The sequence below is a fragment of the Nocardia sp. NPDC050799 genome, from assembly GCF_040654015.1.
Lineage (GTDB): Bacteria > Actinomycetota > Actinomycetes > Mycobacteriales > Mycobacteriaceae > Nocardia.
Map to the genome: position 1 here is coordinate 1 of NZ_JBFAHF010000016.1, position 115,018 is coordinate 115,018.

At 69.5% G+C, this 115,018-nt stretch carries 99 protein-coding genes, 2 pseudogenes and 1 riboswitch; of the genes and pseudogenes, 51 read left to right on the forward strand and 50 right to left on the reverse strand.

Features of this window, described 5'->3' with window-relative positions; genetic code table 11:
* Positions 1–30 precede the first annotated feature (30 nt).
* Positions 31–174, forward strand: coding sequence for a hypothetical protein (locus AB0H42_RS17975; protein ID WP_357057300.1), 144 nt, complete (start codon positions 31–33; stop codon positions 172–174).
* A gap of 239 nt (positions 175–413) precedes the next feature.
* On the opposite strand, the gene AB0H42_RS17980 is transcribed toward AB0H42_RS17975, so the two are convergent.
* Positions 414–881 carry an NUDIX domain-containing protein gene (locus AB0H42_RS17980; RefSeq protein ID WP_357057022.1) on the reverse strand — a complete coding sequence of 156 codons (468 nt, stop codon included), beginning with the start codon at positions 879–881 and terminating at the stop codon, positions 414–416.
* Between the two features lie 105 nt (positions 882–986).
* Entirely contained in the window at positions 987–1,388 is a 402-nt protein-coding gene (locus AB0H42_RS17985) for a metalloregulator ArsR/SmtB family transcription factor (protein ID WP_357057025.1), read from the reverse strand.
* An 84-nt stretch (positions 1,389–1,472) separates the two neighbouring features.
* Here AB0H42_RS17985 and AB0H42_RS17990 point away from each other — a divergent pair, with 84 nt between their 5' ends.
* Positions 1,473–2,354 (forward strand): NAD(P)-binding domain-containing protein, encoded by an 882-nt coding sequence (locus tag AB0H42_RS17990; protein WP_357057028.1) that lies wholly within the window; start codon positions 1,473–1,475, stop codon positions 2,352–2,354.
* Positions 2,355–2,485: 131 nt separating this feature from the next.
* On the opposite strand, the gene AB0H42_RS17995 is transcribed toward AB0H42_RS17990, so the two are convergent.
* The gene (locus AB0H42_RS17995) at positions 2,486–3,862 is read right to left on the reverse strand and encodes a helix-turn-helix domain-containing protein (RefSeq protein ID WP_357057030.1); all 1,377 of its coding nucleotides are present in this window, start codon (positions 3,860–3,862) and stop codon (positions 2,486–2,488) included.
* Between the two features lie 232 nt (positions 3,863–4,094).
* Between AB0H42_RS17995 and AB0H42_RS18000 the strand changes: the two genes are divergently transcribed.
* Complete coding sequence (locus tag AB0H42_RS18000; RefSeq protein WP_357057032.1) at positions 4,095–4,868, forward strand: MerR family transcriptional regulator; 774 nt, start codon at positions 4,095–4,097, stop codon at positions 4,866–4,868.
* The gene (locus AB0H42_RS18005; RefSeq protein WP_357057034.1) at positions 4,865–5,650 is read left to right on the forward strand and encodes an adenylate/guanylate cyclase domain-containing protein; all 786 of its coding nucleotides are present in this window, start codon (positions 4,865–4,867) and stop codon (positions 5,648–5,650) included. Before AB0H42_RS18000 ends, AB0H42_RS18005 begins: the two co-directional genes overlap by 4 nt.
* Positions 5,651–5,684: 34 nt before the next feature.
* On the opposite strand, the gene AB0H42_RS18010 is transcribed toward AB0H42_RS18005, so the two are convergent.
* Together AB0H42_RS18010 and AB0H42_RS18015 are read right to left on the reverse strand one after the other, a co-directional pair.
* Complete coding sequence (locus AB0H42_RS18010; protein ID WP_357057036.1) at positions 5,685–6,137, reverse strand: CBS domain-containing protein; 453 nt, start codon at positions 6,135–6,137, stop codon at positions 5,685–5,687.
* A 68-nt stretch (positions 6,138–6,205) separates the two neighbouring features.
* Complete coding sequence (locus AB0H42_RS18015; protein ID WP_357057038.1) at positions 6,206–6,586, reverse strand: DUF3303 family protein; 381 nt, start codon at positions 6,584–6,586, stop codon at positions 6,206–6,208.
* Positions 6,587–6,984: 398 nt separating this feature from the next.
* On the opposite strand from AB0H42_RS18015, the gene AB0H42_RS18020 reads away from it, so the two are divergent.
* On the forward strand, positions 6,985–7,185 hold the full coding sequence (locus AB0H42_RS18020; RefSeq protein WP_357057039.1) for a hypothetical protein: 201 nt from the start codon (positions 6,985–6,987) through the stop codon (positions 7,183–7,185).
* Complete coding sequence (locus tag AB0H42_RS18025; RefSeq protein WP_357057041.1) at positions 7,182–7,379, forward strand: hypothetical protein; 198 nt, start codon at positions 7,182–7,184, stop codon at positions 7,377–7,379. Before AB0H42_RS18020 ends, AB0H42_RS18025 begins: the two co-directional genes overlap by 4 nt.
* A 13-nt stretch (positions 7,380–7,392) precedes the next feature.
* On the opposite strand, the gene AB0H42_RS18030 is transcribed toward AB0H42_RS18025, so the two are convergent.
* Positions 7,393–7,596 carry a hypothetical protein gene (locus tag AB0H42_RS18030; RefSeq protein ID WP_357057043.1) on the reverse strand — a complete coding sequence of 68 codons (204 nt, stop codon included), beginning with the start codon at positions 7,594–7,596 and terminating at the stop codon, positions 7,393–7,395.
* A gap of 240 nt (positions 7,597–7,836) precedes the next feature.
* Here AB0H42_RS18030 and AB0H42_RS18035 point away from each other — a divergent pair, with 240 nt between their 5' ends.
* On the forward strand, positions 7,837–9,327 hold the full coding sequence (locus AB0H42_RS18035; RefSeq protein WP_357057045.1) for a phosphatase PAP2 family protein: 1,491 nt from the start codon (positions 7,837–7,839) through the stop codon (positions 9,325–9,327).
* Here AB0H42_RS18035 and AB0H42_RS18040 read toward each other — a convergent pair.
* Positions 9,275–9,805 carry an NUDIX hydrolase gene (locus AB0H42_RS18040; RefSeq protein ID WP_357057047.1) on the reverse strand — a complete coding sequence of 177 codons (531 nt, stop codon included), beginning with the start codon at positions 9,803–9,805 and terminating at the stop codon, positions 9,275–9,277. The genes AB0H42_RS18035 and AB0H42_RS18040 overlap by 53 nt on opposite strands.
* A 204-nt stretch (positions 9,806–10,009) precedes the next feature.
* Positions 10,010–10,240, reverse strand: a complete 231-nt coding sequence (locus AB0H42_RS18045) for a hypothetical protein (RefSeq protein WP_357057049.1) — start codon at positions 10,238–10,240, stop codon at positions 10,010–10,012.
* Between the two features lie 431 nt (positions 10,241–10,671).
* On the opposite strand from AB0H42_RS18045, the gene AB0H42_RS18050 reads away from it, so the two are divergent.
* Positions 10,672–11,547: an SAM-dependent methyltransferase gene (locus AB0H42_RS18050; RefSeq protein WP_357057051.1), complete on the forward strand. Its 876-nt coding sequence runs from the start codon at positions 10,672–10,674 to the stop codon at positions 11,545–11,547.
* Positions 11,548–11,566: 19 nt separating this feature from the next.
* Here the strand turns inward: AB0H42_RS18050 and AB0H42_RS18055 are convergent, their stop codons facing one another.
* The 4 genes from AB0H42_RS18055 to AB0H42_RS18070 are packed head-to-tail and all read right to left on the reverse strand — an operon-like array spanning position 11,567 to position 15,708.
* The gene (locus tag AB0H42_RS18055) at positions 11,567–12,463 is read right to left on the reverse strand and encodes a glycosyltransferase (RefSeq protein WP_357057053.1); all 897 of its coding nucleotides are present in this window, start codon (positions 12,461–12,463) and stop codon (positions 11,567–11,569) included.
* A gap of 4 nt (positions 12,464–12,467) precedes the next feature.
* A complete protein-coding gene (locus AB0H42_RS18060) occupies positions 12,468–13,355 on the reverse strand; it encodes a glycosyltransferase family 2 protein (protein ID WP_357057055.1) in 888 nt (295 codons plus the stop codon).
* A complete protein-coding gene (locus AB0H42_RS18065; RefSeq protein WP_357057057.1) occupies positions 13,352–14,311 on the reverse strand; it encodes a polysaccharide pyruvyl transferase family protein in 960 nt (319 codons plus the stop codon). The genes AB0H42_RS18060 and AB0H42_RS18065 overlap by 4 nt, the downstream gene beginning before the upstream one ends.
* A gap of 5 nt (positions 14,312–14,316) precedes the next feature.
* The gene (locus AB0H42_RS18070) at positions 14,317–15,708 is read right to left on the reverse strand and encodes an aldehyde dehydrogenase family protein (RefSeq protein WP_357057059.1); all 1,392 of its coding nucleotides are present in this window, start codon (positions 15,706–15,708) and stop codon (positions 14,317–14,319) included.
* A gap of 124 nt (positions 15,709–15,832) precedes the next feature.
* Between AB0H42_RS18070 and AB0H42_RS18075 the strand changes: the two genes are divergently transcribed.
* From AB0H42_RS18075 to AB0H42_RS18150, 16 genes are all read left to right on the forward strand, one after another.
* The gene (locus tag AB0H42_RS18075) at positions 15,833–16,810 is read left to right on the forward strand and encodes a glycosyltransferase (RefSeq protein ID WP_357057061.1); all 978 of its coding nucleotides are present in this window, start codon (positions 15,833–15,835) and stop codon (positions 16,808–16,810) included.
* A gap of 21 nt (positions 16,811–16,831) precedes the next feature.
* Positions 16,832–18,052: a glycosyltransferase gene (locus AB0H42_RS18080; protein WP_357057063.1), complete on the forward strand. Its 1,221-nt coding sequence runs from the start codon at positions 16,832–16,834 to the stop codon at positions 18,050–18,052.
* A 74-nt stretch (positions 18,053–18,126) separates the two neighbouring features.
* Positions 18,127–19,122 carry a UDP-glucuronic acid decarboxylase family protein gene (locus tag AB0H42_RS18085; RefSeq protein WP_357057302.1) on the forward strand — a complete coding sequence of 332 codons (996 nt, stop codon included), beginning with the start codon at positions 18,127–18,129 and terminating at the stop codon, positions 19,120–19,122.
* A gap of 44 nt (positions 19,123–19,166) precedes the next feature.
* Positions 19,167–20,789, forward strand: a complete 1,623-nt coding sequence (locus AB0H42_RS18090) for a carbamoyltransferase C-terminal domain-containing protein (RefSeq protein WP_357057064.1) — start codon at positions 19,167–19,169, stop codon at positions 20,787–20,789.
* Entirely contained in the window at positions 20,786–22,279 is a 1,494-nt protein-coding gene (locus AB0H42_RS18095) for an HAD-IIIA family hydrolase (protein ID WP_357057065.1), read from the forward strand. The genes AB0H42_RS18090 and AB0H42_RS18095 overlap by 4 nt, the downstream gene beginning before the upstream one ends.
* Positions 22,276–23,319 (forward strand): glycosyltransferase family 9 protein, encoded by a 1,044-nt coding sequence (locus AB0H42_RS18100; protein WP_357057067.1) that lies wholly within the window; start codon positions 22,276–22,278, stop codon positions 23,317–23,319. The genes AB0H42_RS18095 and AB0H42_RS18100 overlap by 4 nt, the downstream gene beginning before the upstream one ends.
* Complete coding sequence (locus tag AB0H42_RS18105) at positions 23,316–23,879, forward strand: SIS domain-containing protein (RefSeq protein ID WP_357057069.1); 564 nt, start codon at positions 23,316–23,318, stop codon at positions 23,877–23,879. The genes AB0H42_RS18100 and AB0H42_RS18105 overlap by 4 nt, the downstream gene beginning before the upstream one ends.
* Complete coding sequence (locus AB0H42_RS18110) at positions 23,876–25,249, forward strand: PfkB family carbohydrate kinase (RefSeq protein ID WP_357057071.1); 1,374 nt, start codon at positions 23,876–23,878, stop codon at positions 25,247–25,249. The genes AB0H42_RS18105 and AB0H42_RS18110 overlap by 4 nt, the downstream gene beginning before the upstream one ends.
* Positions 25,250–25,269: 20 nt before the next feature.
* Complete coding sequence (locus AB0H42_RS18115; RefSeq protein ID WP_357057073.1) at positions 25,270–25,959, forward strand: SDR family oxidoreductase; 690 nt, start codon at positions 25,270–25,272, stop codon at positions 25,957–25,959.
* Positions 25,950–26,900 carry a glycosyltransferase family 9 protein gene (locus tag AB0H42_RS18120; RefSeq protein WP_357057075.1) on the forward strand — a complete coding sequence of 317 codons (951 nt, stop codon included), beginning with the start codon at positions 25,950–25,952 and terminating at the stop codon, positions 26,898–26,900. The genes AB0H42_RS18115 and AB0H42_RS18120 overlap by 10 nt, the downstream gene beginning before the upstream one ends.
* Positions 26,893–28,197 carry a UDP-glucose/GDP-mannose dehydrogenase family protein gene (locus AB0H42_RS18125; RefSeq protein ID WP_357057077.1) on the forward strand — a complete coding sequence of 435 codons (1,305 nt, stop codon included), beginning with the start codon at positions 26,893–26,895 and terminating at the stop codon, positions 28,195–28,197. The genes AB0H42_RS18120 and AB0H42_RS18125 overlap by 8 nt, the downstream gene beginning before the upstream one ends.
* 143 nt (positions 28,198–28,340) lie before the next feature.
* Entirely contained in the window at positions 28,341–28,928 is a 588-nt protein-coding gene (locus AB0H42_RS18130) for an STAS domain-containing protein (protein ID WP_357057079.1), read from the forward strand.
* A gap of 219 nt (positions 28,929–29,147) precedes the next feature.
* On the forward strand, positions 29,148–29,900 hold the full coding sequence (locus tag AB0H42_RS18135; protein ID WP_357057082.1) for a GAF and ANTAR domain-containing protein: 753 nt from the start codon (positions 29,148–29,150) through the stop codon (positions 29,898–29,900).
* Positions 29,901–30,019: 119 nt separating this feature from the next.
* Positions 30,020–30,463, forward strand: coding sequence for a hypothetical protein (locus AB0H42_RS18140; RefSeq protein WP_357057084.1), 444 nt, complete (start codon positions 30,020–30,022; stop codon positions 30,461–30,463).
* A 62-nt stretch (positions 30,464–30,525) separates the two neighbouring features.
* Complete coding sequence (locus tag AB0H42_RS18145; RefSeq protein ID WP_357057086.1) at positions 30,526–30,873, forward strand: rhodanese-like domain-containing protein; 348 nt, start codon at positions 30,526–30,528, stop codon at positions 30,871–30,873.
* Positions 30,874–31,217: 344 nt separating this feature from the next.
* Entirely contained in the window at positions 31,218–32,453 is a 1,236-nt protein-coding gene (locus AB0H42_RS18150; protein ID WP_357057088.1) for a hypothetical protein, read from the forward strand.
* A gap of 46 nt (positions 32,454–32,499) precedes the next feature.
* Here AB0H42_RS18150 and AB0H42_RS18155 read toward each other — a convergent pair whose 3' ends face one another.
* Both AB0H42_RS18155 and AB0H42_RS18160 read right to left on the reverse strand, forming a co-directional pair.
* Positions 32,500–33,291, reverse strand: coding sequence for a hypothetical protein (locus AB0H42_RS18155; RefSeq protein WP_357057090.1), 792 nt, complete (start codon positions 33,289–33,291; stop codon positions 32,500–32,502).
* Positions 33,292–33,426: 135 nt separating this feature from the next.
* Positions 33,427–34,737 carry an MFS transporter gene (locus tag AB0H42_RS18160; protein WP_357057092.1) on the reverse strand — a complete coding sequence of 437 codons (1,311 nt, stop codon included), beginning with the start codon at positions 34,735–34,737 and terminating at the stop codon, positions 33,427–33,429.
* Positions 34,738–34,793: 56 nt separating this feature from the next.
* Here AB0H42_RS18160 and AB0H42_RS18165 point away from each other — a divergent pair, with 56 nt between their 5' ends.
* Complete coding sequence (locus AB0H42_RS18165) at positions 34,794–35,789, forward strand: helix-turn-helix domain-containing protein (protein ID WP_357057094.1); 996 nt, start codon at positions 34,794–34,796, stop codon at positions 35,787–35,789.
* Between the two features lie 99 nt (positions 35,790–35,888).
* A complete protein-coding gene (locus AB0H42_RS18170; RefSeq protein ID WP_357057096.1) occupies positions 35,889–36,743 on the forward strand; it encodes a MaoC/PaaZ C-terminal domain-containing protein in 855 nt (284 codons plus the stop codon).
* Between the two features lie 12 nt (positions 36,744–36,755).
* Here AB0H42_RS18170 and AB0H42_RS18175 read toward each other — a convergent pair whose 3' ends face one another.
* From AB0H42_RS18175 to AB0H42_RS18185, 3 genes are read right to left on the reverse strand one after another with little or no spacing between them, the layout of a single operon-like run.
* Positions 36,756–37,592, reverse strand: a complete 837-nt coding sequence (locus AB0H42_RS18175; RefSeq protein ID WP_357057304.1) for an alpha/beta hydrolase — start codon at positions 37,590–37,592, stop codon at positions 36,756–36,758.
* 5 nt (positions 37,593–37,597) lie between these two features.
* Complete coding sequence (locus AB0H42_RS18180; RefSeq protein WP_357057098.1) at positions 37,598–44,980, reverse strand: SDR family NAD(P)-dependent oxidoreductase; 7,383 nt, start codon at positions 44,978–44,980, stop codon at positions 37,598–37,600.
* Positions 44,977–45,915, reverse strand: coding sequence for a prenyltransferase/squalene oxidase repeat-containing protein (locus AB0H42_RS18185; protein WP_357057100.1), 939 nt, complete (start codon positions 45,913–45,915; stop codon positions 44,977–44,979). The genes AB0H42_RS18180 and AB0H42_RS18185 overlap by 4 nt, the downstream gene beginning before the upstream one ends.
* A 397-nt stretch (positions 45,916–46,312) precedes the next feature.
* On the opposite strand from AB0H42_RS18185, the gene AB0H42_RS18190 reads away from it, so the two are divergent.
* The 3 genes from AB0H42_RS18190 to AB0H42_RS18200 all read left to right on the forward strand — a co-directional run bounded on the left by AB0H42_RS18190 (position 46,313) and on the right by AB0H42_RS18200 (position 50,399).
* Positions 46,313–47,953: an AMP-binding protein gene (locus AB0H42_RS18190; protein ID WP_357057102.1), complete on the forward strand. Its 1,641-nt coding sequence runs from the start codon at positions 46,313–46,315 to the stop codon at positions 47,951–47,953.
* Positions 47,950–49,224: a cytochrome P450 gene (locus tag AB0H42_RS18195; RefSeq protein ID WP_357057104.1), complete on the forward strand. Its 1,275-nt coding sequence runs from the start codon at positions 47,950–47,952 to the stop codon at positions 49,222–49,224. The genes AB0H42_RS18190 and AB0H42_RS18195 overlap by 4 nt, the downstream gene beginning before the upstream one ends.
* An 89-nt stretch (positions 49,225–49,313) precedes the next feature.
* Entirely contained in the window at positions 49,314–50,399 is a 1,086-nt protein-coding gene (locus AB0H42_RS18200; RefSeq protein WP_357057106.1) for an alpha/beta fold hydrolase, read from the forward strand.
* Positions 50,400–50,410: 11 nt separating this feature from the next.
* On the opposite strand, the gene AB0H42_RS18205 is transcribed toward AB0H42_RS18200, so the two are convergent.
* Positions 50,411–50,917: a flavin reductase family protein gene (locus tag AB0H42_RS18205; RefSeq protein WP_357057108.1), complete on the reverse strand. Its 507-nt coding sequence runs from the start codon at positions 50,915–50,917 to the stop codon at positions 50,411–50,413.
* A gap of 12 nt (positions 50,918–50,929) precedes the next feature.
* Positions 50,930–51,118, reverse strand: coding sequence for a hypothetical protein (locus AB0H42_RS18210; protein ID WP_357057110.1), 189 nt, complete (start codon positions 51,116–51,118; stop codon positions 50,930–50,932).
* Positions 51,119–51,244: 126 nt separating this feature from the next.
* On the opposite strand from AB0H42_RS18210, the gene AB0H42_RS18215 reads away from it, so the two are divergent.
* Positions 51,245–52,207: a ferritin-like domain-containing protein gene (locus AB0H42_RS18215; RefSeq protein WP_357057112.1), complete on the forward strand. Its 963-nt coding sequence runs from the start codon at positions 51,245–51,247 to the stop codon at positions 52,205–52,207.
* A 69-nt stretch (positions 52,208–52,276) separates the two neighbouring features.
* Here the strand turns inward: AB0H42_RS18215 and AB0H42_RS18220 are convergent, their stop codons facing one another.
* The gene (locus tag AB0H42_RS18220; RefSeq protein WP_357057114.1) at positions 52,277–52,441 is read right to left on the reverse strand and encodes a DsbA family protein; all 165 of its coding nucleotides are present in this window, start codon (positions 52,439–52,441) and stop codon (positions 52,277–52,279) included.
* Positions 52,442–52,515: 74 nt separating this feature from the next.
* Here AB0H42_RS18220 and AB0H42_RS18225 point away from each other — a divergent pair, with 74 nt between their 5' ends.
* Positions 52,516–52,902, forward strand: coding sequence for a helix-turn-helix domain-containing protein (locus AB0H42_RS18225; protein WP_357057116.1), 387 nt, complete (start codon positions 52,516–52,518; stop codon positions 52,900–52,902).
* Between the two features lie 194 nt (positions 52,903–53,096).
* Here the strand turns inward: AB0H42_RS18225 and AB0H42_RS18230 are convergent.
* From AB0H42_RS18230 to AB0H42_RS18245, 4 genes and pseudogenes are all read right to left on the reverse strand, one after another.
* Positions 53,097–53,213 (reverse strand): annotated as a pseudogene (locus AB0H42_RS18230) (recombinase family protein); the annotation flags it as partial.
* A gap of 25 nt (positions 53,214–53,238) precedes the next feature.
* A complete protein-coding gene (locus tag AB0H42_RS18235; protein ID WP_357057118.1) occupies positions 53,239–54,024 on the reverse strand; it encodes a MerR family transcriptional regulator in 786 nt (261 codons plus the stop codon).
* Between the two features lie 17 nt (positions 54,025–54,041).
* On the reverse strand, positions 54,042–54,836 hold the full coding sequence (locus AB0H42_RS18240; RefSeq protein WP_357057120.1) for a CPBP family intramembrane glutamic endopeptidase: 795 nt from the start codon (positions 54,834–54,836) through the stop codon (positions 54,042–54,044).
* A 135-nt stretch (positions 54,837–54,971) separates the two neighbouring features.
* Complete coding sequence (locus tag AB0H42_RS18245; protein WP_357057122.1) at positions 54,972–56,525, reverse strand: serine hydrolase domain-containing protein; 1,554 nt, start codon at positions 56,523–56,525, stop codon at positions 54,972–54,974.
* A gap of 584 nt (positions 56,526–57,109) precedes the next feature.
* Between AB0H42_RS18245 and AB0H42_RS18250 the strand changes: the two genes are divergently transcribed.
* Complete coding sequence (locus AB0H42_RS18250) at positions 57,110–58,066, forward strand: TetR/AcrR family transcriptional regulator C-terminal domain-containing protein (RefSeq protein WP_357057124.1); 957 nt, start codon at positions 57,110–57,112, stop codon at positions 58,064–58,066.
* Positions 58,067–58,265: 199 nt separating this feature from the next.
* Here AB0H42_RS18250 and AB0H42_RS18255 read toward each other — a convergent pair whose 3' ends face one another.
* Positions 58,266–59,243 (reverse strand): GntR family transcriptional regulator, encoded by a 978-nt coding sequence (locus AB0H42_RS18255; RefSeq protein WP_357057126.1) that lies wholly within the window; start codon positions 59,241–59,243, stop codon positions 58,266–58,268.
* Positions 59,244–59,489: 246 nt separating this feature from the next.
* Between AB0H42_RS18255 and AB0H42_RS18260 the strand changes: the two genes are divergently transcribed.
* Together AB0H42_RS18260 and AB0H42_RS18265 are read left to right on the forward strand one after the other, a co-directional pair.
* Complete coding sequence (locus AB0H42_RS18260) at positions 59,490–60,719, forward strand: FAD-dependent monooxygenase (RefSeq protein WP_357057128.1); 1,230 nt, start codon at positions 59,490–59,492, stop codon at positions 60,717–60,719.
* A gap of 35 nt (positions 60,720–60,754) precedes the next feature.
* A complete protein-coding gene (locus tag AB0H42_RS18265; RefSeq protein WP_357057130.1) occupies positions 60,755–61,204 on the forward strand; it encodes a VOC family protein in 450 nt (149 codons plus the stop codon).
* Positions 61,205–61,893: 689 nt separating this feature from the next.
* Here the strand turns inward: AB0H42_RS18265 and AB0H42_RS18270 are convergent.
* Positions 61,894–63,015, reverse strand: a complete 1,122-nt coding sequence (locus AB0H42_RS18270; RefSeq protein WP_357057132.1) for a hypothetical protein — start codon at positions 63,013–63,015, stop codon at positions 61,894–61,896.
* Positions 63,016–63,396: 381 nt separating this feature from the next.
* Here AB0H42_RS18270 and AB0H42_RS18275 point away from each other — a divergent pair, with 381 nt between their 5' ends.
* Complete coding sequence (locus AB0H42_RS18275) at positions 63,397–63,636, forward strand: hypothetical protein (RefSeq protein ID WP_357057134.1); 240 nt, start codon at positions 63,397–63,399, stop codon at positions 63,634–63,636.
* A 176-nt stretch (positions 63,637–63,812) separates the two neighbouring features.
* Here AB0H42_RS18275 and AB0H42_RS18280 read toward each other — a convergent pair whose 3' ends face one another.
* Together AB0H42_RS18280 and AB0H42_RS18285 are read right to left on the reverse strand one after the other, a co-directional pair.
* Positions 63,813–64,610, reverse strand: a complete 798-nt coding sequence (locus tag AB0H42_RS18280) for an SDR family oxidoreductase (RefSeq protein WP_357057136.1) — start codon at positions 64,608–64,610, stop codon at positions 63,813–63,815.
* Between the two features lie 208 nt (positions 64,611–64,818).
* Positions 64,819–65,628 (reverse strand): RNA polymerase sigma factor SigF, encoded by an 810-nt coding sequence (locus tag AB0H42_RS18285; protein WP_357057305.1) that lies wholly within the window; start codon positions 65,626–65,628, stop codon positions 64,819–64,821.
* Between the two features lie 297 nt (positions 65,629–65,925).
* On the opposite strand from AB0H42_RS18285, the gene AB0H42_RS18290 reads away from it, so the two are divergent.
* Entirely contained in the window at positions 65,926–66,081 is a 156-nt protein-coding gene (locus AB0H42_RS18290; protein ID WP_357057138.1) for a hypothetical protein, read from the forward strand.
* Between the two features lie 50 nt (positions 66,082–66,131).
* On the opposite strand, the gene AB0H42_RS18295 is transcribed toward AB0H42_RS18290, so the two are convergent.
* Complete coding sequence (locus tag AB0H42_RS18295; RefSeq protein ID WP_357057140.1) at positions 66,132–66,479, reverse strand: hypothetical protein; 348 nt, start codon at positions 66,477–66,479, stop codon at positions 66,132–66,134.
* Positions 66,480–66,560: 81 nt separating this feature from the next.
* A complete protein-coding gene (locus AB0H42_RS18300; RefSeq protein WP_030519061.1) occupies positions 66,561–66,896 on the reverse strand; it encodes a hypothetical protein in 336 nt (111 codons plus the stop codon).
* 343 nt (positions 66,897–67,239) lie between these two features.
* Here AB0H42_RS18300 and AB0H42_RS18305 point away from each other — a divergent pair, with 343 nt between their 5' ends.
* Positions 67,240–68,262, forward strand: coding sequence for a sterol desaturase family protein (locus AB0H42_RS18305; protein ID WP_357057142.1), 1,023 nt, complete (start codon positions 67,240–67,242; stop codon positions 68,260–68,262).
* An 84-nt stretch (positions 68,263–68,346) separates the two neighbouring features.
* Here the strand turns inward: AB0H42_RS18305 and AB0H42_RS18310 are convergent, their stop codons facing one another.
* Together AB0H42_RS18310 and AB0H42_RS18315 are read right to left on the reverse strand one after the other, a co-directional pair.
* Positions 68,347–69,195 carry a hypothetical protein gene (locus AB0H42_RS18310; protein ID WP_357057144.1) on the reverse strand — a complete coding sequence of 283 codons (849 nt, stop codon included), beginning with the start codon at positions 69,193–69,195 and terminating at the stop codon, positions 68,347–68,349.
* A 104-nt stretch (positions 69,196–69,299) separates the two neighbouring features.
* Positions 69,300–69,458, reverse strand: a pseudogene (locus tag AB0H42_RS18315) (alpha/beta hydrolase); the annotation flags it as partial.
* Between the two features lie 219 nt (positions 69,459–69,677).
* On the opposite strand from AB0H42_RS18315, the gene AB0H42_RS18320 reads away from it, so the two are divergent.
* Entirely contained in the window at positions 69,678–70,646 is a 969-nt protein-coding gene (locus AB0H42_RS18320) for a phosphatase PAP2 family protein (RefSeq protein WP_357057146.1), read from the forward strand.
* On the opposite strand, the gene AB0H42_RS18325 is transcribed toward AB0H42_RS18320, so the two are convergent.
* Positions 70,643–71,245: a TetR family transcriptional regulator gene (locus AB0H42_RS18325; RefSeq protein WP_357057147.1), complete on the reverse strand. Its 603-nt coding sequence runs from the start codon at positions 71,243–71,245 to the stop codon at positions 70,643–70,645. The two genes, AB0H42_RS18320 and AB0H42_RS18325, sit on opposite strands and share 4 nt — an antisense overlap.
* A gap of 104 nt (positions 71,246–71,349) precedes the next feature.
* Between AB0H42_RS18325 and AB0H42_RS18330 the strand changes: the two genes are divergently transcribed.
* Both AB0H42_RS18330 and AB0H42_RS18335 read left to right on the forward strand, forming a co-directional pair.
* Positions 71,350–72,162, forward strand: coding sequence for an SDR family NAD(P)-dependent oxidoreductase (locus AB0H42_RS18330; RefSeq protein ID WP_357057149.1), 813 nt, complete (start codon positions 71,350–71,352; stop codon positions 72,160–72,162).
* Entirely contained in the window at positions 72,159–72,602 is a 444-nt protein-coding gene (locus AB0H42_RS18335; protein ID WP_357057151.1) for a nuclear transport factor 2 family protein, read from the forward strand. Before AB0H42_RS18330 ends, AB0H42_RS18335 begins: the two co-directional genes overlap by 4 nt.
* Before the next feature lie 42 nt (positions 72,603–72,644).
* On the opposite strand, the gene AB0H42_RS18340 is transcribed toward AB0H42_RS18335, so the two are convergent.
* From AB0H42_RS18340 to AB0H42_RS18365, 6 genes are all read right to left on the reverse strand, one after another.
* Positions 72,645–74,003, reverse strand: a complete 1,359-nt coding sequence (locus tag AB0H42_RS18340) for an LLM class flavin-dependent oxidoreductase (RefSeq protein ID WP_357057154.1) — start codon at positions 74,001–74,003, stop codon at positions 72,645–72,647.
* 118 nt (positions 74,004–74,121) lie between these two features.
* Positions 74,122–75,648, reverse strand: a complete 1,527-nt coding sequence (locus AB0H42_RS18345) for an ATP-binding cassette domain-containing protein (RefSeq protein WP_357057156.1) — start codon at positions 75,646–75,648, stop codon at positions 74,122–74,124.
* Positions 75,641–76,465: an ABC transporter permease subunit gene (locus tag AB0H42_RS18350; protein ID WP_357057158.1), complete on the reverse strand. Its 825-nt coding sequence runs from the start codon at positions 76,463–76,465 to the stop codon at positions 75,641–75,643. The genes AB0H42_RS18345 and AB0H42_RS18350 overlap by 8 nt, the downstream gene beginning before the upstream one ends.
* On the reverse strand, positions 76,462–77,436 hold the full coding sequence (locus AB0H42_RS18355; protein WP_357057160.1) for an ABC transporter permease: 975 nt from the start codon (positions 77,434–77,436) through the stop codon (positions 76,462–76,464). The genes AB0H42_RS18350 and AB0H42_RS18355 overlap by 4 nt, the downstream gene beginning before the upstream one ends.
* Before the next feature lie 7 nt (positions 77,437–77,443).
* Positions 77,444–78,211, reverse strand: a complete 768-nt coding sequence (locus AB0H42_RS18360) for a class I SAM-dependent methyltransferase (protein ID WP_357057162.1) — start codon at positions 78,209–78,211, stop codon at positions 77,444–77,446.
* The gene (locus tag AB0H42_RS18365) at positions 78,208–79,734 is read right to left on the reverse strand and encodes an ABC transporter substrate-binding protein (protein ID WP_357057164.1); all 1,527 of its coding nucleotides are present in this window, start codon (positions 79,732–79,734) and stop codon (positions 78,208–78,210) included. Before AB0H42_RS18365 ends, AB0H42_RS18360 begins: the two co-directional genes overlap by 4 nt.
* Before the next feature lie 103 nt (positions 79,735–79,837).
* A riboswitch (cobalamin riboswitch) is annotated at positions 79,838–79,982 on the reverse strand.
* Between the two features lie 206 nt (positions 79,983–80,188).
* Between AB0H42_RS18365 and AB0H42_RS18370 the strand changes: the two genes are divergently transcribed.
* A complete protein-coding gene (locus AB0H42_RS18370; RefSeq protein ID WP_357057166.1) occupies positions 80,189–81,169 on the forward strand; it encodes a glycosyltransferase family 9 protein in 981 nt (326 codons plus the stop codon).
* 10 nt (positions 81,170–81,179) lie between these two features.
* Here AB0H42_RS18370 and AB0H42_RS18375 read toward each other — a convergent pair whose 3' ends face one another.
* Positions 81,180–81,503: a metalloregulator ArsR/SmtB family transcription factor gene (locus AB0H42_RS18375; RefSeq protein ID WP_357057168.1), complete on the reverse strand. Its 324-nt coding sequence runs from the start codon at positions 81,501–81,503 to the stop codon at positions 81,180–81,182.
* Between the two features lie 183 nt (positions 81,504–81,686).
* On the opposite strand from AB0H42_RS18375, the gene AB0H42_RS18380 reads away from it, so the two are divergent.
* Both AB0H42_RS18380 and AB0H42_RS18385 read left to right on the forward strand, forming a co-directional pair.
* Positions 81,687–82,400, forward strand: coding sequence for a M23 family metallopeptidase (locus AB0H42_RS18380; RefSeq protein ID WP_357057170.1), 714 nt, complete (start codon positions 81,687–81,689; stop codon positions 82,398–82,400).
* Positions 82,401–82,506: 106 nt separating this feature from the next.
* Complete coding sequence (locus tag AB0H42_RS18385) at positions 82,507–83,616, forward strand: hypothetical protein (RefSeq protein WP_357057172.1); 1,110 nt, start codon at positions 82,507–82,509, stop codon at positions 83,614–83,616.
* On the opposite strand, the gene AB0H42_RS18390 is transcribed toward AB0H42_RS18385, so the two are convergent.
* On the reverse strand, positions 83,567–83,890 hold the full coding sequence (locus AB0H42_RS18390) for a hypothetical protein (RefSeq protein ID WP_357057174.1): 324 nt from the start codon (positions 83,888–83,890) through the stop codon (positions 83,567–83,569). The genes AB0H42_RS18385 and AB0H42_RS18390 overlap by 50 nt on opposite strands.
* A gap of 416 nt (positions 83,891–84,306) precedes the next feature.
* Between AB0H42_RS18390 and AB0H42_RS18395 the strand changes: the two genes are divergently transcribed.
* Positions 84,307–84,642 carry an RNA polymerase-binding protein RbpA gene (locus AB0H42_RS18395; protein ID WP_030519040.1) on the forward strand — a complete coding sequence of 112 codons (336 nt, stop codon included), beginning with the start codon at positions 84,307–84,309 and terminating at the stop codon, positions 84,640–84,642.
* Positions 84,643–84,714: 72 nt separating this feature from the next.
* Here the strand turns inward: AB0H42_RS18395 and AB0H42_RS18400 are convergent, their stop codons facing one another.
* From AB0H42_RS18400 to AB0H42_RS18420, 5 genes are all read right to left on the reverse strand, one after another.
* Positions 84,715–85,503, reverse strand: coding sequence for an ABC transporter permease (locus tag AB0H42_RS18400; RefSeq protein ID WP_357057307.1), 789 nt, complete (start codon positions 85,501–85,503; stop codon positions 84,715–84,717).
* A 110-nt stretch (positions 85,504–85,613) separates the two neighbouring features.
* The gene (locus AB0H42_RS18405) at positions 85,614–86,603 is read right to left on the reverse strand and encodes an ATP-binding cassette domain-containing protein (protein ID WP_357057176.1); all 990 of its coding nucleotides are present in this window, start codon (positions 86,601–86,603) and stop codon (positions 85,614–85,616) included.
* Positions 86,600–100,138 carry an amino acid adenylation domain-containing protein gene (locus AB0H42_RS18410; protein ID WP_357057178.1) on the reverse strand — a complete coding sequence of 4,513 codons (13,539 nt, stop codon included), beginning with the start codon at positions 100,136–100,138 and terminating at the stop codon, positions 86,600–86,602. The genes AB0H42_RS18405 and AB0H42_RS18410 overlap by 4 nt, the downstream gene beginning before the upstream one ends.
* Before the next feature lie 377 nt (positions 100,139–100,515).
* The gene (lnt, locus tag AB0H42_RS18415) at positions 100,516–102,246 is read right to left on the reverse strand and encodes an apolipoprotein N-acyltransferase (protein ID WP_357057180.1); all 1,731 of its coding nucleotides are present in this window, start codon (positions 102,244–102,246) and stop codon (positions 100,516–100,518) included.
* Between the two features lie 29 nt (positions 102,247–102,275).
* Complete coding sequence (locus AB0H42_RS18420) at positions 102,276–103,874, reverse strand: amidohydrolase family protein (protein ID WP_357057309.1); 1,599 nt, start codon at positions 103,872–103,874, stop codon at positions 102,276–102,278.
* Positions 103,875–104,182: 308 nt separating this feature from the next.
* On the opposite strand from AB0H42_RS18420, the gene AB0H42_RS18425 reads away from it, so the two are divergent.
* A complete protein-coding gene (locus AB0H42_RS18425) occupies positions 104,183–104,584 on the forward strand; it encodes a PPOX class F420-dependent oxidoreductase (RefSeq protein ID WP_357057182.1) in 402 nt (133 codons plus the stop codon).
* 279 nt (positions 104,585–104,863) lie between these two features.
* Here the strand turns inward: AB0H42_RS18425 and AB0H42_RS18430 are convergent, their stop codons facing one another.
* The gene (locus tag AB0H42_RS18430) at positions 104,864–105,583 is read right to left on the reverse strand and encodes a VOC family protein (protein WP_357057184.1); all 720 of its coding nucleotides are present in this window, start codon (positions 105,581–105,583) and stop codon (positions 104,864–104,866) included.
* A 104-nt stretch (positions 105,584–105,687) separates the two neighbouring features.
* On the opposite strand from AB0H42_RS18430, the gene AB0H42_RS18435 reads away from it, so the two are divergent.
* On the forward strand, positions 105,688–106,242 hold the full coding sequence (locus AB0H42_RS18435; protein ID WP_357057186.1) for a PadR family transcriptional regulator: 555 nt from the start codon (positions 105,688–105,690) through the stop codon (positions 106,240–106,242).
* On the opposite strand, the gene AB0H42_RS18440 is transcribed toward AB0H42_RS18435, so the two are convergent.
* The 3 genes from AB0H42_RS18440 to AB0H42_RS18450 form a co-directional block, all read right to left on the reverse strand.
* Positions 106,239–106,745 carry an FxsA family protein gene (locus AB0H42_RS18440; RefSeq protein WP_357057188.1) on the reverse strand — a complete coding sequence of 169 codons (507 nt, stop codon included), beginning with the start codon at positions 106,743–106,745 and terminating at the stop codon, positions 106,239–106,241. The genes AB0H42_RS18435 and AB0H42_RS18440 overlap by 4 nt on opposite strands.
* A gap of 149 nt (positions 106,746–106,894) precedes the next feature.
* Positions 106,895–107,554, reverse strand: a complete 660-nt coding sequence (locus AB0H42_RS18445) for a response regulator transcription factor (protein ID WP_357057190.1) — start codon at positions 107,552–107,554, stop codon at positions 106,895–106,897.
* Between the two features lie 27 nt (positions 107,555–107,581).
* Positions 107,582–108,751, reverse strand: coding sequence for a histidine kinase (locus tag AB0H42_RS18450; RefSeq protein ID WP_357057192.1), 1,170 nt, complete (start codon positions 108,749–108,751; stop codon positions 107,582–107,584).
* 81 nt (positions 108,752–108,832) lie between these two features.
* Between AB0H42_RS18450 and AB0H42_RS18455 the strand changes: the two genes are divergently transcribed.
* The 5 genes from AB0H42_RS18455 to AB0H42_RS18475 form a co-directional block, all read left to right on the forward strand.
* Positions 108,833–109,600, forward strand: coding sequence for a TSUP family transporter (locus tag AB0H42_RS18455; RefSeq protein WP_357057194.1), 768 nt, complete (start codon positions 108,833–108,835; stop codon positions 109,598–109,600).
* A 94-nt stretch (positions 109,601–109,694) separates the two neighbouring features.
* Complete coding sequence (locus AB0H42_RS18460) at positions 109,695–111,200, forward strand: TldD/PmbA family protein (RefSeq protein ID WP_357057311.1); 1,506 nt, start codon at positions 109,695–109,697, stop codon at positions 111,198–111,200.
* Positions 111,197–112,600: a TldD/PmbA family protein gene (locus tag AB0H42_RS18465; protein ID WP_357057196.1), complete on the forward strand. Its 1,404-nt coding sequence runs from the start codon at positions 111,197–111,199 to the stop codon at positions 112,598–112,600. Before AB0H42_RS18460 ends, AB0H42_RS18465 begins: the two co-directional genes overlap by 4 nt.
* Positions 112,601–113,018: 418 nt before the next feature.
* The gene (locus tag AB0H42_RS18470; RefSeq protein WP_357057198.1) at positions 113,019–113,462 is read left to right on the forward strand and encodes a hypothetical protein; all 444 of its coding nucleotides are present in this window, start codon (positions 113,019–113,021) and stop codon (positions 113,460–113,462) included.
* A gap of 41 nt (positions 113,463–113,503) precedes the next feature.
* Positions 113,504–115,018: tetratricopeptide repeat protein (locus AB0H42_RS18475; RefSeq protein ID WP_357057200.1), on the forward strand; the 1,515-nt coding region annotated here is incomplete at its 3' end.

Here is a 115,018-nt window from a genome sequence, read left to right on the forward strand (position 1 = left end):
ACCATCGCCGAGCACCTGGGCGTGACCCCGGTGGGACTGCCCACGGGAGCGGGGTATTCCGCCGGTAACAGGTTGGTCGACGCCTACCTCGCGGCTACGGGTAAGTCCGCGGCCCAGGCTCTGCACGCCGACAGCGCGGAAGTAATCGCCACCGCGCTCGCGGCGAACCGGTAGGCGCCGTCCCTCCGGCCGTAGTCCGGATCGCGACGAACGGGTTTAGCGTCGAATTCTCACCGCGGATACGACTTCCGCTCCGCGGCCACACCACATTCGTCGCCGCCTGCGCCGTGCGCCATCCACCCCGTACTCGGCTTGAAACAACCGGATCGCGAAGACAGCACCAACAGGGCGTGCCGCCCGGCGGTTGATCGCTTCAGCGGCCGGGCGTCGTTCTCAGCTCTCATGACGACTGTTCAACGAAGTCGGTCGGCAAGTCGGGTCAGCAATGGCCGCTGGCCGGTGCTCAGCTTGTCGTGGGCGGTGGTCAGATCGAACCACTCGACCCGATCGACCTCGGGGAAAGCGCGGTACTCGCCCGACCGCGGCGGCCATTCCATCTCGAATGTCCCCGGCACCATCCGCGCCGGATCGAGCTCGCCCTCGACCGCCCACACCGTGACCTGCTTCTTGCTCCGCCCGCTGCCGTAGCTCACTTCACCCAGCGCGATCCATTCCCCATCGGGCACCGGCACTCCCAACTCCTCGTCGAATTCGCGGGCGGCGGCGACGCCGGCCTCCTCGGTCTCCGGCTCGTACTCGCCCTTGGGGATCGACCACGCCCCCGAATCCTTACGCGCCCACAGCGGCCCGCCCATATGCCCCAGCAGCACTTGTACCTCCGGCTCACGACGAAAAAGCAGAACTCCGGCGCTGTATTTCATGGCGTGCAGTCTGCCGGACGACGCCGCCGCGGTGCGAAGTGCGGCGCGGCGCCCGACCAGGTGTACCAAACCACGGACCTCGGTGGGGGTCTCCCTGTGCCCCGATCAGTGCGCGGCCACGGGCCGTTTCAGCGCCGCGAGCAGTTTCGCGCGGTCCTCGGGCGAGCCGGTCCACTTCTCGTCGTCCTCGACGATATCGGCCAGGGCCCGGAAAACCACGTCGAGCAACCCCGGGAATCGGGCCTGCAGGTCCGCGTAGCGCAGGCGCATCACTCTGGTGCGTCCGGTGACCGTCGTCCGGGTGATGCCTGCTTCGCGGAGGACTCGGTAGTGGTGCGAGAGCGTGGATTTGTGCAATTCGATGTTCTGACTGAGTTCGCCGCAGTTCTCGCCCTCGTCGGCGGCCAGGCAGGCCACCAGTTGGAGCCGGATCGGGTCGGACAGCGCGTGCATGACCGCCGCCAGCTCGAGGTCGGCGGTATCCGGGTGCGACAACTCGGCGGGCACGAACGCGCCTCCCTCCAACTCTTGACAGTTTGAGAATCATACAACAATGATTGTTGGGCAAGTTTCAAACAATTAGGAGGCAGCATGCCCGGAGAAGCACGCACACCCATCGCGGTCCTGGGGCTGGGACTCATGGGTTCGGCGATCGCGAAAACTTTCCTGACCGCGGGGCATCCGACGGTCGTGTGGAATCGCACCGGGGCGAAGGCCGATGCGCTGGTCGAACTCGGTGCCACCCGGGCGTCGTCGGCGGCCGCGGCGGTCGCGGCCGCTCCCCTGGTCGTCGTCTCGCTGCTCGACGACGACGCGGTGGGCGCGGCATTGCGCGACGCGGGTCCGCAGCTGCGCGGGCGGGCGCTGGTGAACCTCACCTCCTCGGCCCCCGAGCAGTCGAGAAGGCGCGCCGCGTGGGCCGGCCGGCACGGGGCCGAGTATGTGGACGGCGCCGTCATGGCGGTGCCGCAGGGCATCGGCACACCGGACGCGCTACTGCTGTACTCGGGTTCCGAAAACGGTTACCGCGCAGCGGAACCGGCCCTGCGCACACTTGCCGAGAAGGGCACCTACCTGGGCGCGGACCACGGGCGCGCCGCCGCGTTCGACGCATCGCTGGTGTCGGTGTTCTGGCTCTCGTTCTTCGGTGTGTCCCTGGGCATCGCCCTCGCCGAGGCCGAAGGGATCAAAGGCAGCGAACTCGTCCCGTTCACACCCGCCGTGGTCTCGCTGCTGCCCGATATGGCTGCGCAAACCGCCGCACAGGTCGAAGCCGGGCACTATCCCGGCGACGACACCTCCATTTCCTCGGCCTACACCGCGTTCACCACACTCCGCGAAGTGATCGCGCGCCACGGCATCGACACCGGCGTGCTCGACGCCACGGGCGAGGTCTTCCGGCGCGCGCTGGCGGCGGGCCACGGGACCGAGGGGCTCGCCCGTCTGGTCCCGGTACTCGCCGGGGATCGCTGAGGGTTCACACCGGTCTCGACGCCGAACGATTCTTGGAAAGCCGGTCGCCGTTCAGCGTCTTCCGGGCAGTTCGATCGCCGCGGGCCCTCGGAGCCACCACCGCCCGCAGGGCCGGGAGCGACCGGACTCCATCACCGGCCCCGGGCGGGAGCGGGGACGCGGGCCCGCGGATGAATATCGAGACTTCGGATCGGCTGCCCGGGCGCGCGGCGGATTTCGGAGTCCTCGCCGGTAGGCTGCGGGCTTTCCCGGTCCGCCGCCGCAACCGGGGTGTCGGCGGAGCCGGTCTCGTAGGCGCCGGCGACCAGTGCGGCCCGCAGATGCCACAGGTCACGGGCGCTGGCGGGGTCCAGACCGGTGTACCGGGCGATACGCCGCAACCGGTAGTCCAGGGTATTGGCGTGAATGCCCAGCACGCGGGCGGTGCGCCGGCGGTTGCGATCGTTGTCCAGATGCGTGGCCAGGGTGTGCAGCAGGTCGGCATGGGGCAGCAGCGGTGCCAGGTCTGCCGCCAGACGCTTGCGCGCGGGCCCGGGCCGGGTGATCTGGTATTCCACGGCCAGATCGGCCAACCGGTACAGACGGGCGGGTCGGCGCAGTCGCTGGGCGAGGTCGAGCAACTCGTGCGCGCGGCGGGTCGCGTCGGGCACCTCGTCGTGCCGCGCGTGGACCACGGTGGCGAGCAACGATCCACGCACCGCGCTCTGCAGCCGGTCGAACAACCGGGTGACGGCGAGATCATCATGCGCCCGATCGGGAAGCAGGACCGTGCCACCGGCTTCACTGAGCCGGGCCAGCGGCATATCGCCGCCGCGGGCGAGTTCGGCGCGCACCCGGCGCAGCCGGCGCTGCGCGTGCGGGGGGGTGTGCCCGTCGTCGCCGGGTTCGCCCGCCGGGACCGTGAGGTCCAGGGCCAGCACCGCGTACACGGCCGCCTCCCGGAAGCCGCTCTCGCGCGCCGTTCCCGCCGTGCTCGTACCCGAGATCAGCGCGGTGGTCAGCGCCTCGGCACCGGCGTAGCGCGCGACGGTATGGGCCCGGAACTCACGTAGGTAGGCCTTGGTGAAGGTGGTGATGACGCGATCGAGTACTTCGCCAAGGCGTTGACCCACGACCACCATCGCCGGACCGTCGGCGGTCCGGGCCCGCCGGGCGAGCAGATCCAGCACGAACCGGAACCCGCGGTGGATCGAATGCTGCACCGCCTCCAGTGCCACGCCCTCCGCGGCCCAATCCTCGATCTTCCGGTGCAGTGGTGCGGGCACCTCCCCCACGCCGCCGTCCTGTAGCGCCGCGGCCACCAGGTCCAGGCATCCGGCTACCACCTCGGCCGCGTCACGCCGCCCCACCCCGCACGGCATCAGCGCCGCCGGCTCGGTCCCGCCCTCGGCCGGGGCCAGATGGTCCAGTAATTGCTGGGACAATCGGTGACCACGGTGCAGATGCCCGACCGCGGGTATCCCGGCGATCTCCAGTTCCCGAGTTGCGTAAGGGCTGCCCGTCAGCACCGACCTCGACCTCCTTTGCCGACGCGTGCCCGGAGCCGACAGCAGCACCCGGGCCCGCATCCATATCAGTAAAAACTGTAACCGACGGTGAGCTGCACCACAACGCGCACCGTGTTCCCCCCGGTGGACAGCGCCGATTTCGAACCAACTGTCGATTTGAATCAGCATCTACTGAGACAGTGTGGTTGAGTTAACCGTGATTCGGCTTGGCGGACCGGTGCGCAGGAGGACGATGACGACGCAGCCCACACAGGAATACCGGGTCGCGGAACTGGCCGAAGCAGCCGGTGTCGCGGTGCGGACGATCCGCTACTACCAGGAGCGGGGCCTGCTCGACGCGCCACGGCGGCAGGGCCGCCACGCCTACTACAACCACACCCACCTCGAGCGGCTGCGACTCGTCGCCGACCTGCTCGCCCGCGGCCACAGCCTCGAAGGCATCGCCGACCTGCTCAGCAGCGCCGAGCGCGGCGGCGGGGTCTCCGAACTGCTGGGGTTCGAATCGGCGGCCTCGGAGGCCTGGGGCGACGGGGAGGTCACCATCGACCTCGAGCAGATGCTGATCCGCTTCGGCGACCAGGCCACCCCGGAAGCCATCTCCGAAGCCGTCGCGCTCGGCTACCTGCGTATAGAGGAGGACCGCTTCGTCTACTCCAGCGGACGGCTGCTCGAGGCCGCCACCGCGTTCGTGGCCACGGGTATCCCGCTGCGCTCGATACTCGCGTTGAGCTGGGAACTGGAGGCGGCGTTCGACCGGATGGCCTTCGCGTTCGTCCGGGAATTCCGGACCCACCTGCTCGGCCGGGTCCTGGAGGACCCCTCCCCGGCACGGGTCGACCAACTCGCCGATGCCCTCGCCCAGCTCCGGCCGCCCGTGCGCCTGGTCGCGGACGAACTGCTGGCACGCGCCATGGACCGCCGTATCCACGCGGACCTACCCGAAGTCTCCCAGCAGCTCAGCGAGGCCGCCGGCGCCGACCTCCCGTCGGACGGACCCCACCCGTGATCACATACATACTCGCCGCGGCCGTCGTCGCGGAGGCCGCCGGCCTGATCGTGCTGTGGCGGTTGCTGGTGCGCAGCCGCCACGAAGTAGCGGAACTCCAGCGCAGGCCGGACACGCGACAGCTGTTGATGAACAGCGGGCGGGAAGCGGTGAAGACCGTCTGGCAGACCGCGAGCCTCGTCCGCGCGAAAGGTCTTCGCGCGGCGGTACTCAGCTCGATCGAAGACCTGGCCGGCTGGGCACAGGTCGAACGCCCCGATCTGGCGCGGCTGACCGCCGAGGGCGATGTCGTGATCGCCTTCTCCGATATCGAGGGATCGACCGCGCTCAACGAGCGGCTGGGTGACCGGGCCTGGGTCGCGCTGCTCGGTCGCCACGATCGGCTGATCCGCAGATCCGTCGCGGCACGCGGCGGTCATATCGTAAAGAGCCAGGGAGACGGCTTCATGATCGCCTTCGGCGACGCCGAACAGGCGGTGCGGTGCGGCCTCGAAGTCCAGGCGGCGATCGGCACCATCGCCGGGCCCACGGGCGGTGTGCGCGTGCGTATCGGTATCCACCTGGGCAGATCGGTGCGGCGCGGCGACGACCTCTTCGGACGGAATGTGGCCATGGCCGCCCGGGTCGCCGGTCAGGCGCACGGCGGCGAGATCCTGGTCAGCGAGGAAGTACGCGACGCCGTGGCCGCTGCCCCGGATATCGCCGTCGCCGCCACCCGCGAAGCCGAACTCAAAGGATTTCGCGGCAGCTACCGCCTGTATGCGGTCGCCCCGGCGGACTGAAACCCGTCCGCGCCCGGCGCGTGGCGGAGCCGGATCAGCTCGCCGGGGGCTGCGCCGGTATCGGCAGCTTCTGCTCGCAGACCTGCTCCACGAATTCGCCCGTCGTCGCCGCGGGCAGATGCCGCGCGATATCGGCCTCGGTGACGATCCCGATCAAGCGGCCCTCCTCGGTCACCGGGAGCCGCCGCAGCTGATACCGCTGCATCATCGACAGTGCGTCGGCCACGTCGATATCGGCGGCCGTCGTATGCAATTCGTCGGCCTGGGCGAATTCTCCGGCGGTGGAGGTCGCCGGGTTGTGGCCGAGAGCCACGCAGTTCACCACGATGTCCCGGTCGGTGACGATCCCGACCGGCCGCCCCTCGCCGTCGCAAATCGGCAGCGCGCCCACATCGCGCTGCCGCATCTGCTGGGCGGCGGTGGCCATGGTGTCCCGCACGCTGATGCTCACCACTGCCGGATGCATGATGTCACGCACTGTGGTCATACTTCCTCCTGGTTTCGAGGTCGTTGCCTGTCGTTCGATCATCACGCTCCGGCGGGGCCGGCTCGGCGCTACCCGATTGACTCCCGGAAGGCCGTGCCCTCCTGGAACGCCTGCGCGACGTCGGCGAATTCAGCGACCGGGTGGACCTGATATTCGGCGATCATGCCGAATTTCTGGGGACCGTCGAGCAAATCCATCGGGTTGTCGGTCTCGATCACCGCGAATCCGCCGGTGCCGTCGAGCCGGCCGACCATCTGGTGATAGGTCACCCCGTCGGCCGGTTTCCAGCTCCCGAACACTTGCAAGGCACGCTGAATACTCGCCTCGTTCTCCGCTGCGGAGCCGTTCCAACGATACGTCCACGAAACCACGTATTTCATCTGTCCTCCCAGAGATGTTCCGAAGATGTTGTTCGCACGCCGGGCAGCCCGCCCGGAAATGCGGACCACCGGCGCGCCGGGCCGGACTCACCTCCTCTCCGCGCTTGTTCCGGTCCTTCTCACACCGTCGCCGCGATACCGCTGTGGACGGCCTGCGCGACGGCCGGATGGGAGGTCTGGTCGAGCCACGCCGTACGGATCGGTCCGCGCAGATTCATGATCCACCCACCTGAGGAGTCGGTCGCCCATCATCCGCTGTCACCGAAGTCTGCCCAGGCGGGCGTCACGCTCACTGTCCGTTCGTGATAGCAGAAAAGAATAACTTGTGTCCGTCACCGGGTTGTCACAGCACTCGTCACCCCGGGTACCGATTCGACCACCATCCTCGAGGACCTCCGCGTACCCACCCAGCCGCCACCGGTCACACCGCAACGCACCGGTGACACCCGGCGCGCGACGCTGTACCGATGAGTTCGCGCCCGCCGCCCCTCGGCCTGTGCCTGGTGCGGCTCGAATCGCAGCCACCGCACATGCTGATCACAGTCGTCACCGACTACTGCGGTCTCCCCGGCCTGGAACAGCGCCGCGATTTCCTCGACGACACAGCCGGGGCCACCGAAGCGGTCCGTGCCTATCTGCTCGCCTTCCTCGCGAAGGCGGACGAATGACTCTCCTGCCGGACCCACGACCGCCGCTGCTGTCACCGAGCCTGTTCGAGCGCACCACGCCGGGCGGTATCTTCCGCAAAGGCGTCCGGGGCGGCACCGACGGCGAACTGTTCCCCCATTTCGACGCCATGACCAGCAAGGTGCGCGCGGCCTCCGACCACACCGCCCGCTATGCCGATATCGGCATCTCCTGAGCGGGCCACCGCGTCATGCGGCCGACAGGGACGCCAGGAAACAGGGCAGGGTCGGCGGATACTGCATGGTGCAGACGAGGCCGGCCGCCACGGCGGGGTTCTCTCGTTCCGTCACGCCGGGCTGCTCGAGCGGTAGGGCCGGAGACGGAGCCGCGGTGGCGAGGGGGGCCGCCAGGAGAAAAGCGGCGAGAATTCCGCCGCGAACAGCATTGCGCACGATGCTTCCTTTCCGAGTGACGTCCCGACCCGCACATGTTCCAGTGTGCCGGAAGACGACCCGCCCGCGCGGCCGACCTGTGCCGGCACCGAACGGATTGCGGCGCCGGGTTCGGGGAACTCCTGGACAACCGACTACATCCGAACGAATGGTTCCCGGTGGTCAGCCGCACGATTACGCGGCGTCACCCGAACAGCAGGAGGTGTTGCGTTGTCTGTGGACCGGCACGACGGAGAGGCCGTGACGGGCATCGAACAGCCCGGCGACCCGGCTCGGCCCCGTGCGGCCGCAGAACGGTTCGCCGTCCGGAGCGTCGCGGCGTTGCTCGCGACGGTGGGCGCCGGTATCGGGTTCGGAGTGCTCACGGCGCTGGTCCGGGTGCGGTGGCAACCGTTGCAGACCGCGGATCAAGCGGTCGCCGACCGGGTGACCGCAGTCGTCGCCGGACACCCGGTCATGCGCGATATCCTCTTCGCTGTCACCGATCTCGGCGCGACGCTCACGTTGGTCGGAGTACTCGCCGTGGGTGTGCTGTGGCTGCTCCTGCGCCGTCTCCCGCGGCTGGCCGTTCTCGTAATGCTCACCGGCGCGGGCGGATTGATCCTCAACCCCGTCGTCAAAGAGCTCGTCGCGCGGCTACGGCCGGTGGTGGAGACTCCGGTCTACCGCACGGACGGGTGGAGCTTCCCCAGCGGGCACGCCATGAGTTCCCTGGTGTGTTACGGCATTCTCCTCCTGGTTTTCGCCCCCGTCCTGGATACGCGGGCCCGGCGCGTGGTCTCCGGGTGCGCGGTCCTGCTGGTGGTGGCTGTCGGGCTCAGCCGGATAGCGCTGGGCGTGCACTACCTCAGCGATGTTCTCGCGGGCTGGCTGCTCGGGTCGCTGTGGCTCGCCGCGATCACTGTCGCGTTCCACAGGTGGCGTGGTGACGCCGGACTCGGCGACGCCGGTCCGCTGCCCGGCGATGTAGGGCCGGACGAGCGAGACGACCTGCGGCCGGTCCCGGAACGGCACGCCCCCACGATGCCCCACCCCTGGCGCGGGTTCGGCGAACTGGCGGTCGCGTGGGTGCTGCTCGTGGGGCTGCTCATCGGGATGGGCAAGCTGGTACGCGTCGCCGGAACCGGCAACCCGGTCGCCCGTTGGGATCACAGTGTCGTGTCCGCACTGGCCGCCCACCGCGGTCCCGCTCGCACCTCCGTGCTCGACGTGTTCGGTGAAATCGGCAACACCGCGGCGGTCGTGACCGTCGCCCTGGTCATCGCCGCACTCGCGGTGGCGGTCCTGCGCAGCCGGCGACCGGTACTGTTCCTCGGCGTCGCACTGCTGGGCGAGGTCACGCTGTTTCTCACCGCCTCCGCGATCGTCGACCGCCCACGCCCGGAGGTCACCCCGCTCGACCCCGCACTGCCGCCGACCTCGAGCTTTCCCTCCGGACACCTCGCCGCTTCCCTGACTCTCTACGCAGGCAGCGCCGCACTGCTGTGGTGTTCCACGCGCCGCCGGCCGTATCGGCTCCTCGCGGTCGCGATGCTCCTGATCCCCGCTCTGGTGGCGGTACAGCGGCTGTATGCCGGTGCGCACCATCCCACCGACCTCCTCGGCTCGGTCCTGCTGGCCTCGATATGGACCACCGTCGCCTGGTGGGTCGTCCGGCCGCTCCCGGCCCGCGCGGCGGCTACCCGCGAAGTTTCAGCAGCAGGTAGGCCGCCATGGACGGACCGTCGGTGAGCGCCCCGGTGCGCAGCATCGCCTCCACCTCCGACTCGGGGAACCACTGCTGGCGCATATCCTGTTCGGTGTGCTCGCGGTTCGGTGCGCCGGGCGTCAGCTCGGTGGCGAGGAATACGTGACAGCCCTCCCCGGTCATCGCGTTCGCGCAGTGCAACCGGCCGAGCCGTTCCAGTCGGCCCGCGGTGAATCCGGTCTCCTCGGCGAGTTCGGCCGCGGCCAGTTCCTCCGGGCTGCCGGTCACGCCCTCGGGAAAGGCCCCGGACGGGAACTCCCACGACCGCGCCCGCACGGGATAGCGGTACTGCTCCACGAGGTGGAAACCGCCGTTCTCCCACGGGATGACGAGCGCGAAATCGGGTTTGTCGATCACCGAGTAGAGCCCGGGCGACCCGTCCGCGTGCTCGATCCGGTCCTCGCGCAGCGACAACCACGGATTCCGGTAGACGACCCTGGACGACAACGTTTTGATGGACACTTCTCCAGTGTCCCGCCTCGTCTGTGCCACCGGCCCGTACCGTGCGATTTCCCGGCGATGATTCATGCCGGACACTCGCGCCACTCGAACAGGGCCGTCGTCCGTCCGGACCGCCGCGTTCCCACTACCTGCACGGAATCGGAAACCTGGTGCGGCACAATTGTTCCGGGGCGGGTCAGGTTCCTGGATTCCCCGGCCGCCCGGTCACCGGCCTCGACGACCTTCGTGATTCCGGCGCGCGGCGGCTCCGCGCCGCCGCAGCTCTGCTCGCTCCAGCCAGGTGTAGACCGCGTCGTACCCGGCGATGCCGAGCGCGATCAACCCGATAAGGCCGGTGATCACCGTGGCCGGGATCAGGCCCAGCGTTCTGCAGAGCACGGCGGCGACCACGAGCCCGATACCGACGATGAGGCTCCACTTCCCGATGCTGCTCATGCCTCCACCGTTTCTCCGGGCGGCGTAGCCACCCGGTCCGAACCGCTCTCCAGAAACTTGTACCGCATCACTCTTCGTTCGTCGAAGCCGTTGAGCACAATTCACAAGTCGGGCCGGAACTAATGTCCCCTTCGCACGAACCTGCACCATGCCGGAACCGGCCGGCTACGGAAGGCTACGGCCGGTGTCGGTCCGGCGGGCATGTGGTCGGAGATCTCCGGAACCGGGGAGGGATTTTCTTCGTTGACATGGTGTCCCGCCAAGCGTGGCCGAGTGCACGGGGCGAAAAGGCCCACGGTATGGGGTGGGCGCGGACGTCGGCCACGGTGTAATCATCGGCCGGTGTTGGCAACACAACCATAAATAGTGTTGCCGTGTTACATTCGAATGGGCCCCTGGAGGGCGACCGTTCGGTATGTGATGGAGGCGCGATGACGATCGATACCGCCCTCTCGCTCGGTGTCCAGCCGGTCGGCGCGGACACCGACCGGCCCAGCATCCCCCGCGCCTATGACTACAGTCTGGGTGGCAAGGACAACTACGAGGTGGACCGTTCGGCCTTCGAGCGAATCCGGCGAATAGCGCCCCGGCAAGGCGATGTTCACGTCACGAACCGGCGCTGGCTGACCCGTGCCGTGCGATCGCTGGCCGAGGGCGCCGGCGTCCGGCAGTTCCTGGATCTCGGCGCCGGACTGCCCACCCGCGATCCCCTCCATGTCGTCGCACAGGAATGCGGGCGCGGCGACGTGGAGTTCGTGTACATCGACAACGACCCGCTCTGTGTCGCCCACGGCCGGGCAATGCTGGAGCGCAACGAGAACACCCATTACCTCCCCGGCGACCTCACCGATCCCGCGGCGACAGTGGACAGGGCCGGCCGCCACCTGGACCTGCGGCAGCCGGTCGCGGTCCTGCTGGGCGCGGTCCTGCACCACGTCGCCGACGGCGACGATCCGGCAGGCATCGTGGCCCGGTATGTCGATCTGCTCCCCGCCGGCTCGTACGTGGCGATCACGCATTACTGCGATCCCGGTCCGGGTCGTCCCGAACTCCACGAACTGGCCCGGGAGCTCGAACGGGCGCATGTGCTGGAGGAATTCGGCTCGGGACGGTACCGGAGCCCGGAGCACATCCGCGCGCTCTTCGGCTCGCTGGACCTGGTGGAGCCGGGACTGACCCCGCTGGACGAATGGTGGCCGCAAGGGCCGCCGGTCCGCGCCGCGGCACCCGAAGAGCACCTCATCCTGGGCGGACTCGGATGCAAGCCGGGACGTTACGTCGAACCCCTTCGGCTCGTCTGCCGATGAGATCCCCGGCGCCCGGGCCTCAGCCCACGTAGCGGCGAGCCGGGGACCGGCGTTGCGACTCCTCCAGCCGGACCAGACCTTCTTCCACACACGGCGGCACGACCTTGCGCTCCCGCAGCACCCAGGGCAATCCGCGCAATGTCTCCAGCACGGCCGCGGCGGTCGCCCGGTCGGCCGGAGCGGACCCGAGCACCACCGCGGTCCGGCGGGCCGCACTACGTACCGGGCGGCGCAACCACAGCGTCCACAGGGTGTTCCGGATCCCGAGGCCGCGGCGACGCGTCGAATCCCTTTTCCCGGACGGGGCGTGGTGGATCACCATGTCCGGGATCCAGCACATCCACCAGCCGTGTGCCGCGAGATCCAGTGCGAGCAGCTCCTCCTCTCCGCCGAACCACAGCCGCGGCGAGAAACCACCGACCTCGGTGAACGCGCTGACGCGGAAGGCGGACAGACCCGCCATGATGCCGAGCAGCGCCGGCCCCGGCAGCCAGTCCGGACCGGCGACCGGGGAATCACGCAACTCCGGGGTGATCGGATCCTCGCGCAGATCGGGCGCGACGAGACAGCGCCCGGTCACCGAGCCCAGCCCCGGGTATGCGTCGAGCAGGTCCGCGGCGCGGGTCAGCGCGCCCGGCTGCCACTGCGTATCGTCGTCGCAGAACGCCACGTAGGGTGTGCGCGCCCGCCGGACCGCGATATTGCGGGCCACCGCGCCGAGATTCTCGGACGCGCGGACGAGTCCGACCGAGGGGAACCGGTCGGCCACGGCGTCCGCGGTGCCGTCGGAGGACGCGTTGTCGACCAGGACGATCGGCGCCGCGTCGGGCAGTGTGGTCATATGCGCCAAGGTTTCCAGCAGTTGGGTACGCCGGTCGCGGGTGATGATGACGACCGTCATCCGATCGGTGGCCATCGGCTCATTTCCTTCCGTCGGCGAGTTCGAGGATCCTGGCCCGGCTCTCCACCTCCGGCGGTAGCCGGCGCCGCTGCGCCAGCGCCCACGGCAGCCGGCGGACCACTCCCGCGACCGCGAGCAGCGCCCCTGGTTCATAGGCGGTCCGGCCGAGCAGCCGGACGGTTTCGGCCGCGCACTGCCGGATCGGACGCCGCATCCAGGTGATCAACGCGTTGTTGCGCTGTTCGGCCCGGCGGCGCCACGCCGGCGGGGGACGGTGCCTGGAGGGGTGGTGGTGTGCCCGCACCGCGGGCACATAGCAGAGATGCCAGCCGTGGGTCGCCAGATCCATTGCCAGCAAACGCTCTTCGGCGCCGAAATGCAGCAGCGAACTGAACCCGGCGGCCTCCCGGTACGCTTCCCGCCGCACGATCGCGGCGCAGGCCAGGAAGCCGAGCACCGAGGGGCCGGGCAGTTCGGCGGTATGCCCCAGCGGGCTGGCCGCCATCCGCTCGTTCACCGGATCGTCGCGGTGGTCGCCACCCACCAGCGTGCGTCCCGCGACGAGACCGAGTCGCGGGCAGCGGTCGAGGACCCGTTCGGCTTCGGTGAGCGCGTCACCGGCCCACCACGAATCGTCGTCGCTGAACGCGATATACGGGGTGCGGGCGACGGCGACGCCGAGGTTGCGCGCCGCCGCGCCGAGATTGCGGTGCAACCGGATGACCTTCACCCCCGGGAAGCTCCGGGCTCGTCCGGTGGTGTCGTCGTCGGAGGCGTTGTCCAGCACCACGATCGGCGGTTGCGGCCGCAGCGCGCACAATTCGGTGAGGGTACGCGCCAGCTCCCCGGCCCGATTGCGGGTCGCGATCACGACCGTGGTCTTCGGGGTGCCGCCGGGCGCGTTCATGCCGGCCCTTCCCCGCGCAGCTCACCGAGCAGCTCGCCGGTCAGCGCATCGGCCGCGGGCAGATTCCGCCGTCGCGCCCGGTCCCGCCCGGACGGCGACAGACACCACGTCCACCAGTGGTCCAGCGTATCCGGATCCGCGACCCGTTCCGCGGCCACGAGCGCGGGCCAGCCCAGCGCCGTCGCCTGGGCCGTGACCTTCCCGCCGCCCGCGACGGGATCCACCGCCAGCACCGGGGTCCCGGCGCGCAGTGCGAACACCAGGCCGTGCAGCCGGGTCGTGACGACGGCGTCGAGGCGGGCGAAGACCGAGGCGAGCTGGTCGGGGGTGGCGCAGTGATGCCAGTCGTCGGTGGCCAGCCGGGTGTCGAGTGGTACCCGGGCGCAGTCGAGGCCGCCCAGCCAGCGCCCGAGCGCCTCATGCACCGGGCGATGCCGGCGCGCGGCACCGTACTCGGTCTGTCCCGGCGCGAGCACCACGCCCGCCACCGCGACACAGGCGGTGGTCGCCGACACGGAGAGATCGGGCCGACTGGTGGTGCGATCATCGCGGGCCAGCACCCGGTGGAAACCGGTGACCGCCGCGTCGGCCGGGTCCACGACAGTGACCCCGACCGCGATACGCCGGCAGTTCGCGTACCGTTCGTGCAACGAGCGGACCTGCTCACCGTGGATGGGCCCGCAGACGAAGACGAGATGCGAGTACCGGCCGGCGTCGGCGTCGTCGAGGTGCAACCCCTCGGCCCGGAACCGCGGACTCCACGCCGTATCGTGCGGTATCCCGGCGGCGGTGAGGCTCTCGCTCACATGGCGCATACTCAGCACATCCCCGGCCGTCGCCTCGCCGTGCACGAAACTGGACCAGCCGGTCACCAGTACCCGCGTGGTCGGCGTCCGCTCCGTCCGGCCGGGCGGAGCGGGCGGCGCTGTGGGTACGCCCCGCGCGGCGGCGACCACCGGATTCACCGGGGCGCGGAGTTCAGGTGCACGACCTTGGTCTGCGTCATCTCGTCCAGCAGTTCGGGTCCGTACCCGTAGCCGGTACCGCTGGTGCCGCGGGGGTGCGCCGCGCCGCCGGGCGCGCCGCCGAATACCGCGTTGATCTTCACCGTGCCGACCGGCAGCTCCCGCCAGGCACGCTGGGCATGTGGCAGCGACGACGTCAGTACCGTCGCGGCCAGCCCGTACTCGTCCCGGGCCGCTTCCGCGAGACCTCGGTCGAACGATTCGACCCGGCACACCGGCGCGACCGGACCGAAGGTCTCCTCGCGCATGATGCGCATATCCGGTGTGCAGCCGGCCAGCACAGTGGCCGGGTAGTGCGCCCCGGCGCCGTCGGGCACGACACCTCCCGTCGCGCATTCGGCTCCGGCGGCCACCGCCTCGTCCACCTGCGCGTGGACCAGGTCGCGATGGCGCCGGTCGACCAGCGGCGCCAGGGTCCGGGATGCGGCCGCCGCCACCAGCGCGGCCAGGAACGGCCGCGCGATCGCCTCGTGGACGAAGATCCGCTCGACCGATACACAGATCTGGCCCGAGTTCGCGAACGCGCCGAGCGCGGCCTGCTCCGCGGCCCAGCCGGGGTCCACCCCGGCGTCGACCACCAGGGCGTCGTTACCGCCGTTCTCCAGCAAGGCTTTCGCGCCGGTCGCGGCCGTACTACGCGCGATCGACCGGCCGGTGGCGGTACTGCCCACATGCGCGACGACATCGACATCGGCCCGGGCGGCCAGCACGGCACCGACGCCGCCGTCACCCTGCACTGTCTGCAGCACGCCCTCGGGTAGCGCACGGGCGAGGAGTTCGCCCAGCAGCGCGCCGGTGTGCGGCGCCCGCTCGCTCGGCTTGTAGACCACCGAATTGCCGGTGACCAGGGCGGCACCGATCAGTCCACACGACACCGCGACCGGATCGTTCCACGGTGTCAGCGCGACGACGACACCGCGCGGCTCCCAGACCATGAAGTCGGTCGCGTCGATATCGCCCTGCAGGCTCTTTCCGCGATGCACCGGGCCCAGCTCGGCGTACTGCTCCAGGGCCGCGGCGCCGGCCGCGATGCCCGCAGCGCCCTCGGCGCGCGGGCGACCGGTTTCGGCCTCAGCGGTCGCGGCGAGTTCGGCGACGTATTCTCGCAGCAGGTCGGCTCCCGCCCGTAATGCCGCGGCACGTTCGGTGACCGGGGTACGCGCCCATCCGGGTTGGGCCCGGCGGGCCGCGGCGACCCGCCGGGCGAGTTCGGCGGCGCCGGTTACGGGCACCGTACCGACAGTGGCGCCGGTGGCGGGATCGCGGATTTCGATCGCCGCGGTCACCGGCGACCGCGTGGGTTCTGTGACGGTGCTCGATCGGCTCATACCGGCGCGTTTTGCCCGGCGCCGGCGGTTCAAACCCGGCTCGGCGAGTCGCCACGCCGAGCCCTGTAGATCCGCTTTACCCGCGCTTGTGTTTGAACCGGCGCGAACAGGTAAGAGCCAGCGCATGGCGGAGACGGCGAACCGGCTCGACATACTGCTCTGGCACGTGCACGGCTCGTGGACCAGCTCGTTCGTCCGGGGAAGACATCGCTATCTGCTGCCGGTGGTGGAGGGCGGCGGGCCGTGGGGCCGGGGCCGTTGCGGGCGCGTGTGGCCGTCCGCCCGGGAGATTCCGGCCGGGGAGCTGCGCAAGACCGAACCCGATGTCGTGGTGCTACAGCGCCCCGAGGAGATCGGTCTGGTCGAACGCCGGCTCGGCCGTCGCCCGGGTATCGATATCCCGGCGGTGTACGTCGAGCACAACACCCCGCGCCCGCATGCGGCCACCACCCGGCATCCGCTGGCCGACCGCGCCGATATCCCGCTGGTGCACGTCACCCATTTCAACGACCTGATGTGGGACAACGGACGCGCACCCACGCGGGTCGTCCCGCACGGCATCGTCGATCCGGGCGCGCGCTACACCGGCGAGATCCCGCACGGTGTGGCCCTGATCAACGAACCGCTCCGGCGTGGGCGGATCACCGGAACCGATCTGCTGCCCGCCTTCGCCAGGGCCGGCCCGGTCGATCTGTACGGTATCGGCGCGGCCGAATTCACCACGGAAAGCCCCACCGCGCACCCCGTGCGAGGTATCGCCGACCTCGACCAGACCACCCTGCATCAGGAGATGGCGCGGCGGCGGGTGTATCTGCACACCGCGCGGTGGACCTCCCTCGGCCTGTCCCTGCTCGAAGCCATGCAGCTGGGGATGCCGGTGGTCGCGTTGGCGACCACCGAGGCAGTCCGCGCGGTCCCGCCGGAGGCGGGAGCGCTGTCCACCGATATCGCGGTACTCACCGGGCGGTTCCACGAGTTCCTCCACGAACCCGATCTGGCGGTGCTCGCCGGGAAATCGGGACGGCAGTACGCACTGGAGCACTACGGTCTCGATACCTTCCTGCGCCGCTGGGACGGTCTGCTCGCCGAGGTCACCGCATAGGGATCGGAAAGGGGCGCCACCTTGAAGATCGCGATGGTATCCGAACACGCCAGCCCGCTGGCCGCGCTCGGCGGCGTCGACGCCGGTGGCCAGAACGTCCATGTCGCCGAACTCGCCGCCGGGATGTCCCGGCGCGGACACGATGTCACCGTCTACACCCGGCGCGAAGACGCCGCCGCACCCACCACCGTCCGGACCGAGCAGGGGTATCGCGTGACCCGGGTGCCGGCCGGCCCGCCGGAGATACTGCCGAAGGACGAATTGCTCCCGTTCATGGACGAATTCGGGGAGTTCCTCCGGCAGGACTGGCAGCGGGAGGCGCCCGATGTGGCCCACGCCCACTTCTGGATGTCCGGTCTCGCGACGCTCGCGGCCGCACCCGCGCTCGGCATTCCGGTGCTCCAGACCTTTCACGCGCTCGGCGTGGTCAAACGCCGATACCAGGGCGCCGCCGACACCAGTCCACCGGCGCGGGTGGGGCTGGAACAGGGCATCGCCGACCGGGCCGACCGCGTCATCGCCACGTGTACCGACGAGGTGTTCGAACTGGTCCGGATGGGACTGCCGCGGACCCGCACCTCGGTGATCCCCTGCGGCGTGGACCTCGATCGGTTCACCCCGGACGGTCCGTGCGCCGCCAGATCGGACCGGTATCGGATCGTCAGCGTGGGCAGACTGGTGCCGCGCAAGGGTTTCGATATCGCGATCACCGCGGTGGCCCGGCTGCGCGATACCGAACTCGTGCTGGTCGGCGGACCCGACGACGGGCGACTCGCCGACGATCCCGAAGCGCAACGGCTCTCGGCCCTGGCCGGCGAACTCGGGGTGGCCGACCGGGTGCATCTGCTGGGTCAGATACCGCGGACGGAGATGGCGCCACTGCTGAGGTCGGCGGATGTGGCCGTGTGCACCCCCTGGTACGAACCTTTCGGCATCACCCCGCTGGAAGCGATGGCCTGCGGGGTACCCGTGGTGGCCGCCGCGGTCGGCGGGCTCACCGATACCGTCGTCGACGGAGTCACCGGCAGGCTGGTGACACCGCGGGAGACCGGCGAACTGGCCGACGCGGTCGGTGGCCTGCTGAACGCGCCGCGGACCAGGGCGAACTTCGGACGCGCCGGGCGCGAACGGGTCCGGGCACGTTACTCGTGGGAGCGGATCACCGCGGAGACCCTGCGGGCGTACCGCCGGGTGGCCGCCGCGGCCGTGCGCACCGAAACCGGCCGGGAGGAGGCGCGGTGAGGACATACGCGCCGGATCCGGTACCCACCCCGGACGGGCGGGCGAGCGGACACCGGGCCGGGCGCCCTCGGCGGGTGCTGGTGACCGGCGGCGCCGGTTTCGTCGGCTCGCACCTGTGCGAACAGCTGCTCGACGCGGGCGCGTCCGTGGTCGCGCTCGACAACTTCGCCACCTCCACCCCGGCCGATATCGCCGGGCTGGTGGACCGGCCCGGCTTCGCGATCATGCCGCACGATGTGACCGAATCGTTCTCCGGCCTCGGCCGGTTCGATGTGGTCTTCCATCTCGCGTCGGCCGCCTCGCCGCCCGACTATCTGCGGCTCCCGATCGAAACGTTACGAGCCGGTTCGCTCGGTACCGCGAACGCCCTCGATCTCGCCGAACGTACCGGCGCCCGGTTCGTCCTCGCGTCCACGAGCGAGGTGTACGGCGATCCCGGGGTCCACCCGCAGCCCGAGGACTACTGGGGCCATGTCAATCCGGTCGGGCCGCGCAGTGTCTACGACGAGGCGAAGCGATATGCCGAGGCATTGACCATGGCGTACCGCCGGGAACGCGGTGTGAACACCGGAATCGCCCGGATCTTCAATACCTACGGCCCCCGGATGCGGGCCGACGACGGCCGGATGGTGCCCACCTTCATCGCCCAGGCGCTGGCCGACGCTCCGCTCACCGTGGCCGGCACCGGTGAGCAGACCCGCTCGCTGTGTTACGTCGGGGATACGGTGCGTGGCCTGCTGGCGCTGGCGCGCACCGATCATCCGGGCCCGGTCAATATCGGTAATCCCGGCGAACTATCGGTACGGTCGCTGGCCGAGGAGATCCGCGCGGCGGCCGGGAGCCACTCCACGCTCGAATACGTCGACGGCGCGATCGACGATCCGCAGCGTCGCTGCCCGGATATCGCCCTGGCCCGGCGCACTCTCGGCTGGCAGCCCACGGTCGACCGGGCCGAAGGGCTCCGCCGGACGATCGACTGGTTCGCCGGGCGGACGGCACCGGCGGACGGGGCGGGTCCGGTAACGAAACGGCAGGCCGGTTTGGCAGTCGATTCGGCGGGTAGCGCGTAGACGATTCACGGTACGAGCCCGTATCCCCAGCGGAAAGGCCGCCCGTGCGCATTCTCGGTGTGAACGCCATATTCCACGATCCCGCTGCCGCCCTCGTCGTGGACGGTGAGATCGTCGCCGCCGCGGAGGAGGAGCGGTTCACCCGCCGCAAGCACGGTAAACGACCGGTTCCGTTCGCGGCCTGGGAGATGCCCGAGCAGGCCGCCGCGTGGTGCCTCGAGCGCGCGGGCCTGCGGCCCGACCAGCTCGATGCGGTGGGCTATTCCTACGATCCCGCGCTCGTGGACCATTCGCTCGGCGGTCTCGACCCCTCCAGCGAGGAACTCCGTACCGACTACGCGCGCCGGGCGCCGGCGTTCCTGCGTACCGCGCTGCCCGGGCTCGACCCTTCGATCGTGCGGTTCGTCCGGCACCATATCGCCCATGCCGCCTCCGCGGCACTCGCGGCGCCGTTCGGTGACGCCGCGGTGCTGGTCGCCGATGGACGCGGGGAGAGCAGTTCGTATCTCGCCGGGGAGTACCGGGACGGAAAATTCGTCGAACTGGCCGCCCAGCGGCTACCGCATTCGCTCGGCCTGATGTACGAGGACCTCACGGAGCATTTGGGTTTCGCCCGCTCGAGCGACGAGTACAAGGTGATGGCACTGGCCTCCTACGGCACGCCGCGCTTCCTCGACGAATTCCGGGAATTCCTGTACACGACCGGCGACGGCGGTTTCCGGACCGAACCGGTGGACTGGGCGCGGTACGCACCGGCGGTGACCGGCGGTGCGCTCGGCCCCGACCACGCCGATCTCACCGCCAGTGCGCAGCGGCGACTCGAGGAGGTACTGCTGGAGCTGACCGGATGGCTGTACCGGCAGACCGGGCAACAGGATCTCACCCTGGCCGGCGGTATCGCTCTCAACTGTGTCGCCAACACCCGGCTGCACGCCGAGGGACCGTTCGAACGGATCTGGGTGCAGCCCGCCTCGGGTGACGCCGGCACCGCGCTGGGCGCCGCACTGCAATTGGCGGCCGAATTCGGGGAGCGGGCCGCACCGATGCACCACGCCGACCTGGGCCGCGAGTGGACCGACGCGGAGCTGGAAGCCGTACTGCGGACGGCCGACCTCCGGTACAGCAGGCCGGTGGATGTGGCGGCCGAGGTCGCGGCGGTGCTCGCCGCCGATCAGGTGGTCGCCTGGTTCCAGGGCCGGGCCGAATACGGTCCGCGCGCCCTCGGGCACCGCTCGCTGCTCGCGCACCCCGGCCGGGCGGCGAACCTGGAACGCCTCAACGATGTGAAGGGCCGGGAACAGTTCCGGCCGGTCGCGCCCATGGTGCGGGCCGACCGGGCGGCCGAGATCTTCGGCCGCGGACCCCTGCCCAGCCCGTACATGCTGTTCGTACACGATGTGGCACCGGACTGGCAGGACCGGATCCCGGCGGTGACCCATGTGGACGGTACGGCGCGGGTGCAGACCGTCGATCCGGCGGACGACCCCCTGACGGCGCGCATGCTCACCGAATTCGACCGCCGCACCGGGGTGCCGGTGGTCGTCAACACCAGCCTGAACACCGCGGGCCGTCCGATGGTGGATTCACCGCGTGACGCGCTCGAATGTTTCGGTTCCGCCCCGATCGATGTACTCGCCATCGGTCCGTTCCTGGTGCGGCGCCGGTGAACCGCCTCGACTACAGCATTGTCGTCCCGACCACGGGCCGCGACAGTCTCCGGCTGCTGCTGGAGGCGCTGGAGGCCGCGACGGGACCCCGTCCCCGGGAGATCATCGTGGTGGACGACCGGCGCGGTGGCGGCGAACTCCCGCTACCCGACGGCAGCGCACCCGTGCACGTGGTCCGCTCGGGTGGCCGCGGACCGGCCGCCGCCCGCAATGCCGGCTGGCGGCACGCCACGGGAGCCTGGATCGCCTTCCTCGACGACGATGTACTCGTCGCCCCCGATTGGCCGGACCGCCTGGCCGCGGACCTGCTCGGTCTCGCCGCGGACACCGCCGCGTGTACCGCGCGCATCGAGGTCCCGCTTCCGGCGCACCGCCGGCCGACCGACGACGAACGCGGCACCGCCGGGCTGGCGACCGCCCGCTGGATCACCGCCGATATGGCCTACCGCCGGTCCGCGCTGCGCGCGGTGGGCGGGTTCGACGAGCGATTCCCCCGGGCCTACCGCGAGGATGCCGACCTGGCACTACGCGTCTGCCTCGCCGGTTACACCATCGCGTCCGGGCAGCGGGTCACCGTCCACCCGGTCCGCGCCTCCGGACCGCTGGCCAGTGTGCGGGCCCAACGCGGCAACGCCGATAACGCGCTGATGCGGCGCAAATACGGCGCACACTGGCGGCGGCGCATCGGCGAACGGCACGGACTGCTCCCCCGGCACGCGCTCACCACGGCGGCGGGCGCGGCGGCCCTGGCGTTCGGGGTGACCGGCCGGTCCCGTGCGGCGCTCGCCTGCGCTGCCGGGTGGGCGGCGCTCACCGGGGAGTTCGCGCTCCGGCGCATCGTGCCCGGCCCCCGCACCCCGCGCGAGATCGGGCGGATGGCGGTCACCAGCGCACTCATCCCCCCGGCCGCGTGCCGGCACCGGATACGCGGCGAACTGCGCCACCGCCGCGCCACCCATCCCGCCCCGCACGCACTGCTGTTCGATCGGGACGACACGCTGATCGTCGATATTCCCTACCTCGCCGACCCCGCCGGAGTGCGGCCGGTGCCGGGGGCCGCCGACGCCCTGCGCCTGGTGCGGGCGGCCGGAATCCAGCTGGGTGTCGTCAGCAATCAGTCCGGTGTCGCGCGCGGACTGATCAGCCCCGGCCAGCTGGCCGCGGTCAACGACCGGGTGGAGGAACTGCTCGGGCCGTTCGGGACCTGGCAGGTCTGTGTACACGGCGAGGACGACGGCTGCGTATGCCGCAAACCCGCACCGGGTATGTTGCGCCGCGCCGCGGCCGAACTCGGTGTCGATATCGACCGCTGCGTACTGATCGGCGATACCGGCGCCGACGTGGCCGCCGCCCTGTCGGCGGGCGCCCGGGCCGTCCTCGTGCCCACGGCGCGGACCCGGCCCGAAGAGATACGCCACGCGCGGGTCGCGGCGAGTGTCGCGCCGGATCTCACCGAAGCGGTCCGGATGGCGATGGCGGGTCCGCTGTGACGGGCCGGGTCCTGGTGGCGCGGATGGACAACGTCGGCGATGTCCTGCTGGCGGGTCCCTGTGTGCGCGCCGTCGCGGCCCACGCCGAATCGGTGACGCTGCTGGCCGGGCCGCGGGGTCGCGCGGGCGCCGAATTGCTCCCCGGAGTGGACCGGGTGCTGACCTGGTGCGCGCCCTGGATCGACCCGGAACCACCGGCGGTGACCGCGCCGGATATCGACGCCTTCGTCGCGGAATTGCGCGGCCTGGAAATGGATCGGGCGCTCATCCTCACCTCGTTCCATCAGTCGCCGCTGCCTCTCGCGCTGGTGCTGCGGATGGCCGGGGTCCGCTGGATCGGCGCGATCTCCGAGGACTACCCGGGCTCGCTGCTGGATCTGCGGCATCGTGTCACCGGCGACCCGCCCGAGGCCGAACGCGCGCTCTCGCTGGCCACCGCGGCCGGGTTCGGGCTACCGCCGGGCGACGACGGCGGATTGGCGGTGCGCGGGCCGCTCCCGGACGTCGCCCACCGCACCGGTAAGCCCGGATATATCGTCGTGCACCCCGCCGCGTCGGTACCGGCCCGCCAGCTGTCCCCGGCGCGGTCGGCGGCCGTGGTCGCCGCGCTCACGAGCGCCGGATACCGGGTGATCGTCACCGGCGCCGCCGCCGACCGGCCGCTCACCGGTCTCGTGGCCGGTGGTCGCGCCGTCGACCTCGGCGGCGCGACCACCCTGCCCGAACTCGCCGCGGTATTGCGGGACGCCAGCGTCGTGGTGGCGCCCAATACCGGGCCGGCGCATCTGGCCGCGGCCGTCGGAACGCCGGTCGTCTCCCTGTTCGCGCCGGTGGTCCCCGCCGCCCGGTGGGCGCCCTACAGGGTGCCGGTGGCGGTATTGGGCGACCAGGACGCATCGTGCCGGGACAGCAGAGCCCGCGAATGCCCGATCGCCGGACATCCGTGCCTCGAGTCGATTTCCCCGGACGACATCGTCCTGGCGGCGAAAGAACTCAGCGCAGGCGGGTGCGCCGGTCTGCAGACAGGAGGTGTGTCGTGATGGAGGAGCATTTCGCGGCGCTGTGCAAGGCACTGCAGCGCACCAGTTCGCACGCGCCGGAGATCCACGGGTGGGGGCGCGAACTGGCCACGGTGTTCCGCAACGGCGGCCGGTTGCTCGCCTGCGGTAACGGTGGCAGCGCGGCCGAGGCCCAGCATCTGACCGGGGAACTGGTCGGCCGTTTCCGCAACGAGCGACGCCCGCTGTCGGCAATCGCGCTGCACGCCGACACCTCCGCGGGGACCGCCATCGTGAATGACTACGGGGGGCACGAACTGTTCGCCCGGCAGGTCCGCGCCCACGGCCGGCCGGGCGATATCCTCGTCCTGCTGTCCACCAGCGGCACCAGTCAGAATGTGGTGGCCGCCGCGAAAGCGGCGCACGATATCGGTGTCACCACCTGGGCCATGACCGGGCCGGCGCCGAATCCGCTGGCGGCCCTGTGCGATCGCGCCGTCGCCGTGGAGGCACCGAGCACCGCCACCGTGCAGGAAGTGCATCTCGCCCTGGTGCACACACTGTGCGCGGCGCTCGACGAGGCACTGGGAATTCCGGCGTGAAACCGCTGATCGTCCTGGGTGACAGCCTGCTCGACGTCGATATCGAAGGCGACGCGACCCGGCTGTGCCCCGAGGCTCCGGTCCCCGTGGTCGATGTCCGGAGCAGGCGGCTGCGCCCGGGCGGGGCCGGGCTGGCCGCCATCCTGGCGGCCCGGTCGGTGGCCGAGGTCGTACTCGTCACCGCGACCGCCGACGACGACGGCGGTCGCAGCCTGCGGCGGCTGCTCGACCCGGAGGTCGAGGTGGTGCCGATGGCGCTGTGCGGCGAAACGGTACGCAAGACCCGGGTCCGCGCGGGCGGCCAGTCGCTGGTCCGGCTGGACACCGGCGACGGCACCGCGGAGGCCGGTCCGCTCGGCCCCACGATCGTGCGAGTCCTGCGCGCGGCCGGGGCGATCCTGGTCGCCGACTACGGACGCGGCGTGGCCGCACACCCCCGGATCCGGCGGCTGCTGACCGAACTCGCCCCGTCGGTGCCCGTGGTGTGGGATCCGCATCCGCGCGGGCCGGCACCGATCCCGGGTGCCGCGCTCGTCTCGCCGAATATGAGCGAGGCGCGGCAGTTCGCGCCCGGGTACGCCGAGCCGGACGAACTCGCGAAGGTACTCCGGGACGAATGGACCGCGGATTCCGTGGCCGTCACCCTCGGCTCTGCCGGGGCCGTCCTGGCCAACGGTAAGCGGCTGGCGACGGTGCCGGTGCCCGGCGAGATCCGGCTCGGCACCGCCGCCCCCGACACCTGCGGTGCGGGCGATCGATTCGCCTCGGCCGCGGCGGCAGCCCTGCTGGACGGATCGACGGTGGCCGAGGCGGTGGGCCTGGCCGTGGCCATCGCGGCCGGGTTCGTCGCCGGTGGAGGCGCGGCCGCGCTGTCACGCGGCGACGCATCCGAACCCGCGAGCACCGCTCGTACCGAGAGCCCTGGATCGGCGTTCGAGGTGGCGGCGGGTGTCCGGGCGCGCGGCGGCCGGCTCGTGGCGACCGGCGGCTGTTTCGATCTGCTGCATCCCGGCCATATCAGCCTGCTGCGCCAGGCCCGCGCCATGGGCGACGCGCTGATCGTCTGCCTCAACTCCGATGACTCGGTACGGCGGTTGAAGGGGCCGAGCCGTCCGATCGTCGCCGAACGCGACCGCGCCCGGCTGCTCGGCGAGCTGGCCTCGGTCGACGCGGTCACGATCTTCGACGAATCCTCCCCGGCCGCCCTGCTGGAGCGACTGCGCCCCGATGTCTGGGTCAAGGGCGGTGACTACGCCGAAGCGGATCTGCCCGAGGCCGGCGTCGTCCGCCGGCACGGCGGTGAGATAGCGCTGATACCCACGGTCCGCGGTTATTCGACAACTCAGCTGGTCACCCGGTCCCGCGGCTGACCCGAGAACGAAGGAGCGCGATGCGAAACCCTGGAAACATCCTGATCACCGGCGGTGCTTCCGGTCTCGGCGCCGCAGTCACCACCGCGGTGCTCGAACACGGGGGCCGCCCCCTCGTGATCGACCGGGACCAGCCCGAGACCACGGTCGATTTCGTCCGGGCCGACCTCGCCGATACCGCCGCCGCCGACAATGCCGTGCGCGAACTCCTCGACACCGCCGACGGCCGGATCGACGGTGTCTTCACCGCCGCCGGAACCGACGCCTGCGGGCCGCTCGACCAGGTGCCCGCCAAGGATTGGGAACGGGTGGTCCAGGTGAACCTGCTGGGCACGGTGGCCGTGGTCCGCGCGGCGCTGCCCGCGCTGCGGCAGCACCGGGGCACGGTGGTCACCTGCGCCTCCACTCTCGGCCTCCGCGCCGCGAGCGATGCGACCGCCTATTGCGCGTCGAAATTCGGGGTCATCGGCTTCACCCGGGCGCTCGCCGCCGAAACCGCGGGGGAGGTCGGGGTGACCCTGCTCGTCCCCGGCGGAATGCGCACGGCGTTCTTCGACGGGCGCGCCGAGAAGTACAAGCCGCCACCGGACGCGAAACTGAACCGGCCGGCGGATGTCGCGAATACGGTGCTGTTCGCGCTGGGCCGGCCGCCCGGATGCGAGGTCCGCGAGCTCGTGGTCTGCGCCTCGGAAGAGGGGTCGTGGCCCTGAGCGGCACGATTCTCGTACTGCGCGCGCTCGGCCTGGGCGATCTGCTGACCGCGGTGCCCGCCCTCCGGGCGCTGCGCGCCGCCCGGCCGGACGACCGCCTGGTGCTGGCCGCCCCGGAACCACTGCGCGGACTGGTCGATCTGATCGAGGCGGTGGACGAGCTGTTGCCGACGCCTGGGCTGGGTGCGCTGCGCCGGCCGCCCGAACCACCACATCTGGCGGTCAATCTGCACGGCCGGGGCCCGGAGAGCATCCGTGACCTGGCGGCGACCGAGCCGGGCGCGCTGCTGACCCATCGACATCCCGATTTGCCGGACCGGCCCGGACCGGCCTGGCGTACCGACCTGCACGAGGTCGACCGCTGGTGCCGGCTGCTGGAGTACACGGGCATCCGAGCCGATCCCACCGCACTCGGGCTGCGCCCGCCGCCGACACCCACGCCGGTACCGGACGCGATCGTGATCCACCCGGGCGCGGCCTACCCCGCCCGGCGCTGGCCACCCGAACGTTTCGCGCGCGTGGCCCGCGAACTCGCCGCCGACGGCCGCCCGGTGGTGGTCACCGGTTCCGCGGAAGAGGTGCCGCTGGCACAGGCGGTCGCCGGCCGGGCCGGGCTCCCGGACTCCGCGGTGTACGCGGGACGCACCGATCCGGCCGGGCTGGCCGCACTGGTCGCCGGCGCGGCACTGGTCGTCTGCGGCGATACCGGCATCGGACATCTCGCGACCGCGTTCGGTACGCCCTCGGTACTGCTGTTCGGTCCTACCTCGCCGGGCGCCTGGGGGCCGCCGCCCACCGCCGAGCGTCATATCGCGTTGTGGGCGGGGCGTCTCGGCGATCCGCACGGCAATCGTCCGGATACCGGGTTGCTCATGGTGCGACCCGAACGCGTGCTGGGCGCCGCGGCCGAGGTCATCGGAAAGGGGGCACATCATGGGTAGCCGTGTCGGTGTGGTCGGTGCCGGATATGTGGGACTCACCAGTGCCGCCTGTCTGGCCCACCTGGGTCACCATGTGATCTGTCTCGACAACGACGAGAACAAGATCGAACACCTGCGTGCGGGCCGGGTGCCGATCGTGGAGCCGGGGCTACCGGAGCTGGTCCGGGCGGGACTCGACGAAGACCGGCTCGTCTTCACCACCGACCCGGAGTCGCTGGCCGAGGCCGAAGTGGTCCTGCTGTGCCTGCCCACCCCCAAAGGTGACGGCGGGGCGGCCGATCTGGGTGTGCTCGACACCGCTCTCGCCGCGCTGTCGACGGTGCTGCGGCCGGATTGCACCCTCGTCACCAAATCCACTGTGCCGGTGGGGACGGCGGCCCGGCTCGCCGCCCGCCCCGGCCGCGCCGGAGCGGCGGTGGTGAGCAATCCCGAATTCCTCCGGGAAGGCCGTGCGGTACAGGATTTCCTGCGGCCCGACCGCGTGGTCATCGGCGCCGCGGAGCAGGACGCGGAATCCGCCGACCGGGTCGAAGAGCTCTACGCCGGAACGGGTGCCGCGGTATTGCGCTGCGATACGGCCGGCGCGGAACTCGCCAAATACGCCAGCAACGCTTTTCTGGCGGTGAAACTGTCGTTCGTGAACACGCTGGCCGAATTGTGTGAACGCGTGGGCGCCGATATCACCGAGGTCACCGGCGCGATGGGGATGGACGACCGGATCGGACCGGATTTCCTCGCGCCCGGACCCGGCTGGGGCGGCTCCTGCCTGCCCAAGGACACCCACGCCCTGCTGCGCGCCGCGGAATCGGCGGGCGTGGACTTCGCCATCCTGCGCGATGCCGTACGCGCCAACGACCGGCAGCACGCCATGGTGTTGCGCAAGGTGCGGCGCGCGGTCACCGGTTCGGTCGACGGTTCGCTGGCCGGGGCCCGCATCGGCGTGCTGGGGCTCGCGTTCAAGGCCGGAACGGGAGATTTACGCGACTCCCCCGCGGTCGCGGTGGCGCGCCAGCTCTGCCGGCACGGCGCCACCGTGACGGCCTACGACCCGTGCGTCCCCGGCAGCACCCCCGGCCTCGGTCCGGTACAGGTGGTGGACGACCCGTACCTGGTCGCGGAGGGCGCCGCCGCGCTCGTGATCCTCACCGAATGGCCCGAATTCCGCGCCCTCGACTGGTCGCGGTTGAAGGCCCGAGCCGACCGGGCGGTCATCGTGGACAGCCGCAACCTGCTGGACCGCGCCGCTCTGCACGGAACCGGTTTCGAGGTGGTGGGTATCGGTACCGGTGACCGGTGACCGGTACCGACGGGCCACCGGTATCCGGCGGGCGGCGGCACCGGGCGGGTAGTGTAGGGGTGACGACGGGTTCACGTTCGCCTTGAGACTCCAGGGTCGGCCCGGCCACGATGCGTAGTGCATCTCGACTGATCCAGGTTCTCATGAAACCAGTCAAATTTTCCGCTGCACCTCCCACGTCCGCTTCACCGCCGCCGTCCAGATCGCCCGGTGACCAGCTGATCTTCCGGACTCTCCGGCGCGGCGAAATCGTCGTTCTCGCCGTCCGCGGCGAAGCGGATGCGTTCACCCTCGCCCTGTGGCGGCGAAAGGTGCGCGAGGCGGTCGATACGGCGACCACCGGGTGCGGCGCGCTGATCGTCGATGCCGCCAGGCTCGGTTTCCTGTCATTGCGCACACTGGAGGCGCTGGCGGTGGACGCGGAGCAATACCGCCGCGACGGCGTGGAAGTATGCCTTGTCACCGGTGACCCCCGTATCGCGCGTTTCGCCGGCACCGACCCCCGCACCGCGAGCCTGCCCATCCGCTCCACCGTCGTCGCGGCGGTGACCGCGCTGCGGCCGCGGTCGGAAACCGCCACCCCGGGACCGGGCCGGTTTCGAGCCCCGCTCATCACCCGGGACGAGCCGGGAATCGACCGGCCCGCCTATTTCGCCGGCGAGATCGTCGCCGGATCCGCGGCCGGTATCCCGGGCGCCGTGATCGGTACAGCCCTGCCACGCCGCCGGTAATTCGCAAGCCGCTCGTCGGCGACCCCGGCCGGAGACCCGATGGTCTCCGGCCGGGGTAACTTTTCGGTCTCCCGCCGGTAGCCCGCCGGCCGGTCGAGCACCGCCGAACCGGTGCCCCGCGACGTAGGGTGGAAGGCGGGCGTGGCCCCGGCGAGAGCATGCGGCGACGCCGCCGGCCGGGGATGCGGCCGGCACCTGCTGCGGAAGGTGCTCCCGACCATGGCGACCAGTGCACAACCCGGCCCCGGCGACGGTGTGGCGGCGGTAACCGCCGAGCAGTCCCGGATCCCGGCGGACCTGGCCGAGCGGTTGGGCGATCTGGCCCGGTACCTGGAGTCCCGGGCGGATGTGGCGGCCACCCTGCAGGGCATCATCGATACCGCCGTGGATACCGTGCCGGGCGCGGCCTACGCGGGAATTTCGGTGATCGCCCGGCGGCGGGTGATGGATACGCCGATCGTCTCGGCAGCCCTCGTCGAAGAGGTCGACCATGCCCAGACCGAGTTCGAGCAAGGCCCCTGCCTGGACGCGCTGTACGAACGGCACATCGTGGCACTGCCCGATACCGCCGGCGAAGTGCGGTGGCCGCGGTTCGCCGCGCGCGCCGCCGAACTCGGTATCGGCAGTATGCTGTCGTTTCAGCTCTACGTGCTCGGCGACGATCTCGGCGCCCTCAATCTGTACGCGCGCGTGCCCCGCGCCTTCGGCGCCGATTCCGAACGCGTGGGACGGCTCTTCGCCGCCCACGCCGGCGTGGCGATGGCCACGGCACAGCAGGTTTCGCAGTTGAAGCACGCCATCGACACCCGCGACCTGATCGGTCAGGCCAAGGGGATCCTCATGGAGCGGTACAAGCTGACCGCAGAACAAGCCTTCGCCCTGCTGGTGCGCGCCAGCCAGCACAGCAATACCAAGCTCACCGAAATCGCTTCCTACCTCTGCCGCAGCGGCGAGCTGCCCACCGGCCGGTAGCCCGGGCCGCGAGGGTGCGGCGTCGTCCGGACCCTACTGTGCACCGGCCCACAATCCTTCAGCCGCACTGAAGGAGGTGCTAGGCTTCAGCTCACCTGAAGGTCGAGAGGGAGCTGTCTATGCACAACCTGCTGCTGTCAATCCATGTCCTGGCAGCGATCGTTTTCATCGGCGGATCGGCCGTGGCCACCAGCCTGTTCCCCCGCTACGCGCCGGTGTCGGGAACCGTCCACGCGACGCCGGAACGTCAGCACGCCGTGGCCGCCGTCCTGCACCGGATCACCGGTACCTACGCCCGGCTCGGCCTGACCGTCCCCGTCGTCGGCATCGTCCTCGCCACGCTCCAGCACCGCATGGGCGAGATCTGGATCACCACGGCGATCGTTCTCACCGCGGCCGCCGCCGCAGTCATCATCACGATGATCCACCCGATGCAGCGCCAGGCCCTCGCCGAGCCCGACGACGGGCGACGACTGCGCACACTCGGCATGCTCACCGGCGGCTACAACGTGCTGTGGCTCATCGTCGTGGTGCTCATGATCGTCCGCCCCGGTGCCGCCTGACCCGGCACGATCGGCGAGAAGGTCACCGTGCCCACCACCCGGCGATATGAGGACGAACTTCCGTGAGCATCCGCCACTACCTGTACCGCGCACCCTCCCTCTCCGCACGAGAGGCGATCGACGCCGTCCGCGACGGAGCATTGATCGTGGATGTGCGCCGGCAGTTCGAATGGAATCGCACCCACATTCCCGGTGCGGTCCACCTACCGCTCGAACAGTTGACGACAGAATGCGAACAATTGCCCGACGATCGGCTTCTGATCACCTTCTGCACCGGCGGTCTGCGGTCCTACGGCGCCGCGAATCTCCTCGTCGAATACGGCTTCGAGGCCAAGAACATGTCGGGCGGCCTGGTCGAATGGCGTGCCGCCGGCGGCGCGCTCGAGGCAGGTGGGCGACCGGGCCGGTGACGGCCGCCGGCGCCGGCCACCGCAGGGTGTGCGGCGTCGAGACCCCGGACACCCAGGCGTGATAACTCCGATTGTCAGCAATCGGACGGCCACTGCTTTCTTACCGCGTACGGGCCGAACCCATTGATATCGGTTCCAGCGCATGTGGATGCGCGCTGCCGATACTTTCGACTTCCATGCGCCGACCTGCCAACGTTCCGCAAATACCGGAACTGCGCATTCTCTGTCAACGGTGGTTAAGTTCTCGTTGATCGTCTCCTCTCACAGCCCGGAAAGTGATCGAATGATCTGTACCGGAGGAGAACAGTAGTATCGTCCGGGCCCGCGCCCAGGAGGTTGTCACCGTGACCGAGACCAGCGGCGCCACGCTGCGTCCGTCCGCACTGGACCGGTTGGTCCAGCTCGACGAAAACGAGGCACTGTCCGCCGAAGACGTGCGGTCCGCGGCGCGCGAGCTAGGCCTGGCCGAGGGGCAACTACACCAGTGGCTGACATTCCACCGAGCGCGGCGGACCCCGCTCGCGCCCCAGAAGGTACCCGAACCCGCCACTCGCATAATGGGTTACCGGGACGCCGAACCCCGGGACCGGGTCGCCGACGTCGTACTGACCACCGGTGACGACGCACTCCCCCGGATACCGGACAGCGATGTCACCACATTCCGCGCCGACGCCCACCGCGAGCTGACCGCGCCGGAATTCGCCCGTCTCGACGCGGTCTACACCGAAGGTATCGACGCGACCTGCCGCTGGCTCGCCGCGCGCACCGGCCGTCCGTGCGTACACCACCCGGGCGGCACCGGCGCGGCGATACCGTTCGGTGAACCCGGGACCGCCGGATACTTCTGGGATCGTTCGCTGTCGACCACCCGCCCCGGGCTGCCCGAAGCGAACCATCCCAGCGACCGGCGCGAAATCCTCGGACTGTACCGTTTTCTCGGCGAGCTCGTCTGCGGCAGCCCGGGCCGTGGGCACACCGTTGCCCGGCTGCGCGGGGCACAGGCGGGCTTCCTGCTGCACGGTATGCGACTGAACCTGCCGCCCGACCTCAACTACTCGGTGGGGCCCGGGTTGACCACCGTGTGCGTCGACGACGGCACCCTCGGCCGGATCCGGGCGCGCACCGCGAGCCCGGTCGACGCGGCGGCCCTCGCCACGGCGTTGTGTACCGGCGCCACCACGGTGGAACTCGGTTCGGTGCCGTGTACGGGACTCACCCGCGACGGACTCGTCTTCACCGGGCCGATCGGTTACGCACAGCCCGCCGACCTGTACGTATGGGTTCTACCGAGGTCGGTGCGGACGCTGTTGCACGAGGCCCGCGACTACCAGGAAGCCCGCCCGGAGCCCGTGTCGAAACTGTTCGCCGGCGGCATCGGCGGTGCCGGTCGCCGCCTGCGCCAGACCGCCGCGCGGTGTGCGGTGACGATGCCGGAGCTCCATCACTGGCATCACAGCTGGATCCGCGGGGCCGGGTTGCTGCGGGGGGCCGAATCGCCGGAGCCCGTGTACAACACCGATCTGTTGTTCGCGCTGCGGCTCTCGCCGAATCCCGCGCCGCCGCGAACTCGCTCGGTCTGATACCACGGCGGGACGCTTCGAGTTCGTCGTCCGGGCGCACGGGGAGTCACCCGGACCACGGGCCTTCCGGCACCGGCAGGGAGCCGGCGGTGTGCGCGGGTACGGAAGGCACGGTGGGCCCTCCGCGCCCGGGAAGGACTGACGACAGCGCCCCGAGCACATCGGCCGTCTGGTCCGCGGGACCACCGCGGGTGTGCGCGGCCACCGTGAAACCCGGGCCGAAAGACGCGGAGGCGACCTCCTGTGGCGGGGCATCCGCCCAGCCCCATTTGGTGCCCTGGACGCCGGGTAGCGTGGCCGTACCCCAGTTCTGTTCGGTGCCGTCGGCGGCGCGGGGTGCGGCGGTGGCCATCCAGGACAGGATCGGGGAGGCCGGATCGGCGCGCAGTTTGGCGTCGAGGAAATCGGCCACGTCGGCGGTACTGGTGGTGGAACTGCCCCAGTTCGCGCCCGGCCGGGTTTCCGCCAGCCCGTACTCCGCGGCGACCATCGCGATGGCCCCGGGGTATTTCGCCGCCACCGCGTCGGCGGCCGCATCGTCGGAATACCGGATCATCCGCTCACCGTGGGCGAGGTCACCGGCCGAACCGTCACCGTGGCGCAGTGCGTAATCGGTGAGGTAGAGCTTGGCCAGCGACAGCGCGCTGCGCACCTGGTGCTCGTCGGCGGTGCCCCAGCTCAGGCCGGTGAGCGATCGGACCGAGATGGCGGTGCGTGGTGCGGGCTCGCCCGCGGCGGTGGGTGGGACCGGGTCGGGTACCGGCGCCGCCTGCGCGACGGGCGGTCCGAGAGCGCAACAGGTGACGAGTGCGGCGAAGGCAAGGGCGCGGTAGTCCATGGCCTCTCCCGGCGTCGGTGCGGGCACGGTCGGCCCGCGTCATCGACCACTTTCCCCAGGGCACGGCGCACAAACTCCGGTCACGACTCAGCGCGGTAACAGTCGGTGAACGGTAGATCCGCCCCGGCGCGGTGGTCAGACCCGGCCGGCCGCCGTCACCGCCGGCATACCGGCCCGCGGGCGCCGTGCGGCACCGCACAGGAGTGCCGCCACCACACACAACCCCGCGGCCACGAAGAAGGCGAGGTCGTAGGAACCATGGGCGTCGCGAAGGTACCCCGCGCCGAACGCGGCCACCGCGGCACCGAGCTGGTGCGCGGCGAAGACCCAGCCGAACACCACCGGAGTCGAGGCACCGAACCAGCTGCGGCAGATCGCGATCGTCGGCGGCACGGTGGCCACCCAGTCGAGACCGTAGAAAACGATGAAAACCCAGGTGCTCGGCTCGGCATTCGGGGAGAGCAGTGCCGGCAGCAGGAGCAGTGACGCCCCTCGGCCGAGGTAGTAGATCACCAGCAGTAGGCGGGGATCCACGCGATCGGTGAGCCAGCCGGAGAACACCGTGCCCGCGACGTCGAAGATCCCGATGGTGGCCAGCAGCGACGCGGCCACGGTGACCGGCATACCGTGATCGTGCGCGGCGGGTATGAAATGCGTGCCGATCAATCCGTTCGTCGTCATCCCGCAGATGGCGAAACTGCCCGCCAGCAACCAGAACGCGGGAATCCGGGCGCCCTGCGCCAGCCCGGCCAGCGCCGCTGTGAAGGTGCCGCCCGGCAGTGGTTCGGCGGCGGGCTCGGATTCGCCGCCGTAGGCGGTGAGGCCCATATCGCCGGGCCGGTCCCGGATGAACAGCACGACCAGCGGGATCACCGCCAGCGCCGCGAGGGTCACGATGATCGAGGCCCAGCGCCACCCGAACGCCTCGGTGACCCCCGCGACCAGGGGCAGGAACACGAGCTGGCCCGTCGCGCTCGCCGCGGTGAGCACCCCGGTGACCAGCCCGCGCCGGGCCACGAACCACCGGGTCGAGACGGTCGCGACGAAACCCATCGAGAGGGACCCGGTACCGAGCCCCACCAGCACACCCCACAGCAGCACCAGCTGCCAGCTCGCGCTCATGACCGTGCCCACACCGGTCCCCGCGGCGATCAGCAGCAGCGCACCGGTGAGGACCGGGCGCACGCCGAACCGGTCCATGAGCGCGGCGGCGAACGGCGCGGTGACGCCGAACAGCACCATGTTCACCGACATCGCGGCGCCGATCGTGGCATGCGACCAGCCGAATTCCTGGTGCAGCGGCGTCATCATCACACTCGGTACCGCCCGGAACCCGGCGGCGCCCAGGATCGCCACGAAACTGACGCCCGCGACGATCCAGGCGAAATGCAGTCGCGGCCGCCGACCGGCGCGCGCGACCGCGGCGCCGGGATCGATCTTCGTCATCACGATGATCAGCTTCCGGTAGCCGCCGCCGCGCCACCAGTGGCAGAATCGACAATATGCGTGAAGATCGTGCCAACGGCGGTGCTCTCCGGCGCCCGCATACCGTGGCCGTGCTGTTGCTCGATCCGGTGGTCGGTTTCGACGCGACCATCCCGTCCCTGGTGTTCGGCGAGGCCACCGACGAGAACGGCAACCCGCTCTACCGGGTCGTGACGTGCTCCCTCGACGCCGGGCCCGTACCGGCCACCGCGGGCTACTCGATGGTCGCCGCGGCCGGGCCGGAAGCGCTCGCCACCGCCGATACGGTGATCCTGCCGGGCACCAGGTACCGCGCCGCCCGCGCCGGCGGCGAACTCGGCCCCGCCCTCGCCGCGGCACTGGCCACGGTGCCCGCCGGGGCCCGGATGGTGTCCATCTGCACGGGCGCTTTCGTCCTCGCCGCCGCGGGGGTCTTCGACGGCCGCCGCGCCACCACCCACTGGCGCTACGCCGACGATTTCCGCCGGCTGTTCCCGGCGGTCGAACTCGACGAAACCGTGCTGTTCGTGGACGAGGGCGCGGTGCTCAGTTCGGCGGGCCTGGCGGCCGGAATCGATCTGTGCCTGCACATCATCCGCCGCGACCACGGCGCCACCGTGGCCAACCGGGCCGCTCGATACTGCGTCGTACCGCCCTGGCGCGAGGGCGGGCAGGCCCAGTTCATCGAACATCATGTGCCCGGACCCGACGACCTCAGCACCGCCGCGACCCGGACGTGGGCGCTGACCCGGCTGGCCGAGCCGCTCGGCGTCGCGACCCTCGCCGCGCACGCGCGGATGAGCCCGCGAACGTTCAGTCGCCGGTTCCGGGCCGAGACCGGACTGTCCCCGGGCGCCTGGCTCCGCGACCGCCGGTTCGACCTGGCACGGGAACTGCTGGAGTCGGCGGATATCCCGGTGGACGAGGTCGCGCAGAGGTCCGGGCTCGGATCACCGGACAACCTGCGCCATCATATGCGGCGCGGTCTGGGAATGTCGCCCTCGGCGTATCGGAGGACGTTCGCCGGACCATGACCGGTGGTATCCCCCGCCGCTGGGAATGCGCCCGGATCCGTGCGGGTAGATTGCCCCCGTGGCCGGGACGCGCAGCACGGAACAGCAGGACCACCATCGATGCCCATAGATGTGCCGACCGCGACCGGGCTGGTGATCCCGGCGCAGGAGTTCCGATGGGACGAGGGCGATGCGCGGCGCTATCGGCACGCTGTCGGCCAGCCGCACCGGCAGACCGGGCTCCTGCCCACCTTCGCCATGACCGCACCCGGCGCCTTCGGTGTCGCCTCCCCGGATTTCTATCACCGGCAGCCACCGGAGATCCGCTTTCCCGGTCTCCGATTGCAGCTGGCCACTCTGCTGCAGCAGGAGCAAGAACTGCGGGTACACGCCCGGATACCGGAGTCCGGAACCGCCTGGTGCCACAGCCGGGTACTCGATATCGAGAATCGCGGTTCCGCCGCGGTTCTGGTGCAGCGCACCGACCTCGTCGGGGCCGACGGGGTGACGCTGGTTTCCGGGATTTCCCGGATCCATGCGCGCGGCGAGGGTACCGCCACCAGGCCTGCCGTCCGTCCGGCGGACCCGCCCGTCCCGGCCCGTCCCGCGGACGTGGAGGTCGTCGTCCGTACCGACGACCAGCAGGCCGTGTGGTACCAGCGCTGCGGGAAGAACAACTCGATGCACGGCAATGTGCACACCGATACGACCTTCGCCCGCGCGGCCGGTCTGGATCGTCCGATCATGCAGGGGGTATGTACCTACGCGATGGTCTGCGCGGCGCTGGTCGACGCCCTCCTCGACGCGGATATCGCCCGCGTGCACACCTACACCGGACGATTCACCGGCATCGTGTTCCCCGGCGAATCACTGTGCACGCGGGTCTGGACCGGCGACGGTGCACACCACTACCGCACCACCGTTCCCGAACGCGGGGACGAGCCCGTACTGACGGGTGTCCTGCGCACCGGATGAGGATCTCGGCCCTCACCCCGAGACCAGGAACGCGGCGATCTCCATCGCTACAGCGTGGGCGTTCTCGATGTGCAGATGGTGTCCGCCGGGAAGCGTGACCTGGCGCAGCTTCGGGACGATGCCGATCCGCGCCGGATAGTAGGGCTCCACCAGCGCGGTGCGCTCGGCCGCCACCAGTAGTGTGGGCGCGGTGATCCCGCCCAGGAAGGCCAAAACCTGCTCCTCGGCGAGAGTCGGCGTGATACCGCGATTGAGCCGCACGTCGTGGCGCCAGGAGAATCCCCCCGCTACTTCGATCAGATCCCGCGCCACCAGCAGTTCCGCCGTGTCGAGGAGAATATCGGCGAGCTGGACCCGGGTTTTCACGGCGTGTATCCGGCTGCGGTACACCGGATGCCGGTCGCCACGGAGATAGGTGTCGAGATACCGGGCGATGCCGGACACCGCCTGGTCCGGGCCCGCGGACAATGGCCCGATGGCGTCGATGAGTATCAGCCGATCGACCTTGTCCGGATGGATTCCGGCGACGAGCGAGGACACCGCGCCGCCGAGCGAATGACCGATCAGCCGGAACCGGTCCCAGCCCTGGGTGTGGGCCAGTTCGAGTACGCAGGCCGCGTAATCGAGGTAGCCACAGGTGACCGATGGCACCGGGTCGGACAGCCCGTGGCCGGGGAGGTCGATCGCGATCAGGTCCACGCCGCCGAGGTGTTCGGCCAGCGGATCGAATCCGGCGCAGTTGTCCAGGATGCCGTGCAGGCACAGCACGGGCAGTCCACTACCGCCCCGCTGGCGCCGGCCGCGCACGGTGATACCGGCCTTCGGTAGCGGGAAGGACACCTCGTCCATCGTGGTCACCGGCGGTCCAGCCGTTCCAGCACCAGGTCCGACAACTGCAGCACACTCGGGCCCTTCATCAATTCCATGATCGTGACCTTGGTCGCCAGCTCCCGTTCCAGCCAGGCGCTGATCTCCACCGCGAGCAGCGAATCCAAATAGTCCATCAGCGGCATGTTCTCGTCCAGCGTGTCGAGCGGGATACCGAGCACGGCGGCCAGGCGAATTTTCAGCGCGCCACTCAGCAGTTCGGCGCGATCATCCGCGCCGCAGCCGTCCAAATGCTGCCGCAGCGAACCACCCACGGTAGCGGCGGCCGTTCCGGTGGCCCGGGCGGCCAGCCGCTCGTAGCGGGGATGGGTCTGCGGGGTGATGCCGTGATGACCGAAGAACTGCGCCCAGTCCATCGGCAGGACTCCGACCTGCGCGGCGGTACCGGACCACAGTGTCGTCAGCGCCCGATAGGCGGCTTCGGCAGTGAACCCGCGCATCCCGGTCGCGGCCACGAAACGGCCGATATCGTCGTGCCTGGCCACGTAGCCGGTATCCGAGATCGCGCCCCAGTTCACCGACAGCGCCACCTGGCCACGCGCCCGTCGCGTATGGGCCAGCTGATCGAGGAAAGCGTTGGCCACCGCGTAGTTGCCCTGTCCCCGGTTACCCACCATCGAGGTCGCCGACGAGAACAGCACGAAGGCTTCCAGGGGCAGACCGGCGGTCAGCTCGTCGAGGTACTGCGCCCCGAAAGCCTTGGCCGCCAGCACTCTGCGTACTCGCTCGGCGTCCAGATCGGCCAGCAGCGCGTCGTCCAGCACCATCGCGCAGTGCAGCACCCCGCGCAGCGGCGGCAGCCGGTCCTCGATCCGGTCCAGGACAGCGGCCAGCTCGGCGCGCGCGGAGACATCCGCGGCCTCGACCGTCACCTGTATGCCGCGGTCGCGCAGGGCCTCGACCCGCGCCGCCTGTTCCTCGCCACCGATCCCGGAACGGCCGAGCAGGACCAGGCTGCGCACCCCGGAGGCCGCCAGCGCCTCCGCCATCGCCAGCCCGAAACCGCCGAGACCGCCGGTGACCAGCCAGGTACCGTCGAACGAGGGCGTCCGAGGCGGCCGGACCACCGCGACATCCCGTTCGCTCATCGCCAGCACCACCTTGCCGACATGACGAGCGGCGGCCAGATGCCGGAACGCCGCCTCGGTCTGCGCGGGATGGAAGACCCGGTACGGCAGCGGCCGCAGCTCGCCGGAGTCGAAACGCCGCATCAGCGCACGGAACACCGTCTTCGTCGCTTCCGGTCGGTCCACCAGTAACTGCCGCAGATCGAAGGCGAAGTAGGTGAGATTGCGCAGGAACGGACGTAAACCCATCCTGCGGTCCTGCAGCAGATCCCGTTTGCCCAGTTCGACGAAGCGCCCATAGGGGGCCAGGCAGGCCAGACTACGCGCGGCCCCTTCCCCGGCCAGGGAGTTCAGCACCACATCGACACCCGCGCCCCCGGTCGCCGCGCGGATCCGGTCGGCGAAATCCAGTGAGCGCGAATCGAACACTTCGCGGACCCCGAGTGTACGCAGCAGGTCGCGTTTGGCGGGACTGCCGGCGGTCGCGAACACCTCGGCGCCGGCCGCGCGGGCGATCTGCACGGCGGCCAGACCGGTGCCGCCGGTGCCGGCGTGGATCAGGACCCGCTCCCCCGCACCGATCCGGGCGAGTTCGTGCAGGGCATACCACGCGGTGAGGAAGACAATGGGGAGCGATCCGGCGGCGTCGAAGCCGAGCGTCTCCGGTTTCGGGACCACATGGTCCGCCGAGACGGTGAGGTGGGTGGCGAGACTGCCCTGTGCCGGGCTGACCGCCACCACCGCCGCACCCACACGCAGATCCCGCACCCCACTGCCGACCCGGGTGATCACCCCGGCGCATTCGGCACCGAAACGCGGCTCGGTGGCCGATTCCAGCGGCGGGATCTGACCGAGTGCGATCATCACGTCCAGGAAGTTCAGCCCGGCCGAGACCACTTCGATCTCGACTTCCCCGGCCGCGGGCGCGATCCGGTCACGCTGGTGGTATCCCAGTGAGTCCAGCGCGCCCGGTGCCGCCGAGGTCAGCAGGAAGCCGTGCTCCCGCGGCACGGCCACGCCGGAAACCGACTCCGGTCGCGGCGACCAGGTTTCGAGTCGGCGGACGAACCGTTCACCACCGCGGACCAGAACTTCGCGTTCGCGCCCGTCGGCGAGTATCTCGGCCCGGACGGCGGCGAGGTCTCCGGATGCCGGTTCGATGTCCAGGTCCAGCGCGGTGAATCGCAACCGCGGCAGTTCCACGGCCACCACCGCCGCCAGGCCCCATACCGCCGCACCGGCGGGGTCGGTGTGCGTACCCCGGAAGGCATGCGCGCCCCTGGTCACTTCGATCACCCGCGGCCATTCCGAATGCTCCTCGCGGCAGACCCGGCGCAGCAGTTCGAGCACGGCGAGGGTCGTCGCGGTGAGCTCCTCCTCGAAGGGACCACCTCGGCCACTGCGCATATCGATGATCGCGGCGGGCGCCACTTCGCCGAGGTCGATATCGTCCGGGCCGCGCACCACGACGGCGCGGCCGCCGTGCTGTTCTACATCGCCGGCCAGCTCTTCGGCCAGCGGATCGCTGTCGGCGAGGACGAGCCAGGTGCCCGGCGGCTCCGCGAGAACCGCGGGGGCCGCCGGCACCAACTGTTCGGCGGCCGTACGGGCCACGATCACCGACTGCGATCCGGCGCCGGAATGCGCCGGATCCCCCAGCACCACCACCTCATCGAAATCCAGCGACCGCAGCAGGTCTTCCCAGCCCGCCGCTGCCAGCAGCGGTGTCTCCGGTCGCACGCGCTGATCCCGGAACGACCACCAGCCCTCGGTGAGACCGAAGGTCAGATCCAGCCAGCGGTTGCCCGGGGTCGCCTCCAGCAGCATGAGCATTCCACCCGGTGCGAGCATGTCCTGCAGGTAGAGCAGCGTTTTCTTGGCATCGGCGGTCGCGTGCACCACATCGGAGGCCACCACCAGATCGAACGCTGCGGGATCGATGCCCTGCGCAGCCGGATCGTGTTCGATATCCAACACCCGGTAGTCCACGAAATCGTGGGCGGCGAAACGTTCCCGGGCCGAGGCGAGGAACGCCGGCGAGATATCGGTGAAGACGTACTCGGAGCGGTCGGCGGGCAGCACGGGCAGCAGGCTCGCGGTGAGCCCGCCGGTGCCGCCACCGACTTCCAATACGCGGATGGTGCGCCGCGGATCGGCGGAGCCGGCCAGCCGGCGCAGCACCTCCCGTCCCAGCACGTTGTAGAACCGGGCGATCGGCGAATTCTGATAGATGGCCTCGAGGTCCACCAGGGACCCGTCGGCGAACAGTAGCTCGATCGGATCGGCGGTGCCGGTCAGCACCTCGTACAAGCACGGCCCGGTCCGGCGCAGCAGCAGTAATTCCCATGCGCAGGAGGGATGTTCGGCGAACAGGGCTGCCCACTGCGCCTCCGCGTCGTCGGCGTCCGTCGCGGTGCGGTGGTACTGCTCGCCGCTCACGCGCAGTGTGCCGTCGTCGACGAGCAGCCGCAGCAAACCGTCGAGGGCGCGGCGATATTTCGGGAGCAGACCGGGAAGCTCCGCCACCGTGAACTCGTCCGCGGGTCCGAACGCGTCCAGGCAGCGGGCCACATAGGTCGCGCACAACCTGGCGATACCGCGCTGGTAGCCGGTGGCGTAGGCGGCGCTGCCGAGCCGCTGCGACAGCAGACCGGCCAGCGGGGCGATCTCGGCGGCGAGTGCCGTGGGATCCGCGGTGAACGCGCTGCGCTCAGGCGGCGTCACCGGACCGGCCGACCGCCATTCGAGCGAGTAGAAGTGCTCATCCAGACCGGCGGCCTCGCTGTCGGTACGCGCACGCACCGCCTTACCGGACAGCGAGGTGTACTCGGCGACCACCGCGCCCGAATCATCGAGCAGGTAGATATCGACGAGCAGGGTGTCGTCGTTCTTGCGCGGCCGGGTGTAGCACCACACCGGCAACTCGACCCGGTCGTACACCCGGACCCGCTCGATACCGGTGGGCAAGTAGCTGATCGGCAGCAGGCGGCCGGGATACCGTGGTACCGGGTGCAGGATCGCGCTCTGGAAGCAGGCGTCGAGCACCGCGGGATGGAACAGATAGCCGTCACCGCGGCGGCGCAGTACCCGCGGGACCTGGATTCGGGCGAGCGCCTCGCCCGGTCCGATATCTATCCGATCGATACCGCAGAAAGCGGGCCCGTAGGCATAGCCGCTCTCGGCGAAACGGCCGTACACATCGATGGCTTTCGCGGTGGCTGTGCACCGTGCGCGGATCGCGGCCAGGTCGAAGAGTTCGGTGCTCGCGGCGCCGGAGTCCAGGACATGGAAGCGCCCGCGCGCATTGCGCAACCAGGTATCCCCGCGCACCGAGCGCTGATGGAATTCGAAGGTCCCGTCCTCCGGGTCGAGTTCGAGCCGGCTGATCTGCGGTTCGTCGGACAGCACGCACGCTCGCTCGAACTCCACGAACTCCAGCGCGCACGACTGTCCCGTCGCCTCGGCCGCCGCGGCCAGGGCTGCCTCGATGTAGGCGGCGCCGGGCACGATCACCGAACCGAATACCTCGTGCTCGCGGACCCAGGACAGCCGGTGGTCGTCCCAACTGATCTCCCAGCTCGGCCGGGCACCGTCCACCGGTTTGAGCATCGGATGGTGCTGCCCACCGGTCCGGTAACGCTGCGAGACCGCACTCTCGTTCCAGAACGACTGTCTGATCCACGGATTCTTGGGCACATCCAGTACCGGAACACCGGCCGGATGGCGCCGCTGCCAGTCCACCGCACCTCCACCGGTGTAGAGCCTGGCGAAAGTATCCAGGAATACCGCCCAGTCGTCCTTCTTCCGCATGAGCGACGGCACGATGGTGGCCTCGGCGGAGATTTCGGTGACCGAATTGGCCAGTACCGGATGCGGGCTCAACTCGACGAAAGTGTCGTAGCCGTCCGCCAGCATCGCGCGGATCGCCGATTCGAACAGCACCGGTTGCCGGAAGTTGCGCCACCAGTACTCGGTGCCGAGTTCCGACCCTTCGATACGGGCGCCGGTGAGCGTCGAGTACAGCGGGATCTCGGTCTCGGAATACGCGATCTCGCCGAGCGCGTCGAGTAGTTCCTCGCGCAGCGGGTCCATATCCCGGCTGTGACAGGCGCAGTTCACCCGCAGCAGCCGCGCGAAGACACCGCGATCGGCCAACTCGGTCGCCAGCGCCTCGAGCACCGGACGCCGCCCGGACAGAGTGCTCGCCTTCGGGCTGTTCAGCGCCGATACCCACACCTCGTCGGGGTGCTGCGCGGCCAGTTCCCCGGCCTGCGCCCCGGGGACCGCGACGAACATCATACCGCCGGTCGGATCTGCGCAGTCCTGGATCCGCGCCCGGTGACAGATCACCTTCAGCGCCTCGGACAGACTCAGGGCCCCCGAGACATGCGCGGCCGCGATCTCACCCATACTATGGCCGACCACCGCGTCCGGCTCGACACCCCAGGAACGCCAGAGCTCGACCAGCGCCACCTGCACGGCGAACATCGTCGGCTGCAGGTAGCGGGTCTCCCCGATACGCGACGAATCCTCGTCGGCGGTGAGCGCTTCGTGGATGGACCAGTCGATGTACCGGCGGGCCGTCCGGTCGCATTCGAGGATCTTGTCCCGGTACACCGGGGAGGTCTCCAGCAGGGTGCGGCCCATCGCGTACCACTGTGGTCCCTGCCCGTTGAAGACGAACGCGACCTTCCCGCCGCCGCGGCGCGCCTGGCCGGTGATCACCTCGCCCGCCCGCAGTTTCGCGGCGGCCTCCACCGTATCGCGGGCGACGACGGCCCCGCGGAATTCGTGATGACCGCGCCGCAGCGCCGTGACGGCACCGTAGGAGACCAGGTCATCGGCCGCGTCGAGAGCCTGCGCGTGCCGCGCACCCAGCTCATCGAGCGCTGCCGCACTGCGTGCGCTGAAAGTGAGCACGGTCGGTACCACGCCGGACTCGGGTCCGGTGGGCGCGGGCACCGATCCGGGGGCCTCGATCGCTTCACCCAGTACGACATTGGCGTTCGTACCGCCGAAGCCGAAGGAGTTGACGCTGGCGTAGGCCACCGGATGTCCCGTGGGCCACTGCTGCCCGGTCGCGGCAACCACGATCGGCAATGTCTCGAAGTCGATATCCGGATTTCCCGCACGGTAGTGCAGGCTGGGCGGCACCCGCCGATACCGCACACACAGGGCGGCCTTGATCAGGCCGGCGATACCCGCGGCGGCCTCGAGGTGACCGATATTCGTCTTGATCGACCCGAGCAGCGCGGCACGGCCCGGCGCGCGTCCGGTACTCAGCACCCGGCCGAGCGCGTTCGCCTCGATCGGGTCGCCCACCGGCGTACCGGTTCCGTGCGCCTCCACGTAGCCGACCTCGGCGGGTGCGACCCCCGCCGCCGCCAGCGCGGCACGGAAGTTGGCCTCCTGCGATTCACCGCTGGGCACCGTGATGCCCTGGGTACGGCCGTCCTGGTTGACCGCGCTGCCGTGGATCAGCGCATAGATCCGGTCACCGGCGGCGCGGGCGGCGCTCAGCGGTTTCAGTAGTACCAGCCCCACTCCCTCACCGCGTACATAGCCGTTGGCCGAGGCGTCGAACGCCCGGGACCGGCCGTCCGGTGAAAGCATGGCGGCTTGGCTGAGCGCGATACCGAACTGCGGTGTCAGCATCAGGTTCACCCCGCCGGCCAGGGCCAGTTCGCTCTCCCCGCGGCGCAGGCTCTCCACCGCCAAGTGCACCGCGACCAGCGACGACGAGCACGCCGTATCGATGGTCATACTGGGCCCGCGCAGGTCGAACGTGTAGGACAGGCGATTGGAGACGATGCTCATGAAGGTGCCGGTGGCCGAATGCGGGCCGAGCCCCTCCACCTCACCGGGTGCGGATTGGAGCGCACCGTAATCCTGGCTGCACGCGCCGACGAACACACCGGTCCGGGTGCCCGCGGCGGCGCCGGGCACCATACCCGCGTCTTCGAAGGTCTCCCAGGCCACCTCCAGCAGCTGCCGCTGCTGCGGGTCCATCTGTTCGGCGATACGTCCCGAGATTCCGAAGAAGGCGGCGTCGAAGGTGTCGACCTCGGCCAGATAGCCGCCCCGCCGCGCACTGATCCGCCCGGGCTGCTGTGGTTTCGGTGAATAGAACCGGTCGACGTCCCAGCGGTCGTCGGGGGTGGGTGTGATCGCATCTACGCCTTGCTCGAGCAGTTCCCACAGGTCCCCGGGTCCGGAGACGCCGCCGGGAAGCCGGCAACCGATGCCGACGATGGCCACGGGCTCGCCGTCGCTGTAGTTCATTGCTGCTCCAGATATTTGAAGGCGGCGAGCACCTGCGCCGTGGTGTAGACGTCCTGGGTCGCGCGAAACGAGCTGTAACTTTCGGTCTCCGGGTACGGGTAGCGGCCACCGAACCAGGAGCCGTCGTCACGGCGCCGGTCCAGCAGCCAGTCCACCGCGCGCCGCACCGGGGGTTCGGCGATCCCCATCCCGGTCTGGGCGAGGGTCATCAATGCGAGCGCGGTTTGCAGCTCGGATACCGACGGCTCCCCGCGGAATCCGGGGACCTCGGAGAACCAGCTGCCGTCCGGTCGCTGGTGTTTCAGCACGAAATCACGTGCTCGAGCCGCGGCGGCGTAGTTGCCGAATTGTACGAGCGCGGCAACCGCGGGGCGCATGAGGTAGTAATACGTGCAGTAGTAGTACCAGTTGATCCCGAAATGACCGTCGTCTGCCTGTTTATCAGCGAGAAAGTCGAGGGCTTCGTCGAGATTGTCCGGATCGACCCCGGCCTCATCGAGCGCGCACAGGGCAAACCCGGTTACCGAGGGCTCCAACTGAAATGCTCTGGGAATATGACTGTGCACTTCTTCCCAGGGCCCGTCCGTCAGCTGCCTGCTCCGCAAGAATTCCGCTTTTTGCCGGGCCCTTTCACCGTGCCCGAGGAGCGCCAGCGACGAAATGTACTCGCTGCTGGTCTCCGTACAGTACTCGGCGGGCCCGATCTCGGTCGCGCCCCAGCTGAGCATCCCGGTCGGCTTCTCACGACCGGCCAGAAAGGCGAGTATCCGATCGGTCACCGTGCGGAAGTCGGCAGATATGTCGCTCCGCCACAACGCGATAGCCTTCAGCGCGTTGACCGAGTCCCACTCCTGGAACACCAGGATCGACGGATCCTCGGCGATCGAGCCGTCCGGCTGCTGGACCGCGCGGAAGTACTCACAGGCCTCGGTCACGACTCGATGGACCGACAGTGAACGTTTCTCGAAATGAACGGAAAGCATGCCGATTAAAGAGGGAGGTTTTTCGGAAAATTGCAGCAGCCAGAAGTATTCTGATCGTTCATTCTCACTCCGCGCACCGCCGGGAACATTCTGACGGCGAACGGTACGCCGACATCGGCGAAGCTAACACAGCGCAACCGCCTGCGCGATTCCCAAAAATGGGAAGCAGCGAACTTGCGCAGACACACGAAATCGAGGAAAAGAGAGGCCCTTTGTCCGGCCCCGGGGCCTCTCGCGCCGGCATCGCGATACTTCTCCTCGGCATTCGAGCTACCGTTTGCGGCGCCGCATTCGGTGCGGTACGTTCCCGCTGCCGGAGGCGCTGATCCGGTGGATTTGGAGTCACGAAATGAGCCGTGGAGATTTCGGGCCGCGTCACTGGGTCGAGGTCACGACACTGGGCGATCTGCTGGATCGGCGGGCGCACGAACATCCCGGACGCGCCGCACTGGTCTTCCCGGATGCCGAGGTGACCTATGCGCAACTGTCGGCACGTGCCGACCTGCTCGCCCGCGGACTACTCGCCGCCGGGGTCGATATCGGCGATACGGTCGGAATTCTGCTGCCCAACTGCCCCGATTCCCTTGCCGCGCTCATCGCGGTGACGCGCATCGGTGCCCTGCCGGTCCCGATCAACAGCCGGTTCAAGGAACACGAACTCGCTCAGGTGGTGAACCACTCCCGGATGCGACTGCTTCTCGTCCATTCCGGCACGCCGGTTCCCGATCCGGTACGGCAGCAGTCCGAGCGGCTCCGCGAGGTGATCCAGCTGGGTACGGGCGAACCGCCTTCGGGCGTCCGCGGCGAAAGCGAATTCCTCGACGCGGCAGCGGAGCTGGAACCCGGCGCCGTTCGCGAGCGCAGCCGCTACGTCCGCGTCCGCGATACCGCGGTGGTCATGTACACCTCCGGCACCTCCGCCAGCCCGAAGGGCGCCATGATCAGCCACGAGGCGCTGATCCGCTTCGCGTCCGGCGCCGCGCACTCCCGGCTCGAACTCGTGGACGACGACCGCGTGTGGACACCACTGCCGCTGTTCCACATCGGCGCTGTCGCCTTCGCGATCGCCAGCATCTACGCCGGGTGCACCTACTGTCATGTCGGCCTCTTCAGTCCGGCCGCCGCGCTGGAACAACTGGAGACGCAACGCGCCACGGTCGCCCTGCCCGGCTTCGAGACGGTGTGGCTGCCGGTGCTGAACCATCCCGACTTCGCGACCAGCGATCTGTCGGCACTGCGCCTGGTGATGACCGTCGGTGTCCCCGAACGTGTCCGCGAGATGGCACACCGTCTTCCGCACGCCGTGCAGGTCTCCTGCTTCGGGATGACCGAGGCGTCCTCCTTCCTTTCGCTGAGCGAGCAAACCGATACCCAGGAGCAGCGCACCACCACCGGCGGCCGGCCCCTGCCCGGAATGCAATGCCGGGTGGTCGATCCCGAGACGGGGCTCGACCTGCCACCCGGTTCGGAAGGTGAATTGCTGTTCCGTGGGACCAACTGCTTCGACGGCTACCTGCACGATCCGGAACTGACCGCGAGATGTTTCGACGACAAGGGCTGGTTCCACACCGGTGATGTAGCGGTGATGGACGCCGAGGGCCGGGTTACTTTCGTGAGCCGCCTCAAGGACATGCTGAAAGTGGGCGGCGAGAACGTCTCCGCGGTCGAGGTGGAGGATTTCCTGCTCCGCCACCCCGCGGTTCATATCGTGCAGGTGGTCGCCGCGCCGGATTCCTACTACGTCGAGGTCCCGGCCGCCTTCATCGAACTCGTGCCGGGCGCGACGGTCACCGAACAGGAGATCATCGACTACTGCCTCGGCAGCATCGCGACTTATCGAGCGCCGCGCTACGTACGGTTCGTCGACGAATGGCCCATGTCGGGTACCAAGATCAAAAAGTATGTCTTGCGCGAACGTATCCGGGACGAACTGGCCGACCGAGGTATCGACCGCGCCCCGAAGCTACACGCACCGCAGGAGATCCGATGAGCGGTGAATTACGCACCATCACCCGGCTGTACCGGAACTCACTGCGCCTGCACACCTCCACGCTGCTGGGCGATCCCGTGGCATCGGTGCTGAATTTGCCGCGGGGCAGCGACGGCCACGCCCACTACGAGCGAATCCGGGCCCGCGGTGATCTGGTTCGCGGGCGCAGCGGATTGTGTATGTCCGCCTCACACACAGTGTGCAACGAAGTACTGCGCGACAATCGGTTCAGGGTCGCGCCCACCTCCGCAGTCCGGCTGAAGCTGCGTCCACTGCCGGGGCAGCGGACCGATTTCCTGGTGCACCCGCTCGACGACTCCCTCGCTTCCGCGAACCCACCGGAGCACACCGCGCTGCGCAAACTCGTTGCTCCGCTGTTCGGTGCCGCGCAGCTACGCGCACGCCGTGAATTCGTCGAAGAACTGGTCGAGCGACAGCTGGACACTCTCGACAGCGGGGAACCGGTGGATCTCATCGATGCCTTCGCGCTGCGCATCCCGAGCCTGGTCATCGCCGAGCTGCTCGGTCTCCCGGCTGCCGACCATGATCATTTCGCGCGCTGGGGAATCGAATTCGGCGCGACAGTGGACGGAGCCCGGGGCGCACGCGAGCGCCGGCGCACTGGAGTGCTGCTCGCCGAGCTCACCGACTATTTTGCGGCGGCGGTCGCGAAACGGCGGGCCGAGCCCGGCGCGGATCTGATCACTGCGCTCGGCGGCGCGGTCGAGGATGGCGCGATGACCGAAGCCGGGCTGGTGGCGACCTGCCAGGCACTGCTCATCGGCGGATTCGTCACCACCGCCAATATCATCGGCAACGCGGTGATCGCGCTGTCGCACAATCCCGAACAGCACGAGATGTTCGCCGCCGACCCAGGGCTGGCCGGTGCCGTGGTGGAGGAGACGCTGCGGTGGGAAGCCCCGGCACAGTACAGCGTCCGAGTGGTGGGCGAGCCACTCGAACTGGCCGGTCGTCAGCTGACCAAGGGCACCCCCGTGGTGGCCCTGCTGGCTGCCGCCAACCGCGATCCAGCGGTGTTCACCGACCCCGCCCGCTTCGATATCACCCGGCCGAACGCACGGGAACATCTGGCGTTCGCGGCCGGTGTGCACTACTGCCTGGGCGCGGGGCTGGCCCGGATGGAGGGTGAGATCGCGTTGCGCGGCCTCTACCGCCGTTTCCCCCGGGTGCGAGCGGTGGGCGCGCCCGTGTACTGCCCGTCCCGGGTCATTCGCGGCCCACGGCACCTGCTCGTGCGCACAGACGACTGAATCCCCTTCTCCGGTGACGGGTGGCTACCACCGACCTTCCGATTCGACCCCGTCCGGCTTTCGACGACCAGCGCTACCCGAGGTGAACGATGCCCTGTCCATACCTGTCTCCAGCCCACCGCCGTTGGACCGCCACCGCACGCCGAGTATCGCTGCTGTCGGCGGCGCTGCTCGCCGCGATCGCCACCGGCGCCGCACCTGCCGCCGCGAACTACGACAAGCCCGGGTCATGCCGGGAGGTATCGGTCCCGGTAGCGGTCACCGAGGGCGGGCCGGCGGACAACACCGTCGCCGCGACCTTCTGCACTCCGCGGCGCTGGGCGGACGGCCCGCGGCAGGCCGACGTGCTGGTCGCGGGTGCGACCTACAACCGGGAGTATTGGGACTCCTCGTTCGATCCGGAGACCTACTCCTACGTCGACGACACCTTGGCCGCCGGGCGGGCGACCTTCAACTTCGACCGTCTCGGCACCGGCGCCAGTACTCGCCCGGCCAGCGGGGAGCTGACCGTATCCAGTGACGCCTACGTCCTGCATCAGCTGATCGGCTGGGTGCACCGCGCGGGCTACGACGAGGTCAATGCGGTCGGTCATTCGCTGGGTTCGGCGACCCTCACGCACGAGGCCTCACGCTGGCACGATCTGGACCGGGTGATCCTGACCGGCGTCATCCACCTGCCCGGGGTGGGGCTCAACTCCACCGGGTTCTTCACCAGTCTCTACCCGGCCGCCCTCGACCCGATCGCGGCGGGCCGCGACACCGACTCCGGCTACCTGACAACACTGCCCGGCCGGCGCGGCGCCGCGTTCTACGATCCGCGCACCGCCGACCCCGCCGTGATCGCACACGACGAACGCACCAAGGACCTCACCACGGTCGGCGAGGTCGCCGAATCCATGACCACGCTGCTGAGCCCCGCGCCGGTCAACACGAGCCGCGCGATCACCGCCCCTGTCCTGGTGGTGATGGGTGCCGAGGACAACATCTTCTGCAACTTCACGGTCAGCTGCCGCGACGCCGCGTCGATCGCGGCCAACGAGGCGCCTTACTACAGTGGCGCCGCAGATTTCGACGCACTGGTCGCCCCCGGGGTCGCCCACAATCTCACCCTGCACCCCAGCGCACCCGCCACCTTCGCGGCCATGAACCACTGGATCACCACCGGCGACCTCTGACGCGGCCGGGCTCACGCCGGATGACCGGGCCGCAGGCCGGCGACATCGTGGAGGCGCAGCACGGCCGGCGCGGAGGCCGGGGCCACGGCGTCCTCGGGCGCCAGCACCAGGCCGACGTGGTCACCGAAATCGTGCCGGGTGAGGATGCGACCGCAGAACCAGGCCACGGCGTCGAGCAGGATCGGGACCCCGTGCGGGCCGGAGCGCCAGCGGCACCGGTCGAATTTGTCGATCTCGTCGCCGGTCTGCGCCCCGAACAGTGCGGCGAGTTCCGCGTTGTGCGCACCGACCAGGTGCACGGCGGCGAACTCCGCGCCCGGCGCGACCCGGAAGGTGTGATTGGTCTCGGAAAGGCAGACCAGGAACCGGGCGGGGTCGATCCCGACCTGGGACGCGAATCCGACCAGGCACCCGGACCGTTCACCGCCCGCGGCCAGGGTGACGATGTACACGGGCGCGTCGGCGGCGGCCACCAGATCGTCGAAGGCGTCGGGCTCGGAGTGTGTGTTCGCCGGCATATGCCGTGTATATCAGGGCGGCCCCGGCGCCCGGACCGCCGTCAGTAGTAGACCGCCCGGGACACCGCAGCCCACCGCGACGGCGCCGCCGGTGATGGCGATACTGCGCGGGAACGCCGAGAAGGTCACCACATCGGCCACCTCGCGGGCATGGACGACGCGGCCCACGAAACGGACGAGGTCCCGCTCCGGTTCCGCCACCGGCGTCCCGGATTCCGCGGACCGCTCGCTCAGGCAGGTTACTCGCCGGTATTGCTGGGTAAGCCCGCAGATGGTGCAGCGTTGCGCCCCTCCGAAGCTGTCAACGCCGAAGGGACAAGATTCTCGATGAGCACACCCGACACCACTACGTTGCTGGCGCAGTTGCGCGCCATCCTCGCTCTGACCACCACCGAGATCCAGGTCGCCGAGACCCGTACCGCACAGGCCCGCACCGACGCGGTGCGCCGGGAGTTGTCCGAGAACGCCGACAACGCCCGCGCTCGCGTCGAAGCCATCGAGGCCGCCATCCGCGATCTGGGCGATGTCCCGGACGTAGTCGGCCCGTTCCTCGGCCGCGCCTCGGCCGCGGTCAAGGCAATGGTCGAACAGGCTCAACCGTTCGACGAGGCCCTTCTCGGCGACCTCGCCCTCGAACATCAACTCCTCGACCGCGCCCGTTACCTCAAGGCGCTGGCGACTACCGCCCAACTAACCCCTGTGGTGGCATTGGCGGATCGGCTGATCACCGCGCATTCCGCGACCGTGGATTGGCTGACCATAGTCCTGGCCGAGGATGCCCTCGGCGGGCCTGCCGCGCTTCGCCGCACTCCCTTGCAGGCGGCGGCCGGGACCGCGGTGAAGCTGGTCAACCTCCCGGTCACCTGGTCCGCGCGTGGCCTGGACCGGGCCGTAGACACCGTCCGCGCCACCTCACCCGCGCTCGGCGGACTGTTCGCCCAGAGCGCGCGGGCGGGCGATGTCGCCGTGAAGACCCTGACGGCCTCCCGCGACGCCGCCCTCGAAACCGCCGAGCAGGTCACCCGCAGCGAAGGCGCCGACACCGCCGCCGATGCGTTTCGTTCGATCCGCACCACCACCGGTGTTCTCGAACCCGACGAGTTGCCCATCGACGACTACGACGAGCTGAACGTCAGCCAAGCCGTCGCCGAGGTCAAAGAACTGACCGACCCCGCCGACATCCGAGCGATCGTCGCCTACGAGGAAGCCCACAAGAATCGTCACGGTGTCGTCTCGGCTGCCCAGACCCGCGTCGCCGCGATCGCCCAGGAAATCGCCGGACTCAGCTGAGCTACCCCGCACCAACCCGCCGAACAACACACCACATCACAAGCAACCGGCCGATACACGCCGTGCGTCTCAGCACAGCGGCTGGTGATCGACCTGCGCTTTCCATCGCCCGGCCAATCCAACGATTCCGGCATAACCGGTACCGGTGGGCGACGCCAAGTTGGGCTTGCCGATGTAGCACCACGGGCACACGAGATCTGACCACACATCTATCTCCAGCACGTCCTCGTCCATGTCCATGTCCATGTTTCGGGATTAGGTAAGCGACCTACTCGAAGTAAGTAGCCACTTTTGGGTAAGCTCAGGTCATGGAGGTAAGTTCGCAGGTGGATCATGCTTCAGAGGACTCCGTCTTCCGCCGCGATTGCCCGAGCCGCGACATTTTCGAACATCTCACCGGCCGGTGGGCGCTGCTGGTGCTGGCCGCTTTGCGCCCGGGCTCCCGGCGTTTCCATCAGCTGCGAGACCGTATCGAGGGGATCAACGAGAAGATGTTGTCCCAGACTCTGCGCACTCTGGAGCGGGACGGTCTGGTGAAACGCACCGTCGTCCCGGTCAGACCCCCGCAGGTGTCATATGAGCTCACCGGATTCGGTGAGGAAGCCGCCCGCCATCTCTGCGGCCTGATCACCTGGATAGGCGCGAGCGCGTCGGAGATCCGGGCAGCCCAGGAACGCTGGGACAACAGCCGGTGACTCGGGGCAAGCGTCGCAAGGCAATCCGCACGTGACACGGCCCCCACCGCCCGCGGGTTCCAGCGATCCCTGCAACACCCTGGAGTCCAGCGAGTTGCAGAGGCATCACCACGGCGATCTCGGCAATGCCCGAGGTGTCGGGGGTGTCGATCGGCAGCGGATCCCGCAGCGTCCTGACCCCCGATACCGCGCTTCCTCAGCTCGTGAACGAGGTTGAGGCACTCATCAAGATTGCGGCCGAGCCGGTCCGGGTTCGTCGCCACAATCGTGTCGCCTCCCGTGCGTACTTCGACATCTTCGTGAAACAGAATCTGGTCGGCGCCGAGTCCCGGGGTGTCAGTGGGTGCCTGGTCTGGGGATACGAACGCCGGCGGAGCGGAGCTTGGTTTCTACCAGCGCGAGCGCCCGGGCGGCGGCTGATCCTTGCTCTTCGCCGTGGTGGGCGATCAGCTGGTATCGGGTCGCGGCCTCGGTGCGGGCTTGCAGACCGGTCACGATTTTCAGATGAGCGGGATTGGCCAGGTAATAGTCGGCCATCGCGGTGGCGAGCTCGTCGATGCGGGGGTCGTCCGGTTCCCACACCGCGGCCTGAGCGGCGCGTTGGATCAAGGCGACGTAGCGAGGGTCGTCCAAGGCTTGTTCGAGGTCGGTGAGGTAGTCGTCGAAACCTTCGGGAACCAGAGCTCTGGCCAGCACCCAGCCCTCCCTGGTGGCCGCCACCTCGTCGGCAAGAAATCCGAGGCCGCGCATTCGCTGAAGCAGCGCCACCGCGCGGTCTCCCAGCAGCGCCCGGTCGCCGTCGGCGAGTCGGCGCAGTGTGTCGCGCCGCGTGATCAACTCTTCGATTCGTGCGGTGAGTTGCTGCTCGGCGTCGGCGAGCGCGGCAGCGAACGAGGTGGGGTCGGCGTCGAGCATGGGCCCGATCTCGGCCAGCGCCACCCCGGCCGCGGCCAGTGTGCGGACCTGCACCAGCCGCGACAACTCGGCCGATCCGTACCGCCGGAAGCCGGAGCTGTCGCGTTCGGGCTCGGCGACCAGGCCGAGCTTGTGATAGTGACGCACCGTCTTCACGGTGACGCCGACGAATGCCGCCGCCTGCCCGATCGTGACTCCGTTCCGCATTCGCTCAGCCTTCCTCATCAGCCGAAGTTCAGCGCGAAGGCGGTGGTGCCGAGCGTCGCGACGATCGAGGTGACGCCGACATGCATCCCGATCGAGAACCGGATGTCCTTGTGCCACCAGGCCAACCAGTACCCAGGGAATGTGAAGACCACTCGCGACACGAACACCCACGGCGACCAGAAGTGGTACAGGGCGAACAAGACCGTGTTGAACACCGGTGCCCATCCGCCCAGATAGGCGATACGGGGCAGCAGGAAACCACGGAAGTACAGCTCCTCGATGAGCGGCAGGGACATTCCGGTCAGCGGCAGGCAGATCACCATTGTGGTGAGCAGCGTCGAGTGCGGGTAGCCGTGCAGGTCGAGGTAGGTGTTGTTGCCGCTGCCGCCGGTGTTCGCATACGGAAGCCAGGTGAAGAAGCCTTTGCAGAAGTTGTTCAGGGGTGCCAGCGCGAGCCCGAGCGTCATCATCCACGCGATGAGTGCGATGACCATCGCCACCAGCTTCCCGCGCGGGACGGGCCTGTCGGTGTAGTGCAGCACGCCGCGCAGCGAGAAGCGGCCGTTGTGCCGGCGGCCCAGCCACCCCAGTCCCAGCAGGACCGGTATCAGAACCAGGCACAGGGCGAGCGCCCAGCCCAGGAAGGCCGGAAACCCGATGGTCTTGACGAACGGTTCAGCGATGAGCAGGTAGAGGGCGACGATCAGGATGCCGGGGACAAGGTGCAACATCACCGACAGCGGCAGGGGGTGGCGGTCGCTCAGTAGCCGCTCGACCAGCCCGTTCGGTTGTGCGGCTTCCACGTTGTGCATGGCGAGAGTTCCTCGAGCGGTTCGTGTTTGGACGTGGGCTGGAAAGTGCCGGACCCGCCGGGGCACAGCCCCGGCAGACAGAACATGTGGCTGGCCACACCGAGCTGGTCGAGTTCGGTGCGACCGGGTCGCGTGCTAGTCGGCGTGATTCGTCTGCCCGCCGCCGAACACCTCGGCGAGGAGCCGCTGCTGTGCGTTCTGGAACGGCACGCCGATGGACATGGCGGAGTCGTCGACGCAGGTCAGGGAGGCGGTCATGGTCTTGGCGCCGTCGGGGGTGCTGTACATCAACGTCGCGTAGCCCGCGTGGCCGCCGTTGTGAGTGATGACGATGCCGCCGTCGGGACCCAGGTCCCGCACGAACACCCCGAGACCGTAGTCCATGGTCGGGATGCCTGTCGGATGCGACGTGCACATCTGGGCCAGCAACTCGGCCGGCAGCAGTTCACCGCGCAGCAGCGCGGAGATGAACGTGTGCAAATCTCGGGTGGTCGAGATCATGTCACCGCCGCAGGTCCATGAGGGGTTGTGGCGGGTGACATCGACGATCTTCTCGGCGCCGTCCTGCGTGTATCGGTAGTAGGCGTGGGCGTGGGGCTCGGGGAGCTCCGGCGACGTTTCCGGCGCCACGGTGCCCGACAGCCCGAGCGGACCCAGGATCCTTCGCCGGACCTCCTCGGCGAAGGACCGGCCGGTGACCTTCTCGATGAGCAGCCGCGCCAGCGCATAGTTGGTGTTGGAATAGCTCCAGCCCGTCCCCGGCGCGAAACGCGCCGGCTTGGACAGCGCCAGCTCCACCAGTTCCTGCGGTCGGTAGGTCTTGAACCGGTGGTCCACCCACTCCTCGCCCAAGGGGGTACCCGGCGCGGGGATCCCGAGCACCACCGTCCCATCGTCGTAGAGTTCGCCGGTGAAGTTGAAGATCCCGCTGGTGTGTTGCAAAAGCATCCGCACCGTGATCCGCTCGTCCAGCGCGAACTCGGGCAGGTAGTCCGCCGCCGGGGTCTCGAGCCCGATCCTGCCCTCGGCCACCAGCTGCAGAACCAGGGTCGCGGTGAAGGTCTTGGTGTTGCTGGCAATCCGGACGTGCCCCTCGATCGGCGGCTTCGAGGTCCCGCCCAGCTCGGCAACCCCGGCGCTGCCGACCCACTCACCTCGCTCATCGTTCACCCGCAGTGACACCCCGACGAACCCGGAATCGACGATCTCCTCGATCACCTTCTGCAACTCCGGGCGACCCTGCCCGGCAACGGTATTCGGCACGACGGCCCCGCTGCCCGCTCCGGCCACCGGGGTGGCGTCGAGGGCGGCAGCGACCTTGCGGGCCATCTCGGCCGTTACAGCGCTGGGTTTGTCCAGCTCGACCTGAGCGGCTTCGAGGGCCGAGAGGACAGTGCCGCGGAAGTTGCCGGCTTCTGCCGGAGCGTGCTTGCCGAGCAGTTCCATGGCTGCGGTCAGCGTCGGCAGTACCCGGTCGGCGAGCTCGGCGACCGTCGTGCCCTTCAGTTCGATGTCTTTGGTGTTCGCGGCGAGCACGTGCCCGACCAGGCCGGTCGCTGACGTCAGCGCGATGGTGGCGTTCGCAGCGGCCTTGCGGGGCGAGCCGGTGGTGGCGGCCATCAGCGACACGGCACCATACGCGGCGGTCCGCAGCGTGCTCTTGTCTTCGGCGGAAAGGGTGATCGACATGGTGGTTCGCTCCTGGAAATCAGTTTTGTCCCGGTCGGCTTCGTGCCGCCGCGACGAGCGTCCACCCTGACCCAAGGTCAACTTCAACCGTGATATAGATCACTGCTGCAGCCTTTGAGGGTCTGTGACAGCTGGGCGCTACACCGCAACCGAAATCAGACCGGCCGGTCAAGGGGCGCACGCGTCGGTTCCTGGCTCGGTAATAGGCTCCCGGCATGCACGTTCCGTGCCCGGTCCGCAGGCGGACTGCGCTGCAACGTGCCGACCAGCGCTTGGCATGAATAGGAACAACAGTGGTTCTTCGCGGCCGGCGCCTGCCACATCCTGGTGGCGACCGTGGTGCCGGCGAGAATCTCGTAGCGGCGACGCGTTGTGTGTACCGGTTCACCGAAGGCCGCTGGCTCAGCGCCGGAGACAATCCGACGGACTCGCGTACGGTGTACCATGCACACCTCCCACCTTAGCGAGAGATGCTGCGCATACTCCTGCGTTACAGGAGTGAGCGTGTAGGTCAGCCAACCAATATAACTAGTACACTTGCACTCGCCAGATGAGCTTGCGGCCGTTCGGCGGATCGGAGGAATATGTCGTCGTCAGAACGTGCCGACTCGCCGTACCTGGTGATCGCCGCGGAAATTCGTGCGCGGATAACGAGCGGCGAGCTGCGCCCCGGAGATCGGGCGCCCTCTATCCGGCAGATCGTGCAGCGCTGGGGTGTCGCGGTAGCGACCGCGACCAGGGTGACGGCGACCCTGCGCGACGAGGGTCTGGTCGAGACGAAGGTCGGGTCGGGCACCGTGGTCAGCACACCCGGCAACCGGAAACGGGCAGCGGTAGCGAGGCCGTCGCCCGAGCCCCGGCGACCTGCTTCCGCGGAGGCGGCTTTGCACCGGAAACAGGTGCTGCGAAAGGCCATCGAGGTAGCCGACCTCGAGGGCCTCGATGCGGTGTCGATGCGGCGCCTGGCGGTCGCACTGGGTACGGCGCCGATGTCGCTGTACCGGCATGTGGCGAACAAAGACGAATTGCTGACCCGAATGGCCGACGAGGCCTTCAGCGAACTGGATTTACCCGAACCCGGTTCGCGTGGATGGCGCGTTGAGCTCGAACTCCACGCCCGGCAACAATGGCAGCTGTGTCGACGGCATCTCTGGCTGCCCAGAATCGTCTCGTTCACCCGCCCCGTGTTCGCGCCCAATATGATGGCGCAGACGGAGTGGGTGCTCCGCGCACTGGACGGACTGGGGTTGCCCATGGCCGTCCGGATGCGCGAAGCACTCACCCTCCATGCGCTGGTTCTCACCATGGCGATGTCGGTGGCCGAGGAAGTCGAAGCGGAGCAGAGCACCGGCGTCTCCCATAATGGGTGGCAGGTGGCACAGCTGGCCCGTGCCCGCGATCTTCTCGACAGCGGGCGATTTCCCCTCTTGGCAGCGGTTCCCGGCGATATTGCCGCGAACTTGGACGAACTGTTCGAGTACGGACTCGCTCGCCACCTCGACGGGTTCGCCGTCCTGGTGGCGCAGACGTCACAGGATTAGTGCACTGGCTCGCCCGGCACAAGGACCAGTGCAACTTACCCCTCACCCGGCACCCCGCATCACAGTCGACGAGGCGTAATGCAGCACAGATCATCCGGGGCAGGCGCTCGCCGAAAGAGGCAGCGAGCGGCCTCGTGCGCGCACGAGGCACGGCAAATCGGCCGAAGAGCTCTCGGTGTCGACATTCCATCATGGAGCGTCAGGATGTCGGCGGTTCCCCGATCAAGACGGCGAAACCGTCGAGGTGACGCGCGAGGCCGTATTCGAACAGTCCGTCGGGGTTTGCCGCCGCGTCCCAGGGAGTCCGCGTAAGGAGCGAGAAGCGGTCGGTGCCGAGGAGTTCGCGCGCGGGCGTGCGCGCCGCCGCCCACCAGTCGTCGAGGGTGACGCCGGTGTTCTCCACTGCTTCGACCTCTTCTGACACGGACAGCGCGGCCGTGAGAACGAGCGCATGCAGGGTGAGCGCTTCGCGCATGCCGATAGCCGGGGGAAGCCCGAGCCCTTCGAGCGCACGGAGTATCCATTCGGTCTGTGCCATCATCCCGGGTACGAGCAGGGGGCGGGTAAACGAGACGACCTCGGGCAGCCAGAGGTGCCGTCGGCACAACTGCCACTGCAAGCGGGCGATCCGTTCGAGGTCGGCGCGCCACCCGCCCAGCTTCGGCCGTGGGAGGTCGAGTTCACCGAAGACTTCGTCGGCCATCCGAGTAAGCAGTTCGTCCTTGTTCGCGACGAAGCGGTAGAGCGACATCGGGCCGACTCCGAGTTCGGCCGCGAGACGTCGCATCGACACCGCGTCGAGCCCCTCGGTATCAGCGATCGTGATGGCACATCGAAGCAGGCGCTTGCGGTGCGGCTCCCCACCGGTGGGCGTCGCCCACCGCAACATTCGCGGGGTAACCCGACTCCGCCCCACGGGCGGGCCGAGCGACCGTTCCCGGGCCCCGGGCGCGCCGACCACTGCGCCCGTCCCGGTATTCGTTTCGATCAGCCCTTCCGCGCGGAGGAGCGCCGTCACTTTGGTCGCGGTCGCGACCGCGACCCCCCACCGTTGGGCTATCTGCCGGATGGAAGGCACCCGGTCCCCGGGCCGCAGGTCACCACTCACGATCCGGGCACGGATCTGCGCGGCGATCACCTGATACGGCGGACCCGGACGTTGCGCCTGGGCGGACATTGCCCCTCCGATTCTTCGACACGGTCGACGTATTGGGCTTGTGTACTAGTTCACCGACACCAGTACCCTAGTGCACTATTTACCTTCAAAACTGGTGATTGACAATGTATATGCCTACTCTGATCGACGAGCGGAATACACCGTACGCGCCCACCGTAGTGCGGCCGTCCGCCGCTACACATCCCCCGCTCGCCGGCACCCCGTCGGGACGGGTCATCGACCTCGACGAGGACAACAGGAGAATCAATGAAGAACCGGAGCATTTTGATTTCCGGTGCCGGTATCGCCGGCCCGGCCCTGGCGTACTGGCTGCACCGGTACGGCTTCGACCCGACGGTGGTGGAACGTGCCCCCGGGCCCCGCAGTGGCGGCCACGCGGTCGATATCCGTGGCACAGCGCGTGAGGTGGCCGCGCGGATGGGGATCGTCGAGCGGGTCCGGGCGGCCGGCACCGGGGCCCGGGGTATGGCGTTCGTCGACGGTGCGGGCAAACGGGTCGCGCAGATGGGCACCGACGTGTTCGGGCATTCGGGGGGCCCGGTGGCCGAATTGTCCATCCGCCGCACCGATCTGGCGCGGATCATCTACGACGCCGGCCGCGACGACGTCGAGTACGTATTCGGCGATGCCGTCGCCGCAGTGGAACAGGACGGCGACGGTGTCCACGTCCGGTTCGAAAACGGTGAACCCAGAAGGTTCGATCTGCTGGTCGGCGCGGACGGCGTGCGATCCAATGTCCGGCAGCTGGTGTTCGGGCCCGAGGAACGGTACCTGCGCGATCTCGGCTCCTATATGGCGCTGTACACCGCACCCATCGAGATGAGGCACGACGGGTGGCGGTTGATGTATACCGTGCCCGAAGGCAACGGCCGGCCCGGCCGGACCGCGGCCCTCTATCCGCAACTCGAGCCCGGCACCGCACTGACCGGGTTCTTCATGCGCTCGGCGCCACTGCCCCACGCCCGGGGCGATATCGACGCGCAGAAGCGGATCGTGATCGGCGCCTTCGAGGAAGACGGATGGCAGGTCCCCGCCATGCTGGAGGCCATCTGGGACGCGCCCGATTTCTACTTCGACAGAACATTGCAGGTCGAGATGGACACCTGGTCGCGCGACCGGACAGTGTTGCTCGGGGATGCGAGTTATTGCGCGTCACCGATGTCGGGTATCGGCACCAGCCTCGCTCTCGTCGGCGCCTACATTCTGGCCGGTGAACTCGCCGCCGCCGACGGTGACCACACGCGCGCCTACGCCACCTATCAGCAGAAGATGCGCCTGTTCGTGGACCGGGCCCAAGAATTCGCCCGCGACGCCGGCGACGGCGGCCTCATGCCCGAAACCCATCGGCAGATGCGGATGCGCAACCAGATGATCCGGACGCTGCGGTTCCTCCCGAAACGCCTCGTCCGACGCGGCATGGAAAAAGTAGCCGACACAGTCGAGCTCGACGAATACCGAACCCCCGCACACCACTGAAAACCCTGAGAAACCCGACACAGAGGAGAAAGACCATGCAAGCGAGCACCTTCCTGTGGTTCGACGGCCACGCCGAAGAAGCCGCCGACCACTACACAAGTCTCGTCGCCGGCTCGGCGGTACTCGACCGTCAACGCGACGCCGACGGCCGCGTCACCACCGTCACTTTCGAGCTGGCCGGACAGCGCTACATCGCGTACAACGGCGGACCACAGTTCACCTTCACCGGTGCGATCTCGCTGTACCTCGACTGCGACACTCAGCAGGAGGTGGACACCGCCTGGGTAGCCCTCACCGAGGGCGGTAAGGAGGGCCCGGGTGGTTCACTGACCGACCGGTTCGGGGTCACCTGGCAGGTCGTACCCAAAGCTCTCACCGAACTGCTGGCGAAGGCCGATCCAGAGGCGGCCGAACGAATCCTGCAGGCGGTACATGCCATGACGAAGATCGATATCCAGGGCTTGCTCGACGCTCACGACCAGTGACGTTGCCTCACAAACATCGACCGGAGTCGGGCATGGACTAATCGCGGCGGCAGCTCCCGGTCCAGCGGGCTGAATAAGCCGCCCGAGTCAGGGCGGCACGAGATCGCCGCAGGCAAAGGCGACATCGATGTCGGCCGGGGATCTCGTACGCCACGACGCACGCTCCCTCGGGCTGAGAGCATTGCCCGAGGGAGCGCTTTTCGACGAACCATGAAGTATTCGATCCCGATGTCGCTCCCGACATTCTGGTGTGGTCGCAACGGCAGGCCCGGGCCGGCCGTGGTGCCGCGCGTCCGATCGGGCGAGCCCAGGCGTTCCTGTACTTGTTGCGAGACACCTGGTCGTGCCGCCGGACGGATCCGGCCATCTGTTGTCTTCCGAAGAGCAACTTGCAGACGGTCACGCGCCTCGGTCCGAGCCGGTTCTGGTCGCGGCGCAGGCCGCGCTGCCCGGCCACGCCCGCTGCCCCACGGACGGGCTGACATCGACGATCACTCCGTCCGGCGCCTCGAAAGAACACCGCTCAGATGATCTCGGGCCGGCCGTATTCGGTGGTCGCTGCCCTGGAATCGAGGCATACTTTTGGACTGGACGCTTGATTCCCAGGGCATTGGCTTCGATCGCGTGGGCGGCAAACCGGACGCTGCCGGAAATCGGGCGCCTCACCTACGCGGGGCTCGGAACACCGGTCAGAATTCGTTTCGCAGTGTCTGCCGCCGGGATCGAGGACGGCCGGATGATGTCTCACGTCGTCGCATGTGCCGTCCGAGGGCCATCAGCAGGACTACCTCCAGGCAGATCGTGATCAGACCGACGAACGCACTGGCGAGTGAGGCGGGCATCATGAACGCCGTGTGGGAGACGAGGATGCCTCCGATCAACCAGAGGCGATGGCTGTCGGTCCAGTTGCGCGCCCTTCGCCAGCGCAGCACCAGCAAGGCGAACGGGATCGCGGTCATCGCTGCGACGAACAGTCGAAGCGGCTGCGACATCATGTCGCCGAGCAACAGGTCCCGTCCCAAACCGAGCGGCAGCAGCGTTGTCAGGAATGCCATCGTCAAGTACACCGACACGAAGCCGACCACCACGGGTCGCGGTGCTTGCCGGTCGCTTCGGAGTCCGTCCGGAGGCTGGAGTCGAGGCAGCACTCGCAGTGCCAGCAAGGCCAGCAACGCGATCGCCACGAGGTAGGCAACAGTCCATTCCCATGGGGTGCGATATCCGGGATCCTCGGTGGCCGAGATGATGCCTCGCAGCCCGAACACTCCGGCTACGGCCAGTACGCCGGTGGCGGCGAACCCGCCGGTGCCCAAGTAGGTTCGATTGCGCAGTCCGGGAAAGATCAAGTCGGTGATCATCACGGGCAGGAGCACACTGAGCACGACGTGGACGCCGATCTGTGATTCCCAGTAGGTCCAGTTGACGCCGAAGGCGCGCAGGCCCCAGTCGGCGGCACCATACATCTGCGGGCTGGTCAGTGCCTGCAGGCCGAGTCCGTCCTCTGCCACTTGATAGGCGAGACCGAGCACCACCAGGCCGGGCCACCCGACGCCGGCTCGGACAACCGCCTCGCGAATGACCAGGACGCCCGCACCGTACATCACCAGTAACAGGGGGAGGAGCAGCCAGGTGATCGGGACGGCGACCGCTGTGAACGTCAGCTCCGCGCACAACGTCGTCAGCAACGCCAAAGTCCACGCGGCACGCAGCCGGCTGCGTTCGGGCCGCGAGTGCCCCGGCCGGATGGCAGTGGCCGTAGCGCGACCGGGGTTCGTTGCCTGCTCTTGCCGTACGGGCCATTTACCGGCCATGGGCTCAACCAATCCTTGCGTGTCGATCTCGATCGTGGAGTGCAGGTCGATACGACGTTCCAAGCCTGCCGATTGCGTACATCGTATATCTGCATAACGGGGCTTACAAAGGTCTTTGACGACAAATCGAACTAGTGCAATGGTGAAAGTGACCTAGTGCAATAGGTCTGCGGCACTCCGAAAGTGTCGGCAAACCGGGTTCGTTGGTTGCAGAGGTCATCAGCCGCGTGTCCGGATAGCATGTTCGTGCAACCACCGCGCTCGGGATGGCTATTTCGAATCGGTCGCCGGAGCCGGGCACGATTATTCATTCCGTGCACGACGTTCCGTTCACGTCTTGGGCCTTACCGACCGGGCCCAGCGGTCCGGGCTGGTCCGTCGATGGGGTCGATCGGTGACTGCTTCGACAAAGCCGTGATCGAATCATTCTGGGACAGAGTGCAGACCGAGCTTCTGAACCGGCAACGCTGGAGAACTCGGAAGGAACCGGCGGTCGACGACAAACGCCCGGACTCGATGGGATTCGTCGGCCGGCAGCAGTTCACCGCGCAGCACCGCGGAGATGAACGTGTGCAAATCTCGGGTGGTCGAGATCATGTCACCGCCGCAAGGGTTCCATGAGGGATTGTGGCGAACCGCGACCTGCGCTTCGATCAGCGGATTCCACCCGTTCGGGGTGCGATGGGACACGTCTGGAGAATTCGAACCTGTGTCGAGTGGCTACCACTTCGCGTCGGATTCGAGGTTGGCGATCAGAGAGTCCTCGTTGCCGATGCCGCACACACTCCCCCAGTCGATCAGTAATACACCGGACCGGGGACTCCACCGCCCGCCGCGACGGCGTCACCGGTGATGGCGATACTGCGCGGAGAGGCGAGGAAGGTGACCACATCGGCGACTTCACTTGCATCGATGACCCGCCGCAGGGTGTTGCGCGCGATCTCGGCCTCGAGGTCGGCAATCGCGCGTCCGGATTTCTCGGCATCGACAGTCAACCGGTCCGTAAGACGTTCGGTTCTGGTCAGGCCGGGATGAACCACGGTGACATTGACACCCGACGGGCCGAGTTCGTCGGCCAGGTTCTTGGTCAGCGCGGACACACTGATATTCCGGATGGTCTGCGCGATCGAATTCGCTTGCCGCGCACCAAGTCCGCTGATATTGATAATCCTCCCCCACCGCTGCTCGACCAGGTACGGCGCCACAGCACGGGCAGTGCGCAAATATCCGAGGACCTTGATCTCGACCTCACGCCGCACTGTCTCATCATCCGTTCCCGCCAGATCGCCGCTCGCCCCAGCACTCCACGGGGTGGCGGCGGAATTCACCAAGATATCGACGCCGTCCAGTTCCGCGACGGTCCGTTCGACCAGCGCGCGCACTTGGTCATCGTCACCGGTATCGGTCGCGACCGCAATCACCCGCCGCCCGGTTTCCTGCGTCAGCGTGCGCGCGGCGGCCTCGAGCGGTTCGGATGTCCGCGCCGCGATCACCACATCCACGCCCTCGTTCGCCAGACCCCGAGCGATCGCATAACCGATACCTTTGCTGCCGCCGGTCACGATCGCACGCTTGCCGTCCAGATTCAGGTCCACGCACACACGCTAACCAGTCACGCCACTCCAATGGATCCCTACTGATCGACGTGATCCGAATCCCAGGCGGGCCACAGTTCGATCAGCGAGACTGTCCGCCCGATCAAGAGCTTCAGGACTTGTCCGGTTGATGATGTCACCAACACCGAATCATTCGACCCGACAGGGCCGGAACGCCCCGCGAACGCGATCGGGACCCGGCCCCGGATCAGGCGGCCGTGGTGATCGAATCGACCTCGCCGGGCTCGGCCATCGCCTGTTCGCGCAGGGTCCGCAGTGTTTTGGCGAGGATCCGCGACACCTGCATCTGCGAGATATCGAGCCGTTCGGCGATCTGCACCTGGGTCATGTTCGCGAAGTACCGCCAGACCAGGATCTGCCGTTCCCGCTGCGGCAGTTCCGCGATCAGCGGGCGCAGTGTCATCGCGTCCTCGAGCAGCCGGTAGCAGGGGTCCTCCCCGCCGAGCCGGGCCAGTACCGCCGGCGGCGAGATATCGTCGTCCTGGTCGTCGGAGGGGGCGTCGAGGGAGCTGCTGGTGTGCGCGTTACCGGCGATGAGCGCCCGGGTGACGTCGGTGAGATCGGCGTCGAGTTCCACGGCGATCTCCCGCGCGGTGGGCATCCGGCCCAGCCGCTGGTACAGCGTCTCGGTGGCCGGGCCGATCCGCAGATGCAGTTCCTTGGTGCCGCGCGGCACCCGTACGGCCCAGGTGTGATCGCGGAAGTGGCGGCGCACCTCGCCCATAATGGTCGGGATGGCGAAGGACAGGAACGAGCTGCCCCGCGACCCGTCGAAGCGGTCCACCGCCTGGACCAGGCCGAGCCGCGAGATCTGGAGCAGATCGTCGAACGCTTCGCCGCGGCCGGAGAAACGGCGCGCGATATGTTCGGCCAACGGCAGGCAGCGGTGCACGATCTGCTCGCGTAGCGCCCGCCGGCGCGGATCCTCGGGCGCGAGCGCCGCCAGTTCGGCGAACAGCGGTTCGATGTTGTCGTAGCTGTCACCAGGGCCGGGCACATGGGCGGTACGCGGCGCACGTTCTCCGGCGCGCTGGTCGGTCGTGGCTTCGGTCGTTTCGTTCACCGGATGCTCCTCGGGCTTTTCCAAACCTCGTTGGTCGTGGGATACCCCCGCGACGCGGTGATCGAAACGTGATCTGAAAATCACGCGAGTGTGAATCGGCCGACGCCTGTGGCGGGCCAGGGCCGGGAGCGTGTTTCGGACCGACGAAAACGGTCATGCGCACCATGACGGGCGCCGTAGCCGGCAGACAGTCGTGCGGCGCGATCGCCCAAGCGAGAGAACGGAGGACCGATGACCATTCAGGACACCATCGCTCAGCTGCACCAGGACATCACCACGGCCGAGGACGCGGGTGACGAAGCCACCGCGGCGCGGTTGCGCCGGGACTTGGAAACCGCATTGCGTAGCGCCGAGGACCCGGACACCGGGCAACAGGGCGCGCAATAGCGTGTCGGACCGTCGGCGGGGACACCCGGTGCGGGTGTCCCCGTCGGCCGTCAGCGCTCCGGGGGCACGACAGTGGTCGTGCAGAAGGTCTGGCATTGCCCGGGGGTCGGAGTCACCTGCGCCGGTTGCTCACCGAAATCGGCGGTGCTCACCAGGATCATCACCAGTAGCGCGCCCCCGACCACCAGCCCGAAGATGAGCAGCGTGGGCCACAGCCAGGTCCGCATCGGCTGGTCGTCGGCAATCGGTACCACCGGCACCACCGTGCCCGCCGGGTTGAGCGCGTCTACGGGGTCCACCGGGCTCGCCGGATTCACCGGGCTCGCCGGGTCGAGCGGGTCCGCCGGATTGAACGGGCTCACCGAGCCGGGCGCGCTGCCCTCGTCTTCGGCCTTCACACAACACCTCCAGTGGGTCTCATGTGCTGGATACCCCGAAAACGCCTCCGCTCACGCGGAGTTCGCCGGGTGTCGCCCGGATCAGGACGAGATGTAGATACTCCAGTCGGGGAAGCCCCACCGGCCGTTGTGCTCGCCGTGTTCGATACCACCGCCGTAGGTGCCGCGGCAGCCGATGCCGTTCCAGAGTTTGACCTTCCGGTCGGTGAGGTTGCGCACCGACACCCGGCCGACCACCCCGACCGCGCTGAGATCGATACAGCCGCTGGGGTTGTCGATGACCTTCTCCACCCGGCTCCCGTCGGCGATCCACCGTAGTGCGACCTGCCCGCTCGCGGCGTGCGCGCTACTGTCCACTGCCGATGTCACCGCTATCGCCATCGCGGCCGAACCCAGAGCCATCACGAAACGACGCATACGAGAACCTTCCTGAACGGGAGGACATCACACACGGAAACCGATCGAGCGCCGACCATTACAGCCGAACGACCACCGGTGCCCCCGTCGACGCGCCGGTGCCCGGCCCGGAAAATGCGGGCCCGCTGGGTGTTCGGGCCGCGCGCCGCCGCGACTCCGCCGTCCGGCATACCCTCTGACCAGCCGATACGAACAGGACAGCGGTCCAAGCCGCCCGTCGCCGCCGCGCGCGGCCCGCCAACGCCCCTTTTCTCAGAAATTCCTCATCACGGCCATACCGCCACCCCACCCTGGCGGGGCATCGTTCTCGGGGACAGCTGATGCTCGGTGAAAGGTCCGGTACATGCCCGATCTCCTCGTCGCGATCCCCACGATGCTCGCTTTCGCGCTGCTGATGTCGGCGGAGTGGTTCGCCGACCGGACCGACCCGGATACCCGGCCGGGTGTCCACGGTTACGACGGCCGGGAGGTCGCGACCAACCTCGGGACATTCCTGCTCGGCCGGGTCACCAAACCGATCATCACCGCGATCGGCACCGTCGGTCCGCTGGCGCTCGCCGCGGCAGTCGCCCCGGTTCACCTGGACACCGGCACGTGGTGGGTGTGGCCGGCGGCCTTCGTGGTGGTGGATTTCTGCTATTACTGGGCCCATCGCGCGGACCATCGGGTGCGACTGATGTGGACCTCGCACGCGGTGCACCATTCATCGCAGTACTTCAACCTCACCACCGCGGTCCGGCTGCCCTGGCTCAACCCCACGATGGTGCTGCGCGGCGCGTTCTTCGCCCCGGCGGTCCTGCTGGGTTTCCCGGTATGGATGGTGCTGCTGATGCAGTCGTTGAACCTGGTGTTCCAGTTCCCGATCCATACCGAGCGGGTGGGCAGGCTGTGGGGCCCCCTCGAATACCTTTTCAACACGCCGTCGCACCACCGCGTGCACCACGGCTCGAACAACCCCTACCTCGACAAGAACTACGCCGGTGTCCTCATCGTCTGGGACCGCCTCTTCGGCAGCTACGCCGCGGAGATCGAGCCGGTCCGGTACGGCCTCGTGCACGATATCGAGACCCGCAATCTGCTGAAGGTGAACTACGGCGAGCTCGCTGCCCTGGTCCGCGATATCAGGCACGCGCGCACCTGGGCCGGCCGGCTCGGATACCTGCTCGCCCCACCCGGATACCGGGAAGCTCCCGACCCCGGCTCACCGGCCCCGGCCCGGCCGGACACCGAGTTCCCCCGTACCGCGCCGCGTTCCCACTTCGACGGGGCGCTGCGCGCCGACCCGATCGCCCCGGATGCCGTGATCGTCCCCGCCGATGTGGCCGAGGCACGCAACGGATCACCGCTGGCCTCGACCGCGCGGTGACCGGACCTGGACGCCCGGTTACGGGAACGGCACGGGGCATGGCCCCGCCGCGAGGCACTCGACTCCGAACCCTCAGCGGCCTGGTCAGCGCTTGCGCCGCCGGGCCCGTTCCAGTTCGACCGTCGCCGCCCGGACCGCGTCCCGGGCGGCGCGCTCGGCGTTGCGGGCGAATCGGTGCCGGTCTTCCGCCGCGGCGAGTTCGTCGCGGAGTTCGGTCAGCCGCACGGTGGTGGCCTCGAGGTGTCCGGCCGCGCGCTGTGCTTCCTTCGCGGCGGCGGTGAGGGCCTCGCGCGCGGCGGTTTCCGCGGCGCGCAGTTCTTCCTGCGCGCGCTGCCGGTCCGCCTCGGCGCGCGCGGCGCGCGTGTGTTCGGCCGCGGTGGGTTCAGCGGCTTTCTTCTTCTGCCGTGTCCCGGCAGCGGCGGCCTTCGGCTTGTCCCGGACCACGGACAGATCCGGCTCCACCGGACCGAAACCCGCGTAGTTCTGCGCGGTGGCCAGGGTGCCGGCGCGGACCTGCTCGGCGATACCGGAATCGGCGAGCGCGGCCGTCAGCGTCTCACTCACCTGACGCAGTATCGCCTCGGACACGGGCCGGCCCTGGCCGGCGGCCACCTCACCCGCCCGTTCGGCCAAGGCGTCCACCACCTGGCGGCGCTGCCGGGTCAGTTCGCGCAGCCGGGCACCGGACAGTTGCCGCTGCGCCGTCCGCAGCTCGGCGCCGAGCCGCAGCAGCGCGTCTACCTCGCGGGGGGCCGCACGTACCAGCGTGTTCACCGCCCACGCCGCCACCGTGGGTTTGCGCAGGGCCGTGATCGCCGCCGCCAGGTCCCGATCCCCGGATTCCTTTGCCGCACCGGCGCGGGCGTCGCGCGCGGCGACGAACTCGGCGGGCGCCAGCCCGTACAGGTCGCCGGCCACCTCGCCCAGGCTCATACCACCCGAGCCTAGCCGCGCGGGGAGGGCCCGGACCGGTACGCGCGAGCGGGTCAGCGTGCCTCGATCGTGCCGCGGAGGATCCGCAGCAGGCCTTCACCATCCAGGTACCACCGATGCTCCGAGGCGAGATCCCGGCAGGAGTCGCCGTGTGCGGGCACCATGGCGTCCACGTACACCAGTGCTGCGACCCGATCCGGCGCGCGGTCCGCGGCCCCGGTGATCACCATGCCTCCGTAGCGGTGGCCGACGAGTACCAGGTCGCGGACGTTCTCGGCCGCCGGCGTCGCGGTGACATACAGTGGCTGTCCGGCGGCGGAGGTCCGATACCGCTCAGGACGTTCCGAGCCCGGGCCCGGCGAGGCGGCGGCCTACCGGGCACGTTCACCCAGCGCTGCACGGCCCGCTGCGGCGGTCTCGATCACGCGTCGTTTCCGCAGGTCGCGACGGCGACTCGGGGTCGGTTGCGGAAAACTGTGGGGATGGGTGCGCCCGCCACGGAGGTACCGGCCGCGCAACGACATCGCAGGCTGCTGCGCAGCGGGGTGTGGTCGGCGTATCTGCTCGCGCTTCTCGTGGTCACCGTGCTCTTCGGCCCGCCGACCCAGCGGATCTATCAGGCGCTGTGGATCGTCGTGGGGATCGCGGCCTTCGCACCGGACCGCCCGTGGCGGGATCAGGTACGCATTCTCGTCGACTGGGTTCCGCTGATCGCCGCACTGGTCGTCTACGACCACACCCGCGGTATCGCCAACACCCTCGGGATGCCGCTGCGGGTCCACGAACCGGTCGTGGTGGAACGTGCCCTGTTCGGTGGCACCGTGCCCACGGTGTGGTTACAGGAGCAGCTGGACGGTGGTGGCGGACGGCCCTGGTGGACCGTACTCACCGGCCTCATTTACACCAGCCATTTCCTGGTGCCCTGGCTGGTCGCCGCGATTTTCTACGTCCTGTCACGGGAGCGCTGGTCGAAATATATGCGCCGGATCCTGCTGCTGTCCTATCTCGGTCTGGTGACCTATGTCCTGCTGCCCGCCGCGCCGCCCTGGTACGCCGCCCGCGCCGGGGTGATCCAGGCCGAGATCCACCGGAGCACCGGTTTCGGGTTCCGGCTGTACTCGGTCGATATCGGCGCGGACTGGCTGGCCGCGCACAGTAATCCCGTCGCCGCGATCCCGTCGCTGCACGCGGGCTTCGCACTGCTGGTCGCCATCGCGCTGTGGCCGTCGGCCGGGCACCGGTGGTGGCGGGTCCCGTTGGCCGCGTTCCCGGTGGCGATGGGTTTCACCCTGGTCTACGGGGGTGAGCACTATGTGATCGATGTGCTGCTGGGCTGGGTGTACGTCGGGCTGGCGATCGGGCTGGCCACCGCCTGGGAGCGGCGCCGCGCACCGGCCGGACCGGCCCCGGCGCCCACGATCGCGGCACCGGGCGGCGACCGCGGCGGCTAGCCGGCCGGACCGCGGGACGCCCAGGGCTCCAGCAGCAGAGTGGCGGCCCGGCGCATATCGGCCACCGCCTGTTCCGCACTCAGCTGACCCGCCGTGGCCCAGGTCAGGATGCCGTAGGCGCACTGCTCGGCGAGCCGGGCCAGCTGCTGGTCCGCCGCGTCCGCTTCGCCGATACCGGCGGCGGCGAGGATGCGGTCGCGCAGCGTGGTGTCGACCGCCACCGGCCCGGCCGAGCGCACGGCATTCGCCGAGACCAGCATGGCGCGGCCGAGCAGGGGGCGCCGGAGCAGCCCGGTCACCGCCGATTCGAGCAGGTCGGCCACGGCGCCCACCGGATCGCCCGGTACCGCCTCCGGAACGGGCAGGTCCGCGACGGCCGACTCGAGTACGCCCGAGTAGAGATGATGTTTGGACGGGTAGTAGCGGTACAGCGTCCCCAGCGCCACCCCGGCCGCCGCCGCGATATCGGACATCTGGACGTGTTCGAGACCCTGTTCGGCACCGAGCCGGGCGGCGGCGCGCAGGATGGCGCGCCGGCGTTCGCGCTGGAGCGTGGTGGTCGGCCGGCCCGGCTCCCGGGGTTCGGCGATCCGCGGCACTGGATACCTCCATTCGGAAAACTAGAATTCACTCTAGTATTTTCACACCGCCGGTTGTAGAACTGGGTGTGGTCCGATCCCGAATCCCGAACGGAGACCCAGCGATGACCCCAGTCGATCCCGGGCGCTACGGCCCGTGGGCGGTGATCACCGGCGGTTCCGAAGGCGTGGGCCGATCGTTCGCCCGGCAGCTCGCGGAATCCGGTATCCACCTGCTGCTGGTAGCCCGGCGGGCCGGTCCGCTCGAGGACACCGCCGCGGAATGCCGGGCCCTGGGCGTCACGGTCCGCACCCTGGCCGCCGACCTCACCCACCCGGACGCCACGGCGGCGGTGCTCGACGCGGTCGCCGATGTCGAGGTCGGGTTGCTGGTCCACAATGCCGGCGCCAACACCCACAGCGCCGAGTTCCTCGACGGCGATCCCGCGGCCTTCCAGCGCGTCGTCGAACTCAACATCACCACCCCGCTCGCGCTGATCGCCGGGTTCGGGGCCGCGATGCGCGACCGGCGGCACGGCGGGATCCTGCTGGTGGGTTCGCTGGCCGGCTACCTGGGCTCGCGGCGGCACACGGTCTACGGCGGAGTGAAGGCATTCGGGCGGGTCTTCGCCGAAGGTCTCTGGCTCGAACTGCGTGAACACGACGTGGACGTCCTCGAGCTCGTCCTCGGGGTCACCCGCACCCCGGCGATGCAGCGGGTGGGCCTGGACTTCGACATCCCCGGAATGCCGGTCTCCGAACCCGATGAGGTCGCGACGGAAGGTCTCGCGGCACTGGGCCGGGGCCCGGTCCACGTCATCGGCGCCCATGAGCGGCTCGCGGCCCGGCGCAGCGACCCGGATCGCGCCGCGGCCGTGCTGGGAGCGGACCGGATGATGCGCCGGCTCATCGGCGCAACCGAAGACCCGCCGCGGTGAGAGTCGGGCTGTCCACCCCGATCGTGGTCCGGACACCCGGTGCCTCGCCCTGGGAATCCAGGGGCGGCACCGCCGAACACGGGCCGTATGGGGGCGCCGGAAGGTCGGCGATTTCGTCGTCGACCCGCCCGCCACCTCGACCACGGCGCCGCTGTGGGTCGGCGGCCGCACACCACTCCCTGATCGACGCGAGCTGTGCGCATTTCCTCGGACCGGCCCGGGTCGTCGTCGACAGTGATACGGCCACGGCGGTCTGCGAATCACTGCTGGTGCGCCGGTCCGACGACGGCTACCGGGTGTGGCGGGCAGGGGCGAACAATTTCCGGCTCACCCGCACTCCGCGCGGCCGGCGGATCACCCGCCGCGTCACCCGGGCGCTCGACGGTGGCCCGCAGGCCCGGGACCTGCTGCGGACGAACATCTCTCCGACGGCGGACTGAGCCGCACGGGACCCGGGCGCACCGGGTCCCGGCGGGCGGAACTCAGCCGGCGACGGTGGCCGGGCGCGCGACCGGAGTCAGCGAGGCCGGGCCGAGGCCCAGATGATCGCGCAGCGTGGTACCGGTGTACTCGGTCCGGAACAGGCCGCGACGCCGCAGTTCGGGCACCACGAAGTCGACGAAATCGTGGAAGGTGCCCGGTGCCTGGGCCGCGGAGAGGATATAGCCGTCGGCCTCACCACCGGTGAAACCGGCTTCGATCTGATCGGCGATCTGCTCGGCGGTGCCGACGAACTGCGGCAGTAGCACACCCTGGGCGTACAGCTTGCCGATATCGCGCAGGGTGAGGTTCTCGGTGGCGCTGAGCCGGCGGGCCACCTCGAACAGCCCCTGTGTACCCGGAACCACCAGATCCTCGATCGGCGCGTCCAGATCGTAGCGGGAGAAATCGTGATCGGTGTGCACCGAAAGCGTGATGAGACCGGAGACCGGGTCGGCGAGTTCGTTGTGGAAGGCCTGCTTCTCCCGGGCGATGGCCTCGGTCTCCCCGACGAACGGCACGAACGACGGGAAGATCTTGATGTCGTCGGGATTGCGGCCGAAGTTCACCGCCCGCGATTTCACATCGTCGTAGTAGGCGCGGCGGCCTTCGGGCGTCGGGTCGATCTCGAAGATCGCCTCCGCCCAGCGCGCGGCGAAATCCTTGCCCACCGGCGAGGAACCGGCCTGGATGAGCACCGGCCGGCTCTGCGGGGACCGCGGCACGGTCAGCGGGCCGCGGGTCTTGAACCAGGTGCCCTCGTGGTCCACGGTCCGGACCTTGTCGGGATCGGCGAATACACCGGTGCCCTTGTCCTGGACCAGAGCGTCGGTATCCCAGCTGCCCCAGAGTTTGTAGGCGACTTCGAGGAATTCCTGGGCCCGTTCGTACCGCTCGTCGTGCCCGAGATGGTCCTGGGCCCCGAAATTCTGCGCCTCGGCCTGGTTCAGCGAGGTCACCACGTTCCAGCCGGCCCGGCCGCCGGAGAGATGGTCGAGGGTCGCGAAGATCCGGGCCACCTCGTAGGGATGGAAGTACGTGGTGGATTTGGTGATCGCCAGCCCGAGCCGGTCGGTCACATTCGCCAGGCCGGCGGCGACCAGCGACGGATCGAGCGTCGCCGACGCCTGGGTGCCGCTGCGCAGCGGCACCCGGATATCGTTGCCGTAGCGGACCGGGGTGGCCAGCAGATCGGCGAAGAACAAGAAGTCGAATGTGCCTCGTTCCAGGGTCTGCGCCACCCGCCGGTAGTAGCCGGGTCCCAGATAATCGGTTTCCGAGGCGGGGTGGCGCCACGCCGCATGCGAATGCGTGACGTGCGAGGCGATCAGAAAGCCTGCCAGGTGGAGCTCACGAGTCACGGTCGCCTCCTCGGACGTGCGGGCCGATGCCCGCCGGATGTGGACGCGCCGGTGCGGTCGCACGCATGCTGCGGGTTTGCTGTCACAGCGACGAGTCTCGGCGGCCGGTGGCCGCCCGTCACCGATTGCGCTCGAGCTGATGTTGGGACGCGGGACGCCCGGAATCGACACCGTCGGCCCGCATCAGCCGGGACAAGATCTCCGTGCGGGGGCCTGCGACCAGATCCGCGGGCGTGCCGAGTTCGGCGATCCGCGCGCGGTCCAGCACCGCGATGCGGTCGCAGCGCGCCAGCCGGCCGCGCAGATCGTGGCTGATCGACACCACAGTCGCACCGCTGCGGGCGCGGTAGTCGTCCAGCCGGTCCAGGACACGCCGGGCAGTGGGTTCGTCGAGCGCGGTGGTCACTTCGTCGCACAGCAGCAACCGCGGACCGGCCAACAGCGCCCGTGCCAGCGCGGCACGCTGCAGCTGCCCACCGGAGAGCCCGGCCGGCGGGCGTCCGTCCTGCGCCTCGTCGATACCGAAATCCGCGAGCAGGTCCAGTGCGGCGGACCGGGCAGCCGTACGGGTCATCCCGCACAGTCCGGTGCCCGTGGCGGCGACCTGATCGAGGACGCTGCGGCGGGTGTCGAAGGTGGCCGCCGACTCCTGCCACACATATTGGATACGGGCGAGCTGCCGACGCGACCTGCGCCGCAACACCGGCAGCCGTTCCCCCCATGCCACGATCGTCCCGGCGTCCGGACGGGTGAGCCCGGCGATACAGCGGGCCAGCGTCGTCTTACCCGCGCCCGACAGCCCGACGAGCCCGAGATGTTCGCCGGGGTGCAGGTCCAGGTCCACGCGGTCGAGAACCGGACGCCCGCGGCGGCCCACCGTCAGGCCGTGGACCCGCACGGCGGGCTCGGCGGGCGGGCGAGCGGCCGCCGGTGGCGGGGAAACCGGGTCCGGTTCGATCGCACCGTCCGCAGTGAGCCGCCCATCGCGTACGAACAGGACACGGTCCCCGAGCCGTTCGACGGCGAACGAATCGTGGGTGATCAGCACCACCGCGGTGCCTGCCGCGCGCACACCGCTCAAACCGGTGAGCAAGGCGGCCCGCGCGAGCGGATCCAGTCCGGCCGTCGGCTCGTCGACCACGAGCACATCGGGGCGGCCCGCCAGCACCTGCGCCAGCGCCAGTCGCACCCGCTCACCGCCGGAGAACTCGAACGGGTACTTCCGTAGCGCCCGGTCGAGTTCCCGGTCGTCGAGTTCGAAGGCGGCGGCGGCCAGGAGCCGGGCGATCCGCGCCCGCCGCTGCGGCCCGCGTAACCGGCCGCCGCCCGCGCGCCGGTGCTGCAACCCGACCAATTCGCCCAGGGCCGCGCCGATCCGGCGCGCCGGGTTGAGTGTGGATGCCGCGTGCTGCGGCAGGTACCCGACCCGGACTCCCGGGGCGCGGCGGACCGCGCCGGCCAGTTCGATCCCGGGTCCCACCGCATCGGCCAGCGCGGTCGCGATGGTCGTCTTACCCGCGCCCGACGGCCCGAACAACGCCACGATCTGCCCGGCCTCGATATCGAATCCGATATCGCGCAGGATCACCGCCTCGCCGGCGCGGGCACTGAGCGCGCGCACCGAGATCAGTGGCCGGTCAGCCATGGCCACCCGCCCGGCGCAGATCTCCCGCCGCGACGGCACGCGGATCGGCGAGCAGATCGTCCACCAGGAGATTGGTGCCCACCACCAGCAGCACGATCAACGCCCCGGGCAGGACCACCGACCACGGCGCGATCAGCAGCGCGTCCTTGTTCGCCGCGACCGATACCGCCCAATCGGTGGAGGTGGTGTCGAATCCGAGTCCTAGGAAATTGGCGGAGGCGAGGAAATAGACCGCGGCGGTGAAGCGGACCCCGAGGTCGGCCGCGAGCGGCCGCGAGATCTCGCGCGCCGCGTAATTCCCGTACCGGAACGACCGGCTCTGCCCCTGCATCCGCAGCGCGTCCATCACCGGTCCGTGCACCACCCCGGCCGCCGCCGCCCGCACGAAACGCGCGATCGGTGCCACCAGCGCCAGCCCGATCGCGCAGGCGATCATCACCGCCGAACCGCGGCCGCGCAGCGCCGCCACCATGATGATCAGCAGCGACGGAATACACAGCAGCACGTCGATCGGGCGCATCAGCAGATCGTCGAGCCAGACCCGCGGCGCCGCCGCCGCGGCCATCCCGATCAGGAACCCCACCAGATATGCCCCGAGCACGGTCAGCAGTCCGGTCAGGAGAAAGGTCTGACCGCCGGTGAGCGCGGCCGCCAGGACATCCCGCCCGAGCCGGTCGGTGCCCAGCGGCGACCATTCGGACGGCCCGAACGGCGTCCCGCGTTCGGCCGGCGCGGGCCGGGCGAGCACCGGACCGGCGACCACGAATACCAGCGGTACCGCGATCAGCGCCGAGTACAACCACCGCCGCATACTCATCCGCGCTGCTCCGCGGCCGGCTGCGGGTTCATCCGGTACCCCGCCATATCGATCAGCGTGTTGACCACGACCGCAAGGGTGCCGGTGACCGCGACGATCGCCAGGATCACCGGATCGTCCCGGTTGCCGATGGCGCCGACGAGTTCCGACGCGATACCCGGCACCGCGAAAACCGCCTCGACGATCAGCACTCCCGACAGCAGGCCGTCACCGGTGCGGCCGAATTCCTGCATCGCCGGGGCGAGGGCGTTGGGTGCGATATGCCGGGCGAGCAGCGAGACCCGTCCCACGCCCAGGCGGCGGGCCGCGGCGATATACGGCCGGTCCAGTACATCGATGACGCCGGCCCGCACCAACCGCACCAGCGGGGCCGCCACCCGGGCCACGGTGACGACCAGCGGCAGCACCAGATATTCGGGCCGGGCCGGCAGCGCGGCCGGATCGACGCCGAGGAAGGTTGCGGGCAGCAGATCGAGGCGGATCGACAGGAAGGTCACCAACAGGACCGCGAGGACGAAATCGGGGATCGAATCGAATCCGATACTGATCGCGGTGATCACGCGGTCGCGCGCCGAACCGGGGCGCGTTCCCGCCGCGAAACCGGCGGTCACCGCGAGAGGCACCAGCAGGACCAACGCCGACCCGGCGAGCAACGCGGTGACCAGGAACGGGCCCGCGATCATGGTGCCGACCGGTGCGCCACTGGCATAGGAGGTGCCGAAATCCCCGCGCACCGCCGCGCCGAGCCAGTCGAGGAACCGGGTGACCGGTGCCGCGTCGAGCCCGAGCAGCTGCCGGGCGGTCTGCTGCTGCGCCTCGCTCAGGATGGTGTTGCTCTGGATATCGGCGGCATCGCCCGGCAGCAGCAGCGACAGTACGAACACCAGAACCAGCAGGACCAGCAACTGCCCGGCGCCCAACCCGGCCCGGCGCAGCAGCAGTCGCGGCAACGCCCGTGAATTCCCGGCCATCGGGCCGCTACCGGATCCCGACCACGACGCGGTCGTCGCCGTACTGCCAGACCGTCCCGGCCTCGGCGAAACCGGCGGCGCGTAGGAAAGCGGTGTAGTCGCCGGCGGTGGGCCGATCGGTGACCGTGTGCTCGAATCCGCCGTCGCGCAGGCGCGCCGGCTCGGCGAGTTCGTCGGCCGCTCCCACGGCCGCCCACCACGCCGCCCAGTCCTCCCCCGCGGCCGAGCCCACCCGCTCGGCCCGCCGGGCGGTCAGCGCCCGGCCCAGATCGTCCAGTCGCGGACCGTCCGGCCCCTCGTACAGATGGTCACCGTCGACGAAGACCCCGCCCGCCGGCAGCGCCCGGGCACAGGTCTCGATCAGCGCGCGCAGCGGTGCCCGGTTCATCCAGTGCAGTGCCGTGGTGCTCACGAACGCGTCGGGGGCGCGCTCGAGGTCCAGCGCGGCGAACCAGCCGGGCGCGCGCAGATCGGCGGATACGGTCCGGAACCGCGGTGAACCGTAGACGGTGTCGGCCAGCGCCAGCAGCAGCGGGTCGGCGTCGACACCGACGACGGTGGCGCCGGGAATGCGGGCGAGCAACCGGCCCGCCAGGGTCCCCGGGCCGACGCCCAGATCGACGATCAGGGGATCCGGCCGGATGAGCAGTTCGGTCAGCACATCACCGATCACCTCGAACCGGGCCTCCCGGTCGGGCAGGTAGTACTCCTGCTGGCGATCCCAGCGTTCGACCCAGTACCGTGCCCGGTCCGGATCGAGCCGCGCGGCGGTCATCGGGCCGAAACCGCGTCGAAGCGCGCCCAGTCGTGCGAATTGGGTACGGCGGCCGGAAGCTGCCGGAACCGGTCACCGGCGGCGCTGTTCCAGTGCGTGGTGCCGAAGAACACGAAGCCTCCTCGATCGTGCAGTATTTCGTGCATGTCGCGGTAGAGCGCCGCCCGGCGGTCCGGATCAGGGGTGGCCTGCGCGGTCGTGTACAGCGCGTCGAACTGCGGATCGGACCATTTGGTGCGGTTCTGCGGGGATGTGCTGAGCAGCCGCGAGGCGAAATGGTTGGGGATCGGCAGCGGCCCCGACTGCCCCATCGTGAGATGTCCCGTCCGCAGCGCATCGGTGTAATAGCTGTCCTTGGAACCCAGCACCACGTTCACCCGGACTCCGCATCCGGCGGCTTGCTCGGCGAACAGCCGGGCGGCTTCGACGAACCCGTAGGCGACCGGGGCGGTGAACAGATCGAAACTCAGCTCGCGTACCCCGGCCCGGCGCAGCAGCCGGCCGGCCTCGTCGGGGTCGTACTCGTGCTGCGGCAGATCGGCGTAGTACTGGTAGCCCTTACCGAAGACATCGTTGCCGACCTCCCCTTGACCTTCGAACGCCACCTTCACCAGTTCCGCCCGGTCGACCATCCGCATGACGGCGCGTCGCACATCCGGGTTGTCGAACGGCGGCCGGTCGGTCTTCATGGCGAAGAAATGGATTCCGCTCCCGGGGGTGGACACCAGTGTGACGCCGGGGTGCCCCGCCAGCGTCCGCGCTGCCGACGGCGTGAGGTTGTCGGCGTAGTCGATTTCGCCGCCGCGTACCGCGTTCACCCGGGCGTCCGCCTCCGCGCTCACGATCCGCAACTGCCCGACGGCGGGCGCGCCGTCCCAGTAGTGCTCGTTACGGTGCGCGGTGAACTGCCGGCCGGCCTCGAAGGAGTCGAAGACGAAGGGCCCGGTGCCCACCGGGCGGGTGAAATCGGCGGCGCCGTCCTGCACGATCTTGGTGCCGTACACCGACAGTGCGATGCGGAACTCGAACGAGGGCCGCTTCAGCACGATCTCGACGGTGCGGTCGTCGATCGCGCGACTGCCGGCCAGGTCCACCTGGTCCAGCGAGGACGCGGCGATGAACGGGCGCTGCGGCGCGGGCCCGAGCACCCGCGAGAAGGTGTACAGCACATCGCGTGCGGTGAACTTCTTCCCGTCGTGCCAGGCCGCGTCCCGCAGCGCGATCCGCCACCGGGTGCCGTCGGCATTCGGTTCGGCCGATTCCGCCAGCCGCGGGATCGGTGTCATCGAACCATCCACCTCGAACAGACCGTCGTAGACGGCCTTCATCCGGGCTTCGTCGATGAAGAGGGTGTGCACGCCGGGGTCGATCCCCTCCCCGGCGCCGGAGCCTTGGAAGGCGGCGGTGAACGTATCGGTACCGGCGGAGGAGCCGCGGCCGCAGCCGAGGGCCAGCGCTCCCGCGGCCAGCACACTGCCGACCAGAAACGCTCGGCGGCTCGACTCCGGTGGTGCACAACGCATATCCGACTCCCGTCGCGTCAGGCAGGGTCACGCGACGAAGACATGCGAAACGGACCGCGCTCGAGCGGCTCGTTCGGCGCATCGACCATACCCACGTGATCATGACCGTTTCTGGTTCATCCGCAGGTATCTGGCTGCGGCCCGCATGCGAGCCACACAGTTGCGGGACAGCGCCGGATTCGCACCGGACTTCCCTACGAACATCGGTCACATTACCCAAGCGCCCCGCGGGTGACCATCGTCTCGCCTACGCGATACCCGTCCCGTCAGGTGGCGGACGGTACTGCCACGCCGGGCGAACGCACAGCGTGTGATCCAGGCCGCCACCGGCCAACGTTTGCCGCCGGCTACCAGGTGGTAGTCATCCAAGGAAATGCTCTCGCCGTGGTCCGTTCTCGCCAGGACGGTTCGAGAGGGGGCGGCACAACGGGCAACAGGTGGCTAGGAGAGTCGGGTGTCGGTAGTTCTCGTGCTTCAGGCACGCGGTCTCGGTGATCTACTCACCGCTGTGCCGGCATTACGTGCACTGCGCCGGGCCCGCCGCAGCGATCATCTCGTGCTGGCCGCGCCGCACCGCCTGCGTCCCATCGTGGATGTGATCGCCTGCGTGGACGAGTTCGTGCCCATCGCCGATCCGCAGGGCCTGCGCTGGGATGGGCCGCCGCCGAAACTGGCGGTGAACCTGCACGGCGCCGGCACCGCCCCGATCGTGCAGCTCGGCAAGACCGGGGCCGAACGTATCCTCACGTATCGGAATCCGGCGTTCCCGGAGATCCCGGCACCCGAGTGGCAACCCGACCACCATCCGATCGACCGCTGGTGTCATCTGCTCGAATTCGACGGGGTCGGTGCAGATCGGCGCAATCTGGGCCTGGTGCCGCCGGTGGCCACCACCAGTCATCGCGACAGCGTGGTCGTCCATATCGGCGCGAGCACGGCCGCCCGGCGCTGGCCCGCGGACCGATTCGCGGCGGTGATCCGGCATCTGCTGGTACTCGGCCACGAGGTCGTGCTGACCGGTGACGAGAGCGACCGGGAGAACGCGCTGGGGATCGCGGCCCGGGCCGGACTGTCCGGCCGGCGGGTGCTGGCCGGTACTCAGAACCTGATCGAATTGTCGGCGACGGTGGCCGAGGCCTCCGTGGTCCTGTGCGGTGACACCGGCGTCGCCCATCTCGCCACCGCCTTCGGCACCCGCACCGTGCAACTGTTCGGTCCCACGGCCCCGGATCAGGGCGGGCCGCCGCGGCACCTGCTGACCCGGCACGAGGTGCTGTGGGCCGGGCGCATCGGCGACCGTCATGCCTCCACCACCGATCCCGGCCTGCTACAGATCGGCTCGGCCGAGGTGATCGCTGCCCTCGACCGGCAGCTGAGCAAACGTCGCGGCGAAGCGGGTATGACCGGCAGTCCGGCGTACCGCCGGGTCGGCTGAGGGGCCGGCGCTACCGGTCGTCCCGGTTCGCGGCTTCGCTGAGCGCGGCGGCGTAGGCGGCCAGGGCGCTCTGCCAGAACTGTTCGAGGTAGTCGCGGGCATCGCTGAGACCGCGGGGGTCCAGGGAGTAGAGGCGGTGGTTGCCCATCGGCCGCATCATCACCAGCCGCGCGTCCCGCAGTACCCGCAGATGCTGCGATGCCGCCGAGCTGGTGATCCCGACCTGGGCGGCGAGCTCGCCCACCGAGCGCGGCCCGGCGGGCAACGCCTCGAATATCGCGCGCCTGGTGGGGTCTGCCAGGGCGACCAGCGGCGCGACTCTGTTAGCGACCACTGAAACAGTGTCGATCTTCTGGCACACTTCGGTCAAACTAGATCAATGTCTCACTTGCGCAGCTCGGCGGGCGGTATTTCCGGTTCCGTTATCGGACGGTAATACGCGACCTGGGAATATATGATCTCGTGACTGTTGCCACATAATTGCTGACTCGGCGTGTCGGTCCCCTAGCTTGTAACCATGCCCGTGACCCTTCCGTTACCTTTCCGTAAGCTCACGGTGTCGTCGATCGGACGTCGCCCCATCACGACACAGGTTGTCGCCACCTCGACAGCCCTCTGCGCCGGTTTCGCGCTCTTCGCCGCAGGAGCCGATTCCGATAACGAACAGATCACCCCGGTAGCCGCCATCTCGGAGGCGCCGGCCGACCCCGCCGACCGCGCGCCCGCCGAACGGCCGGCCACCTCGCACGACCCCGCCGCGTGGGCCCCGCATCAGGCCGCCGGTGACAATCAGCCCGCTCCGGTGTCCTTCCCGTTCTACGAGCCCCCGCGCCAAACCACGGTACAACCGGCCGACGGCGTCGTGTCCTCGGGCTTCGGGGCACGCTGGGGCACCAACCACAACGGCATCGACTTCGCCGCGAACATGGGTTCGCCCATCAGGTCGGTCACCGACGGTGTCGTGATCGAGGCCGGTCCGGCCACCGGCTTCGGCCTGTGGGTCCGCGTCCAGCAGGACGACGGCAGCGTCGGCGTCTACGGCCATATGCAGGACATTCTCGCCTCGGTCGGCCAGCAGGTGCAGGCCGGTGACGTGATCGCCACCGTCGGCAGCCGCGGCCAGTCCACCGGACCGCACCTGCACTACGAGGTCCACCAGCCCGGTATCGGCCCGGTCGACCCGCTGCCCTATCTCGCCGGTCGCGGTCTCGTCCTGAACAACCCCGGCTGACCCTTACCCCCGGCCGATCCGACGGCCCCCGGCATACCGGGGTACCGGCCGCACCCAGTCCCATAGTGGGACGCGGCGGCCGGATCCCCGTTCCTACCGTCGGATCATGTCCGCACTGCTCCCCAGCGTCCCGGTTCCCGGACGCCCCACAACTTCCGATCCATGTCGGGTGATCGGACGCCTGCACCGGCCTTTGCTGCTCAGTTCCGCGGCAATGGCCGGTCTGGTGTTTACCGGCCTGATCGCGATGGCCGTCGACGACCGCGTCCTACTCGGCGAATCGGTCTGGCTCAAACCGGTCAAATTCGGGCTGGCGTTTCTGCTGTACTCGCTGACCCTTGCCTGGCTGCTGTCACTACCCCACCGTGGCCGGCGGGTGACCTGGTGGCTGGGGGTCGTGTTCTCCGTCACCGCGTTCGTGGACGTGGGATTCATCGTGGTCCAGGCCGCGCGTGGCACCTTCAGCCATTTCAACACCGAAACAGACCCGGTCAACGAAATCGGGCAGATAATCTTCGCCTCGGGTGTCCCGGGTCTCTTTTTCGCGAATCTGCTGATCGCCGTGATCGTTTCGATACGTCCCGGCGCGGATCGGCCCACAGTGTGGGCGATTCGCGGCGGGCTGACGATGGGTGTGGTCTCGATGGCACTGGGATACCTCATGGGTTTCACCGGGACCCAGCTCACCCGGACCGCGGACGGCCGGCTGGTCGAATTGGCCGCCGGGCACACCGTGGTCGACGCCGGAACCCGGCAGGCCGTCGGCGCACCGGACGCGGTGACGGGTATGCCGATCACCCACTGGAGCACCCTCGGCGGTGACCTGCGCATTCCCCATTTCGTCGGATTGCACGGAATTCAGGTGGTACTGGCCGCGGTGGTGATCCTCGCCTGGTACGCGAGGCGCTACCCCCGGCTGCGCCCGGCGCGGACCCGCAGCAGGTTGATCGGGGTGGTGATCCTGGGCTGGGGCGGTCTGCAGGCGATCACATTCTGGCAGGCGATGCGCGGACAACCGCTGCTGCACCCGGACACCGCCACCCTGCTCGCGCTGCTCGGCCTCGGCGTCGTGGTCACGATCCTCGCCGCGGTCAGCGTCGGGTCCACCCCGGCGGTCGGCGGCGAGACGATCTCGCCGCCGCGCGCACAGCACGATTCGACGCAGGTCAGCGCAACCTTTCGGCGTCCCGGGCGAGTTCGACCAGAACCGCGCTGAGCCGCGCGAGCTCCTCCCGGCCGGCGCCCTCGTCGACCGCCGTCGCCACATCCTCGGCCGCGCAGCGCGCGGCGAACCACCGGTCGGCCAGGGCGGTGGCCTCGGCGGCACTGAGCACCACCGAATCGGCGGGGATCCCAGTGCCCTTCACATTGTTGCGATGCTCATAGGCGCGCTGGCGGCAGGACTGTCGGCAGTAGCGGCGCCGCCGCCCTGCTTCCGAATCCACTATTTCCCGACCACACCACAGGCACGACTCCAACCGGCGCGACATGACCCGACACCCTAATAGGAACTCTCGCAGCGGCACACACCGCACACCGCGCGGGGCCTTTTCGCCGAACCCCGTACAATTACAAGGCTTGGGAACGGAAAGACCCTGACGAACGTTGACATCAACAGGGCGCACGGCCTGGACCGGCACGAATCCCCGATTCGTGGCACAGCCAACGGCCCGCGCACGTGACCCGAACGGTCGGCGGGCGACAACGGCCGGCGAACGCGACCCACCAGGTCGCGGTAGCAAGACAACAAGGGGTCGACCCATCGGTTCGCACCCCGGCGCGGGTTCCGGTGCCCCGCAGCGGATACACCGTCGGTGTATCCGCTCCGGTGTTCCGGAGCCCCGCGGCAGGGAACCGCGGACCCGCGCGCGGCAACGCGCCGACAACACAGAGAGGACCTGTACAGATGGCAGATCGCGTACTCCGGGGCAGCCGGCTCGGAGCGGTGAGCTACGAAACCGACCGCGACCATGATCTGGCTCCCCGCCGGATCGCCCGGTACCGGACCGACAATGGTGAAGAGTTCGATGTTCCGTTCGCCGACGACGCCGAGATTCCGCCGACCTGGTTGTGCCGCAACGGCCAGGAAGGTGTGCTGATCGAGGGCACCACGCAGGAGGCGAAGAAGGTGAAGCCGCCCCGCACGCATTGGGACATGCTGCTCGAGCGGCGCAGCAAGGATGAGCTCGAGGAACTGCTCAAGGAGCGGCTGGAACTGCTCAAGACCCGTCGCCGGGGCTGAGCCCGGACGACCAGAGGTGGCATAGCAAGGCCGTGCCCGCCGGATATCCGGCGGGCACGGCCTTTGTCGTGCTCAGTGACTGGCCACCCGGCGGTACTGCAACAGCGCCAGCGGTATCGCGATCAGCAGAATGGCCGCCGAGCACAGAACCGCGTATTCGACGCAGTGCTCGGCCGGCCAGCCGGTCGCGGTAGGGAACATCGGGGGCGCGCTGTTGTCGAACAGTTTCCGTCCGCTCGCCGCGACCGCGGTGATCGGATTCCATTCGGCGATGGTGGCCAGCGGCTCGGGCAGGGTCTGGGCCGAGATGAATGCCGAGGAGATGAACGACAGCGGGAACAGCCAGATCAGCCCGGCGCTCTGGGCGACCTCGACGTTCGGGGCGAGCAGCCCGGTGAGCGCGCCGACCCACGACATGGCGAAGGCGAAGAGCAGGATCACCGTGTAGGCGAGTGCGGCCTCGGCAAGGCTTCCGTTGATGCTCCAGCCGACGACGTACCCGGACACGGTCATCACCGCCAGGCTGACCATGCTCACCACCAGATCGGAGAGCGTGCGCCCCATCAGCACCGCCAGCCGTGACATGGGCAGCGAGCGCATCCGGTCGATGATGCCCTTCTCCAGGTCGCCGGCCAGCCCCACGGTGGTGAACGCGGCACTGAAGGCGACGGTCTGGGCCATGATCCCGGCGATCAGGAACTCCCGGTACTGGCCGCCGCCCAGCGAGGCGCCGAACACGTAGGCGAACAGGAAGACGAACATCAGCGGCTGCACCGTGGCCGTGACCAGCAATGTCGGCACCCGCATGATGGTGATCAGATTTCGATGCGCGACGATCGCGCTGTCGCGGAGGAACCGCATACGCGGTTCGGTGGACTTCGGAATCCGGTGCGAGCCGGGCGCGTGTGACAGTTCCGCCTCCGTCTCATCGGTCGGGCCGGTGGTTTGATCGACCGCCACTTCTGCGGTGCTCACGACATGATCTCCTCGGGGACGTCACTGGTTTCCGGCTTGGATTCCGGTGCTGCCGGGGAGCCGGTGATGGACAGGAAGACATCGTCGAGGCTGGGCCGGTGCACCCGGGCGTCGACGACGTTCACATCTGCGTCATCGAACCGGCGCAGGGCTTGGACCATGGTGCGGGAACCGTCACCGACCACCACCGACACCTCGTCGACGCTCGCCTCATGTGCGGGTTCGCCGATCCCGATCTCGGCGAGGACCCGCAGTGCGGGCGCCGGATCCTGTCCGGGACCCAGCGTGACGGTGAGCCGGTCCCCGCCGATCGAGGATTTGAGTTCGTCCGCCGAACCGCGGGCGATGACCCGGCCCTTGTCGAGCACGGTGATCTGATCGGCCAGCCGGTCGGCTTCCTCCAGATACTGGGTGGTCAGCAGGACTGTGGTGCCATCGCGGACGAGTTCGCCGATAACCCGCCACATATCGTTGCGGGCCCGCGGATCCAGTCCGGTGGTCGGTTCGTCCAGAACCACCACAGGTGGACGGGCGACCAGGGCACCGGCCAGATCGAGGCGCCGGGTCATCCCGCCGGAATAGGTTCCCGCCCGGCGATCCGCGGCATCCTCGAGCCCGAATTCCCCGAGCAGTTCCCGGGCCCGCGAGACCGCGCGTTCGCGCGGCATCCCATAGAGCCGCGCGACCATCCGCAGGTTCTCGTAGCCGGTGAGGTTGGCATCCACCGCCGCGTACTGACCGGACAATCCGATGAGCTTGCGGGCCGCCGCCGGATCGTGCAGCACATCGACATCGGCGACCCGGACGGATCCGGCGTTCGGGCGCAGCAGGGTGGTGACGATCCGGACAGCGGTCGTCTTACCCGCGCCGTTGGGACCGAGCAGCCCCAGCACCGTACCTTCGGGGATTTCGATATCGACCTCGTCCAAAACGCGGACGCGGCCGTAGTACTTCACCAGACCGGTGATCTGTACCGCGGGCTTCACTGAGCGTTCTCCTTCGTTTCGATACCGGGCTGCGATGTCGTGGCCGCCCCGCGCAGGTGTTCCCGGAGCACGGGTCCGAGCACGGCCAGGGATTCCGGGGTCGTCATCTCCGCGTGTGTGCACGCCAGTTCCCGGGCGTGCACGGCACCGGTGACAAAGCCCTGCCATGCCTCCGGGCGACGATCGGGCGCGGCCAGGTTCACCGGGTCGGTGCCGGCGGCGAAGAACAGCAGATCGCCGTCGAACACACCGGGCCGGAAACCATTGGCCTGGACGGTGCCGTCGGCGTAGCCGGCGTACAGCCGTTCCAGATGATCCACGGTGAGTGCCGCGAACGGGCCGGGACGCGACCGCAACAATTCGGCGGCCTCGGCCAAGGTCGGTTCCGCCCCGTCGGCGACCAGGTCGCCGCCGAATTCGCCGAGGATCTCCGCGACGCCGGGCACGGCTTCGGTGGCCAGATCATCGGAGAGCCGGTAGCTGTCCAGCATGGTGAGCAGCGCGACCTCCTCGCCGACCGCCTGCAGTCGCACAGCGATCTCGTGCGCGATCAGACCACCCAGCGACCAGCCGAGCAGCTGGTAGGGCCCGTGCGGTTGCACGGTCTGGATATGGGCGATGTAGTGCTCGGCCGCTTCGCCGATCGAACCGAAGCCCGGTTCACCGCTCGCCTGTGGTGCCTGCAGACCGTAGACCGGCTGGTCGGCGGGCAGTTCGGCGAGCAGGCCGGCGTAGCACCAGGACAACCCGATCGCCGGATGCACACAGAACAGCGGCGGCCGGCCGGTACCGGTGCCGGGGCGCAACGGCAGCAGCGGAGCCAGCGCCAGTCGCATGGCATCGGCGGCGGTGCCGTCGCCGAGCCGGGCGGCCAGCGCGGCCGGGGTGGACTCGCCGAACAGCAGCTGCATCGGCAGGTCATACCCGGCCTCTCGGGCCCGGCCGACCACCTTCGTGGCGAGCAGCGAATTACCGCCCAGTTCGAAGAATCCGTCCCCGGCACCCACCCGGTCGACCCCGAGGACCTCCGCGAAGATCTCGCACAGCGCGGCCTCCACCGCGTTGGCGGGCGCCCGGTAACCCTCCGCGGCGGTGAACACCGGTTCGGGCAGGGCGGACCGGTCGAGTTTGCCGACCGGAGTGAGCGGCAGCCGGTCGATCAGCATGATCGACTGCGGAACCATGTAGTTGGGCACCAGTTCGGACACGTGCGCGATGAGTTCGGCGGCGGTGGCGCCCGCCGCGGCCTTCACATACGACACCAGGGCGGTCACTCCCGCGGCCGTGCGATGCCCGGCGGTGTAGGAGAACTCGACCGCCGGATGCCGACTCAGCGCCGCGTCGATCTCGCCCAGTTCGATCCGGAAACCGCGGATCTTCACCTGCTGGTCGGTACGGCCGACATATTCGATATCGCCGGGGCCGCCATCGCGTGCCGTGCGGATCCGCACCAGATCGCCGGTACGGTACATCCGCTCACCCGGTTTGCCGAAAGGATTGGCCACGAAGCGCTGGGCGGTGAGCCCGGGCCGGTCGTGATATCCGCGGGCGAGCGCTCCACCGGCCAGGTACAACTCGCCGGTGACCCCGAGCGGCGCCGGGCGCAGCCGGGCGTCGAGAACCATGGCCGCCACACCGCGGATCGGTTCACCGATCGGGATCGGACCACCCGGTACCAGTGGCGGCGACATCACGGTGACGATGGTGGTTTCGGTCGGGCCGTAGACGTTGTGCAGGTTGCGACCCGGCGCCCAGCGCGCCACCACTTCGGCCGGCAGGGCCTCGCCACCGACCAGGACGTGCTGGAAATCGGTGACGCCTTCCGGGTCCACCGTCGCCAGGGCCGCCGTGGTGATGAAGGCGTGGGTGATCCGTTCCGCGATCAGCACCCGGGCCAGTTCCGCGCCACCGACCACCCCCGGCGGGGTGAGCACCAGGGTGGCCGCGCCGCCGAGCGCAAACAGCAGGTCCAGCATGGCGGCGTCGAAACTGGGGGTCGCGAAGTGCAGAATGCGGCTGTTCGGCCGGACATCGAAGCGGTGGGCCGTCTCCGCCGCGAAATTCGACAGTCCGCGATGGGTGACCACCACGCCCTTGGGGGTTCCGGTGGAACCCGAGGTGTAGATGACGTAGGCCGGGTTGTCCATCCGCAACGGGGTGATCCGGTCCGCGTCGGTGAGCGGAGCGCTGGACGCCCGCAGCACCTGTTCGCGGACCTCGGCATCGTCGAGGGCCAGCCAATGGGCCCCCTCGGGCAACTGCTCCCGGTACTCGGCCAGCGTGAGTCCCAGGGCCGCCCCGGAATCGGAGAGCATATGGGTGATGCGCGCGGCCGGGTAGCCCGGGTCCACCGGCACGAAGGCGGCGCCGGTCTTGGTCACCGCCAGGACCGTGGCCACCGATTCGACCGTACGCGGAATACCCAGCGCCACCAGTGTTTCCGGTCCCACCCCGTAGCCCACCAGCACCCGGGCCAGCCGGTTGCTCCAGCGGTCGAGCGCGTCGTAGGTGACCTCAACGCCCGCACCGGCGAGCGCCACCGCCTGCCGGTCGACGTGCACCGCGGCGGCGAAGACTTCGGCCAGGGTGCACGGCTGGTCCGGATCGGCACGACGCAGCGGCGCCAGCGCCGACCATTCCGCGGGCTCGAGCAGTTCCAGGTCACCGATGACCACGGCGGGGTCGGCGGCAATCGCGCCGAGCAACCGGACCAGGCGGCGACCGAGCCGGGCCGCGGTCGGTTCGTCGAAGAGATCCCCGCTGTAGTTCACCGCCACGCCGATACCGTCCGGCGACCGGTCGGCGCCGCGGCATTCGGTGAGGGTGAACTGGAGATCGAATTTCGCGATACCGGCGTCGATATCCATCGCCTCGATGCTCAACCCCGGAAGTTCCAGGGCGCGTACCGGTTCGTCGCGCACCGACAACATCACCTGGAAGAGCGGGTGGTGCGACTGGGAGCGGACCGGGTTGAGCACCTCGACCAATCGCTCGAACGGCAGTTCCGCGTGCCCGAACGCGTCGAGATCGGTATCGCGCACGGTATCGAGCAGATCGGTGAACCGATCGTTGTGGGCGACCGGGGTCCGCAGGACCAGCGTATTGACGAACATGCCGATCATCCGGTCGAGTTCGGGCCGCCCACGGCCGGCGACCGGGGTGCCGACGGCGATATCGCCGACGCCGGTCATCCGGTGCAGCAGTACCGCCAGCGCGGCGTGCAGCACCATGAACAGGCTCACATTGTGGCGCGCGGCGAGACCGCGCAACTCCCGGTGCACCCCGGCGTCGACCCGCTCTTCGACGGTGCCGCCACGGTAGGAGGGCACCGGCGGACGCGGGCGGTCGGCGGGGACGGCGAGCAGTTCGGGCATGCCCTCCAGCCTGGTGCGCCAGTAGTCGAGCTGCCGCCGGATCGGGGAGGCGGGATCGTCCTCGCTGCCGAGCAGTTCCCGTTGCCACAGGGTGTAGTCGACGTACTGGAGTCGGTCGGCGTCGACCTCCGGCCGGGCGCCGAGCCGGATCGCCCGGTAGGCCGTCGCCACATCTGTGGCCAGCGGTTCCAGCGACCAGCCGTCCATCGCGATGTGGTGCACCACCAGCACCAGGATGTGCTCATCCGGCGCCACCACGAACAGCGCTGCACGCAACGGGATCTCGATGGACAGGTCGAATCCGGGGGTGATGAACCGTTCGATCGCCGCCCCGTGGCCCGCGTCGTCGGCCGCCGGTGTATGCAGCGTGACGGCGGCATCGGCCGCGTCGAGTACCCACTGCACCGGCTCCCCGTCGATCTCCGGGAACACCGTCCGCAGGGTCTCGTGCTGTTCCTGCACCCGGTGCAGCGCGCCGCGCAGCGCCACGCGATCGAGCGGACCGCGCAACCGCAGCACCACCGGGATGTTGTACGCGCCACCCGAGGTGTCCGAGCCGCCGAACCGATTGAGGAACCACAGCCGCTGCTGGGCCGGGGACAGCGGAATCCGCTGGGGCCGCTCCCGGCGGACCAGGGCGGCCCCGGTGCCGGCGGATTCCCCGTCGAGGCGGGCCGCGAGTTCGGCAACCGTCGGGGCGGCGAACACCGTCCGCACCGGCAGTCGCACCCCGGTAGCCGCGTCCAGGCGACCCACCAGCTGGGTGGCCAGCAACGAGTTGCCGCCGATATCGAAGAAACTTTCGTCCGCGGTGGTGATCACGACGCCCACCAGCTCGCCCATGATCGCGGCGACCCGGCGTTCGGTGTCCGAACCGAGCGCGCGACCGGGTGCGGCAGTGGGGAGGGCCCGGGGTTCGGGCAGCGCGGCGATATCCAGTTTGCCCACCGGGGTGAGCGGGATCTCGTCGAGCAGCGTGAACGCGGCCGGAACCATATGCCGCGGCAGGCGACTGCTCAGGTGGTCGCGCAGTTCCTCCGGCTCGGGGGGCCGCGTGGGATCGGCCGGATGCACATAGGCGACCAACCGGTCCGAATCGCCGAGCCGGCGCACCTCGACATGGGCGAAGTGCACCGCCGGATGCGCGGTGAGCGCGCCGGCGATCTCGCCGAGCTCGATCCGGAATCCGCGCATCTTCACCTGGTTGTCGCTGCGGCTCAGATAGCGTAGTCCGCCGTCTCGGGTCCAGCACACCACGTCGCCGCTGCGGTAGAGCCGAGCGCCGGGCGGACCGTAGGGGTCCGCGACGAACCGGGCTGCGCTGAGCCCGAAACGCTCGTGATAGCCGCGGGCCAGTCCGGGACCACCCAGATACAACTCACCGGGGACCCCCGTGGGCACGGGACGCAGCCGTTCGTCGAGCACCAGAGCGCGGGTGCCGCGGATCAGATCGCCCAGCCCGGCCGGACGGCCGGCGGCCACCGGCGTCACCGACACCACGACGGTGGTTTCGGTGGGCCCGTAGGCGTTGAACATCCGACGCCCGGGCGCCCAGCGCGACACCAGCTCCGGGCCGACATTTTCGCCGCCGACCATGAGACCCCGCAGCGCCGGCAACGGCCAGCGTTCGTGGTCGATGGTGGCGAGCGCCGCGGGGGTGATGAAGGTGTGCGTAATCCCGGTGCGGGTCATGAATTCACCCAGTTCGTCACCGCCGTACACCTCCGGCGGCACGATGACCATGGCGGCGCCGGCCCCGATTGCGAGCAGCAGGTCCAGGACCGCCGCGTCGAAACTCGGTGACGAGAAATGCATGGTGCGCGCGGCCGGGTTCACCGCCAGCCGGTCCCGGAACTCGTCGGCGAGATCGGCGAGCGCCCCGTGGGTCGCGGTGACACCTTTGGGTTTACCGGTGGATCCGGAGGTGTAGATGAGATAGGCCGCATCGGTGATCCGTACCGGGCGCAGCCGGTCACCGTCGGATACCGGGCCCGCGGCCTCACCGCCGATCTCACTGCGGCCCGCGGGGGAATCCAGCAGCAACCAGTCGATCTCGCTGCCGCCCGCCGCGCGCAGCCGTTCGGCGTGCCCGCTGCGGGTGATACCGACCGAGCAGCCGGAGTCGGCGAGCATATGCGCGACGCGCTCGGCCGGATAGTTCGGATCCACCGGGACGAAGGCGGCCCCGGATTCGGCGACGGCGAGCATGGTCGTCACCGAATCCGCGGACCGGGTGAGTCCGAGGGCGACCTTGTCGCCGGTACCGAGTCCGCGCCGGATCAACGCACGGGCCAGGCGATTGGCGCGACGGTCGAGGTCCGCGTAGGTGAGTACCGTCTCGTCCTCGTACAGCGCCGGACGCGGCCCGTGGGCGAGCGTGGTGGCACCGAACAGCGCGCCCAGGGTGCGCGGGATGCCGTGGGCGGGGCCGCGGGCCGGGCACAGGGCGTCACGTTCGGCATCGGTGCGGGTGTCGATATCACCGACCGGCACGGTGGGCCGGGCGCCGATCGCGGCGAGCACCCGCAGGAAGCGGTCCGCGAGCGTCTCGACGGTGGCCGCGTCGAACAATTCGTCGGCATAGACGAATTCGAGGTCACCGTCGGTGAGATCACCGGCGCGCAACTCCAGATCGAACTTTGCGCGCGCGATATCGAGCGGGGCCGCCCGCACCGCCAGCCCGGGCAGTGCCAGGTCGGGCACCGGGGTGTCCTGCACGGTGAGCGCGACCTGGAACAGCGGGTGGCGCGCGGTGGCGCGCGGATCGTGCCCGAGCGCGGCCACCACCTGTTCGAAGGGGATATCGGCGTGCGCGAGCGCGGCGAGTTCGGTATCCCGGTCCCCGCGCAGGAGGTCGGTGAACGGGCGGGCCGGATCCACTGGCGAGCGCAACACGAGCGTATTGACGAACATCCCGACAAGTTCGCCGAGCCGGCTGTCCGTGCGTCCGGCAACCGGGGTACCGATGGCGATGTCCCGGCCACCGGTGACCGCCCGCAGCAGTACCGCGAGCGCCGACCGCAGGAGCATGAACGGGCTCACGCCCTGGGCGTGGGCCAGTTCCACCAGGGCGGCGCGCACCGGCTCCGGAATACTGCGGTGGACCGAGGCGGCCGTCTGCTCGGGTTCGGCGGGGCGGGGCCGGTCGTAGGGCAGAGGTAGTTCGTCGGGCAGGCCCGCGAGCTGGTCCCGCCAGTAGCCGAGCTGGCGAGCGGCGAGGCTGTCCGGGTCGGACTCGCTACCGAGGTGCTCCCGCTGCCAGAGACCGAAATCGGCGTACTGCACCGGCAGCGGTGACCACTGCGGCGCCGCCCCGGCGCGGCGGGCCTGATAGGCCAGCGCCAGGTCGCGGATCAGCGGCCCCATCGACCAGCCGTCGGCGGCGATGTGGTGGAGCACCACGCCGAGCCGGTAGCGGTCCGTCCCGGTGCGCAGCAGTGTCGCCCGCAGCGGCGTTCCCACGGTGAGATCGAAACCGGTGGTGGCGGTTTCCCGGAGCGCGGCGGCGGCCCCCACGTGATCGGTCTCCTGTAGTTCCAGGGTGGGCAGTGCCCACGCCGCGGGCAGAATGCGCTGCTGGGCGCCGTCACCGTCGGCCGGAAACACGGTGCGCAGGACCTCGTGCCGTTCGACGATATCGCCGAGCGCCGCCCGCAGTGCGGGGATGTTCAGCGCACCGTCGATATCGAGAACGAACGCGATGTTGTAGGCACTGGACTCGGGAGCGAACCGGTTGAGGAACCACAGCCGCTGCTGCGGCAGCGATAACGGCAGCCGCGCCGGCCGCGGATCGTAGGCGGCCAGCGGGACCCGGGCGGTGGCCGGAGTCCGCAGCAGCTCTTCGGTCAGCGCCGCGACGGTGGGGGCCTCGAACACCATGCGGACCGGCAGGTCCACCCCGAACCGGTCGTAGAGCTCGCCGACCAGCCGGGTCGCCAGCAGCGAGTTGCCGCCCAGGTCGAAGAACGGGTCCTCGGCGCCGGTCACCGTACAGCCCAGCACCTCCGAGAAGACTTCGGCGACCCGGCGCTCGGCCTCGGTGGCGGGGGCGCGAGAGGTGGTACCCGTGTTCAGGAACACCGGTTCGGGCAGCGCCTTACGGTCCAGCTTGCCCGAGGGCGCCTTCGGGAACTCCGGCAGCACGGTGACCGCGTCGGGGACCATGTACGCGGGCAGCTGCCCGCGTACGGCCGACCGGACCGCGGCCGGATCCACCATGCTGTCGGCGACGAGATAGGCCGCCAGCCGCTGCCGGGCGTGCGCATCGGTGTGCACCACCGTCAGTGCCGACCGCACCCCGGGATGGCCGCGCAGTACATGGTCGATCTCGGACAGTTCGATCCGGAAGCCGCGCAGTTTCACCTGATCGTCGGCGCGGCCGAGGAACCGCAGCCGGCCGGTCCGGTCGGCCACCACCAGATCGCCGGTGCGGTACATCCGTTCACCGCGCCGGCCGTACGGGCTCGCCACGAAACGGGACGCGGTCAGGCCGTGCCGGCCCAGATAGCCGCGGGCCAGCCCGGGACCCGAGACGTACAGCTCGCCCGGTGTGCCGGGCGGTACCGGACGCAACCGGGAGTCCAGCAGGAACAACCGCATACCGCGCACCGGATGACCCAGCGGCACCGGGCGGCCGGGCCGCATCGGGCCGGACATGGTGGCGGCCACCGTCGCCTCCGACGGCCCGTACATATTGTGCATGCGGTACCGGTCGGCCCAGGCCGCCACCAATTCGGGACTGCACGCCTCACCGCCGACCATGACACTGCGCAGCTGCTCCAAGCCGGACGGGTCGACGGTGCCCAGGGCGGCGGGCGTGACGAACGCGTGGGTAACGGCTTCGGCCCGTAGCAGCCCGGCGAGTTCGGCACCGCCGTAGACATCCGGCGGCGCGATCACCACGGTGGCCCCGCAGACGAACCCGAGCAGCAGTTCGAGCACCGAGGCATCGAAACTCGGTGAGGAGAAGTGCAGGGTGCGTGCGGCCGGGGTGACGCCGAACAGATAGCACTGTTCGGCGGCGAAGGAGGCCAGTCCGGCGTGGGTGACGACAACGGCTTTCGGTGTGCCGGTGGAGCCGGAGGTGTAGATCAGGTAGGCCGGATGCGCGTTGCGCAACGGTGCGATCCGGTCGGCATCGGTGATCGGCGCCGCGGAGACGGAGGCACAGTCGATTTCGACATCCGGCGAGCCGAGGATCAGCCACGATTCCACGGCGCCGGGCGCCTCCGCCAGCGCCGCGACCTGTTCCCGGCCGGTGACCCCGAGCCGGGCGCCGGAATCGGTGAGCATATGGGCGATCCGATCCGCGGGATAGCCCGGATCGACCGGAACGTAGGCGGCGCCGGTCTTGGCGACCGCCCAGACCGCGGTGATCGCGTCCAGACCGCGCGGCAGCGCCAGCGCGACCACGGTTTCGGGTCCGGCACCCTGTTCGATCAGCAGCCGGGCCAGCCGGTTCGCGCGTTCGTCCAGTTCCCGGTAGGTGGTGTCCCGTCCGCGGTAACGGACGGCGACCCCGTCGGGGTCCTTGACCGCCGACCGGCCGAACAGATCGGCCAGCAGCACCGGCGGTTCGGCGGGTCCACCCGCCAGCGGAACGAGGTTGCCGCGCTCACGCCGCTCCAGCACCTCGATATCGCCGACCGGCCGCCGGGGGTTGCCGACCGCCGCGTCCAGCACCGCGACGAACCTGCGCGCGATCGCGGCGACGGTCCGCTCGTCGAACAGATCGGTCGCGTAACCGATCTCGGCGTGCAGTTCGCCGCCGGCGTTGTCGTCATGGATCTCGAGCTGGAGGTCGAATTTCGCGATGGTCCCGTCCAGCGGCAGGATCTCGGTGCGCACCCCCGGCAGCGCCAACTCGAGTTCACCGGCGTTGTCGTAGGACAGCATCACCTGGAACAGCGGATGCCGTGCCCCGGAGCGCTCCGGGTTCACCACCTCGACCAGCCGCTCGAACGGAACATCGGCATTGGCGAAGGCGTTCAGATCGGTTTCCCGGACGATATCGAGCATCCGGCCGAAATCGGCGCCGGGATCGACCTCCGTGCGCAGCACCAGGGTGTTGACGAACATCCCCACCAGTTCGTCCAGCGCCGGATCGGTGCGGCCCGCGATGGGGGTACCGATCACGATATCGGTGCTACCGCAGATACGGGCCAGCAGCGTGGCCAGCGCGGCGTGCACCACCATGAACATGCTCGCCCCGCGCGCGGCCGCCAGTTCCGCGGCCGCGCGGCGGGTTCCGGCCGGGATGGTGAACGAGACCCGCCCGCCTCCGGTGGAGCGGCGGGCGGGACGCGGACGGTCCAGCGGGAGGTCGAGCTGATCGGGCAGCCCGGCCAGTTCGGCCCGCCAGTGGGTGACCTGCCGGCTCAGCGCGCTGCCCGGATCGGATTCCTCGCCGAGCAGTTCCCGCTGCCACAGCGCGAAATCCGCGTACTGCACCGGTAGCGGAGTCCACTGCGGCGCCCGGCCGGCGACCCGTGCCTCGACCGCGGTGGTCAGATCCCGGGCCAGCGGCGCCACCGACCAGCCGTCTCCGCAGATGTGGTGCAACACCAGCACGAGTACGTGGCTGTCGTCGTCGAGGGCGTACAGGGCGACCCGGACCGGGAACTCGCTACGCAGATCGAACGGCCGGGACACGAACTCGGCGGCCAGACCGGTGATCCGGGCGCCGTCGGCTTCGATCACCTCGAGCGAGAGCCCGGCGGCGGCGGCCGGATGGATCCGCTGGTAGGGGCCCTCACCGGATTCGGGGAAGGTGGTCCGCAGGCTTTCGTGACGCTCCAGCACGTCCAGCAGCGCGGCCTGCAACGCCTCGATATCCAGGATGCCGTCCAGCCGGACCGCGAGCGGCATGTTGTAGGCGGCGGCATGCTCGGCGAAGCGGTTCAGGATCCAGAGCCGCTGCTGGGCCGGTGAGAGCGGGATCCGCTCGGGCCGCACCATCGGAACCAGCTGCGGTGAGGCGAGGTCCGGGTCGTGGACCGAGAACCGATCGGTCAGTTCGACGATGGTGCCGGCCTCGAACAGATCACGAATGGTCAGCGCGGTACCGAGCGCGGTGTTGATCCGCGCGACCGCGCGGGCGGCCACCAGCGAGTTGCCGCCGAGTTCGAAGAATCCGTCCTCGATTCCGATCTCGGGCACGCCCAGCAGTTCGGCGAATATCGTGGCCAGGACTTCTTCCACCTCGTTGCGCGGCGCGGTCCGGGCCCGCTGTTCGGTGGGGCCCGGAGCCGGCAGCGCCGCCCGGTCGATCTTGCCGTTGCTGTTCAGTGGCAGTTCGTCGAGCACGGTGACCGTGGCGGGCACCATGTACCCGGGCAGTGCGCGGGCCAGCTCCGCGCGGACCGCGCCCGGTTCGAGGGTCGCCCCGCCACGCGCCACCACGTAGGCCGCGAGCCGATCGCCGGCGGGGGTGTGGTGGGCGACGCAGACCGCGCGGGCGATCCGCTCGTCGGCCAGCAGTGCGGATTCGATCTCGCCGAGTTCGATGCGCAACCCGCGGATCTTCACCTGGAAATCGGTGCGGCCCAGGTATTCCAGTACCCCGCGGCGGCTTCCGGCGGACCCGAGTTGCCAGCGGGCCAGATCGCCGGTGCGGTACATGCGCGTGCCCGGGGTGAACGGATCGGCCACGAACCGTTCGGCGGTCAGCGGCGCCTGGCCGAGGTAGCCGCGCGCCAGCTGCACACCGGCCAGGTACAGCTCGCCCACCGCGCCCGGCGGGACCGGGCGCAGCGCCGCATCGAGTACATAGGTGCGGGTGTTCCACACCGGCGAACCGATCGGGACGGATTCGGGGTCCGGTGGGCAGTGCCAGTAGGTCACGTCGACCGCGGCCTCGGTGGGCCCGTACAGGTTGTGCAGGTCCGGGCCCGGCAACGCGGCGTGGAAATCGCGCACGGTGGCCGGCGGCAGCGCTTCACCGCTGCAGAACACCCGGCGCAGCGACGCGCAGTCACCGACCTCGGTATCGGTGACGAAGACCGAAAGCATCGATGGGACGAAATGCGCTGTGGTGACGCCCTTCTCGCGGATAACCTCGGCCAGGTAGGCCGGATCGCGGTGTCCGTCCGGACGCGCCACCACCAGCCGGGCGCCGGTCTGCAGCGGCCAGAAGAACTCCCATACCGAGACATCGAAGGTCGCCGGAGTCTTCTGCAGCACGGCGTCGGTGTGATCGAGCGGGTATTGGTGCTGCATCCAGCGGAGCCGGTTCACGATGGCCGCGTGGGTGATGCCGACGCCCTTCGGGGCGCCGGTGGAACCGGAGGTGTACAGCAGATAGGCCAGATGGTCACCACGCAGCGGTGAGATCCGGTCGGCATCGGTGACGGGCGCGGGATCGTAACCGGAGAGATCGGCGGTGTCGACCGCGAGCAGTTCGGCATTGCCGGGCAGTTCGAGGCCGTCGCGGATGGCGACCAGCAGCGCGACCGGGCGGGCCCGGTCCACGATCCCCGCCAGCCGCGCGACCGGATGCTCCGGATCCAGCGGAAGGTAGGCGGCGCCGGTCTTGATCACGGCGTACATCGCGACCACCAGTTCGATACTGCGCCGCAGGCACAGCCCGACCACCTGTTCCGGTCCGGCGCCGGCCGCGATCAGCTTGCGGGCCAGCCGGTTCGCCCGGGCGTCGAGTTCGCGGTAGGTCAGCGCCGCACCCTCGAACTCCACTGCCACGGACTCCGGGCAGTGCCGCACCCGGTCGGCGAAAATTCCCGCGAGCGTGCCGGTGTGGACCTGCGCCGCCGTATCGTTCCAGGTGTGCAGCACCTGGCGCTGTTCGGCATCGGTGAGCACGGGTAGCTCCCGGACGGGGGTGCCGGCTCCGGTGGTGAGAAAACGGTCCAGGAAGCCCAGGAACCGGCGGTGGTGGGCGGCGACCTCGTCATCGCTGTAGAGCAGCGGGTTGGCCTCGAAATCGAGATGGACCCGGCCGCCGTCACCGTTGTACAGGTTGACCGAGAGGTCCTCGACCGGACCGGTGGCCAGCACATGGACCGAGACCTCGCATTCGGCGAAGCGCAGCGGCTTGCTGAACAGCATGATGTTGATCATCGGGCCGAAGAAACCGCGGGTGTCGCGGTCGTAACCGCAGTCGCGGCGGATATCGTCGTGCCGGTAGCGCTGGTGCCGGAGGGCGCCGGTGATCTGACGTTCCACCACCCGTACGACATCTTCGACGGTGGTCCCGGGCTCGAAGCGGATCCGCAGCGGCACCACATTCGACACCACTCCGGCGGAACGGCGCAGCGATACGGTGGTACGCGCGGAGACCGGCAGGCTCAGCACCACGTCGTTCTCCCCGGTCATGGACCGGACGTAGCAGGCCATGGCGGCGGCGTACAGGATCGGATCGGTCGCGTTGCGTTGCGTCGCCGCCGCCGTGACGGACGCCTCGGTGGCCTCGCTCAGGACCGCGGTGGCGAGCCGGCGGCCCGCGTCCGCGGTGGCCGGCGGATTGGCCACGGTGGACAGACTGACGACCTCCCCTGCGCCGTCGAGGATTTCGCTCCAGTAGACGCGGTCGTTGGTGAACCGCTGCGTATTCCGGTACTCCTGCTCCCCCGCGTAGAGCTCGGCCAGCGGGGTGGCGCGCGACACCGTGGGTTCCCGGGACTCGTAGTAGGCCGTGTAGATCTCCGCGGTGCGGACCAGCGCGTTCATCGCCGCATAACCGTCGATGAGGATGTGATGGGCCCGGGAGTACCAGATGTAGTCGCGATCTCCGGTGCGCAGTACGGCATTGAAGACGAGCGAGTCGTGGTCGAAGTCGACCGGAGTGCGCGCGTCGTTCTTCATCCAGGCCAGCGCCGCGGCCTGCGGGTCCGGCTCGGATCGCAGATCCAGTCGCGCCCACCCCGGTCGCATAGCCGGATCGACCACCTGGTGCGGGACTCCGTCGATCTGGACGATGCGCTGGAGGCCGACCTCGGTCTCCACACCGAAACGCTCGATCGCATACAGCAGCAGACCCGGATCGAGATCACCGTGGAACTTCACGTACTCCACGACGACGAGCGGGATCTCGGGCTGAATCCGCTGGGCGTACCACAGCGCTGTCTGCGCGGGTGTGAGCGGAAACGGTTCGGCCGAAACTTCCGCCGACGAACTGCTATCGACCCCGGTGGCCGACGATCTCATCAATCACTCCGTTCTACAGCTCGACACTCCCCGAACAGCCCGCAACCGGCCTGTACCGGCCGTGGGGTGTGATTCACGACTGGTTATTCGGAGCATCACGGTGAATGGATTGCAGTCGAAACCGAATGGTTACCTGGAGCCGGAACAGCTATCGGACCGCGGTGTCCGATTTCCGGCACGCTGATGACGCAGAGACGCGGAAGATCGCTTCACTTCTCCCCCGGCGGGACCGGGCGCTGCCTAGATACTACGCACAAAGAGCCGGGCATGTTTACCCTCCGAAACCGAAAAATAAACAAGGTGCAAACCGGAAGAACCGCCGACAGCCCAGGCGTTATCACAGACTCGCCGGTGACGACGAGAATCCGGGCCGGCGGTCAGCCGGACACGGGCGCCGTGGGGGTCTCGGCCGGCCCGCGAGCGGTTCGCCGCCGCACGATCGAGAGCACCACACCGGCCGCCGTCACGAACACGGCGACCAACTCCGGCCAGGGCCCCAGCACCGTCGCCGGGGTGTGCGAATCACGCAGCGGCACCTCGGCGACCAGCGCCTCGGGGGTGAACAGCGCGCTCTCCTGCCGCACCGTGCCGTCCGCGGCGATGAGCGCGCTGACCCCCGAGGTGGCGGCCACGACCAGCGAGCGCCCGTGTTCGACAGCCCGCACCCTGGACATCGCCAGTTGCTGGTAAGTCATTTCACTATTGCCGAAAGTCGCATTGTTCGTAGGGACCGCGAGCAATTGCGCTCCGGAGTGCAACGAATCTCGGAAAGCCCGGTCGAAAGCGACCTCGTAACAGGTTGCCACCCCGATTTCCGTACCTGCGGCCCGAATTGTTCCGTCTCCGTGACCCGGGACGAAGTATCCCGCCCTGTCCGCATAGTCCGAAAAGAGCCGGAAGAATCCGCGCATCGGCAGGTATTCACCGAAAGGCTGTACTATTTTTTTGTCGTGACGGTCCCCCGGGCCGCTTTCCGCGGTCCACACCATCACCGAATTCGTGGTGGTGCCGTCCCCGTTGACCAGCACAGCTCCCACCAGAATCGGTGCCGAGATCCGCCGGGCCGCCGCCGAGATGAGCGCGGATGCGTCGGAATTGCGCAACGGGTCGATATCGGAGGAGTTTTCGGGCCACACCACCACATCCGGGGCCGGAAACAGACCGCTCGCCACCTCATCGGCCAGTTGTTCGGTCCGGCGGACATGATTGTCGAGCACGGCCCGACGCTGCGCATTGAAATCGAGGCCGAGACGGGGCACGCTGCCCTGGATGGCGGCCACGGTGATCGTCCGGTCTCCTTCGAGCGGACCGGGCAGTGTCGCCCCGAGCCCGAACCCGGCCGCGGCGAGTAACACACAGGTCGCCGCGGCGGCCGCCGTCGCCACCCGGCCCCCGCGCGCCGCGGCACCCTCGCTCGTCGAACCGGCGTGGCTGTCGGCGGTCGCTTCCTCGGCACTGCCCGGGGCGGTGCTCCCGCCGGCACGACCCGCCGCCCCCGGCACAGTACTCACCGCCGCCCGGCGCGAACCTGCCCGGCGGAGCACTCCGAGAACCACGGCGGCCCCGCAGGTACCGCTCAGCGCAACGACGAAGCTCACCAGCGGCGCACCACCATAGGCGGCCAGCGGCAGGAACCAGCCGTCGGCCTGGCCGAAGGCCAATCGCCCCCAGGGGAACCCCCCGAACGGGAAACTCGACCGGCCCCATTCGGCCGCCGTCCAGGCCAGGGCGAGCCACAGCGGCCATCCCGGCAGCCGCCCGAGTATCCGGCCGAGCACCCCGAACAGGCCCAGGTACACCGCGCACGCGGTGGACAGCGCGAGCCACGGCAGCGGACCCACATAGATCCCGGTCCACGGCAGCAGCGGAAGGAAGAAACCGAGTCCGGCGAGGAAGCCGTAGCCGAACCCGGCCCGCAGGCGGGGCCCGCTGCGCACCACCAGGGTCAACAGCGCGATCCCGGCGGGCGCGAGGAACCACCACGGCCGCGGCGGGAAGCTGCCGAACAGCAGGACACCGGCGAACACCGCGGCCACCGACCGCACCACCACCGGGTAGCGGGCGAGCCCGCCGGTCCACCGGATCGCCGGCCCGTCACCCTGGTTCACTGCTGCATCCTGTTCCGCTCGGGCCGAGATCACGCCTGGTAGATGGGGACACCGTCGCGCACGGTGCGCAGGCAGCGCGGCAGGTCGGCGTCCGGGGTCAGCGACGGCAGGCCGGGAACCCGGGAGCGGGGGTCGGTGGACCAGCGCTGGACCGTATCGGTGGGCGCGGCGACCACCAGCTCACCGGCCTCCCATACCGCGTACGACGCGGGCGCCCCGGGCACCAGGGTTCCGGCGACGCCGTCGCGCACGCCGCCGGCCCGCCACGCGCCGCGGGTGGCGGCGGCGAAGGCGGCCCGCGGGGAGAGACCGTGCCCGGGGGTGCGGTGGTGCACGGCCGCGCGGACCGCCGCCCACGGGTCGAGCGCGGTCACCGGCGCGTCCGAGCCGATGGCCAGCGAGACACCGGCCGCGGCCATGGCGGCGAACGGGTTCAGGGCCGCGGCGCGGGTGGCACCGAGTCGTTCGGCGTACATCCCGTCGGGTCCGCCCCAGGCGGAGTCGAACCCGGGTTGCACACTGGCGATCACACCCCAGGCGGCGAGGGCCTCGATCTGTGCCGCGTCGAGCAGTTCCGCGTGCTCCACCCGGTGGCCACGCGCGGCCACGGCCGGACCACCGAGTTCGGCGACCACCTGCCCGAACCCGGCCACCACCGCGTCGAGCGCCCCGTCGCCGATGGCGTGGAAACCCGCTTGGACGCCCGCCTCGGTACAGGCCCGCACATGGGCGGCGATATCCCCGGCGTCCAGATAGGAGACCCCGGTCCCGGGGTCGTCGGCGTACGGGTCGCGCAACCGAGCGGTATGCGAGCCGATGGACCCGTCCACGAACAGGTCACCGGCGAGCCCGTGCGCCCCGAGGTCGGACAGCAGCGTGCGCGCCTCGTCCGCGGTGCGCACCGCCTGACCCCAGTAGGCCCGCACCTGCACACCGTGCTCGAAGCCGAGCAGTTCGCGCAGATCGGTTTCTCCTTCTATATCGGGACCCGCGCATTCGTGCACGGCCGCCACCCCGTGTGCGGCCGCGGCGTCCAGCGCGGTCCGCCGGGCCGCGTCCCGCTGTTCCCGGGTGAGCCGGGCCCGGGCCGCGGCCCGTACGAGATGGTGGGCCGCCGCCCGCACCGGTTCCCCCGAGGTGAACCCGGACGCGGAACTCAGTCCCGGCACCTCGTCCAGCAGCGCCGAGGAGGCCACCGCGGAATGCGCGTCCACCCGCGCCAGATACACCGCTTGCCCGGGCCGGGCGGCGGCGTCCACTTCGGCGACCGTCGGCGGCCGGCCCTCCGGCCAGCGGGTCTCGTCCCAGCCGTCGGCGAGAATCGCGCCGTCCGGGTGGCGGGCGGCGTATTCGGCGACCAGTTCCAGGCAGTGGGTGAGCGAACGGGCCGCGGCGAGGTCGAGGCCCGCGAGTTGCAGGCCGAGCGCGGTGGTGTGCAGGTGCGGTTCCACAAAAGCGGGGGTCACCAAGGCGCCGTCGAGCTCGACTACCTCGGCGTCCGGATGCAGGGCACGCCCCACATGGTCGGCGCCGAGCCATACGACGACGCCGTCGGTCACCGCCAGGGCGGTGGCATCGGGCGCACTCGAACTGTAGATCCGGCCTCCGACCAGCAGCTGCGTACTCACGGGAGTCCAGTCTGCCGCACCGCCGCCCGGGTCGCGCGGGCCGGTCCGGGCGCGAGCGGGCGCGGCAGGCCCGCGGCGGCGCCGGATCACCCGGACCGGGGTGGACATGGCGGTGGTCGCCCCGGTCCCGGCCAGGGCGATCGCCACGGGTCGGGGACAGCTGTGTCAGCTGAATCCGCACCGGGCCCGTGCGGTCCCGTACCACCATGAGACCGGGTCGATCACCCGGATCGCCGACAAGTCTCTCGGCGATCCCGATCGGCCGGTCGTCGGTACCTGCCCGGTCCGCCGCGAATTACGCTGACTCCATGACCAACACGCTCGGTGCGGTCGGTACCGCCGACTACGTTCTGCTCACCACCTTCCGCAAGGACGGCACTGCGGTGCCGACACCCCTGTGGGCGGTGGCCGAGGAAGACAAGCTCTACGTCTGGACCGTCACCGACAGCTGGAAGGTGAAAAGGCTGCGGCGCAACCCGGAGGTGACGCTGCAGCCCTGTGATTACAAGGGCACCCCGCGCGGTGAGGTCGTCCACGGCACCGGCCGGGTCCTCGATGCCGATGGCAGCGCGCGGGTCCGCCGCCTGATCCGCCGCAAGTACCGGCTCACCGGGCCCCTGGTGGTGTTCGGCAGTGTTCTGCGCCGCGGGAAGTCGGGCACCGTCGGCATCGAACTCACTCCACGGACCGAGCCGGCCACCGCGGAATAACGGCCACCGTCCGGATCCGGCCGGGGCGAGATTTCCAACGAGCGGCCCGCCGGATCCGTACGCGGCGTAACCCACCGCTCATCGTCGACGGTGCCGGCGCCCGCCCGCGGCACGACGTGGTGACCGCTCGCGCGCCGGGCGACCTTCCCCTACCGAAGGGCCGTCTCGGCCTCGGACCTCACCGCGCGTGAAGGAGCAAACGACCTCACCGATCCCCAGCAGCCCGGGAAACCGGGCAGTGCGAACGGAACCCGCAGATCGCCGCTCCGGCGTGCCAAGTCAATCCGCTTGTGGCCGCAGCCATTCTTCGAGGTCGTCTGCCGCGCCGAGCTCAGCGGCGAGTTCCGTCCGTTCGGCCTCGGTCAATCCGAGCGCCACCAGGTCGGCGCGGCGCTGGGTGGCCTTGTCCGGGTTTCCGCGCGCGATCGCGAGCTCGGCCAGCGCCGCCAGGGCGCGCGCCCGGTCCAGCACACCGGCCGCCGCGCCGTGGCGGCGCAGCCCGGACTCGAGCGCTCGTTCGGCGGCCTTGTCGTCGTTCTTGGAATCGCGCAGGATCCGCGCATTGTCGAGAACTCGGGCAAGACCGGTCAGTTTCGCCGATCCGCCGTACTCGAGTTCCGCCGGCTCCGTTCGCGCGATATAGATCACTCGGTTGCCGTCCGGGTCGATGAGGCTGAACCTGGTCTGGCCGGCGCGGAAACGAGTGATCCGCCCTGGCCCCTGCGTGGGCATCCGCCCGAACCGTTCCCGTAGCGCAGCGCTGAAGTGGCGATGCCGCTCCGCGACGTCGTCGACCATGACCAGACAACCCGCCTCCTCCCTGGCCGCGTGTCCCGCGGGAGCGGAGGTGAAGTGGAGGTCGCAATCGTGCGCCGAGATCGCGCCGTAGACATACGGCCTCGTCTGTTCGTAGGTGACCGTGTAACCGAGCGCCCGGTAGAAGTCGAGCGTGCGAGCCAGATCATGTGTGGGCAGCACCGGTACCGCGGTATCTCCCATGAGAATCCTCCCAATAGTCAATTTTGACTACCCGAGGCTAAGTCGTTCGACGATCGGAAGTCAAATTTGAGTACCGTACTGTTCCGGTGACGGAAGGAGCGACGATGGCGGCGGTACGGTTGCTGGTTCTCGGGGTGACACGGCGGCAGCAGCCGACCCACGGTTACGCGGTGCGCCGCGAATTGCTGTCCTGGCGCGCTGATACCTGGACCAATGTGCAGCCCGGCTCCATCTATCACGCCGTGAAACAACTCACCCAGGAGGGAAAGCTGCGCACCCTGGGCACCGAGGACGGCGGCCGGGGGCCGGGCCGGACCCTGTTCGAACTCACCCCCGCCGGCGAAGTGGAGTTCCTGGAGCGGATGGACGAGGCGCTGACCAGCGCGGACATGGAAGAACTCGGTGCCGGGATCGCGTTCATGGATGCCCTGCCGCGCGCCCATGTGATCGCGAAACTACGCGAACAACGCGAGGGCAGCCGCGCGATCCGCGACGACCTGCGGGCCATGGTCGGCGACCATCCGGGCCGCTACGAGCCCCCGCACGCCACCGATCTGCTCGAACTGTGGAGCGGGGTCTTCGACAATCTCACCGGCTGGACCGCCGGTGTGCTGGACCGGCTGGAACGAGGCGAGTACCGGATGGCCGACGATTCCTAGATCCGGTGCTGTTCCGCCGGTGGAAGCCGCTTTTCCAGGATGCTGCTCGATTGCGGCCGCTCGTCGGTGTACCACTCGCTCACCACGACACCGTCCACGACATCGGCATCGATCACCGTGGGCCGGTACGGCGCGGCCGCGGCGATCTTCGCGACCCGGCGCGCGGCCAGGGAGGCCAGTACCGGGCGGAACAGCGCGCGGGTCGGCGGGATGAGCATCAGCAGCCCCACCACCGAGGTGACCAGACCGGGCACGAACATCAGCAGGCTGCCCGCGCCCACCAGCGCACCGTCGGCGACCGCGGCACCCGGGGTGATCTCGCCGCGCGAGGCGCGGCGGAACTGTTCCCCCACTCGGCGCCACTGCGAACCGAGCAGCAGTATGCCCGCGGCGGAGCTGGCCATGAGCAACAGGATGGCGGGAACGGCACCGAGCCAGGTGACGGCGGCGGCGAAGACGGCGATCTCGACGACGAGATAGACGAGGAAACCGAGGACGGGCATGGGCGAACCTTTCGGTCGGACTGCCCGTACAACGAACGAGATGTCCGATTTGCTCCCGATGCCGGGGATTGCACGGCTGGCCTCGGGCACCGTCGCCTGGATAACCTCCGTTACTCGCACCCGAGCGGGCCGAAGCAGGTCCCGCTTGCTCAGCCGCCCGGACGCACCACGCCGGTCTCATAGGCCAGCACCACCGCCTGCACCCGGTCACGCAGGCCCAGTTTGGTCAAGACCCGGCCGACGTGGGTCTTCACCGTGGCCTCGGACAGGAACAGCTGGCCCGCGATCTCGGCATTGGACCGCCCGGCGGCGATCTGTTCGAGTACTTCGCGTTCGCGAGCGGTCAGCACCTCGAGGATTCCGGGGTCGCGCGAGGGCGTGGGTTCTTCGGCGATCAGCCGGTCGAGGAGACGTTTGGTGACCTTCGGCGACACCACCGCGTCCCCGGCCGCGACGCTGCGGATGGCCGAGATCAGGTCTTCGGGCGGGGTGTCCTTGAGCAGGAACCCGCTCGCGCCGGCGCGTAGCGCGCCCAAGGCGTGTTCATCGAGGTCGAAGGTCGTCATCACCAGGACCCGGCTCCCATGATCGGCCTCGAGGATGCGCCCGGTGGCGGTAACGCCGTCCACGACCGGCATCCGGACGTCCATGAGCACCACGTCGGGGGTCAGTTCGGCGGCCCGGGCGACCGCGGTGGCGCCGTTATCGGCTTCGCCGACCACCTCGATATCGGGGTGTGCGCCGAGCACCATCTTGAGTCCTACGCGCATGAGTTCCTGGTCGTCCACAACGAGCACGGTGATCGGCACGGATTCCAATGTAGTGGCGGCCACCGCCTACTCCCGATCCGGTGCGGACAGCGGAATCCGCGCGTACACCCGCCAGGCGCCGTCGGTCCGGCGCCCGGCCTCGAGGCTGCCGCCGAGTACCGCCATCCGTTCACGCATCCCGGCCAGGCCCAGGCCGCTGCCCTGGATCCGGTCCTCGGGCCGCACCGGGACCCCGCCGGAGTCGACGACCTCCACCTCGATGTGGTCGGCGTGCCGGTGCACCCGCACCCACGCCTTCGGGTGGGCGCCGGCGTGCCGGAGGGTGTTGGTCAGCGCCTCCTGCACGATGCGGTGCGTACCCAGACTGATCTCGGGCGCGACACCGTCCAGTTCACCGGCCAGTTCCAGCTCGACCGCCAGGCCCGCGTCCCGCATCAGCTGCACCACCGCCGCGAGCCCCGCCGTCCCGTGCTGGGGGACTTCGTCGGGGGCGTGTTCGGTGCGCAGCAGCGCGACGGTGCGGCGGAGTTCGCGCAGTGCTTCGCGCCCGGTCCCGGCAATGGTGACCAGCGCCTGTTCGGTGGTATCCGGGTCGGTGCGCAGGGCGAAGCGCGCGCCGTCGGCCTGGACGATCATCACACTCACCGCGTGTGCGACCACATCGTGCAGTTCCCGGGCGATCCGGGTGCGCTCGGCCGAGACCGCGTCGTGCGCACGGCGTTCCCGGTCGGAGTCGGCGACGGCCAGCCGGGCCGCCACCTCGGCGTCGTAGGCACGGCGGGCGCCGGTGAACTCGCCCAGCGCCCAGCACAGGGCGAAGAACACCGAGACGAACGCGAGATCCCCGGCCCGGAATCCGCTCAGCAGCGCCATCCCGTACGCGGTATCGGCGACCAGTGCCAGCACGTACCAGAGTCCCGAGCGCCGACCGACATAGGCGACCAGCGTATACAGCATGACGCCGTGGCCGATCAGCGCGGCGTGCCCGGTGGGATCGCCGACGATATAGCCGATGGTGCTGGCGCAGATCGACAGCGCCATGAAGGTCACCGCCATTGCCCGCGGATAAATGCGGCGCAGCACGATCGGGAGCGGGATGAGCACCGAGAACACCACGAAGGCGGCGAGGTCGGTGCTGTCGCGGGCCATGGTGAGGTCGAAGACAAGCAGCGCCGCCGCGAGCGCGGAGTCCGCGACGACGGGGTTGTCTCGAAGCCACAGAATGAACCGGCGCACCCGCCCAGCCTAGAAGGACGGCCCCGGTGGGATGGCGTGAGCGGTGATCTCGGCCTACGGACATTCTGGTTTGCTGAGCGGGTGGATGTGACCGACTGGCTGATGCTACTGCCGGCCGCGGCCGCCGCCGGCTGGGTGGACGCCGTGGTGGGTGGTGGCGGTCTGATCGTGCTGCCGACCCTGCTGCTGGTGGCCCCCGGCCTCGCCCCGCAGACGGCACTGGGCACCAACAAACTGGCGGCGGTCGCGGGCACGGCCACGGCGGCGGCCACCTTCGCCCGGAAGGTTCCGCTCCAGTGGCGGCTGCTGATACCCGCCGCCGTGCTGGCGGCGATCACCGCGGCGGCGGGCGCGGCGGCGGTGGCGCTCATCGACCGGGAGCTGTTCATCCCGATCGTGCTGGTGGTGCTGATCGGGGTGGCGATCTTCGTCACGGCCCGGCCCTCGATCGGGATCACCCTGGCCACCCATCCCCCGTCGCGGCGCAAGGTCGTTCTGGTGGTGGCGCTGGCCGCGGGTCTGGTCGGCGCCTACGACGGACTACTCGGTCCCGGCACCGGAACCTTCCTGATCATCACGTTCGCCACCCTGCTCGGCACCGAGTTCGTCCGGGCGGCGGCGATGGCGAAGGTGATCAACTGCGGCTCGAATATCGGGGCGCTGATCTATTTCGGTGCCACCGGGCATGTGCTGTGGGCGCTGGGCGCGGCGATGGCGCTGGCCAATATCGCGGGCGCCGTGCTGGGTTCGCGAATGGCGCTGGACCGCGGCGCGGAGTTCGTCCGCGCGGTGCTGCTGGTGGTCGTGGTCGCCATGGTGATCCGGCTGGGCTGGCAGCAGTTCGGTTGAGCGTATCGCCCGTGATCCGGCACAGCGGACTAAGTTGTGCAGGGTGACGGCGACAACCTCTATCGAATCGGGCGGCCTACCGTCCGGGCACGATATCGATCCGGAGTTCGCGAACCTGCCGCTGGCCGCGCTGGCGGAGTCGGCTCTCGCCACGGCCCGCGCGGCCGGGGCCGAGCACGCCGATCTGCGGGTGCACCGATTGTGTACGCAGACACTGCGGTTACGCGACGGCCGGGTGGAGGCACTGACCGATACCGTCGAACTCGGGTTCGCGGTCCGCGTCATCGTCGACGGCACCTGGGGTTTCGCCTCGCACGCGGCGCTGACCCGGGAGACCGCGGCCGAGGTCGCGCGGTCCGCGGTGGCCGTGGCGACCACCCTGCGCGACCTGAACCGGGAACGCGTCGAACTCGCCGCCGAACCCCGCTACGACAACGCCCGCTGGATCTCCGACTACGGGATCGATCCGTTCACCGTGGTCTCGGCCGACAAAGTGGCTCTGCTCCAAGAGTATTCGGGCCGGCTGACCGCCGCCGACGGCGTCGACCACGTCACCGCGTCACTCCTCCAGGTCAAGGAACAGACCTACTACGCGGACACCGCCGGTTCCTCGATCATCCAGCAGCGGGTGCGCCTGCACCCGGAACTGGAGGCGATCACCGTCGACACCGCCTCGGGCTCGTTCGAGACCATGCGCACCCTGGCGCCCCCGGTCGGCCGCGGCTGGGAGTATGTCACCGGCGCCGACGGGGTCTGGGACTGGGATACCGAACTGGCCCGGATCCCGGAATGGCTGGCCGAGAAGGTGAAGGCGCCGACCGTCACCCCGGGCCCGACCGATCTGGTCATCGACCCCACCAACCTGTGGCTCACCATCCACGAATCCATCGGTCACGCCACCGAGTACGACCGCGCGATCGGCTACGAATCGGCCTACGCCGGGACCTCGTTCGCGACCCCGGATCTGCTGGGCACGCTGCGCTACGGCACCCCGGTCATGCACGTCACCGCCGACCGGGTCCAGCCGCACGGGCTGGCCACCGTCGGCTACGACGACGACGGAGTGGCCGGTCAGCGCTGGGATCTGGTGCGCGACGGGGTACTGGTGGGCTATCAGCTCGACCGGGTGTTCGCGCCGCGGCTGGGCCTGGACCGCTCCAACGGCTGTTCCTACGCCGATTCCCCCCACCATGTACCGATCCAGCGGATGGCCAATGTCTCGCTACAGCCCGATCCCGATACCGATACCAGTACCGCCGAACTGATCTCGCGGGTCGCCGACGGCATCTATATCGTCGGCGACAAGAGCTGGTCGATCGATATGCAACGCTACAACTTCCAGTTCACCGGGCAGCGTTTCTTCCGGATCCGCAACGGTGAGCTGGCCGGCCAGCTGCGCGATGTCGCCTATCAGGCGACCACCACGGATTTCTGGGGTTCGATGGAGGCGGTCGGCGGACCGTCGACCTGGCAGCTGGGCGGCGCGTTCACCTGCGGTAAGGCGCAGCCCGGCCAGGTCGCGGCGGTCAGTCACGGCTGCCCGTCGGTACTGGTGCGCGGCGTGAACGTCCTCAACACCCGGACGGAGGCAGGACGATGACGGTGATCGGTGCGGGTGTGCTGCCCGCGGGTGCGGTGGTCGAGCGGGCCCTCGGCGCGTCCCGGGCCGACGAGGCGATCGTGATCGTCAGCGACGAGTACGAGGCCTCGCTGCGCTGGGCCGGCAACTCGATGACCACCAACGGCGCCTCCGTCTCGCGGCGCTGGTCGGTGGTTTCGGTGTTCCGGGACGGCCCGCGTTCGGCGCGCGTCGGCAGCGTGGTCTCGACCAGTGTCGACCCCGCCGATATCGAGGCCGTGGTGCGGGCGAGTGAGGAGGCCGCCCGATCCGCCGAACCGGCCCGCGACGCCATGCCGCTGCTGGACGCGGAGGCGGTTCCGGCGGCACCGGATTGGGAGCAGGCTCCGGCCGTCACCGGGATCGATGTGTTTACCGGGCTCGCCGCCGATCTGGCCACCGGTTTCGACGGCGGCGACCGGCTCTACGGTTTCGCGCACCATCAGGTACAGACCACCTGGCTCGGCACCTCCACCGGTGTCCGGCGCCGCTACACCCAGCCCACCGGGTCGATCGAGATCAACGGTAAGCGCGGCGACGGGGCGGACCTGGCCAGTGCCTGGGTGGGCGCGGGCACCGCCGATTTCACCGATGTGGACACCCCCGGTCTGCTGGCGGAGCTGTCCCGGCGGCTGGACTGGTCTGCCCGGCGGGTGGAACTGCCCGCCGGGCGGTACGAAACCCTGCTGCCGCCGTCGGCGGTCGCGGACCTCCTCATCTATATGTACTGGTCCATGGAGGGCCGGGGCGCGCAGGAGGGACACACCGCGTTCGCGGCCGCGGGCGGTACCCGGGTCGGTGAGAAGCTCACCGATATCCCGCTGACCCTCTTCTCCGATCCCGCGGCGCCCGGATTGCAGTGCCTGCCGTTCGTGGCCACCCCGGCCTCATCGGAGACGGTGTCGGTCTTCGACAACGGGCTGCCCGCGCCCCGGGTGGACTGGTTGCGCGACGGCACGATCGCCGATCTGGTGTATCCACGCGCCACCGCCGCCGACTACGCCGCCTCCCCCACCGTCCCGGTGCAGAACCTGCTGCTCACCGGCGGTTCCGCGACAACACTGGACGAGATGATCGCGCGCACCGAACGCGGTCTGCTGCTCACCACCCTCTGGTACATCCGCGAGGTCGACCCGGCCATCCTGCTGCTCACCGGTCTCACTCGCGACGGCGTGTACCTGGTCGAGAACGGGGAGGTCACCGCGGCGGTGAACAACTTCCGGTTCAACGAGAGCCCGCTGGACCTGCTGCGCCGGGTCACCGAGGCCGGGGCCACCGAACTCACGCTGCCGCGAGAATGGAAGGACTGGTTCACCCGCACGGCCATGCCGCCGCTGCGGATCCCGGACTTCCACATGTCGTCGGTGAGCCGGGCGACCTGAACCGGGACCAGCGAGTCGCTCCCGGGACTTCGCGCCACCCCGGCACCGGGCGAGCCTCGCGTCGGCGGACGTGAAGCCGAGAGGGTGGCGCCTCGGCGCTGACCGGGCATGTTCTCGGCGGCAAGAACGATGCTGTGCGCCGCACCCACCGCCGGCGACCCGTCTCACCACAGTCGCGAGTGATCCGAGCTTTGTTCGCTGTGGCCAGAGGATTGCGGCTGGTCGGCCACTGCCTGCCCTATCGGGCGCACGACCGGCCCGGGTCGGCACGAGGACGCCGGAAGGCATTCGAGTGAACACCGGTGTGTAGCTGGTCTTTCCGATAAATTGTGGAGATTCCCCGCCCAGTAGTCGAGTTCGGGTGGGATCGGTACCGAGAGGGGCGATTCTGGTGGGGCCGGAGATCATGGCGGCGGCGATGGCTGCAGCATCGGCGGTATCGGCCGGTCTGGCGGCAGGGGCGGGCGAGACGGCGAGACTGGCAGTGTGCGACGCATACCAGAGAGTGAAAGACCTGCTGGGGCAGCGGTACTCATCGGTGGATGTAGCGATCGTCGAGGCCCGCCCACAGGCCCCGGCGCGTCAGGTGGTGCTGGCCGAGGAATTGGCGGCCGCGGGCGCGGGCACTGATCCGGAGCTGGCGGAGGCGGTGCAAATTCTGCTCGGGGTGATCGAGCAGCATTCGCCCGAGGCCGCCGAGTTGGTTGGTGTGCGACTGGAGCGGGTCGAGGCCGGCCGAGTCGAGGTCCGGGGGATCCGGGCCGCAGGCGCCAGCGGCGTGATCGCGAAAGAGGTGAAGGTCGCCGGGGATTTCTCCGTGACCGATGTGCAGGTGGTCTCGGAGCCGCCGGACCCTCGTTAGGCGCGGCAGCGACCCCTGGACCAGCACTTGCCGCGCCTGTTGTGTTCTCGGCCGCAGGGGTGGAGGTCGGCGGCGATTTCCACACCCAGTTCACCACCCGGGTGGTGCAGCCGCCCGCGGAAGCCTTCCGGCCGATAGCCCAGCTCGAGGCTCCACCCGGGATCGACAATCTGGAGGCGTGGCCGGGCTGGTTCGTAGGCCGCGAGTCCGAGTTGGCCCGGCTGGACGCCGCCGTCACCGCCGGCGGGCCGGTGGTCGTTGCCGCGGTGCACGGGCTGGGCGGTATCGGCAAATCCAGCCTCGCTGCCTACTGGGCAGGCACCCGCCCACACGGGTGCGCGCCGATCGTGTGGATCCGCGCGGATTCCTCGGAAGGAGTCGAGCGGGGGCTGGCCGGGTTCGCGGCCCGGCTGCAGCCCGCACTCGCCGAGGCGTTGACCGTCGAAGACCTGGCCGAGCAGGGGGTGCAGTGGCTGGCCACCCACACCGGCTGGTTGCTGATCCTCGACAATGTCGAGAACCCGGCCGATATCGCCGCAATACTGGCGCGAGCCCGCACCGGGCGGGTCCTGATCACCGGCCGCTTGTCGGTGCCGTGGCAGCCCGGAACGGTGGTGATCTCGCTGGACGTCCTCGCCGCCGCCGAAGCCGAACAGCTACTCGTCGCGTTGATCACCGCCGCCGGACCACGCGATCTCGAGGGAGCCGCGCAATTGTGCGAGAGACTCGGGTATCTGCCATTGGCAATCGAGCAGGCCGGGGCATATCTGGCACAACAACGGTTCACCACCCCCCACGCCTATCTGCAACTGCTCGAAAACCAACCCGGCCCCACCCTCGACCGTGTCGCGGCCGGCACCGACCCGCAACGCACGATTGCCCGGATCTGGCGGGTCACCTTGGACCGCATCGCCGAGACCGACCCCGCCGCGGTGGAACTGCTCCGCACTCTGGCCTGGTACGCCCCCGACAACATTCCACTCATCCTGTGCCGTGCAATGGCGGACCAGACCACTGTGGATGCCGCGCTCGGGGTACTGGCGGCCTACAACATGATCACCCCGGACCCTGGAAATGCCGGGCTGTCGATCCACCGGCTGGTTCAAACCGTGGCCCGCACTCCCGATTACACCGATCCGTACCGCGGCGCCGCAGCGATCGAACGAGCCCACACCCGCGCCGCCGGGAGCCTGCATGCTGTCCTGCCCGACTATCAGGACCCGGGCACCTGGCCGACCTGGCGAGCCCTGCTGCCCCACATCGACGCCCTCATCGACCACTCCACCTCCCGCGACGGGTCCGCCACCGCCACGATCACGATGATCCGCAGTTACGCCGGGTTGTTCCTGCTCGACCAAGGCATGCACACCAGCGCCCTGCCCCACTATCAACAAGCCGTCACCGACTTCGAACGGATCCTGGGCCCCGACCACCCCGACACCCTGGCCGCCCGCAACAACCTCGCCCACGCCTACGAATCGGCGGGCCGAGTCGCCGAGGCGATCCCCCTCTACGAACAAACCCTCACCGACTCCGAGCGCGTCCTGGACCCGGAC

Coding starts and splice junctions, on each gene's coding strand:
- AB0H42_RS17980 (WP_357057022.1), bottom strand. CDS start 881: ATGAAATACAGCGCCGGAGTTCTGCTTTTTCGTCGTGAGCCGGAGGTA.
- AB0H42_RS17990 (WP_357057028.1), top strand. CDS start 1,473: ATGCCCGGAGAAGCACGCACACCCATCGCGGTCCTGGGGCTGGGACTC.
- AB0H42_RS18000 (WP_357057032.1), top strand. CDS start 4,095: ATGACGACGCAGCCCACACAGGAATACCGGGTCGCGGAACTGGCCGAA.
- AB0H42_RS18010 (WP_357057036.1), bottom strand. CDS start 6,137: ATGACCACAGTGCGTGACATCATGCATCCGGCAGTGGTGAGCATCAGC.
- AB0H42_RS18020 (WP_357057039.1), top strand. CDS start 6,985: ATGAGTTCGCGCCCGCCGCCCCTCGGCCTGTGCCTGGTGCGGCTCGAA.
- AB0H42_RS18025 (WP_357057041.1), top strand. CDS start 7,182: ATGACTCTCCTGCCGGACCCACGACCGCCGCTGCTGTCACCGAGCCTG.
- AB0H42_RS18045 (WP_357057049.1), bottom strand. CDS start 10,240: ATGAGCAGCATCGGGAAGTGGAGCCTCATCGTCGGTATCGGGCTCGTG.
- AB0H42_RS18050 (WP_357057051.1), top strand. CDS start 10,672: ATGACGATCGATACCGCCCTCTCGCTCGGTGTCCAGCCGGTCGGCGCG.
- AB0H42_RS18055 (WP_357057053.1), bottom strand. CDS start 12,463: ATGGCCACCGATCGGATGACGGTCGTCATCATCACCCGCGACCGGCGT.
- AB0H42_RS18060 (WP_357057055.1), bottom strand. CDS start 13,355: ATGAACGCGCCCGGCGGCACCCCGAAGACCACGGTCGTGATCGCGACC.
- AB0H42_RS18070 (WP_357057059.1), bottom strand. CDS start 15,708: ATGAGCCGATCGAGCACCGTCACAGAACCCACGCGGTCGCCGGTGACC.
- AB0H42_RS18075 (WP_357057061.1), top strand. CDS start 15,833: ATGGCGGAGACGGCGAACCGGCTCGACATACTGCTCTGGCACGTGCAC.
- AB0H42_RS18115 (WP_357057073.1), top strand. CDS start 25,270: ATGCGAAACCCTGGAAACATCCTGATCACCGGCGGTGCTTCCGGTCTC.
- AB0H42_RS18125 (WP_357057077.1), top strand. CDS start 26,893: ATGGGTAGCCGTGTCGGTGTGGTCGGTGCCGGATATGTGGGACTCACC.
- AB0H42_RS18130 (WP_357057079.1), top strand. CDS start 28,341: ATGAAACCAGTCAAATTTTCCGCTGCACCTCCCACGTCCGCTTCACCG.
- AB0H42_RS18135 (WP_357057082.1), top strand. CDS start 29,148: ATGGCGACCAGTGCACAACCCGGCCCCGGCGACGGTGTGGCGGCGGTA.
- AB0H42_RS18140 (WP_357057084.1), top strand. CDS start 30,020: ATGCACAACCTGCTGCTGTCAATCCATGTCCTGGCAGCGATCGTTTTC.
- AB0H42_RS18155 (WP_357057090.1), bottom strand. CDS start 33,291: ATGGACTACCGCGCCCTTGCCTTCGCCGCACTCGTCACCTGTTGCGCT.
- AB0H42_RS18160 (WP_357057092.1), bottom strand. CDS start 34,737: ATGACGAAGATCGATCCCGGCGCCGCGGTCGCGCGCGCCGGTCGGCGG.
- AB0H42_RS18165 (WP_357057094.1), top strand. CDS start 34,794: ATGCGTGAAGATCGTGCCAACGGCGGTGCTCTCCGGCGCCCGCATACC.
- AB0H42_RS18170 (WP_357057096.1), top strand. CDS start 35,889: ATGCCCATAGATGTGCCGACCGCGACCGGGCTGGTGATCCCGGCGCAG.
- AB0H42_RS18175 (WP_357057304.1), bottom strand. CDS start 37,592: ATGGACGAGGTGTCCTTCCCGCTACCGAAGGCCGGTATCACCGTGCGC.
- AB0H42_RS18180 (WP_357057098.1), bottom strand. CDS start 44,980: ATGAACTACAGCGACGGCGAGCCCGTGGCCATCGTCGGCATCGGTTGC.
- AB0H42_RS18190 (WP_357057102.1), top strand. CDS start 46,313: ATGAGCCGTGGAGATTTCGGGCCGCGTCACTGGGTCGAGGTCACGACA.
- AB0H42_RS18195 (WP_357057104.1), top strand. CDS start 47,950: ATGAGCGGTGAATTACGCACCATCACCCGGCTGTACCGGAACTCACTG.
- AB0H42_RS18200 (WP_357057106.1), top strand. CDS start 49,314: ATGCCCTGTCCATACCTGTCTCCAGCCCACCGCCGTTGGACCGCCACC.
- AB0H42_RS18205 (WP_357057108.1), bottom strand. CDS start 50,917: ATGCCGGCGAACACACACTCCGAGCCCGACGCCTTCGACGATCTGGTG.
- AB0H42_RS18215 (WP_357057112.1), top strand. CDS start 51,245: ATGAGCACACCCGACACCACTACGTTGCTGGCGCAGTTGCGCGCCATC.
- AB0H42_RS18220 (WP_357057114.1), bottom strand. CDS start 52,441: ATGGACGAGGACGTGCTGGAGATAGATGTGTGGTCAGATCTCGTGTGC.
- AB0H42_RS18225 (WP_357057116.1), top strand. CDS start 52,516: ATGGAGGTAAGTTCGCAGGTGGATCATGCTTCAGAGGACTCCGTCTTC.
- AB0H42_RS18235 (WP_357057118.1), bottom strand. CDS start 54,024: ATGCGGAACGGAGTCACGATCGGGCAGGCGGCGGCATTCGTCGGCGTC.
- AB0H42_RS18240 (WP_357057120.1), bottom strand. CDS start 54,836: ATGCACAACGTGGAAGCCGCACAACCGAACGGGCTGGTCGAGCGGCTA.
- AB0H42_RS18245 (WP_357057122.1), bottom strand. CDS start 56,525: ATGTCGATCACCCTTTCCGCCGAAGACAAGAGCACGCTGCGGACCGCC.
- AB0H42_RS18250 (WP_357057124.1), top strand. CDS start 57,110: ATGTCGTCGTCAGAACGTGCCGACTCGCCGTACCTGGTGATCGCCGCG.
- AB0H42_RS18255 (WP_357057126.1), bottom strand. CDS start 59,243: ATGTCCGCCCAGGCGCAACGTCCGGGTCCGCCGTATCAGGTGATCGCC.
- AB0H42_RS18260 (WP_357057128.1), top strand. CDS start 59,490: ATGAAGAACCGGAGCATTTTGATTTCCGGTGCCGGTATCGCCGGCCCG.
- AB0H42_RS18265 (WP_357057130.1), top strand. CDS start 60,755: ATGCAAGCGAGCACCTTCCTGTGGTTCGACGGCCACGCCGAAGAAGCC.
- AB0H42_RS18270 (WP_357057132.1), bottom strand. CDS start 63,015: ATGGCCGGTAAATGGCCCGTACGGCAAGAGCAGGCAACGAACCCCGGT.
- AB0H42_RS18275 (WP_357057134.1), top strand. CDS start 63,397: ATGGGGTCGATCGGTGACTGCTTCGACAAAGCCGTGATCGAATCATTC.
- AB0H42_RS18290 (WP_357057138.1), top strand. CDS start 65,926: ATGACCATTCAGGACACCATCGCTCAGCTGCACCAGGACATCACCACG.
- AB0H42_RS18300 (WP_030519061.1), bottom strand. CDS start 66,896: ATGCGTCGTTTCGTGATGGCTCTGGGTTCGGCCGCGATGGCGATAGCG.
- AB0H42_RS18305 (WP_357057142.1), top strand. CDS start 67,240: ATGCCCGATCTCCTCGTCGCGATCCCCACGATGCTCGCTTTCGCGCTG.
- AB0H42_RS18310 (WP_357057144.1), bottom strand. CDS start 69,195: ATGAGCCTGGGCGAGGTGGCCGGCGACCTGTACGGGCTGGCGCCCGCC.
- AB0H42_RS18320 (WP_357057146.1), top strand. CDS start 69,678: ATGGGTGCGCCCGCCACGGAGGTACCGGCCGCGCAACGACATCGCAGG.
- AB0H42_RS18330 (WP_357057149.1), top strand. CDS start 71,350: ATGACCCCAGTCGATCCCGGGCGCTACGGCCCGTGGGCGGTGATCACC.
- AB0H42_RS18345 (WP_357057156.1), bottom strand. CDS start 75,648: ATGGCTGACCGGCCACTGATCTCGGTGCGCGCGCTCAGTGCCCGCGCC.
- AB0H42_RS18350 (WP_357057158.1), bottom strand. CDS start 76,465: ATGAGTATGCGGCGGTGGTTGTACTCGGCGCTGATCGCGGTACCGCTG.
- AB0H42_RS18355 (WP_357057160.1), bottom strand. CDS start 77,436: ATGGCCGGGAATTCACGGGCGTTGCCGCGACTGCTGCTGCGCCGGGCC.
- AB0H42_RS18360 (WP_357057162.1), bottom strand. CDS start 78,211: ATGACCGCCGCGCGGCTCGATCCGGACCGGGCACGGTACTGGGTCGAA.
- AB0H42_RS18365 (WP_357057164.1), bottom strand. CDS start 79,734: ATGCGTTGTGCACCACCGGAGTCGAGCCGCCGAGCGTTTCTGGTCGGC.
- AB0H42_RS18380 (WP_357057170.1), top strand. CDS start 81,687: ATGCCCGTGACCCTTCCGTTACCTTTCCGTAAGCTCACGGTGTCGTCG.
- AB0H42_RS18385 (WP_357057172.1), top strand. CDS start 82,507: ATGTCCGCACTGCTCCCCAGCGTCCCGGTTCCCGGACGCCCCACAACT.
- AB0H42_RS18390 (WP_357057174.1), bottom strand. CDS start 83,890: ATGTCGCGCCGGTTGGAGTCGTGCCTGTGGTGTGGTCGGGAAATAGTG.
- AB0H42_RS18395 (WP_030519040.1), top strand. CDS start 84,307: ATGGCAGATCGCGTACTCCGGGGCAGCCGGCTCGGAGCGGTGAGCTAC.
- AB0H42_RS18400 (WP_357057307.1), bottom strand. CDS start 85,503: ATGCGGTTCCTCCGCGACAGCGCGATCGTCGCGCATCGAAATCTGATC.
- AB0H42_RS18410 (WP_357057178.1), bottom strand. CDS start 100,138: ATGAGATCGTCGGCCACCGGGGTCGATAGCAGTTCGTCGGCGGAAGTT.
- AB0H42_RS18425 (WP_357057182.1), top strand. CDS start 104,183: ATGACCAACACGCTCGGTGCGGTCGGTACCGCCGACTACGTTCTGCTC.
- AB0H42_RS18430 (WP_357057184.1), bottom strand. CDS start 105,583: ATGGGAGATACCGCGGTACCGGTGCTGCCCACACATGATCTGGCTCGC.
- AB0H42_RS18435 (WP_357057186.1), top strand. CDS start 105,688: ATGGCGGCGGTACGGTTGCTGGTTCTCGGGGTGACACGGCGGCAGCAG.
- AB0H42_RS18440 (WP_357057188.1), bottom strand. CDS start 106,745: ATGCCCGTCCTCGGTTTCCTCGTCTATCTCGTCGTCGAGATCGCCGTC.
- AB0H42_RS18465 (WP_357057196.1), top strand. CDS start 111,197: ATGACGGTGATCGGTGCGGGTGTGCTGCCCGCGGGTGCGGTGGTCGAG.
- AB0H42_RS18470 (WP_357057198.1), top strand. CDS start 113,019: ATGGCTGCAGCATCGGCGGTATCGGCCGGTCTGGCGGCAGGGGCGGGC.